Source organism: Pedobacter sp. BMA, from assembly GCF_001027745.1.
Classification (GTDB): Bacteria; Bacteroidota; Bacteroidia; order Sphingobacteriales; family Sphingobacteriaceae; genus Pedobacter.
The window spans coordinates 461,374-576,716 of sequence record NZ_LECU01000006.1 but is presented as its reverse complement, the minus strand read 5'-3'; the positions used below and the strand labels follow the sequence as shown (position 1 = coordinate 576,716).

Sequence of the window (115,343 nt, the reverse complement as noted above, 5' to 3'; positions counted from 1 at the left end):
TGGTAATCAATTTATAAAAGCTTTTGAGAGTACACAAGATAGCCTGGCACAACCTGCATTATTGCAAAAAGCCAATACATCTTATAAAAATGCTTTAGAGAAGGATGCTACAAACATTGAAGCAAAAACAGGATTAGGAGTTACTATCGTAAATGGCTTAGGCGCACCAATGCAAGGTATTGCAATGCTGCTTGAGGTTGTTGCGAAAGAACCTAAAAATGTTAAAGCCAATATGAACCTGGGCTTATTCTCTATCAAATCAGGCCAATTTGACAAAGCAATTCCGCGTTTCAAAACGGTTATCGCTGAGTCTCCAACTCCTGAAGCTTACTTTTACCTGGGAACAGCCCTTGAAAATTTAGGCAAAAACAAAGAAGCAGTTGAAGCTTATTTAAACAGCAAAAAATTAGCAGCTAACCCAACCTTATCATCATTTATCGATAAGAAAGTGGCTGAACTAAAGAATAAAATTTAATTAACAGATTAATAAAAAACATTAAAACTTAAAACTATGCCAAGCGGTAAAAAAAGAAAAAGACATAAAATGGCTACTCACAAACGTAAAAAACGCCTAAGAAAAAACAGACATAAGAAAAAATAATTTCTTATTTTGATAAAACCCTTCTAAACCTCATAGTAAATACTATGAGGTTTAAAGTATTTATACGAATTTCCATTCGTGCTTATACTTGGGAACTATCAGATTTTTCAAGTTTACGATCCATTTGTTAACAGGCGGAAGCCTTAAATCTGTAGCTGTTGGTAAAAGAATTAATTATCAATTCGACTCCTGCCGGAGTTACCATAGCTTTAGTTGAAGACAAGCAACTTGTTGAGCTTCATAAAGAACAAATCAATAACAATTATGCCGTAGGCGACATCTATTTAGGCCGCATAAAGAAAATTATGCCTGGTTTGAATGCTGCGTTTGTGGATGTTGGTTATGAAAAAGATGCATTCCTGCATTATTTCGATTTGGGCCCTCAGGTGCAATCTTTAATTAAGCTGACGAAGATTAAGCGTAATGGTTCGGTAACTGGTACACTATTAGACAATTTAAAGCTGGAAGCCGATATTAACAAGGCTGGCAAAATTTCTGAAGTGCTTGCCAAAAACATGCTCATTCCTGTACAAATTGCTAAAGAGCCAATTTCTACAAAGGGGCCTCGTTTAAGTTCCGACCTATCAATCGCCGGCAGGTATGTGGTATTGGTGCCATTCTCCAATACCATATCCATATCAAAAAAAATAAAAAGCAATACTGAACGTAATCGTTTAAAAAAGATTATTGAAAGTATTAAGCCTCAAAATTTTGGGGTAATTATCAGAACGGTTTCTGAAGGCAGAGGAGTTGCCGAGATGCAAAAAGATCTGCTTGATCTGATTGCGAAATGGGAAAGCTTCATCAAGAAGCTGCCTACTGCCGAACCCTCAAAGCGAGTTTGGGGCGAAATGGACAGATCATCAACGTTAATTCGTGATATTCTGAATCCTGATTTCACAAACGTTTACGTAAGTACACCAGAATTGTACGACGATATACGTTCTTATGTACACGATATTTCTCCGGAAATGGAAAAAATCGTTAAGCTTTATAAGCAGAAAGAACCAATCTTCGATCATTTTGGTATAGAAAAGCAGATTAAAAATGCTTTCGGAAAAACAGTAAACCTCCCCGGAGGAGCCTACCTGGTTGTAGAGCACACCGAAGCACTACACGTAATAGATGTGAACAGTGGTAACCGTACTGCCAGTAAAGAGAATCAGGAAGAGAATGCTTTACAGGTAAACAAAGAGGCGGCTAAAGAAATTGCCCGACAATTACGCCTGCGTGATATGGGCGGTATTGTGGTAATCGATTTCATCGATATGCACAAACCAACAAACCGTAAAATGCTATTCGATCATTTGCGTGAGCTGATGCTGTTGGATAGAGCAAAACATACCATTTTACCGCCGAGTAAATTTGGTTTAGTGCAAATCACCAGGCAACGTGTTCGTCCGGAGATGAATATTGTTACGGTAGAAAAATGTCCGGCCTGCGATGGGACTGGAGAAATTAAAGCGAGTATCGTTTTAATGGATGATATTGAGAATAACCTGAATTATATTTTACGTGAGCAAAATGAAAAAGGAATAACACTTTGTGTTCACCCTTATATTGAAGCTTACATTACTAAAGGTATTTTTAACTTACAGCGCCGTTGGTTCTTTAAATATGGCCAATGGATTAAAGTTAAACCACAATCATCGTATTATTTAAATGAGTTTCATTTCATCTCATCAAAAGACGAAGAGATTAAATTATAATTCAAATTACATTATCAAAAAGCCTGGATCTTCCGATTCGGGCTTTTTTGTTAATATCTGATCCGGCATGCTTAAAGAAATACAAACGATATATCGAAGAATAGCCTGATTGTTCAAAAAAATAAAAGCAGTTTCAACCCTGAAAGGTTAAATTCGTAATCTAAATCAATAATCAGTTGGCAAAATCAAAAACAGCATATTTCTGCCAGAGTTGTGGCTATGAGTCGGCAAAGTGGCTTGGAAAGTGCCCATCATGCGGGCAGTGGAATACCTTTGTAGAAGAGATTGTAGAAAAGAATTCAGCTGCCGTTCCGGAATGGAAAACAGAATCAACTACCAGAAAGGTAAGTAAACCCAGTAAAGTAGATGAGATAAAGTCATCCGTTGAACGCAGGATATTGACGGGAGATAAAGAGTTAGACCGCGTACTCGGGGGTGGATTAGTGGAAGGTTCACTGGTTTTGATCGGGGGTGAACCAGGGATTGGTAAATCAACACTCATGCTTCAGCTGGCACTAAATCTGAAAGGTAAAAAATTACTTTACATCTCAGGTGAAGAAAGTGAGCAACAGATAAAAATGAGAGCAGAGCGAATTAAAGAAAGTCCCTCTTCAGATTGCTATATATTAACCGAAACCTCTACGCAAAATATCTTCAAACAAATCGAAATACTGGAGCCGGAAATATTGGTTGTCGACTCTATTCAAACCTTACATTCCTCACATATCGATTCCACGCCCGGCAGTGTATCGCAGGTAAGAGAATGTACTGCAGAATTATTGAGATTTGCTAAAGAAACAGGTGTCCCCGTTTTTTTAATTGGTCATATCACGAAAGATGGAGCCATAGCAGGTCCAAAAATCCTTGAGCATATGGTAGACACCGTATTGCAATTTGAAGGCGACAGGCATCATGTTTACCGCATTTTACGCTCAGTGAAAAACAGATTTGGAGCAGCTGCCGAACTGGGCATTTATGAAATGCAGGGAAGTGGACTGCGGGAAGTATCAAATCCGTCGGAAATCTTACTTTCACAAAGGGATGAGGAGCTAAGTGGAATTGCTGTTTCAGCAATGCTGGAAGGTGCCCGGCCCATGTTAATCGAGACACAGGCACTGGTAAGTGCAGCAGCATATGGCACACCACAACGATCAGCAACAGGGTTCGATACCAAACGAATGAATATGCTTCTCGCCGTGCTGGAAAAGCGCTGTGGTTTTAGATTAAGTACTCAAGATGTTTTTCTGAATATAGCGGGTGGTCTAAGAGTGGAGGACCCGGCAATCGACATGGCGGTACTGATAGCCATTATCTCATCACATCAGGACATACCGATATCTTCGAAAAACTGCTTTGCAGCGGAGGTTGGATTATCTGGTGAGATAAGAGCAGTGAACAGAATAGAACAGCGCATTGCTGAGGCAGATAAACTGGGTTTTGAAACCATATACATTTCCAAGTATAATTTAAAAGGAATAGAAATATCTAAATACAACCTGGAAATTAAGGCAGTGAGCAAAATTGAAGAGGTATTCGAGATGATTTTTGGTTAGTATAAATGGGGAATATGGGGAAATTTTTCACCAGTTTTTTGAAGAAATAACTAAGATTCCCCAATAAAAAGTAATAATCCTTTTGGCATTCGAACGTAAAAAAATCGTAAAACACTACATATCAACAATTTAATATATTGCTTGGGAATTTGTTAATTTTTGGATTGTCATTTGCCTAATGTATTATGTTCGTACATCATGGGATGTGATGACAACAATAGGGATGATTTTCCTCGTTAGCGATCGCTAGCGAGGATTTTTTGTTTTTACTATTCAAATAAATTTTAAATAACTTTGAATAAGATAAATAACCGGAAACAAATTCTAAAATATCAGACCATGAAAAAAATTATTCTAAGCCTGGGCATTTGCTTTTTTACAGCACTTAGCTTTGCACAAACTGCTTACACCGGCCAAAAGTTTGGCGAAGAGGTAAAACCTGGAGCGGTAAAGCCTGCAGCTAAAATGGAAGCTGCTATGGGTGACAAGAATGCAGTTGACATGAAAATTGAAGGAAAGGTTGTTGATGTTTGCAAAAAGAAAGGATGCTGGATGACATTGGAGATGCCAAATGGCGACCCAATGCGGGTGACCTTTAAAGATTATGCATTCTTTATGCCTATGGATATTGTAGGTAAGAAAGTAATACTTGATGGAATTGCGAAGAAACAAACCATATCTGTAGAAACTTTACGCCATTATGCTGAAGATGCAAAAAAAACTCCGGAAGAGGTAGCGAAAATAACCGATCCAAAAAAAGAGTTAGCGTTTGAAGCTAAAGGAGTAGTGATACTCGATAAATAAGCAAAATAAAAATACATATGCAAAAAAATTCCCCGGACTTTTACGAACGGGGATTTTTTTTTTGACCTAATACTGGTTTACAAAATCCAGTTCCATCCAAATTCATCTGGAACTAGTCCGTAACGGATGTCATTAAGTTTTTTAGCAATGCCATTTGATATGTACCTTGTCGAAGGATCTGTTAGTTGATAAACTTCACCTTTATAACCGATTTGGCCCACGTGGGTTACTGTAGCTGCAGTACCTGCTGCAAAAGCCTCAGTTAAAGTGCCGTTTTCGATTCCTTCGATGATTTCTTTAACAGAAACCCTGCGTTCCTCAACCTCAATACCATCTTGTTTAGCCAATTGAATAATCGTATCGCGGGTTACACCGTCTAAAACCGTACTCCGAACGGATGGCGTTACCAACTTTCCATTGATCACAAAAATTAAATTTGCAGTTCCAGCTTCCTCAATATATTCATGCGTTACTGAATCGGTCCAAATCAACTGATCGAAGCCTTCTTTTTTGGCCTGCTCGAAGGGATACAATGAACGTGCATAATTGCCCGCGGTTTTTGCGAAGCCAACTCCACCATCATCTGCACGTGTGAATTCTGTTTCAATTTTAACTTTCAACGCAGAACTGTAATAAGGACCGGTAGGTGTAGTCAATAAAGCAAACTTATAGGTGTCTGAAGCTTTCACGCCCAAATAGGGATCGGTAGCAAACATTACCGGACGGATATATAAAGCATAGTCATCCTGATTTGGCACCCACTTTTCATCTACATTGATTAGGGCAGCTAAACCTTGCATAAAGATTTCTTCTGGCACGGTTGCCATCGACATTCTTTCTGCAGACTTATTGAATCTTTCGAAGTTCTTATTTGCACGGAATACGCTGATTTTGCCATCAGGCTGACGGTAGGCTTTTAATCCTTCGAAAATTGCCTGACCGTAGTGCAATGCAGAAATCGCAGGGCTCATCGGGATGGGGCCATAAGGAAGAATTTGTAGGTTTTTCCACTCGCCATCCTCAAAATCGGCGGTAAACATGTGATCGGTAAAAACTTTACCAAAGGGTAATTGAGAAAAATCAGTAACAGTCAATCGGGTTTGATCGGCTTTTGTGATTTTTATATCTAGTGTCTCGGTCATGATATAGAAATTTTGAATGAGTGAATAATAGGATGATTGAGTGTAAACGATCACACTCAGCAGCTCAATACCTCACTAATGCTGTCAATAATTATTTTGCGCAAATTAATAAAAATGAAGCGCTTTTAATAGCTTTATTTGATTATTAGTCTTTGTTTTTGAGTGTTTTGAGTACACTAAGCACCCAACCTTTTCCCCATTCTTCCATCTGCTCGTTTGTCCATAAAAACGGATAAAAAATTCTCTTTTGAAAACGCGGAGGCAAATATTTTTGCCAGTTTGTCCCACCCGTTGCAGCTACATCTACCGGATCTTTTTCTAAGTAACGAACAGCTGATTTATAATGTGATAAAGGCCATTCAACATTTACATACAAATCAAGTTTGCGGAGTTCTTCCGCTAATACTGAAACATCAGCCCCGCTCAACTGGAGCTGATGATAGAGCGCCGAAAGATTAGTATCTGATCGTTCCTTCGCAAGCTGCAAAAATTGATTAGCATATTTTTTAATAAACTGCTTCAATGTTAATGTCTGTTTACCTGATGCCAGCTCGGTAGCGCCAAATTTCCAGTAAATATGTTCAAATTGCTCCTCAATGGTTGCATTCGTTAAATCCTCACGCTTGCTTTTATCTACCAGGCGAGTAAAATCCGTAGCACAAATTTCAATCATTCTATACTGCCCCGATTGAAAACCACTTGCAGGTAAAAGAGACATTCGGAATTTTAAAAACTGTTCTTTCTCCATCCCGTCCACCATCACTTCAAAAGAAGTCGTCAAGGCATTGAAATAGGCGTTGATCCGTTTCACCCTCGCCGTGAAAAATTCTGCCGTTAGATTTTCATGTTCTGAGATCTGCCTGAATTCATGTAAAGAGAGCTTGAAATAAAGTTCCGTAATCTGATGATACATGATAAAAATCTCTTCATCAGGAATAGGGGTTTTAGGACTCTGTAAGCTTAATAAAGTATCAAGGTGAATATAATCCCAATAAGTAAGAAAATCCGCATAAAGCAATCCGTCAAGGTATGAAGCCATATCCTGCCCCATAGCTGTGTACTTTTCCTGCAGCTGGTTTAGTTTGTTTAAAATTTCTGGTGTAAAATCCATTTAAATTATTAAGTATTTAGTATTGGTCACTTGCTTTTAATACAGGACCCTGAACTTTATGGTATGTTCAATTTTTTTAAGCGACTTAAATAACTGCTTATCATATTCCGTGTTAATGTCTGTAATGGCATATCCGATTTCCGGATTCGTCATCAAAAACTGGCTAACGATGTTGATATCATGTTTTGCAAAAACCGTATTGATATTAGCCATAATGCCCGGCACATTTTTATGTATATGGATTAAACGATGAGACTTGTCGATTTTAGGAAGTTGGAGATTTGGAAAATTTGTACTCAAATAAGTAGCACCCGTATTCATAAAATCAGCCACACGCTTGGGAATAAAATCGAAATTACGGGGATTATGTTTAGCATCATCGAAAACAACAATACCCTGTTTCGTGCAAAGATCAAGGTCAATTTTATTTTTAGAGTTACCTAAATAACCGATCGTTTTAAGTTTTGCGGCGTCCTTAAGTTTTTCTCTATCCATGTTTTCTCCATCTGCATAAAGAATCATACCAACATCTTTAATGTATTTGTCTTCAAATGAAGATTTATGCCTGATAGAAAAGCCATCATTTTTAAGAATCGCCAGGCTTCTGGGATCAACATCTCCGATTACCAGACACAAAATTCTGTTCTTTGGATATGATATAGCCCTGGGTAGATCATTCACATAAAGAAATTCATCAAAACTCGGTGTAACGTGATCTGCTTTGGCAACAATACTTTCCCTCGAGATATTTTCAGTAAATGCAAAAAACTTGTTAATCAACCCACTTTCTCTCAACTGGAAATCTGAGTATCCGTCGCCAATACCAAAAAGTTCTCCCTCCAGCTTAAGATGCTGAAGCAATTTAACTTTGCCGCCCTCCTCACTCAAAGGGTTGGCATGGTCATAGTCGATAATCTTACCATCACCAGTAGTAACAAAGGTATTGGCATAAATATTTTCCTTTTTAATGTGGTATTGACTAACAACCGGAGTAATAAATTCTTTAAAACCACCGGAAACAATTAGTACATCATCGCTGTGCTTTTTAAAAAAATCTGCATTACGCGAAAATGAAGTAGAAACTTTTTTCTTCAGGTGCTTAATCAGCTGCTTCAGATGCTCTTCATTTGCCTCCAGAAGTTTAACACGCTGGGCTAAGCTTTCTGAAAAAGATAGTTTACCTTCCATAGCAAGGTTGGTATAATCTTCAATTTTCTGATAAATGGCTTCTCTTTCAGGGTGGTTCTTCAAAGAGATTCTGGCGAGTTCGTCAAGCGCTTCTACCTGTGTAAAAGTGCTATCGAAATCGATGATGTAATAGGATTTTTGTTTGGGCATTATTTTAAATATTGGGTAATTTCCTTAATGCTTTGCAAAACTGGTTTAAATACAATTCCAGTTTGCTCAATCACTTTATTATTATTGTAATAACTAAAAGTTACACTGCTTTTTGCGGTATCTTTAGTTATTGATGGGTCACTTCCTGTAAATACAGATACTAATTTCAATGCACGCCAGGCAATTCCAAGCATCCAGCCCTTTGCTTCTTTTTTAGGCGGCTCAACATTAAAGCCATTGGCTATTGCCGCAAATAACTCTTTATAATGGATATCTCCCGCAGATATGATATAACGTTCACCTCGTATCTTTGAATCCATTAATAATATCATTGCACGTACCACATCTTCCACATCCACAAATCCCGATGCCCCATTGGTATAAAAAGGAAAACCACCTTTAACAAGTTTAAATATTGCACCACTCCCTTCAAAACCCGCATTTTTCCCGATGATTACCGAAGGGTTGACAATAATGGCATTAAGCCCCTCATTAATTCCTCGCCATACTTCCATTTCGCCCTCGTATTTTGACAAGCCATAGGCATGGGCTTTGGAATCATACTCCCAGAAATCTTTTTCGGTGATTTTACTGCCTTTCTTTGCCAGCCCCAGCGCGGCAACCGAACTTACATGAAGCAGACGGCAATTGTTCTCAACACAAAGGTTAACAACGTTAGAGGTCCCTTCTATGTTGACATGAAAAAGTTGCTTTTTATATTTTGGACTCAATGAAACAAAGGCCGCACAGTGGTAAACCTGGGTTATCCCTTCGAATGCTGTTTGCAGATCTGCAGGCTCATTAATATCCGAGATAACCCATTCTACCAATGGATTTTCGGCTATTAAAGCAGGAACTTTAGAATTCTTCCTTTTCAGCGCCCGTACAGCAGAACCATGATCAGTTAACTGCTTTATCAATTCAGACCCTAAAAATCCAGTTCCTCCGGTTACCAGTATCATTTTATTTTTTTCAAGCTATATGTGGAAATACGCATTCAAAAATAGATATTTGAGGCGAGAGTTTTAAATATATGTCGCTAACGGATTTCTTTTCACCAGTAAACCCTGATAGTTTTACACCCAAACAAGGTTTTTTCACCAGTCAGCTTGGTTTAAAAGCACACATCCACTCTGAATCATTTCCCGATTTTGACGAAAACACCTACGATTTAGCTATTATCGGTGTATTAGACGGAAGGGGCGCTGTTAATAACGAAGGCTGCGCTTTAGGCCCTGATTATTTCAGAGAAAAGTTTTACCGCCTTAACGAAGGTGCCTTTAATTGCCGGATTGCTGATTTGGGAAACATCAAACACGGGGCTACTATTGCCGACACTTACATAGCGATGAAAATGGTCGTTTCCGAGTTGATTAAAAAAGATATTATACCCATTATTATCGGAGGTGGACAAGATCTCACCTATGGACAATACCTGGGGTATGAAGACCTGGAACAAAAGGTAGACCTGGTGGTAATCGATAATCAGTTTGATATTGGAGATGATGAACGTGATGGGATTGAAACCCGGTCGGATTGTTATCTGAACAAAATTTTCCTTCACCAGCCAAATTATCTTTTTAATTATAGCAATGTGGGCTATCAGACTTATTTTGTGAACCAGGAAAGCCTGAGTGTAATGGATAAACTGTATTTCGATGTTCACCGCCTTGGTGAATTTGCACAGGATATTACTTTAACAGAGCCCATTATCCGCAATGCCAACATGATTAGCTTTGATATCGGCGCAATCCGTTCGGCAGATGCAGCTGCAAACTCCAACACCACACCCAATGGTTTCGATGGAGAAGAAGCCTGCAGAATATCAAGATATGCAGGGATGAACGATAAATTAACGTCTATCGGGTTTTACGAATTCAATCCCGCCTATGATAATAACGGCCAGACTGCTTTTTTACTGGCACAAATGGTTTGGTATTTTGTAGATGGATTTTATGCCCGTAAGAAAGATTTTCCATTGACGCCAAAATCACAGTTTATGATTTATCGAACCAGCCTAAAAGATGGCTCTGGTGAGATGGTATTTGTTAAAAGTAAAAAGTCAGATCGGTGGTGGATGCAGGTACCTTATCCTTCAGGACAATCGCAAAATGAACGTTATCATTTGGTACCCTGCCGGTACGATGATTACCAGACTGCTGTAAATGGTGAGATGCCTGATCTGTGGTGGAGAACCTATCAAAAGCTATCATAATTTTACACATCAATTTACGTTTTAGGCATACAATATATCTATCTTTGAACTGATTAAACTAACCCCCACATGAAAAAAATATTATTTTCTGCGATAGCACTTTTGCCACTCGCAGCAATTGCTCAAAAACCATTTACCCTTAGCGGAGATGTAAAAGGTCTTAAAACCGGTGATAAAGTTTACCTTATTTATCAGGGTGACGGTAAGAATGTAACCGATTCAGCAACCGTAGCCAATGGCGCCTTTGCGTTCAAAGGATCTTTAGCTACTCCGGCACAGGGAAGTTTATATTTAAATAAAAACCCTTATGTTAACCGCCCGGCACAGGGAGAGAAATTGGATGGATTATCACTTTACGTTGAACCTGGAAACCTTAAATTAGCCGCAGCCGATTCTTTAAAAAATGCGGTGATTACCGGTTCACTGATAAACGACGATGCCAAAAAATTAAAAGCCCTAACAAAGCCTGTAAACGATCAGCTTGCCGCAATCAATACAGAATATGCCGGGTATACTCCAGAGCAGAAACAAAATAAAGACACCATGGATGGCTTAAGAGCCCGTTATGAAAAAGCGGCTGAAGGTATGCCACCATTATTATTGCAATATGCAAATGCCAATCCAAAATCTTTTATTAGCCTCTCGGCAATTGGTCAGTTAGCAAGCGATCCCGACCAGGCCGTTGCTGCAGAAAAAGCATTTACCGCATTATCTCCTGAATTGAAAGCATCTACAATAGGAAAGCAACTCACCCAGATGTTCGATGCAGGCAGAAAAACAGCTGTAGGCGTAATGGCCATGGACTTTACACAGGCAGATACCGCTGGAAAACCGGTGAAGTTATCCGACTTCAAGGGTAAATACGTGCTGGTTGACTTCTGGGCATCATGGTGTGGACCATGTCGCCAGGAAAATCCGAATGTAGTTGTGGCCTATAACAAATTTAAGGACAAAGGCTTTACAGTTCTTGGCGTATCTCTTGATCGTCCAGGGAAAAAAGATGCGTGGTTAAAAGCAATCGCAGATGATAAACTAGCCTGGACACATGTTTCAGACTTAAAATTCTGGGATAATGAAGTAGCTAAAATGTATGGGATCCGTTCAATTCCGGCCAACTTTTTAATTGATCCGACCGGAAAAATCATTGCGAAAGGGTTAAGAGAGCAAGCTTTACAAGATAAACTTCAGGAATTACTGGGAAGTAAATCGAAATAAGAATATAACAAAAAATTAAAGCCGCAGGCTGACAGATTTATTTGAATATCTGTTAACCTGCGGCTTTCTGCATATATATATTAAACCAGATCGAATCCGATATCTTCCCTGAAATATTTCCCATCAAAGTAGATTCTTCCTGCATCAGCAGTGGCAGATTGAAGGGCAGTAAACAAATCTTTCTGGAGGCTGGTAATTGCAATCACACGGCCGCCATTGGTTTTAACTACATCGTTATCTAAAATAGTTCCTGCATGAAAAGCATTGGAGTGACGAAGGTTTTCAATCCCTGCAATTGCTTTCCCTTTCAGGTATTCGCCCGGATAGCCACCCGCAACTATCATCACCGTAGCCGCCGTTTGTTCAGAAATAACCAGATTTACCTGATTAAGTTGCTTATTAGCTGTAGCTAAAAACAATTCCACCAGGTCGTTTTCAATTCTTGGAATCACGCTTTCAGTTTCAGGATCACCCATACGGGCATTGTACTCGATAACATAAGGATCATCACCCACCTTAATCAATCCAAAGAAAATAAAACCTGTATAGTCAATATTATCTTTCTTTAAACCATCTACCGTAGGCCTGATAATCCTTTCTTCTACTTTTTCAAGAAACTCAGGGCTAGCAAAGGGCACTGGTGAAACAGAACCCATACCGCCGGTATTTAAACCAGTATCGCCCTGACCAATCCGCTTATAATCTTTTGCAGATGGTAGAGTTATGTAGTTTTCACCATCGGTTAAAATGAAAACAGAAAGCTCAATTCCACTTAAAAATTCTTCTATTACAACTGTTGCACCTGCTGCACCGAATTTACCACCAAGCATTAATTTCAGTTCTTCCTGCGCTTCAACAGTTTCGGTGCAAATCAAAACACCTTTCCCGGCTGCCAATCCATCGGCTTTTAAAACCACAGGCAGGGCATGCGTTTCCAGGTAAGCTAATCCGTCTTCGAGTGTCTCAGGCGTAAAAGATTTCGATGCCGCAGTCGGAATACCATGACGCTCCATAAACTGCTTCGAAAAATCTTTACTTCCCTCTAAAATTGCGCCTTCTTTTTTAGGGCCAATTACAGGGATATGTGACAGAGATTGGTCGGCCAGAAAAAAATCATGAATCCCGTTTACTAAAGGCTCTTCCGGCCCAACAACAACTAACTCAATGTTTTCGGCTAATACTACCTTTTTGATGGAATCAAAATCGTTTACATTGATATTAATGTTTGTTCCGTAAACACCTGTGCCACCGTTACCTGGTGCAATAATCAACTTATCGCAGTGCGAAGACTGGCTCATTTTCCAGGCGAATGCACTTTCTCTGCCGCCTGAACCTAATAGTAAGATATTCATGCCGGCAAAGATAGCAAATGAGGGATGTAAAAGGTAAGCTGAGCCAGGGAAAATGAAAAAGTTATCTGATGAAAGATGCTGACCACATCATACACCCAATATTTCACATTACTTCGCGTTTCGTGTCATCTGCTCTAACATATCCCACATCTCTGATGGAATGGCTTCCAGACCATTCATTTGACCGGCTCCCTGCAGCCATTCTCCTCCATCTATGGTAATCACTTCTCCGTTAATATATCCAGAAAAATCACTCACTAAAAATGCAGCAAGATTCGCCAGTTCCTGATGATCGCCCACTCTTTTAAGCGGAACACGATTCTTGAAATCAAATTTCTTAGCTAAATCGCCAGGCAATAAACGTTCCCAGGCACCTTTGGTTGGAAATGGCCCAGGCGCAATGGCATTGGTTCTGATCCCATATTTACCCCATTCAACCGCCAATGAACGTGTAAGTGCCAAAACCCCACCTTTTGCACAGGCAGATGGGACAACATAGGCCGAGCCTGTAAAAGCGTAAGTGGTAATAATATTCAATACCGTTGCTGCTTGCTTTTCCTTAATCCAGTGCTTTCCAAATGTTAGGGTACAATTAACCGTTCCTTTTAAAACAATGTCAATAATAGACGAAAAAGCGTTCGCTGATAAGCGTTCGGTAGGTGATATAAAATTACCCGCAGCATTGTTTAGCAAAATATCAACTGAGCCAAATCTTTCTAATGCTTTAGCCAAAACGTTTTCTACCTGTTCCACTTCACGTACATCACAGGCTACGGCTAAAACTTTACCGCCCGTTTTTTCCTCCATCTCATCAGCAGTTTTTTGCAATACTTCCTGTTTACGACTGGTAATTACCAAATTAGCCCCTAGCTTCAAAAAGTATACACCCATTGCTTTGCCCAAGCCTGTACCACCACCTGTTATCACAATGGTTTTTCCTTTTAAAGTGTCTTCTCTAAGCATGGGCTGATTAAATGCGAACATAATATTTGGTTGTTATAGGTGAAAAATAGTAGATAGATGGTAGAAAACCCTAAAGTGATTATTTTCGCTGAAGACTCTCCAGAATAGTTTTCAGGATATGGCGTGTAGCTGGCGACCACCATTGCTTCAACATTTTTTCAAGCGTTTCAGTTTGATCTGCATTCATGGCCGCGATGAGTTCGGCTCTGATGTTTAATTTACTTTCCGACCACGTATTACGTTCCAGCTCCATAAACTTTTTGATTTTCCTTTCAGCAGCAGTAAGTAAACTTTCATTTTTCACCAGCTCATCGACCAGGCCAACTGAAAGTGCTTCTTCAGGCTGGTATAATTTACCGGTTAATAAACTTCTTGAGGCTTCAGCTTTCCCTAACCAAAATGAATAAAGCTGAAAAATACTATTGGGAACAATAATACCTACAGGAACTTCATTCAAACCAATAATAAATTGTCCCTCTGCCATAATCCGTGCATCGCAAGCCAGAGCAATTACGCATCCACCAGCCGGGCTGTGCCCGCTTATAGCAGCAATTAAAGGCTTCTTGAAAGAAACGATGTTGGCTGTAAATCCAAAAAATAACTGGAAAAAAGATTTTGCTTCTTCTTCGTTATAACTGTACAGCTCTACCAAATCCAATCCTGCTGAGAAAAAAGGTGCTGTGCCTGTTAAAATTACGCCGCCAATATTATCGTCTGCAGAAATGTTTTTGAGCATGTCGTCAAGTTCAGTAATCAGCTCCCGGTTTAAGGCATTAGACTTACCACGACTTAAAGTAATGGTGGCTAAACGATCTTTTACACTTACCTTAATTGTATTCATGTTTCGGATTTAAAATTTGAACACTACACAAACAGCTATGCTTGCATAATATTCAAATTTATTTATTTTTAGCTATTTTACATCATAAGTGTAAACTTTTCTTCCTAAATGCCCAACAGCATCTATACCTTCAATTACTACCCGGTAAGTACCGGGCTCATCGGCATTATAGAATTCAAATTTGGCCTTGCCATCTTTATCAGCCACTACCTGTGGATTCCAGTAAATGGTAGTTCTATAGTCGGCTTTATTGCTATTATTAGCAGAATCATATTTAGGGGCATAAAACTCCCTCGAAACCGAAAAACCTTTTGGATTGAAAGTTACAATACCCGGAGCGTAGCGATCGTAGGTTCTCCCGCCGTCGCCACGTTTGGTTGTAATAATGATTACACCACCACCACCTTGCGAACCATAAATAGCTGTATTGCCGATACTTTTCAATAATTCAATTGACTCTACATCCATAGGTGAAACGTTATCCAGGAAATCAGCCTCCATTTGCATTCCATCCACAATCAACTGAATTGGGGTATTCTGGCTGCGCATAAGATAAGGGATATTCCCACGGAAAATGACCCCAGGCAAGCGTCCCTGAAGACATTGCGATAATGTAACACAGGTCGACAGATCAGCCGCTGTCATCACATAATCAGCACGGCCCGCCCCATTCAAATTTGATGAGTTCTTCGCCGGATTTTTCTTTTCGGTAATGGTCACCTCATCCAGTTTGATTGTTTTTTCGAGCAGGCCTAACCTCGTCATCTCGTTAAAATAGTTGTCGCTCTCCTTAATGTACTTCATCAGCGTATTATTGACATTAACATCCACTTCAGCACCATTTCTATTCTTGGTTACAATTTGCCCGGGGATAACATCCAGATTAATTTCGACAAATTTCCGATCGGTTTTTGTTCTGGCCTGCACCACAAACTTAGTGCTATCGCTAAAACTCAGGTTATCGAAAACAAACTTTCCTTCAGCATTGGTCACGGTATCCAGAATATACATCGTACCTTTTGTGGCCATCAGCATTACCTTACCATTCGGCACCGGTTTATTCCCTTTCATTACAGTTCCGCTAACTGTAATGGATTGCTCTGGCTTGTAGGTAATATTCGGACCAACATTGCTAATGACGTTTTTCCATAAAAACCTTCTCCATCCCTGCGTAAGCATCAGGTTGTCCAGTTCTTTCTGTGTTTGAACATCCTCCTTTAAAAAGTAATGATTAGGTTTTTCTACATAACCGGTCAAATCTGAGGTGAGTAACAGCGAAGTGTAGATATTGCTTTCATTATCCTCATCGGGCGAAACTTTACTGGCATTGGTAACCGCCACAGAGAAACTACCCAACACCGGGCTGGAACCATTACTGGCATCAAAAGCAAAACTGGCCTTGCCTTTTCTTTGTGCAGATACGCCTGAAGTGCCCAGATTAAGATCTATGAAATCAGCCTTATTATGGTTAAATATCAATCTTTCAGCAACCGGCTGATTATTTGCCGAAAACAGGGTAAATTGAACAATCCCTTCCGGTAGGTTCTTTTTAGGAATATTTGCTAACAATACTTGTTTGTCCATCTTCGCTTTGGAAACATAATATACATTACCTCCGCTTTGTGCCACTACTTTCAACTCTGCGCTATTTACCAGATCGGCACTCGCCATTATCCTGAGTACAACCTTACTGGTGTCAGTATTATTCAGCGCAATTGCATAGCCGCTTTTGGCCGCCACCGGAAGCTTGAATGTTTTCTCTGAACCGTCTTTAAATTTGACTTTGGCAGTGTAGGTTTTTCCGCTTTGAGAATTAAATACAAGATTACCCATACCCAGATAAGCAGTCGAAAAAGTAGTAACCGTATTGCCTTCGTTATCTACAATTGCGCCTTCAACGTTCTCTCCACGTCCATTGGCTGAAATGGCCTTTATCCCCACTTTCTGCGGCAGTTCCTCAACCAGCGTTCCTCCTTCAGGAAAAAACTGAACGTCCACATCATTTGAGGTCGATGTGATCGGAATGGATTTAACGATCTTCTCCTTATTTGCAAGGGTAAGTGTAGCCAAAATTTTGCCCGATTTATTCTGGAAAGACTGATTATTTGTGAAGTTGATGGTCACATTACCCTGTAAATCAGTCTTTGCCCTCCCCTTTGCAACAGAACGATAATCCAGCTGCACATCATAGCTTACATCATTTTCACTATACGCAATACCATTTTTATCTTCAAAATGAATGGTTGCAGCAACTTTATCGGTGGTGTTTTCCTTACTGTAGCTATAGGTTGTTTTCGTAAAAACTTTATTGGCCCAGCTATTCCCTATTTTGATGGTTTTGTCAAAAAAGAAATCAGTGCCAAAGTTACGCATGTAGTTTGTGTAGGCGCGGATTCTATAATTACCCTCCCCAAGCGAATCCGTAAGTTTGAAGTCACCCCAGGTGATTCCTCCCATCACAGGAAGTTTGATCATTTTTTTAACGGAATCTTTTTCATTAATCAGCTCTACATATAAAATCCTGCTGATATTTGACGGTGCCGCCGTTTTGGTATTCAAAACGTAAGCTTTAAACCAGATATCATCACCAATCGCGTAATAAGGTTTATCTAAATGTAAATGGACTTTTTCCTGTGGATAGTTATTGGTATAGGCTTCAAACTTTTTGAGTAATTCTGCAAAGGGATCATCATCTGATACAAATGCCGTAAAACCAAATAATCCAATAAAAAAGCAGAGCGTTAATGTAATTTTGAGTTTCATGTGTCGAGGTAAAATAAATATGCCTCAAGGTACAAAACCTGAGGCATATTTCGATGAAGTTCTAATGAATTTCGACTTTAACCGAAATGTTACAATCGACTGCAAAATAGGACTTTAATAACTGAAAATCCCCCTACAATTTTTGAGCTTATGCTGCTGTAAACGCTATATAAATGGGTATTATGAAAATTAAAACTTATTCTTCCACATCATGCTTTCAACAGGTCGGGTGGTTTTATTGTTATACTTTGCATTGCCCTTGGTATTGTACATGGTATCGATCTTCCCTTCAACTACGAAGTAAATCAGCTGACCTATGGGCATTCCTGCATATATTTTTACTGGTTGTGCCACAGAGATTTCTAAAGTCCATGTATTGCAAAAACCGACATCTCCTTTTCCGGCTGTAGCATGAATATCAATTCCCAGGCGACCTGTACTGCTTTTACCTTCCAGAAATGGAACATGCGCATGTGTTTCCGTATATTCCAACGTTACACCCAGGTATAATGTTCCCGGCTGAAGAACGAAGCCATCTTTAGGAATTTCGAAATGTTCAATTTCGTTATGGGCTTTCGCATCCAGAACACGGTTTTTGTAAGTAGCTAAATATTTACCCAAATGAACATCGTATGAATTGGTGCCTAAACACTCGCGTTTAAATGGCTCAATAATGATTGTTCCCTTATCTATCTCCTCTAATATTCTGCTATCAGATAATATCATTTTTATGCGTATTTTTGGACTAAATTATCATTTATTTAAGATAATTTTGCATGTAATCTCCAATTAAATAAATGCCAATAGTTTACAACAAAGATATTGATCAGCATTCGGTTTTGGCAATCTGGAAAATTGAGGAAACCGAAGAAGAACTGTTGGCTGGCTTACAGCTGAAACAACACGAACTGGATATTATTTCATCATTAAACAGTGGCAAAAGATTGCTGCACTGGCTAAGTACTCGCCTACTGCTCAGAAAAATGTTGAATACTGATGAATATATTGATTGCCAGTTCGATAGAGATGGAAAACCTTACCTGGTTAATTTCGACTACCACATCTCTTTAAGTCACTCTTATGATTATGCCGCTGTGATGATCAGCAAAGAGCATGCAGTGGGGGTTGATATAGAGTTAATCAAACATAAAATAAAAACAATAAAACACAAGTTTTTAAGCGACGTTGAACTTGCTCAAAAGCAACTTGGCGACAACATAGAAGGTTTATATGTAGCCTGGTGTGCCAAAGAGGCCATTTACAAATGGCATGGCAAAAAAGGACTAGAGTTTAAAGCGCATATTCATATTAAGCCATTTAAACTTAAAAATGAAGGCAGTTTAAGTGCGATTGTTGAATTGCCAGCAGGCACCAGAGAATTGGATGTAAATTATTTTAAAACGAAAGACGGATATATGTTGGGCTACGTAGCTAATCCTTCTTAAACATATTTGTGATGAAAGAAACAGCGGGAAAGGATTTGATTTTGATACCCACTCAATTTATAGACTGGGGCTTAACAGATTATCAGGAAGCCTGGGACAAACAGGAGGATTTGCTGAATAAAACGGTAGCGATTAAAACTGAAAACCGGCTAAATAACACACATACGCCCACGTCGAATTACCTGATCTTCTGTGAGCACCCTCATGTTTATACGCTTGGTAAAAGTGGCCATCCTGAAAATCTGTTGTTAGATGAGCAGGGGCTTAAAGATAAGCAGGCAACCTACTATAAGATTAACAGGGGAGGCGACATTACCTATCACGGACCAGGACAAATTGTAGGTTATCCGATTTTAGACCTCGACAACTTCTTCACAGATATACATCTTTACCTTCGCACCCTGGAAGAAGCCGTTATTCTGACTTTAAAAGACTACGGCATTGAAGCGGGAAGATACCCGGGATATACTGGTGTATGGCTTGATCCGGATAATGACAAAGCCCGTAAAATCTGTGCGATGGGTGTTCGCTGCAGCCGTTGGGTAACCATGCATGGTTTCGCCTTCAACGTAAACGTAGATCTCAATTATTTTAAAAATATTGTTCCCTGTGGTATTGATGATAAAGCCGTAACGTCACTTAAAGCCGAACTGGGATATGAGCTAAATCTGGAGGAGGTAGAAGAAAAACTCAAAAATCATATTGCAGATTTGTTTAAGATGGCACTGATTTAACCGGCAAATCTTTTTTCCCATACTTTGCGTAAGTTCTTTTATGAAACTTGCCACCTGCATTTTATTTTCTTTATTATCTTCGGCCTGTACTAAAAAAGCAGAAATGTCGGACACGAAGCAACCAGTTCAAATCATCACACAGGATACATCAGCACAAAAAGCGAAATTCACTTACCTGGCGTTAGGTGATTCCTATACAATAGGCGAATCTGTCACCCAGTCTGAGTCCTTTCCTTATCAACTTCAGCAGCTATTGAAAAATAATAACTTTCAGGTTGCTGATCCAAAAATCATTGCAAAAACCGGGTGGACTACAAATGAGCTTCAAACTGCAATCGCGACCGAAAACATCACTACTACATTCAGTTTCGTCACCCTTCTGATAGGAGTCAATAACCAATACCGGGAATATCCTTTAAATACCTATAAAAAAGAGTTTTCAGAGTTGCTCCAAAAGGCCATCGCATTTGCAGGTGGAAATAAGACCAGAGTTTTTGTTGTTTCCATTCCGGATTGGGGAGTTACACCATTCGCAAAAAGTTCCGGAAAAAATCCAGAGACTATTGCGAAGGAAATTGATGAATTCAATAAAGCTAACGAAGAAATTACACTTGCAGCTGGGGCAAATTACACGACTATAACCACGGCATCCCGAAGAGCAAAAACCGATCCTTCGCTTATTGCATCAGATGGTTTGCACCCGAGTGCAAAGATGTATGGCGAATGGGCACAAAGTTTATTTTCAAGGGTTAGCAGCATTCTAAAGTGAAATTGTAAGCTCATTTATTTAGATTGTAAATTAAATATTTTACTTTAGTTTAACTATTTAAATTAATTACTTAAATCCTATCTTATGAATGACTATGAAGCAAGCGGTGTAGCCGCAGGAATTGGCGCTGGTGCTGTTATCTTTTATCTGGCCATTTTGGTCGTAATGATTGTCGGAATGTGGAAGGTCTTTGAAAAGGCCGGTAAACCAGGATGGGCTGCCATCATTCCTATTTATAACCTGATTATCTTACTTGAAATTGTTGGCAAACCAATGATTTGGATTCTTTGGTTAATTATTCCTTGCGTAAACATTGTATTCGCAATCTGGCTTTACAATCTTGTAAGCAAGAGCTTTGGTAAATCAGAAGGATTTACGGTAGGACTGGTTATTTTCCCTTACATTTTCTGGCCAATATTAGGTTTTGGAAATGCGACGTATTTAGGCCCTTCTGCTGCGGAAGCTCAGAATGGTGGTTTTGGCAATCCACAAAATAATCCTTTCAACAACCCGAACAATCCATTTAATAAACCCAATAACCCATTTAATAACGGGAATGATAAACCTGAGCCACCAGTGGTATAATTCGTTTATTTCATGATCACCTTACAAGTATTTTGCAGCTTAGTTTCATTTGTAAACTGGCTGCAAAATCATTTACTACCCTGTCCTTTTAAAACTATTACAGGACTTGACTGTCCCGGATGTGGCTTCCAGAGATCTTTGGTAGCATTAATCACGGGAGACTTTGTTAAAAGCTTTCTTCTATACCCCCCAAGCATCTCTATTATCATTTCATTCCTGTCTGGACTGTTCTTCTACAATTTCCCAAAGAACCGGAAATATTTCCTGTTTAAACCTTTAGTGATCATCACAGGGAACATAATCATGTTCTCTTACATATACAAAATGCTTTTTGCTTAGTGATCGATTGAAGTTAGGTGTTTATAATCCTTCAATACTGCTTCGAGAAACTGTAGTTCATTCATCCCGGCAGGTACCTGCACTGCGATATGAGATTTGATTTTTGCCGCCAGAGCATAAATCAGTTCAGTATTGTTGGTTTGATAGTAACCAATCAAAACCTCATGAATCAGTTCTGCATCACGATCAGAAAGGTGTAATACTTCTTTAAATTGCGCTTCATATGTCTCCGGTAACACAAAGCTAAATGCAACATTTTGGTACTGCGTACGGGGTGTTGTTTTAATCAAAGTAGTTTTGGCCAGCATATCTCCCAAACGCTGATGGTTTTTACTTACTGCTACTGCCACAAGCGCTACCACTCCCCAACCGAAGGGAAAACCAAAATCTATTGCCCGAAATAACCACCGCATTAAATACTGACTGAAGGTTGGCTGGGTACCATCAATACTAATTACCTTTACTTTCATTACCCGTTTACCAACAGTTTGCCCGTTCATCACCATCTCGCAAACCAGGTCATAAAAAACAAAAATAGCCATGTACACAAAAAACAGAGTCATGGCAGCATATCCCGACATGCCCATCTGCGCGATCAGCATTAAAACTACAAAAATCACGGCCAGTGCTAAAAATATCCCGATATCTATACACCTGGCGGCAATCCGCTCTCCTAAACCTGCAATTTCATAATCGATATCTATATTTTGAGAAGTGTTAATTCTGATGCTATCCATATATCAAACATAATTTTTTTTAAGGAGATCTCCATAGCTCCTGCAAAAATTATAAACCGACTTTTCGCCCAGCATTTTTTTTATCCCTGAAAATTTAACTATTTTAACCCAAGATTTGGTAACGCCTTTACATGAGAGAAGCATTATTTGTTAAACAAAATTCAGACAAATGGCAGCGATATGAAAATATGCGCCAGGCTAATCCCGATGAAATTGCGACACAATTCATAGAAATCACTAACGACCTGGCTTATGCCAGAACTTTTTATCCCGATTCAAAAACAACAGCTTATCTAAATGGACTGGCTTCAAAACTCCATCAATCGGTTTATAAAAATAAAAAAGAAAAAACCAGCCGCTTTATCACTTTCTGGAAAACAGAACTACCGCTACTTTTTTTTGTTCACCGAAAGCAAATCTTTTATGCCCTGGCCTTTTTTCTGGTGGCCTGCGCAATTGGTGTGCTCTCTGCAAAATACGACGACACCTTCGTGCGCCTCATTATGGGAGATGAATACGTAAACATGACTAATGAGAACATTGCAAAAGGCGATCCGTTCGGCGTGTATAAACATCAGAATGAACTTGTTATGTTCGTTCAAATTGGCTCCAACAATATTTTCGTAGCCCTTTATACTTTCGTTCTCGGTATTATTTTTTCTATTGGCACCATTGTTTCCTTGTTTAGAAATGGCATTATGCTGGGATCTTTCCAATACTTTTTTTTCAGTAAAGGTCTGGGTATCCAATCTGTTCTTGTCATCTGGATCCACGGAACACTGGAAATTTCAGCAATTGTATTGGCCGGCGCCGCTGGCCTGGTTTTAGGTAATAGCTTTTTGTTTCCTAAAACTTATACAAGGAAAGCATCCGTTTTACAAGGGGCAAAAGACGGACTTAAAATGGTCATCGGCCTGGTACCCATCTTTATCGTCGCCGCAATTTTCGAAAGCTTTGTTACCCGACACACCGAAATGCCATGGATCTTAAGTTCGCTGATACTCTTAATATCCGCAGCATTTATGGTTTGGTATGTGATTATCTATCCCCTCAAATTATCTAAAAAAACGACTGTTAATTAATATGCTAACACCACTTGAATTTAAAAAAAGAAGAGATTTCGGGCAGGTCATTAATGATACATTTACTTTCATGCGCCAAAACTTCAAGCCGCTTATCAAAATTTATTTTATGTTTTGCGGACTTTTTGTACTGGCTAGTATGGCAACAATGCTATTGCAACAATACAAAATGGTTAATGTGATAAACAATGTCAGTGTAGATAATACCCGTGCTTTCGCTTTCGGGTCGATGTATGGAATCGAATATTTTTTGTCCATCTTCTTCACTATCATCTCATACACCAGCATGACCGTGGCAGTACATTCATATATCGCCATCTACGTGCAAAAAGGAAATGCGATACCTACAACAGATGAAGTCTGGGGATACTTTAAATATTACTTTTTCAGGGTTTTCTGGAGTTCGATTGTACTGTCACTATTATTGGGAGTAGGGATGTTATTTTGTCTCGTTCCGTTTTTCTGGCTCTTCCCTTACGTGTGCATGGTTTATCCCATTATGATTATTGAAAACAGCAGACTAGGCTATGCTTTTAACCGAAGCTTTGCACTGGTGAAGGATAACTTCTGGGTAACATTTGGCACAATTGTAATCGTTTGGATCATTGTGTATGCCTGCATGAGTATGGTTGTACTACCTACAAGTTTATTCAACATGGTAGGGATGTTCTCACACAAGTCTCCACAAATGTCATTAACACTCACCATGATCACCACAGTACTTCAATCGTTATGCCAGGTATTTTTCATTGTCCCTATCATTACCATAACCTTATCCTATTTCAGTTTGGTGGAACAAAAGGAGAGCCTCGGATTAATGGAACGTATTACGCAATTCGGAAATACTGAACAACCAACAGATCACCGACCAGAAGAATATTAATATGCTGCGATTTCTTGCCGGGTTTCTTTTTTTACTTGTGCTCTATCTCCATCCTGCCCAGGTTCATGCACAGGCTTTAAAACCCGTAAAAGCCGATACAGCTTTACGGAAAGACAGCAGTGATATTGCACCAGCAAAGTTTAACAGAGAGGCGATAAGAGACTATCAGGATCAAAAAGAATTTCAATACGACGATAATCAGGCACAACAACTATCATGGTGGGACAAATTCTGGATGATGGTATGGGCTATAATAGGCAGACTGTTTGTTGGTGCCGCATCTAATTATGTTTTAAAGTATTTCTTTATCGGTGCCGGAGTAGCCATTATCATTTACATTGTCATTAAGATGGTGGGTGCAGAAAATATTTTTAGCAAGAGATCGCAGGAAACAATATTACCATATGATGTAATTACTGAAAATATCCACGACATAGATTATGATCAGGAGCTTAATCGCCTGATCAGTGAAGGCAAGTATCGCCTTGCAGTAAGGATGCTCTATCTTCAGTCGTTAAAAAAACTGAGCGATGCACAGATCATTCAATGGCAACCTGATAAAACCAATTACAACTACCTGATGGAAATCAGTAAACCTGAATTGCGAAACAACTTTAGCCGTTTAACCATTCAGTTCGACTACATCTGGTATGGCGATTTCCCTATAGACAGTCATAATTTTCAACCAATCAACCAATTGTTTAATGAGTTTAAAACACAGATTAAATGAAAGGTTATAAAATCATTTTTGCTATTGGAGTGCTGCTCATCCTGGCTTATCTGGTTGCGCTCTACAACAAGCCTACACCCACCAACTGGGCGCCTACCTACCTCGGTAATGATAAAATTCCCTATGGTACCTATATCTTGCACAACAGGATTAGGGACATTGCACCAAAGGTGATTGTGGAACAATCGAAATTAGCTGTTTACAATACCCTTAAAAATACAAAAGTTACAGGCTCTACCTATCTTATAGTTGCCCAGAAAGCAGAAATCAGTACAACTGACTTTGGAGAGATGAAGAAATTTATGAACGCTGGTAATTCAATCTTCATTGCCAGCTATTCTTTTGGTAAAATGGCCAGTGAACTCAAACTGAAAACAAATGTAGGTTTGGCACAGGAGGGGAGGATACTCAACTTCACCAATCGAAATCTCAAAACCGAATCGAGTTACGGATTTAAACGGGGAATAGGTAGCCAGTATTTCAGTGCAATAGATAAATATAAGGCAATCGTACTGGGGGTAAATGGTTTGCAACAGCCCAACTTTGTGAAATATCAATTTGGGAAAGGGGCGCTGTACCTGGTAGCAGAGCCGGGCTTTTATACCAATTTTACCTTACTTGATAAATATGGTGCCGAATATGCTGCAAAAACACTTAGTTATATCCAAACAAGCAACCGGATTATTTTTGACGAGTACTTTGCAGAAAAAAAGAATGAAACTACCGATATACTCAGGGTTTTCTTTGAACATCCTGAATTAAGCTGGGCTTATTACCTCGCCATTTTCAGCTTAATTCTGTTTGTTTTGTATGACATGAAACGCAGGCAAAGAATAATTCCTGTAGCAGACCCCTACAAAAATTCATCCGTTGAATTTGTCAATGTAGTGGGAAGTGTTTATTATCATGAAAGAAATAACCTGGATATCGCCTTAAAAAAAATTAATTATTTTCTTGAATACCTACGCAGCAGATACCACCTTAAAACCAATGATATGGAGAGTGGCTTTGCAGAAATTTTAAAAGAAAAAACCGGAATAAATGAAATATCAGCAAAAACCTTGACCAGGTATTTTATTCAAATTCCAAAAATGAGCAATTTGAGCGATTATGAGCTGATTGCTTTAAATGACAGTATTGAACAATTTTATAAAAATACAACTAGAAATGGAGCAGGAACAATTTAACCAGCGTACAGATCTGACCACTTTAAACGAGGCAGTTAATCAGATCAGAAATGTACTTGGCGATATTATTATTGGACAGAAACAGGTTATAGACTTTTTAATTGTTGGCATGCTCGCTGATGGACACCTGCTCATTGAAGGTGTTCCCGGTGTTGCAAAAACGCTAAGTGCCAAGTTACTGGCCAAATCAATTGATGCACAATTTTCAAGGGTACAGTTTACGCCGGATTTAATGCCTTCAGACGTACTTGGAACACCGATCTTCAACACCAAAACCGGAGATTTCGAGTTTAGAAAAGGTCCGATATTTGGTAATATTATTCTCGTGGATGAGATCAACCGTGCCCCTGCAAAAACACAGTCTGCTTTGTTTGAGGTAATGGAAGAACGCCAGGTGACCATTGATGGCATTACCTATTTAATGGATGAGCCTTTTATGGTACTGGCCACCCAAAACCCGATTGAGCAGGAAGGTACCTATCGCCTCCCCGAAGCCCAGCTGGATCGTTTCTTATTGAAAATTGAGATCAAATACCCATCCCTGGAGGAAGAAACTGCAATACTGACAGCGCAGCACCACCTGGTGAACAAAACTTTATCGAGCGAAGTAAAAGCGGTATTGTCTGTCGATCAGATCCTGGCTGCAAGAGCTATTGTACGGAACTTATTTGTAGAGCCTAAATTGTTAGAATTTATCGCGAAAATAGTGAATGAAACACGCCATAATCCTGCGCTGTACCTCGGCGCATCTCCCCGGGCTTCACTGGCAATTGTACACAGTGCAAAGGCCCTTGCAGCGATTCAAGGACGTGATTTCGTAACACCCGATGATATAATCGCGGTAGTAACTCCGGTTCTAACCCACCGTATACTGCTCTCACCTGAAAAAGAAATGGAAGGCCTGACGACAAATGATATTATTAACCAGATCATCAGGCAAATCGAAGTTCCAAGATAAGCATTCACATATTACATAACAGCTGACTTTGAAAAAGATCATCGAACAATATTATACCAATCTGTTTCTTAACGACCGTTTATTTATGGTATTAGGAGCCTGCGTGGTCCTCTTTTTGTTAAAGTTCTTTTTCCATTGGCTGGGTTACATTCCGCAGGTTGCCATTGGCGCGGTGTGTATGCTTTTCTTTACCGATGTATTTATTTTATACCGCCAAAATGGGATTGAAGCTAAACGCATTACCCCGAAGCGTTTAAGTAATGGGGATGAAAATCCAATTCAAATCGAAATAAAGAACCGTTATGGATTCGAAGTCCGGGCACGTGTAATTGATGAAATTCCCTTTCAGTTTCAGGTTAGGGATAAAGACTTTAAATTTGGTTTAAAATCTGCTGAGGTTAAATCCATTCATTACAACCTGCGGCCTACAAAGCGTGGAGCATACGATTTTGGTTTTATCCGCACTTACATCAGTTCGCCATTAGGTTTAGTTAGCAGGAGATTTAATTTCGATGGTGCAGTTGTGCTTCCTGTTTATCCTTCCTTTATACATCTGGGGCAATATGAACTAATGGCGGTTTCCAATCAGCTTACCGATCTTGGAATAAAAAAAATCAGAAAAATCGGCCAGAGCCGTGAGTTTGACCAGATAAAAAATTATGTGGGAGGAGATGATATCAGGACCCTGAATTGGAAAGCCACAGCACGTAAGGGAAGCTTAATGGTAAACACCTATACAGATGAGCGGTCGCAGAATATTTATTGCCTGATTGATAAATCCAGAGTAATGCGGATGCCTTTTGAAGGGTTAAGCTTACTTGATTATGCGATCAATGCCAGCGTTGCGCTTGCAAAAGTTGCCATGCTTAAAGAAGATAAAGCAGGCTTGATCACTGTTTCTGAACGTATTGGCTCTATTTTGCCTGCCGACAGAAAAGCTGCTCAGCTCGGCAGCATCATGAATGTTTTATATCAGGAAAAAACAAGGTACCTGGAAAGCAATCTTGAAGCCCTTTACAGTTGCGTCCGCGCTGTGGTTAAGCAGCGTGGGCTATTGATCTTTTTCACCAACTTCGAAAGCTTATCGGCACTTCAAAGGCAAATGCCTTATCTGAGACGGCTGGCTAAATACCATCTTCTGCTCGTGGTCTTCTTCGAAAACACCGAATTAAAAGCGCTAAGCACCGAACCAGCCAAAAATATCGAGGGCATTTACCACAAAACAATCGCTGAAAAGTTCATCTATGAAAAGAAACTGATGGTTAAAGAGTTAAATAAAAACGGAATATTAACGGTTTTAACTGCTCCACAAAACTTAACCATCAATGTAGTAAACCAGTATCTGGCCATTAAGGCACAGAACAGAATTTAGCGATACCAGCGTACATCCCGGTCTTATTCCTCTTCCCGAAAGTACACCTTGTAAAAATTCATCGACTTGTCGTCATCGTAACCTTTCTCAATCATATCCTTATTACCATGGATATAAATGTGAAAGTTTTTATCAAGTTTCAGCACACTCTTGTAAGCACGTGCCTGTTTCTTCACTGCCGATTCGGCAATTTCGAAATGATCGGCAATCGGGCTCTCGTATTCCTCTTCGTAGTTTTTCTTATAATTTTTGAAAGACTCGATGCCTTCTGCATTACCGATTACCTCATTACCAAACTCCTCAATATCAAAGGCTTCCTTTTCTTTAAAATATTTCATAGAGCGGTTCAGCAGATCAATCTTATCTGCCTTACTAATCTCGTAATCGTCATCTAACTTCTGCGTAACAAAATTCTTATAAACCCCCAGGACGTTATTAGTCTGGTTGTAACTGTCATTTCTGATTTTTAACTTCAAAAATTCATCCTTCCAGTAAACAGCCGATTCGTTGTTACTTTTCGACTGATCCAGCACGACAACCTTATATCCCTCCCCCTGATCTACATTAAATATTAAACAACCCTTATCTAATTTATTAATACTGATTGCATCCTGTTCATAACTCATATTAAAGCCATCCAGTTCAGGGTAAACCTTTAAGTAAGTATCTTTAGTTTCTGATTTAAATATTCCCACCACATCCAGCTGCTCACCTTCAATCTGTACCTTTTCGAAATAGGTAACATATAGTTCGCCTGATTTGATTTTTGGATGGTTGGCTACATCATACAGGTACTTGGCCAATTGCTGTGAATTTTCATGAAAAAGCGTATTATTTTCAAAAATTTCGTGAGCAAAATGATAAACCTCGTTTAAATTTAAATTATCATTCGGATGATAAAAGCGGTAAACCTCGTTTACTTTTTCAAATGGTTTTAAGAAATACTGCATCAGCAGGTTACCCAATACCTCATCATCAATCTTCAAAGGTGCATCAGATAGTTTGTAATATTCTTCTACCAGTTTATTCCCTGTATGATGGATGGATAGTTGCTTTAATGAAGCTTCGAAAAATGAAATCATGCCGCAAAAGTAATCAAATATTGAAATAAGCGGGCTGAGAAAAGTTGTTCAGTAATAGCATATGAAAAAATAACTGTGTAATTTTTTTGATTGTACTTGCAACTAAATACATGGCAAACTATCTTTACCTAAAGATTTAGTTAGTTAATAAGATGCAACATTTCTTCAAATGATGTGTCTGTAAAACAGAGGGTAATTATCCGTCACATATTTTATAACGTTCATCACATTTTTAACCAAAAAAGCCTGGACACATCTATTTTAGATTCCTTATCACTACAATACATGAAGAAACATTTACTTTTAATTGCATTTTGCCTTGCGTCATTACATCTTTTCGGACAAAAAAATGGTAGTATAACAGGTATTTTGGCTGATAGTGCCAATCATAAAAATACCCTGAACTATGCAACCATCTCGGTTTACAAAACTGGTGATAGTGTTTTAACGACTTACAAACTTTCTGATGAAAAGGGGCTTTTCAGAATCAATAACCTGCAAACCGGGATCAAATACAGGTTAGTGGTGAATGCATGGCAGTTTGGAATTTACAGGAAAGAAGTAGAACTTACTGCGCAAAACCCCACATTAAATCTTGGAACATTGTACCTTTCCAGCAGAGCAAATGACCTGAATGAGGTGACTGTAACAGCTGAGCGGCCTCCAGTAATTGTACGTAAGGATACCATTGAATTTAATGCCGAATCATTCAAAACCCTGCCTTCTGCGGTAGTGGAAGACTTGTTAAAAAAGCTTCCGGGAGTAAAAATTGCAGAAGACGGTTCGATAACCGTAAATGGTAAAACGGTAAGTAAAATTCTGGTTGATGGTAAAGAGTTTTTTGGAGGTGATCAGCAGATTGCAACCAAAAACCTTCCGGCAAATATCATCGATAAAGTTCAGGTAGTAGATGACAAGCAGGCGAAAAGAAGAAATCCTGACCTTGTTGCTGCAGAAATTCCGCAGGTAATTAATTTAAAACTAAAAAGAGCCATCAAACAAGGTGCATTTGGTAAATTGTACGCAGGAGGCGGTTTAAGGCAACTCTATCAGGCAGGTGGCTTAATGAACTTTTTCAGGGATACCACACAGGTAAGCATCCTGGGATATGGGAACAACATCAACCAACCTGGCTTCAACCCTAATGACGTTCAGCGCCTTGGCGGTTTTAACCGAAGTGGGGTTAATTCGATGATGATGAATTCCGGAGGTTATTTCGAATTTAATGGTATAGGTTTTGGAGGTGCCACTAGTGGCGTCCAAACCTCGTCTGGTGCTGGTTTTAATCTGAATACCCTCACAAAAAAAGGGATTAAATTAAATACTCAATATTTTTTCGGTAAATCTGATAATGTACTGGAACGCTTATCAAACACCAATCAAACATTGGGTACCGACAGGCTCATCACCAACACCAATGAAAACACCAGCTCCATTACTTTGAAGCATAATATTGCCGGAAAATTAGACTGGCAGATCGATTCACTTACACAAATTACCATTGAGCCTTTTGTGGTTTTGAATTCAAATAATTCAGTAAGCAGAACGCTTTCCAGAAATACAAATGCTTCTGGTACCCTCATCAATTCACTCAGCAATTTAAACGACCGCAATAATGCCACCAATAAATATCAACTTGTTGGTGATCTTAGCAAGGACTTTAAAAAGGCCGGACGTTCATTTAGTGTGGGTTTTGACGTGTCTTCAACCCCTAATCCCAACATAAATTTTAACCGGAGCACCCGCATTACCTATCTAACCCCCTCTACTACAGAAACAGATCAATTGAGGAATAACCAAATTGATAACTTCAGGTCATATCTCTATGCCAACTATTCAGAACCCATTAGTAAGAAGTTAAGTCTTAAAGTTGATGTGAACGGAAATGTAATCAATAATGAAAATGCACTAAACACATTTTACCGTAATCCTGCAAATCAGTTATATGATGTGGTTATTCCAAGTTTAACTCAAACTGTTAAACAATTCGGCGTCAAAACTAATGCAAACCTGAGTTTAAACTATAAAATTACAAAGGATTTGAATATCCAACCCGGGTTGATCTACAACTATATTGGCTTAAACAACCGTTTTACTAATAGGGAGGATATTGACCAGCGGTACAATTTTATGTGGCCAACCTTTCAATTACGCTATAAAATATTCAGGCTAAGTTATTCCGCACGTTTCGCAGAGCCAGATGTAAATTACCTTCAGCCCGTGGCAGATAATACCAATGCGCTCTATATCCGGAATGGAAATCCTAATTTGTTACCTGCCCGTACGCAGACCTTCAATCTAAACATGTATAAGTACGATCCTAAAAGCCAGATCAATTACAATTTATACGGATATGGAAACTTTACTAAAAACGGTATCATTAATACCGTAAATATCAGTAATGGTATACAAACGGTCAACCCTATAAATTCAGGCGGAATTTATAGTTTCAGTGGAGGTGGTAATATCTCTAAAGACTTTAAGAAGGATAAAACAAGCCTTAAGGTAGGCGCAGGTTTATGGGTGAACTTCAACCATTCGCCCGTGATCATTAATGATATCCGCAGCGATGCCGACGTGTTTAATATCGGCCCTAACGCCAGTGCACGTTTGAATTTAAATGATGTTATAGAAATCAACCAGTCTTACTCCATAAACCTGAACCGCAGTAAGTATCAGGATGCCTATTACACCAATTTAAGCAACAATACCCAGCAAAGTACATCTGAACTTATTGTCCGCTATCCGAAAAAACTCGTTTTTGAAACCAGTTATGGGATGACCATCAATAGCCAAAGCATTAATGGTTATAACAATAACATTAAATTATGGAATGCAGCACTTACTTATTTATTGATGAAAAACGACCGTTTACAACTTAAACTTTCAGTTAATGACATTATGCAAAGCAATGTGCGAAGAAACATTCAAATTACTGGTAACAGTATAGTGGATAGTCAAAGTAATAATCTTGGAAGATATGGAATGCTTACTGTGACCTACAACATCCAAAACTTCGGACAGAAAGTGGGTGGTAGATCGACGTTTTTCAGTTTTTAATTTTATATAGCTATGCTTAAATCAATTCAAAAATAAATCAGCCAGCAATTCATACGATTTAATCCTGTCTTCAAAGTGTTCAGTGATCGTCACTGCCATGAGTTCATCGACAGCATAGTCGTTTGCAAGTTTGGTCAGTTTTTCCTGAATAACATCTGGTGTACCGAATATCATTCGGGGTTTGTTCGCGTCTATCCGGGCCTGTTCAGCACTATTATAAGTTAAGTGTTTAATATCTTCATAACCCGTTGATGTTAATCCAGCCCCTTTTTCTAGTTGTAAAAAACGATAGCTCATCAGCGCTGCCTGCTGTTCTACTTTTTCTTCACTCTCAGAACAGAAAACGAACAGTGCAACGTTGTCTGCAGGCGCTATTAAATCTAAGGATGGCTTAAAATTTTTCCGATAATACTGAACCGCTGCCGGCCCGCCAACAGGATTTATAAAATGAGCAAACGAAAGCCCCATGCCAAAATGTGATGCAAATAATGCACTTTGTCCACTGCTACTCAACAGCCACTGATGCGGTACTGTTTCCGCAATTGGAATAGCTTTGATTTTCGCCTGAATTCCTCCGTCAGAAGTATCATGAAGATAATGTTGAAGTTCATTTAGCTGCTCCATGAAGTCCTGTTCACTCCAGTTGTTAGATGGATTAAGCATTGATGCCGTAATTCTGTCGGTTCCCGGAGCACGCCCCATCCCCAGATCAATTCGGTTAGGATGCATCACCTCCAGCAGCCTGAAACTTTCAGCAACCTTTAATGCACTGTGGTTAGGCAACATGATGCCCCCTGATCCAATGCGCATGGTTTTTGTGTGATTAGCGAGATGTGCAATCAAGATTTCAGGAGTCGAACCAGCCAGGCTGCTGGTATTATGGTGTTCGGAAACCCAAAAACGGTGGTAGCCTAACCTTTCTGCTTCCTGTGCCAGTAATGTGGTTTCTTCTATTGCCCTCGCGGCATTAACACCTTTTCTTACAGGTGACTGATCTAAAACGCTGAGTTTAATTTTTATGCTAGCCATTGTACCTGCAAATGTATACGAGGCCAGATTGAAATTAAAAGTTCAAAAGCCTTTATGACTTTTAGATTATTACGCCTGTGTCAATTTGACTAAATACTGATCTTCCCCGTCATCGAAAATCATTTCGCAATTCCAACCAGTTTCGTTCGCAACGTTTTTAATGGTGTTTTCATCCACGTATATCCAGTTAAACCAGTGTCCTTTTTCACCTTTATACTCATATTGATAAGAAACCTCGCCATAATATTGATTTTGGGGCTTAGGTAACTCTTCATATAAGTAGGAAATATCCGATGAATCAAATAACACCTGGCCTCCGGGGTTTATCAGGTCTTTTAGTCTGATTAAGAAATTTTTAAACCCAGCTAAAGTTCCTGTTAATCCAATCCCGTTCATTAACATCAAAATGGTGTCGAACTTTTCATTGTAGCTATACACATCCTGGAGCAAAGCATTTTTCACTCCGCGGTCTTTCATGATGCTCACCGCGGCTTCAGATACGTCAATCGCGGTAACATCAATATTAAAGGCTTGTAACAGCAACGCATGACTACCAACACCAGCCCCAATGTCTAATACTTTCCCGCTACACATTTGTAATGCCTGAAGTTCTAAAACCGGCATGTCTTCGTCGTCCCGAAAAAAGAATTCCAAAGGCATTTCTTCAGGTTCACCGTAAGAATTGTGCAACCACAGTACATCAGCTTCGCCGGTTTTGTAAATATCATTCAGTGCTTTACCAAAAACATCCATAGCGCAAAGATAGAAAACAGGCTTGTAAGACGAAATGCTAAGTTTTTAATCCAACTCAAACTCCTGGTGATATTCAGGAATTGCAATATGTTTAAAGCCGGCGTCTTTTAATCGTGTGGCAAAATTCTGTTGTATATCATACTCCCCATGAACCAAAAATACCTGTTTCACCTTCTCCGGATTCTGGCAGGATAAAAAATGTAATAAGTCTTCATAATCGCCATGAGCACTCATGGATTTAATCGATTGTACTTCTGCCTTTACATCGTATTCATCCCTGAAAATCTCCACAACTTTTTTCCCGGCGATCAGTTGCCCACCAAGGGAGTTAGGCTCACAATATCCCACCATTAAAATCGTATTCTTATGATTACTGATATTATTTCTGATGTGATGTCTTACCCGGCCAGCCTCTGCCATTCCAGATGCGGAAATAATTACACACGGGCGCGGGTCCTGATTCAGAGCCTTTGATTCCTCTACACTTTCAATAAAACGAAGTCCTTTAAAAGCTAAAATATCATGATCTACTTTTAAAACTTCCTTTACCCCGTTGTTATAAACTTCAGGATGGTTCTTTAAAATTTCCGTGGCTTTTGATGACAAAGGACTATCGACGTAATAGGAAACATCCGGCAATTTGCCTTTTAGTTCGAGCCCATTTAATGCATAAAGTAACTCCTGAGTACGTCCAACCGCAAATGCAGGTATAATCACTTTACCTTTCTTAACCTTACAAGTTTGATTAATGACATCCAAAAGCAGCTCCTCTATCGGATCCAGATCCTTATGCAACGAATCTCCATATGTAGATTCCATTAAAATATAATCTGCCTGATCAAACTGTTGCGGACTTTTTAAAAGTAAATCTCCATAGCGGCCAACATCTCCTGAAAATGTGATGCGTGTCGATCGATTATCTTCACGGATGGTTAAATGAACTGCTGCACTGCCTAAAATGTGTCCGGCATCAGTAAAGCGTAAGGTGATGTATTGGTCGATTTCGAATTCTTCTTCATACTCCACAATTTTCATCTGACTGAGGGTTTTATTTACGTCCTGATCGGTGTAAAGCGCCTCTTCCATTTCTTCGCCTTCACGTAAATGCCTGTTCGAAAATTCTGCATCCTGCATTTGAATCTTGGCTGAATCCATCATTAATATTCTCGCCAGGTCCATTGTAGCAGAGGTACAGAAGATGGTTCCTGAAAATCCATCAGCAACCAGCTTTGGCAACAAGCCACAATGATCGATGTGGGCATGAGAAAGAACTAAATAGGTGACTTTAGTGGCATCGAACCCGAAATAGTCGTTAAGTTTATCAGTAACTCTACCCATCCCTTGAAACAGGCCGCAGTCTAATAATATTTGAGTATTGTTGTTTAAAGTGATGAGGTGTTTACTGCCGGTAACCGTACGGGCCGCACCGTGGAAAGCAATTTTCATTTAAATGTGGTTAGAAATATTAGCATAAAAATGCCGGAATTATCCGGCATTTACAATTTTTATGCATGTACATCCGCTATTTTATCTTTAACCTTATCAGCAACGTCCGAAGCTTTGCTGGCCAAACCTGCTAATTTATCTTTTGATGAATCCAATAGGTCTGCAAAGAAATCAGAAACCTTTTCTTTTAGGTCGCTACTGGAATCTGAAGATAATGCTAACGCAATGGTTGCTCCTAGTGCTGCTCCGGCTAAAACGCCAACGATAATTTTTGTTTCTTTTTTCATGGTCTTAGTTATTTAGTATGTAAACATATTTAAGATGCTCGTGTTTTAAATTTTATAACAAAAAACAATCCACTGTAAAAAAAATGTCCCGATTTGCATCGGGACATTTAAGTTTATTCTATCCTCTTCCGCCTCTCGAAGGCCTGCCTCCTTCTGAACTGCGGCTTTCATTACTTCTTTGTTGCTGTTGTTGAGCTCTTTGCTGCTCGACCTGCTGCGAACGTTGCTGTTGCTGCTGAGCCCTTTGCTGCTCGGCTTGCTGCGAACGTTGCTGCTGCTGCTGAGCCCTTTGCTGCTCGGCTTGTTGCGAACGTTGCTGTTGCATCTGTTCATTGCGTTGTGCTCTCTGCTGATCCATTTGCTGCGAACGTTGCTGTTGCATCTGTTCATTGCGTTGTGCCCTCTGCTGATCCATTTGCTGCGAACGTTGCTGCTGCATTTGCTCATTACGTTGTGCCCTTTGCTGATCCATTTGCTGCGAACGTTGCTGCTGCATTTGCTCATTACGTTGTGCCCTTTGCTGATCCATTTGCTGCGCGCGCTGCTCATTTGGTCTTCTGTCAAAACCCGACTGAGCATCCCTTGGATTTACACCATTCGGATTACCACGATCTGCTCTGCCATTAGAATTCCTGTCATACACATTACCTCTGTTTCCATTAGCCTGGTTTTCTCTTCCCGGATTCACATCATTGCCACGATTAGGTTGAGCTGGTCTGTTATCATTTCGCGATCCAAAGCGGTTATCATTACCATTTACACCACGATCGTTGTTATTTCCATTTCGGGGATCGCGGTTAGCATAGCCTTCATTTCTTCCACCTCTGCTAAAGCCTGCGTTACCTTGTTCAAATTTTCGTGGAGCTGCTTTTCTATTATCAACCTGATTGCGCTCTGGTCTTGGTCTGTATATCGAAACTTCTCTTCCACCAATCCTGCTTGCACCCGGACGGTTACTTTGAGCATATCTGTAAACAGTTACATCGCGGTTGGTTGCACGTCTGATATCTTCAATCCTTGGTCCGCCGTAATAAGATCTTCTATTATATACATAAGTATTATTAATGATCGTTGTATTCCGGATATACACATTATTCCGTCCATAATCATATCTCGGGAATGTATTAATGTAAATGCTGGCTTGCGGTATAAAATTCCAACAAAACTCAGGTACTGAATAACGGCGGCCGAAGCTTAAATTAATGCTGATAGCAGGAGCCATCGGAGCCCATCCATAATACCCATCGCCACTTCTCCAGTCAACCCATGCTGGTCCCCATGTAGTATCTGGTAACCAGATCCATTGACGATAGCCGTTAATTACCCAGCGGCCGTAGTGAAATGGAGCCCAACCCCAGTCATAACTGGAAACCCAGGTATTTCCATATTCAGTCATCGCCCATCGACCATTGGTATAGTATGGTCTGAACTCGCTTTGGTCTACATCCGGACGCCATACATAACCATATTGCGGATCCTGAATCCAGGTTCCATATGGAGATAGCTCATCATAGAAAGTTTGCATAGAAACGTTGCCAGTGCTATAGCCGTCATCCTGGTAATCGTCCTGATAGTCTTGTGCCCTGACTAAAGTAGTGGTTCCGGCAAGGAGCGCAAAAAGCCCCAGCACAATTGCCTTTAATTTCAGTGTTTTCATTTGTGTGTTTATTTAATAACCTATGTTGTGTGTATCAATTAGAGCACCAAAAAAATACAAAGTTTAATATGCTTGCATAGTTTTTTGCTTTTGTGCCAAATATTGCCATCCAGGGCACATTTAACTCTTATTTAACGTTTTAAGCCTGGCTTAATTGTGCAAAAAAAGAGTCATTCAGAAATAAAATTTGCTACACCACTGTTTAGAAAAGAGATTATACTGCCACTGAAGAAAACTTTAAAACATTAATTCTATTTATTGTGAGTATTTTTGCAGTATGCAAAATGGCACCTTATACCTTATACCTGTACCACTCGCCGAAGAAGTGGCTCACAAAACATTTACCCCTTATTTGGTTGACACCATAAACCAGATCGACACGTATATCGTGGAAAACAGTAAAACTGCCCGCCGGTTTTTGAAGGAGGCTGGCTTAACTACGCCTCAAAAAGACCTGATTGTGCACGACTATGGAAAACATAACCGTAGCGATTTGGGCCAGTTTTTTAATGAATTGGCTGCAGGGAAGGATGTGGGATTAATGAGTGAGGCCGGATGTCCGGGTATTGCAGATCCAGGTGCAGACATTGTTGCTGAAGCACATAAACGAGGTATTAAAGTAGTACCACTTGTTGGCCCGAGCTCAATCCTGCTTGCATTAATGGCATCTGGTTTCAATGGTCAGAGTTTTGCGTTCTGGGGATATCTGCCAATCGATAAGGAGCAACGTACTAAACGTATTAAAGATCTTGATCTTTCAGCAAGCCGTTATAAGCAGACGCAAATCTTCATTGAAACTCCGTTTCGTAATAACCAGTTGTTTGAAGAGATCTTGAAAAGCTGCAAACCCAACACCCAGATTTGTGTGGCTAGCAACTTAACAGCTGAAGATGAGTACATTAAAACACAGAGTGTTTATAACTGGCGTAAGGAAGAAATTGATCTTCACAAAAAACCCACAATATTTTTGATGTATTAAGATATCAATTGGTTAACTGTATTAATTAACAGTTAACCAATTGAGTATTTACCGGTACATCCCTTTGCGCTCAATAAAGTTGATCACTTCATCAGGTAGAAAGAACTGCACGTTTTTTTTATTCCTGATTGAAGAGCGGATAAAAGTTGATGATATTTCCATTTGTGGCGTTGCTGTGAATGTAATGGAAGGATGATTTTCCCATTCTGAAACATCGGCTCCCGGACGCGGATAAACGTAAATCTGGTAATTTTTCAACAGGGCCTCGTAATTTTTCCATTTCTTTAAAGAAACAAGATTATCGGCCCCCATGATCAATACAAACTCTTTGCCTGGGTATTTCTCATTCAAATAGATAAGCGTATCGACAGTGTAGGAGGGTTGAGGTAATCCAAATTCAATATCTGAAACCTTTATGTTCTCTGTATTTGTAGTCGCCAGTCGGGCCATTTCCAAACGATCGTACATATTACTTAATCCCTTTTTATCTTTTAAAGGGTTATGAGGTGAAACCACGAGCCACACTTCGTCCAGCCCGGTGTAATTAGCCATGTAATTGGCTATGATCAGATGGCCTGTATGAACAGGGTTAAAAGAGCCAAAGAAAAGACCAGTCTTCATTCTCGGATTTCATTTTTTAAGATCACTCCGTCAGCAACAGAAACTAACTATTTAAAAAATCACCAACAAGCTTTTCGGCTTCCGCACAGGCGGTGGTTAAATCAAAATTCTTTAAAATCACATCAAATTTATCAGCATAGGTTAACTCCTTTTCAGCTTTGATGAATCGTTCTTGTAATTTCTCTGCACTATCTGTACCCCTTCCGCTTAAGCGCTCTTTCAAAACTTCCAGCGAAGGCGGTTGAACGAAAATGGCTAATGCATCATCTTCATACTTTCGTTTTAAACGCAGACCTCCTTCTACATCGATATCAAAAATAACATGCTGTCCGTTATCCCATATCCTATCTATTTCAGAGCGCAATGTTCCGTAAAACGTACCATTATATACCTCCTCAAATTCTACAAATTCCTGGTGGGCAACTTTATGTAAAAATTCTTCTTTGCTGATAAAATAATAATCGTTTTCATGTGTCTCGTCTCCCCTCAGCTGACGGGTTGTAGCTGATATGGAGAAGCTTAACTCAGGGAACTTCTTTAACAGATGATGTACTATGGTTGTTTTACCTGCTCCGGATGGCGCAGAAAATATGATTAATTTACCGTGTTTCATTTTTTAAGCTGAACGCTAATAGATAAAGACCAGGAAGCGCTCGCTTTAGCCCTTAGTCTTTTTGCTATAATACATTAAGTAATTGTTCCTTGATTTTTTCTAACTCTTCTTTCATTCCAACAACAAACTGCTGCATCTGAGCATCGTTTGCTTTTGCGCCCATGGTGTTAATTTCACGACCAATTTCCTGAGAAATAAAGCCCATTTTCTTACCATTTGCTTCCTTACTTGCAAGTGTTTGCAAAAAATAATCGCAATGGCTTTTTAGGCGGGTTTTCTCTTCAGTGATGTCAATTTTATCTATGTAATAAATCAGCTCCTGTTCAAAACGATTCTGATCAATATTAACTTTACCAACCGCGTCTTCCAGAAACTGAGAAAACTTCTCACGGATGTGGGCAATACGTTTCGGTTCAAGTTCCTCAACAAATTTAAAGTAAGAAAGAATATTCTTAATCCTCAGCTCCAGATCTGCCTTTAAAACTGCCCCTTCATCCTCTCTGAACTTATTGAAATTAGATAATGCATCAAGGAAAATCTGATAAAGGTGATTCCATTCATCTTCACTTACACTTTCTTCTTTGTAACTGATTACTTCAGGAAAGGTCAAAGCCGTTTGCAATAAATTGCTGCTTTCTGCCCCGAGTTGCGAATTTACTTCAACCAGTTGTTTGTAGTAATGGCTCAGTAACGCCGTATTTATAGTTGCGCCGGTAAGTTCACCACTTGCTTTTTCTACATTAATGCTCAAACTTACCTTACCACGCTCGATATCTTTGCTGCAGATATTACGCAATGTTAATTCTTTATCAGAAAAGGCTTTGGGATATTTTAAATTAAGCTCGAGAAATTTGCTGTTCAGCGACTTAATTTCGACACTATACTTTGCGTTTGCATAATCGGCTGTTGCTAAGCCATATCCTGTCATGGATTTTATCATGCGCAAAGATAGAAAAATAACTTTAGAGTTTTTTAATACACCTTCGCTTTACGTTTCCAGGTAGCGATGAATACCGCCATATTAACCATAAATAAACATTAAAGCATTAACGTTATTTAACAAAACGAAAGGTTAACAAGTGTTAATTTTACTAAAAATAACCCGATGGATACAAAAGCATATTTGACGGCAATTATCCTGTTATCACTTTTGCTCCCGTTAACAAATACACACGCGCAACAAATTGTAGCGAAAGGGGTTATTTCAGAAAAGGGAACCACCATTCGTATTGCATTAGCCCTGGTAATTGATACAGATACTCACATTAGCGTGGGCAGCAATGATATGGGTTTATTTCAAATCAAGGCTAGAGTTGGTGATACATTATGGTTTTACAAGCGAAACTTTGAAGCTCAGTTTGCCGTTGTCAAAAATGATCAGGATATGATGATAAATCTCATTCGGGCAGATAAAATCCTGGAAGATGTAACAATCAGACCTGAAAACAAACAAGAAAACTTATCAGCTGTTAGACTAGAACACCGTAAGAAAACTTACTTTTATGGACATAAGCGAAATCCGTTATATTATTTACGTTCGCCAATTGCTGCAATATTGGAATTGATGGGTACTGAAAGAAAAAATGCAAAACGCTTTGACCGATACCTTGACAAAGAAGAACAGGAACTTGAGGTAGATAAGTACTTCAATTTGAGCATGGTTAGACGCAATACAAACTTGACTGGAAAAGCGCTGGAAAAGTTTATGCTTGATTATCGCCCAAAACATGAACAGATAAAAGAATGGAATACATACGACGCTGCAACTTATATTAAAAAATCTGCTGCTTTTTACTTAGATACTTTGACTACTGACAAATGATAAAAATTTTGAAATACACTTTTCTCCTGCAAATACTATGTTTGTATTGTACTTTAACAAAAGCGCAGGACTTTATTGTAAAGGGGGTAGTAATTGAAAAGGGTTCGAACATTCGCATAGCGCTCGCCGAAATTACCAACCAGCGTACCGGATTAGGGGTAGGCAGTAACGACATTGGTATGTTCCAGCTGAAAGCAAAAATTGGCGATACCTTGTATGTAAGCAAGAGAAATTTAATAGATCAGCAGATTGTAGTAAGGGGCGACCAGGATCTTCTGATCTATCTGGTAAGGGGAAGCACTACACTTGATGAAGTGACCATTGTCGGCAATAACAAAAAGCAGGACCTGGCAGATTTAAAACGAGATTTTAAAAATAAAGGTGTATATAATGGCGGAAAGACCACGTTTCTCTCAGCTGTGTTTAGTCCCTTAAATGCGCTTTATAATCTAGTCGGAAAAGATCCTAAAAATGCACGCAGGTTTAGCAGATATGCAGACAATGAGCTAAAACAGACACAGATTGATCAATACTTTAATGGTACGATCATTCAGAACAATACTAATCTGAGGGGTAAGGAACTGGAAACCTATATGCTAAACTACAGACCTGAATACGATAAAGCGCAGTACTGGAACAGCTATGACTATATAAAATATATCAAGGAATCTTCTAAGAAGTTTACTGACACGCTTGGTAAAGGAAAATAAGATGATTCGATAAATTTGAGGTAATAATCTGATTGGTAATAATTGGTAGCTAAAGCAGCAAACTAAATGCTTAATGCCTCGCAGGCTTTCTCGGCAGCAAGCTTTTCAGCATTTTTCTTATTATAGTCTCTGCCGGTTCCTTGTTTTTCACCGTCCACAATAGCGCTAATAGTGAACAGCTTTGCGCTCTCTCCTTCACCATTTTGCACAAGTTCAAACATCACATCTTTTCCATGGCGCTGGCACCATTCAATCAGTTTACTTTTGAAATTCGTTTCAGTAAGCTCAAGGGTATGAATATCGATGTGAGGCTTAACTATTCTTCTGAGCAGAAAATCTTTGGTAAAGTTGTAGCCTTTATCCATATAAATTGCACCTACGATTGCTTCAAAGGCATCACCTAGCATAGAATTATGCTTGGTTTGCACACTCACCGAGCGTTGATCGAACTGAATTAATTTGTCAAAGCCAATCTTTTTCGCAAGCTGATTCAAATTTGCACGATTAACGATTTTGGATCGCATCTCTGTTAAAAAACCCTCTTCCTTGTAAGGATAGTGCTTAAAAAGCAGTTCTGCGATAACCGAACCTAATACAGCATCTCCAAGAAATTCTAAACGCTCATTGCTGCTTCTGCTGCCATTTTTAAGAACTTTGGCAACAGAACGATGTCTGAAGGCCATCTTATAAAGCGTAACATTTCCTGGTATAAAGCCTAAAATGTTTCTCAGCTTTTTTACAAATTCTTTCTCTGGAGAAAGATACAGTTTATATAATTTAAATATCGGCATTAAATAAATAACACAATTAACGGCTAATCAGCATATTTAACTAAGTTATCCATTTTTAATTAGCATACAAAATTATATAGCAAAGCAGTAAAATTAATCTTCGTATTTCTTGAAAATCACTGAGGCATTATGACCACCGAAACCAAATGTATTGCTTAATGCAGCCTTTACTTCTCGTTTTTGAGCTTTATTAAAAGTAAAATTCAGCTTTGGATCAAAGGCAGGATCATCCGTAAAATGATTAATTGTTGGAGGAACAATATCATTTTGAACAGAAAGAATCGCCGCAATCGCTTCAATTGCACCAGCAGCACCTAATAAGTGCCCTGTCATTGATTTTGTAGAACTGATGTTTAAACGATAGGCGTCTTCTCCGAAAAGATCAGCAATGGCTTTGGTTTCACTGATATCGCCAAGCGGCGTAGATGTACCATGAACATTGATGTAGTCAATATCGGCAGTAGTCAATCCTGCGTCTTTTAAGGCATTCGTCATTACCATCCTTGCACCTAAACCTTCAGGATGGGGAGCAGTGATGTGATTAGCATCCGCACTCATACCACCTCCAACAAGCTCTGCATAAATTTTTGCACCCCTTGCTTTTGCATGTTCAAGTTCTTCCAGGATAATGGTTCCGGCACCTTCACCAGCCACAAAGCCGTCGCGGTCTTTATCAAAAGGTCGTGATGCGGTTTGAGGATCGTCGTTGCGTGTAGATAAGGCATGCATGGCATTGAAACCACCCATCCCTGCTTCGTTAATGATGGCTTCAGATCCACCGCTGATGATCACATCGGCCATACCCAGTCGGATATAGTTGAACGCATCGATCATGGCATTGGTTGATGAAGCACAAGCAGAAACAGTGGCAAAATTTGGCCCGCGAAGGCCATATTTGATAGAGATATGCCCTGGAGCGATATCTACGATCATTTTCGGAATAAAAAATGGATTGTATCTTGGCGTACCATCTCCTTTAGCAAAATTCGAAATCTCGTCTAAAAAAGTTTTCAATCCACCTATACCTGCACCCCAGATAACACCGATTCTGTTGGTATCCAGTTTCTCAAAATCGAAACCACCATCTTTCACAGCTTCATCTGTAGCAACTAAGGCATACTGTACAAACGGATCTAACTTGCGGGCTTCTTTTTTCTCCAGAAATTCTTCCGGATTGAAATTTTTAACCTCACATGCGAATTTTGTTTTGAACTTTTCAGTATCAAAACCTTTAATAGGAGCAGCGCCACTCACCCCGTTAGTCAATCCTTCCCAAAAATCAGGGACATTATTGCCTATAGGAGTGAGCGCACCCAACCCTGTTACTACTACTCTTTTTAATTCCATTTATACTGAAAAAGCGTAATTCTATTTAACGTTTTTTTCCAAATAAGCGATTGCCTGACCAACTGTACCGATGGTTTCAGCCTGATCATCAGGAATAGCTACATTGAATTCTTTTTCAAATTCCATGATCAACTCTACAGTATCCAAAGAATCTGCACCTAAATCGTTGGTGAATGAAGCCTCTGGTGTAACTTCACTTTCGTCAACACCTAGTTTCTCTACGATAATAGCCTTAACTCTTGAAGCAATATCAGACATAATTTTATAATTTAATGGTTAAATAATTCTGTGCAAAGAAAAATAAATTCTTACAATTTTCAAATGTTTTTATTTCGACACCATAATTTGGCTCTCAAATAACAAGCGAATATAGAATTAGTTTTTTAATTTCGTTCTGTAAATAATTTATTTCGCCTTGAATAGAACATACTTAAAGCTTACTTTAGATCTTGATTTTATATTAATTGCAATCACCGCCCCCCTGAAAGATTATGTTCTATGCCACAAAATTAATACGCGGCTAAACACACAATTCGAAAAAATCGATGATCATGAGATCTTTTACAATATAGACGAACCTGCCTGGTCTTTCTCAAAATATTATTTTTTTGTGGAGCAGGGTGAGGTAGAATATTATCTGATCAGCAACAGAAGTAGCGACGGTTTACTCGTTCCGGAGATGGCCAATGTGGATTTCTTTATCATAATTAAAGAATTTATCGACAAAGAAGATTTGAGTTATTTACTAAACGGACTAAACAAACTGCCTGATATTCAGGTAGCTGCAAAAATAGACCCAACCAAGTTAAGAAGCAAGGAGAATTTGGTAATATAAAAATTATATACTTCGTGTAGTAAATACACTATATTTGAGGGTTATAATCAACGAACAAAAAAACAAAATATATAAATTTTAATGCAGTTTAATTATTTTAGAGAATAATTAGCGACTCAAACTGCATTGCTAAAAATCGATTAATTAAATGAAACCTTTTCATTCCAGAACCAAAATTGTAGCCACCCTTGGGCCTGCATCCGCAAAACCTGATGTTTTATATAGCATGTTTAATGCGGGCTTAGATGTTTGCCGTCTAAATTTCTCACACGGATCACAGGCAGATCACCAGGCAGTTTTAGATACAATCAAAGATCTAAACCAGAAATATGATTATAATGTAGGTATTCTTGCCGATTTACAGGGACCGAAAATTCGCATTGGCTTAGTAAAAGAAGGTGGCATCAACCTGATCAACGGTAAAACAACCATCATCACCACCAACGAATGTATTGGTAATGAAGAGCGCATTTACATTACCTACCAGAACTTTCCTCAGGATGTACAGGCAGGAGAAATCATCTTATTGGATGATGGAAAACTTCAAATGAAAGTTTTATCAACAAACTTAAAAGATGAAGTAGTTTGTGAAATTGTTCACGGTGGTATATTAACTTCAAGAAAAGGTGTAAACCTTCCTAATACTAAAGTTTCTATTCCATCGCTAACGCCAGAGGATAGAGAGAACCTGGAATTTGTACTTCAGAATGATGTAGAGTGGATCGGTTTATCTTTCGTCCGTAAGGCAGAAGATATCATCGAACTTAAAAAAATCATTGCAGAACGTGGTAAAACTGCACGTGTAATTGCAAAAATTGAAAAACCTGAAGCCATTGCTAACATCGATGAAATTATCGCTGTAACAGACGGGATCATGGTTGCACGTGGAGATCTGGGTGTTGAATGTCCGATGGAGGAAGTTCCATTGTTACAAAAAATGATCGTTGCTAAATGTAGAGCGGCTTCTAAACCGGTAATCGTGGCTACACAAATGCTGGAAAGCATGATCACTACACCTCGCCCCACACGTGCAGAGGTTAATGATGTGGCTAACTCAGTATTGGATGGTGCAGATGCAGTGATGTTGAGTGGTGAAACTTCGGTAGGGGAATTTCCATTGATCGTGATCGAAACCATGCAGAAAATTATCCAGAACATTGAAGATAACAATTATCCTTTCAATCCTGATAAATTCTTAAAACCAAAATCTCCTTCATTTTTAAGTGATGCCATTTGCGATTCAGCTTGTTTCCTGGCTAAACAAACCAATGCAGTGGGTATTGTATCGATGACCTTAAGTGGTTATACCGCTTTCGAAATTTCAAGCCACAGACCAGAGGCTTTAACTTTCATATTTACAAGTAACAGGGCGTTATTAAATGCAGTGAGTTTACTTTGGGGTGTTAGGGGTTTCTATTATGATAAATGGGAGAGTACCGACAATACCATCATTGAGGTTAACGAGTTCTTAAAAAGCAAAAAACTGGTTAAGCAGGGCGATATTGTAATTAATACCGCTGCAATTCCAATGGAAGCTAAAGGAAAAACCAACATGCTAAAAATTACGGTTATCGATTAATTCGCAGCCAGATTCAAATACCAGTAAAAGGTGCTCATAGTTATGGGCACCTTTTCTTTTTCATCGACAGTACAACTAAAATTGTACCGGGTTAAAATGGAATTTCATCGCGATGTTTCCGTAAAAGTCCGAACAAACTCCGTACAATCTCCGTTGAAGCTCCGTTTTAAGAGAGAACAGATCCAGATCACTTTACACAGATTTTCGGTACTTTTCCCACAGAAATCCTGATGTTGGATCAGCCGGATTAAAAAAACCCGTAGAGAATTTCATGATCTATGATGTAGATATGAACAAAAAATATATTTTTGCAAACCCAAACTCTGGAGAGGTGTCAGAGTGGTCGATCGAGCACGCTTGGAAAGCGTGTGTACTGCAAGGTACCGCGGGTTCGAATCCCGCCCTCTCCGCTTAAAAGCGGGCCGGTAATTTTATATTATCGGCCCGCTTTTTTTTGTGACATCATTTCGTTAAGATAGCAATTGTTCCTGTTTTTAACCCTTTGCCTGATACCTGAAGATTTAAGCTTCCAGCTTTGTTAGTAGATTGAACAGTTACCACAAGTTTACCATTGAATGCTTTCATGTGCGGAAGGTGAAACAGTTCAAGGTTTGTCGCATCGCCATTGGCCACTACTTTATAACTTCCATTACCAGTAACCTGAAAAGACAAACTGTCATTCGCATCAGGACATACATTGCCATTGACATCAACAATGCTGGCCGTAACATAGGCGAGGTCCTGTCCATCCGCAATTAATGTTTTACGGTCAGTTTCCAGTTTAACGTGATGAGGTTTGCCTGCGGTTTTTACCGTTTCTTCAGCAGCGACCTTCCCATTTTCATCATAGGCAATAACCTTAATCGTTCCTGGATCATATTTAACATCTTTCCACATCAGGCGGTATCGGTTTGTATTGGAAGCATGACTTTTAAATTGTTTACCCTGGCTTTTTCCGTTAACAAATAGTTCTGCCGATGCATAGCTGGTGTAGGCAAATATAGGAGTAACCTGCCCTTCCCTTCCCGGAAAGGTCCAGTGAGGAACAGTGTGAAGCGTAGATTGTGCAGTATTCCATTTGCTGCGATATAAGTAATAACGGTCTTTAGGAATCCCGGCCAGATCGATGATACCGAAATAAGAGCTATGAGAAGGCCATTTTTCATCATATGGTGTTGGTTCACCCAGATAATCAAAACCTGTCCATACAAATTCTCCAATAACGTATTGTAAGTCGTCCTGCTTCACAAATTCATCGTCAGGAATTTGCGACCAGTTACAATATTCCAGATCGTAAGACGAACTCTGATTATCGTCATACATTTTTTGTTTTTGAGGAACTACCGGAAATTTATACACACCTCTTGAGCTTACTGTAGAGGCTGTTTCTGTACCCAGGATGAAACCCTGCGGCAACCGGGTGTAAGCCATTTCATATTGGTTAGGTTTATAGTTAAAGCCGGGAACATCAAGTACAGCAGCGAAATTATTATCGAGTGCATTTTGAATCCGGTCCATCCCGACAGTCACCGGCCGTGTAGGATCCTCCCTGTGGCAGATATCCTGTAAAAATTCTAAAATTTTGCCGCCATTTTTGGTTCCCTGGTCTGGCACTTCGTTCCCGATACTCCACATCACTACACAGGGGTGATTTCTATTGGCATGCACCATATTGACCACATCCTTTTCTGCCCATTCATCAAACAAATGGCTGTAACCATTTCTAACCTTCGGCGCCTTCCATTCATCAAAAGATTCCACCATCATCATAAATCCCATCTCATCACACAATTTTACCAACTCTGGGGCAGGCATATTATGCGAGGTTCTGATCGCGTCGCAACCCATATCTTTTAACAAAACAAGCTGACGGCGTAATGCAGCAACATTTATGGCCGTACCTAAGGGGCCTAAATCGTGGTGGTTGCAAACGCCCTTAAACTTGCGGTAAACTCCATTCAATGAAAAGCCTTTCTGCGCCTCATACTTAATCGTTCTGATTCCAAAGGTGGTCGTGTACTCATCTTTCAATGTTTTACCGGCATACAATTTCGTAATAGCCTGATAAAGGTTGGGCATTTCAGGCGACCACAATTCCGGGGATTTAACAATAATATCCTGTTCAAACTCATTCAAGTCGGTAGCGAGTAACACTTTTGTCGCCGTAGCAACCGTTTCTCCCTTTGCATTTTTAATCGACGTTTGAAGACTTAAAGTCTCATCATTTTCATTAACGCCGCTGATCTGGGTTTTGATCTTGACTTTTGCAAAGTCTTTATTGATTAAAGGAGTTGTAATATAAGTTCCCCAAACCGGAATACTAATATCTTCAGTGATGATTACATGGACATTTCTGTACAACCCTGCACCCGGATACCACCTTGAAGCTTCAGGCTTATTTTCAAGCCCAACCGCAATGGTATTCTGGCCTTCTCTCATCTGCCGGGTCACATCAATGAAAAAAGAATTATAACCATAAGCCCAATGGCCAACTTTTTCACCATTGAAATAAACTAATGGATTGCTCATGGCCCCATCAATTAATATCACAACTTTTTTACCTTTTTTAAATGCAGGCGCAACAAATGTATTTCTATACCAGGCTTTACCGATAAATGGTAAACCGCCCGTTCTACCTGTTTTTCTGGTCGCTTTATTTTCTCCGTTCTGCACAATAGCCACATCCTGACTATCGTTACCGCCATCAAACGGACCTTTAATGGCCCAGTCGTGAGGCACAGTGACAGTTTCCCAACCGGAATCGTTGAAATCGCTTGCTACAGATTCAGGGTGATCACCCTTACTGAATTTCCAGTTTTTGGTCAATAAGAACTCGCTACGGGTTTGCGCTTGTCCGTTGGAAAACGAGCAGATGATCACTACCATCAGAAGGTGTAAACTCCGCATTTGGGTTGAAAAGAAATTCATTGTTATATTATCTGATGCTTGTTAAACCATTTCTTTGCCTGCAAAAACCCTGAAACGACATCAGGAACGCAAGTTATAAAAAACGATAAATGTCCAAATAACATTTATTAGCCTTTAATGATTATTTCTTATCATTTTAATCTCTGTGTGAATAGGCTTCATCTGATTTTGTATCATGATTAATACTCTTCTATTTGTAAAACAGTGTTATTTTTACCTTTAAGATTAACTAACGAATGATGAACAAATATTGGCTCAGCGCAATAGCTTGTACTTTAGCTATTGGCGTAAATGCCCAGCAAAAAACCTTAACGGCAAAAGACTATGAATATGCAGAAGGTTTTATGGGTTATAACACTTCAAAGTACATAGATAACCCCGGCGTATCGCCGAACTGGCTTGAAAATGACAAGTTTTGGTATGTAACCAGAAACCAAACTGGTACTCAAACCTTTTTGGTTGATCCTGCAGCAAAAACCAAGGTATTAACCACAGAATATAAAAGTGTTTCTGCACCACCACGCCGCAGGAACCGCAATGAAGAGTTATCTCCTGACGGAAAGAAAGCCGTTTTTATTAAAGATTACAACTTATTTTTGAAAGACGTAGCCACTGGAAAAATAACACAGTTAACAACAGATGGTGTAAAGGATTACGGCTATGCAACGGATAATGCCGGATGGAAACATAGCGACGCGCCAATTGTACGCTGGTCTCCCGACTCGAAAAAGATTACCACCTTTCAGCAAGACCAACGCAACTCGAAAGATATGTACCTGGTTACCACAAATGTGGGTGCACCAAAGTTGGAAGCCTGGAAATACCCCTTACCAGGTGATAAAGAAATTGCAACGATTAGAAGGGTAATCATTGAGGTAGATCAGCCAAAGGTGATCTCACTTAATATCCCTCCTGATCAGCATCGTGCAACTTTAAGTGATGACATTTCCAGCAGTGGCACTTTTGACGATATCGACTGGAAGGCAGACGGATCGGAGGTGGCATTTGTTTCTACCTCACGCGATCATAAAAACGAAAAGTTCCGCATTGCAAACGCTACAACCGGAGCTGTACGCGAAGTTTTTGAGGAAACTGTAAAGACTCAGTATGAATCAGGACAAGGAGCAATCAACTGGCGATACCTTCCTTCTTCAAAAGAAATCATCTGGTATTCAGAACGGGATAACTGGGGACACCTTTATCTGTACGATGCCACAACAGGCAAAGTTAAAAATCAAATTACCAAGGGCGATTGGGTTGTAAGTCAGCTAATTAAGGTAGATGAAAAGACACGGACGATCTACTTTATTGCAAATGGCAGGGAAAAAGGCAATCCATATTTCAGCCATTTTTATAAAGCAGGATTCGATGGCAAAAACCTTACACTTTTAAACCCCGAAGAAGGAAACCATAGCATTACCCTTTCACCTTCAGAAAAATATTTTCTCGACACTTATTCACAGCCCAATATCCCTCAGGTAACTGTATTACGAAGCCTCGATGGAAAACTTGTTTCTACCCTTGAAAAGACAGACATATCCCGGCTAACTGCAACAGGCTGGAAAGCCCCGGCACCGGTATCGGTAAAAGCTGGCGACGGGAAGACAGACATATATGGATTAATATTTACGCCGACCAAAATCGAAGCAGGTAAAAAATATCCGGTTATCGACTACATTTATCCGGGCCCACAAGGTGGAAGTGTTGGCAGCTGGTCGTTTTCTGCTGTAAGGGGAGATCATCAGGCTTTAGCTGAATTAGGATTTATTGTAGTGATAATTGAAGGTACAAGTAACCCTGACCGTTCGAAAAGCTTTCATGATATGAGTTATGGCAACATGGCTGTTAACACACTACCCGACCAGATTGCGGCAATTAAAGAGCTCTCTGCAAAGTACCCGATAGATACAACCAAAGTTGGTATCTGGGGTCACTCGGGCGGGGGATTTGCCACAGCAACGGCTATGTTCCGTTACCCTGATTTCTTCAAGGTTGGAATTTCTGAATCTGGAAACCACGACAACAGAAACTATGAGGACGATTGGGGCGAACGCTACAATGGCCTGTTAGAAAATGCTGACTACGAGGCTCAGGCCAATCAGAATTATGCAAAAAATTTGAAAGGAAAACTAATGCTGGTCCATGGTTTGATGGATGACAATGTTCCTCCGTACAATACGCTATTGGTGGTTGAAGCCCTCGAAAAAGCAAATAAATCTTTCGACCTGGTTATTTTCCCTAACAGTGCACATGGCTATGGCACCTATTCTCCATATATGATGCGCAGAAGATGGGATTATTTTGTTCAGCATTTGCTAGGTGCCGAACCACCAAAGGATTATCAGATGAAAGGCTCAAGATAAATTTGAAGGATAGCTCGAAAGGCTATCCTTTTTTTTTGCATCATCTATTTTAGTGAGATTGAAACAAAGCTTGACTTTAAGAGTTAATGTTTAAAACTTATTTCATGGGAAAAACAAGAAAGCCGAATCACGTCATCATCACCGGAACTACAGGAATGGTTGGAGAAGGGGTTTTAATCGAGTGCCTGAAAAGTTCTGAGGTAGATTCAATACTGGTAATCAACCGCAAACCCTGCGGTTACGCAGATCCTAAACTTAGAGAAATTATACATACTGATTTCTTCGACTTTTCATCTATTGAAAGCCAGCTAAGCGGTTACAATGCATGCTTTTTTTGCCTCGGAATTACCTCGGTAGGTGCTGCTGACGATGTTTATTATAAAATGACTTATACACTTACCTTACATGTTGCAGAAACATTGAGCAGGTTAAATCCGGATATGACGTTCTGTTATGTTTCGGGAAGCGGCACTAATGCAAATGGCCGCTTAAACTGGCAGAAAGTAAAAGGGAAAACTGAAAATGATTTGTTGAAACTCCCATTTGAGCAGGTTTATAATTTCAGGCCCGGTTTTATTAAACCCATTAAGGAACAGAAATACGCACACAAATTTTATAAATATATCAACTGGATATTTCCAATTGGTAGGGCAATTTCGGCAAACGGATTTTGTACGATGCAGGAACTGGGCAACGCCATGATCAATGTGTTAAGCCACAACAACGAAAGAAAAGTTGTTGAAGGTAAGGAGATTATCCAATTGGCAGGAGAGTAGGAAAAAAAGAGGTAAGATGGATGGTTTTAAATCATCCATCCTACATCGTCTATTACTTTTTGTTATCGTATTTACGTTGGTTGTCTTTATTCGAAGTCTGATCTGACCGCTGACCGCCGCCGTTGGTTATCCCTTGAACTTTTTTATCAACCTTAACATCGTGATTGGCTCTGTCTGCAATTGAACTTCCCTGAACCGTAGGGTTGTTTTTTGGTGTGCTTACGTTTTTCATAACATGATCGTTTTAAGTTTTCAATAACGAGCGCTATTATAGTAACCAATCATTTGAAAATATGTTTGAATTATTTCTTTAACTAAAAATTCAGACCACTTAACTTTTCAGCCAATACTTCAGAAATTTTACGGTAAGAATCGAAGGTCCAGCCTCCCACATGTGGCGTTAAAATGACTTTCTCATTCATTCTGAGTTCATCATACCAGTCGGCTTCTTGCAGTGCAGGAAATTTCTCAGTTTGTAAAACATCCAAACCTGCACCTAAAATTTTACCAGAGGCCAAAGCACCGAGTACCGCCTTTGTGTTTACAATTTCTCCTCGTGCAGTGTTGATAAAGAAAATTGGCTTTTTAAAGTGGAAGAAGTATTCCTCATCTACCATTTGCCTGGTTTCAGTAGTCAAAGGAATATGCAAACTGAGCACGTCGCAATGTTTTACAATTTCCTCCATACTCACTTCGCGCGCAAAGGCATCAGAAAAGCCTGTTTTATATTTATCGTAAGTCATCACGTCGACTTCAAAGCCGGCAAGTTTTTTGGCGAAACTTTGGCCCATGAAGCCATAACCAATAATACCAACCCTTTTTCCCTTCAGCTCATATCCACGGTTTCCCTCTCGATCCCATATTCCATTTCGAATTTCAATATCCGCCTTGCGGAAGTTATTCATCAGCGATAGAAGTAAGCCAGTTGCATGCTCTCCAACCGCATCGCAATTACCTTCAGGTGCATTAATGAGTTCAATATTTCTTTCGAAAGCAATCTGATCGTCAATATTATCCAGTCCTGCTCCGGCACGGGCAACAAATTTAAGCTGCGTAGCAGCAGCAAAAACTTCTGCATCGATTCTGAACTTTGTTCTTACAGCAATGCCAGTATAATCTTTTATTTTAGCCAAGGTTTGCTGACGGGTAATCTGAGGTTCATCATCAACATGGTATCCCATAGCAATAGCCTGCTCCTTAAAAGAAGGGTGTAAGTCATCAACAATTAATATTTTTTTCATGCTAAAGCAAAAGTAACATTATAGCTGTTTTTAATCTCTTCAATACTAAAAATGTTTTTTTGCTGATATCATTCCTTTGACGTGAAATGTTGCTTCATTGAACATGACAGAACATTTTCAAATATGAAAACCATATTTAAACTCACGAAAATATTACCATAAAATAGCTGTAATAAAATAGTTACGGGCATTTATTTAAACTAACTCTCCGTTACTTTGTCTCCCTTTATAACAAAACACACATATATAATTATTTAATGAGACTTTTACAATCGCGTACGATACCTTTTATTCTTCTTTTTATAAGTTTATCGCTAAGTCTTTTCGCCCAAAATGGTGGGAAAGCAAAAATTACCGGTGTACTAAAAGACGCCAAAACACAAGAAACTATTCCATTTGCTACAGCAGTTTTAATCAATAAGTCTACCGGTAAAAATGCCAAAGTTGCTCAAACAGATGTAAACGGAGCATTTACCATGGCCGATCTGCCTGCCGGTACGTTTACCTTCAAAATTAGTTACGTAGGTTACCAAACCATGGTTAGGGATAACGTAAGTATTACGGCATCAACGGGTACATTAAATTTTGGCGACATTAAGATGAACTCAGCAAAGGGCAATATCCTGAGTGAAGTTACCGTAACCGGCCAAAAGTCGGGTATGCAAATGGGAATTGATAAAAAAATATTCTCTGTAGATCAGAGTGTAATCAGCGAAGGTGGATCGGCGGGGGATCTACTTCAGAACGTTCCTTCAGTTTCAACTGATATGGACGGTAATGTGAGTTTACGTGGCTCTACAGGTGTGAAAGTATTAATAGATGGAAAACCTTCTTTGATTGCCGGCGGAAACGTTGCGCAAATCCTGCAGTCAATCCCGGCAAGCTCGATCGAAAGCGTAGAGGTAATCACCAATCCATCGGCAAAATATGATGCAGAAGGACAATCGGGTATCATTAATATCGTTCTGAAAAAGAATACTAAGCTGGGTCTTAACGGTTCAGTTGCATTAACGGCTGGTAACCGCGATAACTATAACGCCAATACCAATCTAAGCTTTCAGAACAGCAAAATCAATTTGTATGGAAACTATGGCTACCGTTATGGAAACCGCGTAGGTGGTGGATATCAGGATATTTTCTATAAAAGTGATAGTCTTCCTGCAAAATATTTATATCAAAATACAGTTTCCAATTCCATGGACAAAGGACATAATGCCAAAGCTGGTATTGACTATTACCTGACGCCAAAGAGTGTATTAAGTTTTTCCGGTGGTTTTAATTCAAGAGAAAATGAAAGAAATGACCAGCTCGACATCAGACAACTAGGTAAAACAAGCGCACCTGTTGAATTAAGTAACCGCACAAATACTACCGAAGGGTATGGTAGTAGTTACGACCTTAACTTGGATTATGTGCAAAAGTTCAGCAAACCAAAAGAGGAACTAACTTTTAATTTCGGCTATTCGCATGGGACAAATAACAGCGATCAGTTCTATAGCACCACCACGACAAACAGGAATGGCGTAGAAATGAACGAAAATTTATCTTTGCAACGGGTGTATAACACGGGCGACAATACCAACTATAACATTCAAACAGATTATAGTCTGCCTGTTGGTAAGGCCGGAAAAGTGGAGGCCGGATACAGAAGCCAGATTCGCCTGGGTAACAATAATCAGTTTGCTGATGCCCTGTTAACCAATACTGGTGTGGTAGTAAGAAACAATTCCCTGATCAATGATTTTGACAGTAAAGATCAGGTGCATGCCCTTTATTTAAACTACCAGAATCAGATTAAAGATTTTGGTTATCAATTGGGCTTACGTGCTGAAGATGCGAGGCTGGATACCCACCTGGAAGGTTACACCAATAATGTGTTAACGGGAAGTGATGGAAATATCCATTACAAAAGACTTTATCCCAGCGTATTCTTAACCCAAAAATTAAAGGGAGATAATCAGCTGCAATTGAGTTATACAAGACGCGTTAACCGTCCGCGTCCATGGGATACAAATCCGTTCCTGGACGTTTCTGAACCCTATAACTACCGGGGTGGTAATCCCAACTTATTACCTGAGGATGTGCACTCTTTTGAGTTAGGCTACAGCAAGTACTGGAAGAAAGTAACGCTGACTTCAAGTTTATACTATCGCCGGACTAACGATGTGATCCAAAGGGTGAGAACTACAGCGATTAGTGGAATCACTACTTCGACTCCTCAAAACTTATCAAACCAGATTAATTCAGGTCTAGAGTTAATTGGGCGTTTCGATCTGATTAAAGCATTAAATTTCACTACGAATGTGAATCTTTACCAGGCTAAATTTGCAGGAGACAGCAGATTTAACATTGCTTCAAGTAGTGGATTTAGCTGGAACGCCAACTTAACCGGTAATCTGACCGTAGTAAAAAATGTTTCATTACAGGTAAGAGGCGACTACCGTGCGCCTGAAGTGATGGCTCAAGGAAAACGTAATGCCATGTATGGGATAGATGGTGGAGCTAAATACGACTTCCCAAACAAAAAGGCTTCCCTGAGTTTCAATGTGAGAGACGTATTCAATACCCGCAGGTGGAGTATGACCACTGAAGACAATTCTACCATTGTGGATTTCCAACGCCAGATGCAGGGAACAATGGGTAGCCTAACGTTTTCATATCGCTTCGGAAAAACAACCTTCACCGCTGCCAAGAAGAAAAAAGACGATCAGCAGGACAACAGGCCTGATGAAGGTTCATTCTAAATAAAATGAAAGGCGTTTAAATTTATTTTAAACGCCTTTTTCAATTCATTACCTTGCAGCATGGAAGACAGCAATCCCTGGAAAACTTTAGCAAGTGAAGTTAAATATGATAACAACTGGATTCGGCTAACCGAACACCAGGTACTCAACCCTTCGGGTGGAAAGGGAATCTATGGTGAGGTACATTTTAAAAACCTTGCGATAGGTATACTGCCTTTGGACGAGAATTATAATACCTGGCTGGTAGGTCAATACCGTTACCCTTTAAAAGGTTATAGCTGGGAGATTCCGGAAGGAGGAGGGCCGTTTCATGAAGAGCCACTGGAAAGTGCAAAACGCGAGCTTCTCGAAGAAACAGGGATGAGTGCAAAAAACTGGAGAGAGATTCAGCGCATGCATTTATCCAATTCAGTGAGCGACGAATTGTCAATCATCTATGTGGCCACCGGACTAATTCAGGGAATACCCATGCCTGAAGAAACTGAACAGCTAACCATAAAAAAGATTAGTTTTGACGAGGCTTATCAAATGGTATTGAGCGGAGCAATTACCGATTCCATGAGCGTTGCCGCAATTTTAAAAGTCAAAATCATGATCTTAAATGGCGAGATATGATATTTGCAAAAAAGAATAGTTGCTATCTTTGTGATTAAGTTAATTTTTATGAGCAAAATTTTCGGCTATATTCTAAGCCCCATATTCTATTTTTTCTTCGGATTAAGCTTATGTATCTTTCATCCTATTCAATGGATTTGCCATAAAGCTTTCGGCTATAAAGCACATAAAGTATCGGTAGACTTTTTAAATTTCTTCCTTACCTATTGTCAGTTTTTTCTTTTTAACTCGATCAGTTTTAAAAACGAATATCAGCTTCCAACAGACAGGCCAATTATATTTGCGGCTAACCACCAGAGCATGTACGATATCCCGTCTTTGATCTGGTTTTTAAGAAGGTACAGCGCGAAGTTTATTTCTAAGATTGAACTGACCAAAGGAATTCCATCTATTTCAATAAATCTGCGTTTGGGTGGCGGTGCTAATATTAACAGGAAAGACAATAAACAAGCGATTTCGGAAATCATAAAACTGGGCCGTAGGATGAAAGAAAATAACTGGAGTACAGTTATCTTCCCTGAAGGTACACGTGCAAAAGACGGCCAGGTAAAAACCTTTCAGTTCGGTGGAGTGGCAACCATATTAAAGGTAGTTCCAAATGCATTGGTGGTACCCATTGCCATTGAAAATTCGTGGAAAATAGTCCGGTTCGGAATGTTTCCGCTAACCACTGGAAATGCCTTGAGATGGACCGTTTTAAAACCCATTGAACCTGAAGGAAAAACAGCTAATGAGATTACACTTGAGGCAGAGTCAGCAATCAAAGAAGTGCTGGGGCAGGCTTAATAAGCTTTTGGATAGCCCCTGGCGGGGTAAAAACCCTAAATGTTCTTATTGCCTATTACCCTGAAAAATTCATCACGGTAGGTATCGCCAACCGGGATGATTTTATCACAAATGGTAATACGGCTACGCTCAATACTTTCTATTTTATCTACAGCTACAATATAAGATTTATGCACCCGGATAAACTGGCTGCTGGGCAGGGCCTCCTCCATTTTCTTCATACTCTGAAGGGTAATTACCCGTTCTTCTTTGGTAAAAATAGAAATGTAATCTTTTAACCCTTCTATATACAGAATATCGTGTAGGTAGATTTTTTGAATTTTGTGCTCCGTTTTAACAAAAATATAATCCTGAACTGGATTTGGTGAACCTGAAAAAGGGGCTGGCGTTACTATTGGCTGTGCTATGCTCGCCGGGGCATCAGCAGGTTTTGCCTGCTTATGTACTTTTTCTACCGCCTTGTAAAATCGGTCGAAAGCGATGGGTTTTAATAAATAATCGGAAACATTAAGATCGTAACTTTCCAATGCATATTGGGGGTAGGCTGTTGTTAAGATATAATGTGTTTTATTTCCGGCAATTTTAAGAAACTGAATTCCAGTTAACTCTGGCATCTGTATATCCAGAAACACCAGGTCAATTCCACCTGCCTGCACAATCTGGAGTGCCTCAATGGGGTTCTCACATCTTTTCACTAAAGTAAGAAAAGGAACTTTTGATATATAGTCTTCCAGAATGTCGAGCGCCAACGGCTCATCGTCAACAACAATGCAGTTTAGGTTCATTTCAGGTTAATATTAATATTGATTGGTTTTAAATCTGTCACGTATCAACAGATTATATATCAATCATCAGTTCACAGGTATAATGGGTAGCCGAATTTACAACATTTAATTTATATCTGTCAGGATAAATCAATTGAAGTCTGCGTTCAACATTGGTTAAGCCAACACCGCCTTGTGCATCCTTATTCTGCTGATTCTTTTTATTGATGACACTGAAATGCAGAATTTTCTGATTGGCAATAATATTGATCTTCACGGGATTTTCAGGATCGGTTACTACACCATGCTTAAAAGCATTTTCTACAAAAGAAATAAGCATCAGAGGAACAATCTTCTGATCATCTATCTCTCCATTTAATGTTAACTCAACGAATGCTCCATCTTTAAAGCGGATTTTTTGAAGTTCAATATAGTTGGTTAGATAATCTACTTCTTTACTCAGTGATACGGTAGGCGTATTGCTCTCATAAATCATGTAACGCATAATCTCAGAGAGTTTCATGATCGCATCAGCTGTTTTATCCGATTTTTGATAGGCCAACGAATAAATGTTATTCAGCGAATTGAATAAAAAATGTGGGTTAAGCTGTGATTTTAGAAACTGCAGCTCCATTTCGCGGCGTTCACTTTCGAGGTTGCGTTGAATACGTTCGCGGGAGAACCAATCGACAGTGAACTTGATAATACAACTGCTGACCATAAAAAATCCAGCCAAAAATGCTTTCCCAAAGAAATACTGATTCACTGTATAGGCAACTTTTTCATCCCTAATGATCATCATATCTTTCGGATTCAGGACAGCGATTACAGTTTTAAGAAACGCAACAATTATGATAGCAAAGAAAAATGCAACAAGATATAACCAATACTTTTTCCTTTTCTTGATCAGTAGTGGTATGAGAAAAATGTAGTTAATATAAAAAATAGAAACATTTAGAATTCCGAAAAGGCCAAATGAAATCAACTCTCTTTTAAGGGTAATTTCAGAACCAGTGGTAAGGACAATTGTAATAGCAGCTGCGACTACAACACTCCAAAAAATACTATGTAAAATTAATGCTCCTTTTTCTTCTTTCATTTTAATATACAACTTCAGCTTAGCTTCCTTGCCTCCAAAGTAAATAAACTTTCCATTTTTGAAAGCAAACAATCTACCAACGGGCGTTTTTTTTCTACCAACCGTCCAAATGGCAAATTTTATCGACCAACGCCAAAAAAGTCTGTTGATCTAGAATCTTGAACACTTGGTATAATACATTTTAGCAGGTAGTTTTCATTCTGTTCCTTTGAATCATCAAAACGATAACAACCATGAAAACAGCAATAGTAAACAATACATTAAGTACAGTGATGATTGCTGAAGACCGTTTAACCGCCTCAACAATAGATAAACAGATTATGAAAAAGTTAGCAAACACTTCGCCATTTTTACTTTTATTAGTACCTGTATTTATGATGATTATATTAACGCTTACGGTTAATACCAATCAAAACGATGAAATCGTAGTAAAGCCAGCGAAAACTTCTACCGCGATCGTAAAACAGGCCACGGCAATTTTCCAATAAGCAATGAGCGATTACGCGATCGAAACAGTAGGCTTGAATTTCAACTTTGGCAACCAAACCATCGTTAGAGATCTATCCCTACAAGTTCCAAAGGGAAGTATCTATGGCTTCCTCGGACCAAATGGTGCTGGTAAAACCACAACGATAAAATTATTATTAAACCTGCTCCGGTCGCCGGCCGATCAGGTTTTTATTTTTGGCAAAGAAATTAATCTGAACCGGATCGCCTGCTTAAAGAAAATGGGCGCGCTTGTTGAGCAGCCGGCAATATACGGACACTTAACAGGCAAGGAAAATCTGATTAACCGTTGTATGTTACTGGGTATCCCAAGAATAAAGGCAAATGAAATGCTCGAACTTGTAGGACTAACAGAAGCAGCAAATAAAAAATCTGCAAAGTATTCGCTTGGAATGAAACAACGCCTTGGCATTGCACTTGCCCTGGTATCGGATCCGGAATTACTCCTCCTGGATGAACCAACGAACGGACTGGATCCCAATGGAATCATTGAGATCAGAAACCTGATGATTGAACTTTCTACCAAACACCATAAAACAATTCTCGTTTCAAGCCACCTGCTTGCTGAAATTGAACGCACTGCCACACATGTGGGAATCATTAATAAAGGCCGCCTATTGTTTCAAGGTACAATCAGTGAACTGCACTTATTGAGTAAACCCATGCTCGAAATAGAAGTTAATCAAAGTAATCAAGCCGCTGAATTTTTAAGTAAAGCGGGTTTTGAAAACGTTTCTCATACGGATAAAACGATCACTTTACCGTTTATCTCATCGAAACATAGCGGAGAAATAAATACGCTTTTGATTGAAAACGGATTCACTGTGAGCAGCCTTTATCAGCAACGCAAAGACCTCGAAAACCTTTTTCTAGATATTACTCAACAAAACTAAGATGCGCTCACTATTCATATCACTGGTATCAGAATTTTATAAATCAAAAAAAACACTGGCATTCTGGGCAGCCATCCTTTTACCAGTGATTATTTGCGGACTCATTTCATTTGGGTTTTACTCAGGCTCAGAGAAGGTTTTGGCGCTACATTACCCTCCTTTACTGCTCTGGCTTCGGTATATTGGTGCCGCACTGGGTGTAATGGGCGTATTGATTTTGCCCTTCTATGTTATCTTTATGGCCTTCTCTGTCAATAACATTGAACATAAAAACGATACCTGGAAAACACTTTTTGCACAACCACTAAATAAGTTTTCGATTTATACGGCCAAATATCTATATGCAGTAGTACTGATATTCATCTGCCTGCTGCTCTTTGGCGGCCTTACACTAGCCTTTGGACACTTGCTACAAATACTGATACCTAAATACAGCTTCAACCAGTATGATCCATCCTTCCTGCTATCGAAATTCTATTTTAAACTATTCTTATCCTCGCTGGGTATTCTATCCATCCAGTTTACTCTAAGTTTGGTTTGGGGCGATTTCCTGAAGCCAATGGGTGTCGGTTTCATTGGCACAATCATGGGCATAATCACCGGCAATGTAGGTTGGAAATATGCTTACTTAATTCCCTACAGCCATCCCTCATTGGTACTAAACAGCAGCACGGCAGCCAAAAAACTTTCAAACCCGGCCGACTTCGAAATCTTTACACAAGAAATCTACACCAGTTTAATCTATGCCGGGGTATTATTTGTGCTCGGATACTTTATTGTAACCAGAAAAAGCATTAAATAGCCTCATCAATTCATCTCTTACAGAGAAAAACAGCCGGAAATTTGTAAAAATATCATGGTAAATCATGTAACGCCTGGTTTAACCGTATTTTAGAGTAATCAAACAACCAACAATTCTAAAATATGATTAAAAAATTTACAATGCCGGCACTGGCCATGAGCCTTTGTCTCTCTGCTTTTGCACAAGATGTTCCGGACGCAGCAATAGTAAAGAAAATACGGACTACGGGGTTAGAAAATTCAAAAGTGATGGATATTGCTTTTAATTTAACCGATGTTGCTGGGCCGCGTTTATCTAATTCTCCGGGACTAAAACGGGCACAGGACTGGGCTGTAAAACAATTAACTGACTGGGGACTAAAAAATGCTCATTTAGAAAGCTGGGGAACCTTTGGAAAAGGGTGGCAGGTTGATAAGTATTATGCTGCTACAACAGCTCCGTTTTACCACCCGATTATTGCTTCGCCTAAAGCATGGACACCAGGCACCAACGGCCCGATTAAATCTGAGGTGGTACTAATCAAGGCAGATAGTGTTGCTGACCTCTCAAAATATAAAGGAAAGTTAGCGGGAAAAATTGTGATGATGGATCAGGGTGCGGCCTTGACAAGCGGGGTTAAAGCCGATTTTTCACGTTATGCTGATTCTACATTAGCACAGATGGCAGCCGCAAAGCCGGCGGCCGCAGGGGCAGGCAGGCAACGGCCAGCAGGTGGACCAATGGCCGACCGGATGGCACAAATGATGAAGATGAGAGAAGTAAGGGCAGCCATGAGTGCCATGTTATTAGAAGAAAAAGTAGCACTGATCCTTACCTATGCCAGAGGTGGACAGGGAACGTTTTTTACCAGTAACGGTGCTTCTTATGCTTTAGACGCTAAACCGGTTTCACCGGAACTTGAAGTAGCTGCTGAAGATTTCCTGCACATTTTACGTTTGTTACGCGCAGGTAAACCGGTAGAGCTGGAAGCAGAAATTAAAACATCGTTTTATGATCGGGATCCGAAGGGCTACAATGTAATTGCAGAAATCCCGGGAACAGATAAAAAGCTTAAGGACGAAGTGGTTATGATTGGTGGACACTTTGATTCGTGGCATGCTGCTACAGGTGCTACCGATAATGCGGCAGGTTCGGCTGTGATGATGGAAGCCATGCGAATTTTAAAAGCGATTGATTTTAAACCGAAACGTACAATCCGGATTGCATTGTGGAGCTCAGAAGAGCAGGGCTTGTATGGATCAAGAGGTTATGTCAACACCCATTTTGGTGATCCAAAAACAATGGAACTTAAGCCAGAGCAAAAAAAGATATCCGCTTATTATAACCTGGATAATGGAACTGGAAAAATACGGGGAATTTATTTACAAGGCAATGTGGCAGCCGGGCCCATCTTTCAAAGCTGGTTAAGTCCTTTTAACGATCTTGGTGCAGGAACAGTTACCGTGAACAATACAGGTGGTACAGATCATCAGGCATTTGATGCAGTAGGTATTCCAGGATTCCAGTTCATTCAGGATCCGGCAGATTATAATACGCGTACCCATCATAGCAATATGGATACCTACGATAGATTGGTTGAAGATGACTTAAAACAATCGGCCACGATTATTGCCTCATTTGTTTATAACACCGCTCAGCGTGAGGCACAGATTCCGAGAAAGGAATTACCTGCCCCGCAACCAGCGAGGCCATAATACACAGAAGCCTGCTTTTTGATAAATCAAAAGCAGGCTTCATGATTTGAGAGGCTTTGCGTTAATGTGTTAATTTTTATTTAGAAAGAAAGAATCCGCTCTTTAAAAGCCCATACAATAAGCTGATAGGAGTTTTTTAAATCAAGCTTTCTAACCATATTTCGTCTGTGCGTGTTTACAGTATGTTCACTGATGTATAACATTTCGCCAATTTCTTTACTATTGTATCCCATCGAAAGCAGGTGTACTATTTCAACTTCTCTCTCGCTAATGTTACTGTGGTTCTCCCTGAGCAGAATACTATTAATCATCGTTTGGTTGTTTGAGATAGGCAACTTATTAATTCGGCAGAAATCGCGGTTATTCCGGCATTGATGGATATCCATTAACAGGGAGATAGACTTGATTTCTGATCAGGAACAGTTTTTAGCCGTAATTGATATACCAAAATTAAGTATTGGCATTTTACGTTATCAGGCAGAAAGCACCCTTTGTATGAGGGTATTTTTACGGTATTACAATTTCCTAAAAATACTTGCTTAAGCATTTTAAATTATCGATTTTTAACCCAAACAAACTATCCCAATTTTATGAATGAGGAAAAAACGCTCACAAATGTACCTGCAGAAATTGCAAAAGAAATGGTAGCCGCATACACTGAAGAAGCAGCAGGTTTAGCCAGCTACACTAAAGCAGTATGGTTCCCTGCCGACCAGATCTTAAGGATTGCCAAAAGCATTGAAAATGGAAAACATGATGGTCTCCGTATTTATTTTGGACAATATACTGCCAATTCTTTAGATGGAGTTCCTAAAGAATATCTCGGAAGAAATACCGTATTGTTGGTGCCGACGCTTTCTGGTATTACCGGTGGCTACGGAGATGAGGAAGAACATCAGGATGACCTCGGAGATATTGAAAACAAGGGAGAGTCATGTCCTCCAGTTTGCGAAGGAACTAATTTATAGTAATATGTTCGGTCTGAGGGTTACTACTTTCTTAGAGTTATTGTGCTTTTTGACTGCTTTGGCAACCGTTAGGACGGATAAAAAACCGCTATGGAGAATTTCATTAACTTATATGTTTCTGGTATGCCTCACCGAGTTGGTTGTAGCGCGCTGGGCCGCAAAAACATTTCACAACAATCTCTTTGTCTATAATATTTATACCCTGTTTGAGGGTGCGCTGATCAGTGCAGGCATATATCATTGTTTGAAAGCATATACCAATCCAAAGAAAATAATCATCATTGGATTGGTTATATTTTATTCGCTCTGGATAGTCTTTTTCCTTATGCATGGCATTATGACCTATAATTCATGGGCAGGCGGGGTATTATCTGCTTTAATTATGCTTTATTGCTGTTATTATTATTATTTCGTACTGACAGATAACGCGATTATGGACATCAATACAAACCCGGAGTTTTGGTGGGTTACTGGTGTACTGTTTTTTTACTTTGGCACAACTACCGCTAATTTATTCCATGAGCTTTTTACATCTATCATGGTCAAAGGAAATTCCCTGAGAAACTGGATTTTCACTGTTCTTAATATTATATTTTACAGCATTTTAGCTTATTCATTTATATGCAGGAGCAAACAACGCAAATTACAATCCTAGTCGTCATATCTTCTTTAATCTTCTTACTAATGCCTTTAATTTTGGTATTTTATGTCAAAATTAGCATTAAGTACCGAAAAAATCACGCGCTGGAGAAAACGGCTATGAAGCAGAATTTTGATTCAGAAATTCTTCAAACCCGTATTGAGGTACAGGATCAAACCATGCAAAGCATTGCCACAGAATTACATGATAACGTAGGCCAATTATTAAGTTTAACCACTCTTACGCTTAATTCTGTTGATCTCTCCAATTTGGAAAAGGCGAAAAAAAAAATCGAAAATTCATTGGGTTTCGTGAACAACTCCATTAAAGAATTACGCGAACTTGCTAAATTGCTTCATGGCGAGCAAATTGTTGCCAACGGTATAGGTCATGCCATTGAGCAGGAAATTAACTGGCTGAGTAAATCCGGCGTTTATGAACTAAAGGTAAATAATCAGCTTCTCGGCTTTTCCGGAACTTCACCTGATAAAGACCTTATTATCCTACGTTTACTCCAGGAAGTAATCAATAACATTATTAAACATGCTCAGGCCACAGTAATTGATATTGAAAGCCATTTTAAAGACGGTGTCTTGTTTTTAAACGTTAAAGAAAACGGAATAGGTTTCGAGGTAGAGGAAAGTAAAAACAGGTCTGGAATGGGATTAAATTCTATTTATAAAAGAATTGAGATGATTAATGGTCAATTAAATTTAACTTCGTCTCCCAACCAAGGCACGTCCATATTGATCGAAATCCCTTATCCATAGTTTTATGCAGCCCACTATTTCTATTGCCATTGTTGATGACCACACCCTTTTCCGGTCAGGTTTAGCCAGTTTAATGGAAGAATTTGATGAAATTGACATCAGGTTTCAGGCAGTCAATGGAGTAGATTTACAAAAGAAGATCGTCGTTCAACCCGATATCGATATCGTATTGATGGACATTAATATGCCGGTGATGGATGGTTACGCGGCAACTAAATGGGTGAAGACAAATTATCCTAAAGTCCACGTGCTTGCTTTAAGCATGCTTGAAGAAGAAAAAGCCATCATCGCAATGCTTAAAGCGGGAGCAGGTGGCTATATGCTTAAAGAATCTACACCGTCTGAATTACTAACCGCTATTAAGGTGATTGTAGAAAAAGGCTTTTTTGTGAATGAGGTTGTTTCTGGGAGGTTACTGGTAGCGCTAAAGGAAGGAGACAAGCCGGCTTTTACGGCCAGGGAACTTACCTTTTTTCAGTATTGCAGTACAGAGCTCACTTACAAAGAAATTGCAGATTTAATGAACGTGAGTCCCCGGACAGTTGATAACTACCGGGAATCATTATTTGCAAAATTGAATATCAAATCGCGCACGGGCCTGGTGGTGTACGGCATTAAGCACCAGATTATCTCTATTTAGCAAGCAACTCCCGCTTTCATTTTCCAAGTACCCAGATATTGCATAACCTGTACACCCTACTATGTCTGTATTTTTTATCTACAGCCTGTAATTCAATACCTTCAAAAGAAAAAAGTGTTAAAATATTTGCTTAACTAAATAATTAGTTTTAATTTTAGTTAGGCAATATATTTTGCTATATCCTTATTACAATATTATTATGGAAATTAAAGATTTAACCAAGGCCGAAGAGCAGATTATGCAGGTTATGTGGCAATTGGAAAAAGCGTTTGTTAAAGAAGTTATAGACGAACTTCCTTTACCAAAACCGGCTTACAATACGGTATCGACAATTATACGGATACTGGAAACAAAGGGTTTCATTGGTCATGAGGCATTTGGAAAAGCACACCAATATCATCCCCTGATCAGTAAAGAGGAATATAAACGACATGCAACAGAAAAACTTTTAGGAAACTATTTCGAGAATTCTGTAGAGAGTATGTTTTCATTCTTTGTTAAAGAAGAAAAGTTGGATTTAGGTGATGTCGATGAGATTTTAAAAATGATTAATAAAATTAAAAACAGTCCAAAATGAGTTTTGCCCACTACCTATTGCAAGTAAACTTATATCTAATTGTTTTTTACGGCTTTTATAAGTTGTTACTGGACCGTGAAACCTATTTTACGCTAAACCGCTTCTTTCTGGTTGGCGCAGGTATCTTGTCAATCTGTATTCCATTTATTCGTTTAGAATGGCTAACAGAAGAAAAAATTGCACAGCAGGTATATACTTCGGTAAACTGGCAAGCCGTACTTCAGCAAACCACTATAATAAATGATAACAATTCCGGATTAAACTGGGGAAATGTTTTCGTCTATTTATACTGTGCAGGTATTGTGTTTTTCTTATGTAGGTTAGTGTTTAATCTGGTTCTTGTAAAAAAATCTATCCGGGCAGCCAAAACAGGGTCGGCTTTTTCTTTTTTAACAAGGAAGGTGGTAGATGTAAACCTACCGCAAAAAAATGTAATCGATATTCATGAAGAAGCCCATGTAAAACAACTGCACACGCTGGATATCCTTTTTTTTGAACTCCTGGGTGTGTTTACCTGGCTGAATCCCATTATTTATCTCTATAAGAAATCGATTAAAAATATACATGAATTTCTAGCGGATGAATTGGCAGCAGATTATCAGGGCGACAAAGCAGCATATGCGATGCTGATTTTAAGCCAGTCTTTCGGCATTTCACCTAACGCGCTAACAAATGGCTTCTTTAACAAGTCATTGATTAAAAAGCGTATTTATATGCTTCAGAAAGAAAGGTCAAAAAAAATAGCCATTATCAAATACGGTGTTTCAATACCACTCTTTGCAATCCTGATTGTTTTCTCATCGGCCACTGTAAGGAAAAACGAAAAACTAATCTTATTCACTGATCAGATTCCAATGGACAAACCAATGGAACTTGTTCAGGAAATGGTGTCACGTCCGGCGAAAGAAATTAGCCAGGAGGTATCTAAAACGCTACCCACTAATGCCGGCAAAGATACCGGAGTGGAACAGAAAGCAATTTCGAAAACCTCAAACGTTTCGAACTTACCAGGCATCAATACAACTGAAGACAGTCCGGTTATAGAAGGCGAACCATTTAATGAAACAGATAAAAAGGTCTACGACTTTGTATCAATTACCAGCCAGCCGGAATATCCCGGAGGGATTAGAAAATTTTATGAATACCTGAGCAAAACAATCCGGTATCCGGAACTGGCACAGGAAAAAAATGTGCAGGGAAAAGTGTTCCTTTCATTTATTGTAGAAAAAGATGGTTCCATAAGCGATGTTATGGTTACCCGTGGCCTGGGGAGTGGTTTAGATGAGGAAGCGGTAAGGGTATTAAACGAGTCCCCTCGTTGGAACCCTGGTGTAAAAGATGGCATGGCGGTAAGGGTAAAGTATAACATTAACGTGAATTTCACCTTAACGGATAGTGAAACTCCAAAAGCTCCGGTAAAAGAAGTTAAAAATTTAACTTTAAAAGGCGGAAAGGATTTCCCGGGAATCATTGTAGTTGATGGTGTGAAACTTCAGGACAATTCAACATTATCCAGTATCAATCCAAATAATGTCGAATCTGTATCGGTACTTAAAGATCAGAGTGCAATAAACCTTTATGGTTTGAAGGCAAAAGCAGGTGCAATTATCATTACAACTAAATCAACCACTAATAACCTATTCAGAAAACCTAATACGCAAGAGCTTACCATAGACAAGCCATCAACCATACTAAATATTCAGAGAAAGTTCTAAAAACTGAAAACATGAAAAAGATCATCACCCTTAGTTTAATGCTTGGAACTGCCATATATGGCTTTGCGCAGAAAGCGGATAGCACCTCAAATACAACGATTAGATTGCGGGGCACAGCAGTGGGCGTAGAACCACAACCGCTGATTGTAATTGATGGGAATAAGCAATATTTCAGGGGAACGGGATCGCTTTCGGAAATGGACCCAAATGCGATTGAATCCATCAACATATTAAAAGACAGCACTGCAATGATGAAATATGGGAGTGAAGGTTTTGGTGGCGTTATTGAAATTAAAACAAAGGGCACATATATTATCCCAAAAGGCAAAGGAAACCTGAAGGCCGACTCCAGCTTAATGTTAAAGGGGAAAGCAAGCAGAATCTTTATTAAGCCAAATGGAAGTGCTAACAGAAGTACCCCCTTAAACGTTGATGCGGCAGCTAAACGATTCCTTCTTCTTAAGGATAACGATAAAAAGGCACAGCCACTTTATGTTGTCGACGGAAAAGAAGTTTCGGGCATTGAAAAACTAGATCAGAACACCATTGAATCTGTAACGGTGATTAAAGATGCAAATACATCAAAGCAGTATTCCGGAAGTACTAAAAACGGCGTTGTAATTATTACCACGAAAAAAAGCGCTACGAAACAGAAGTAATAAACAATTTAAATTTTAAATGATGAGAAAGCTAATGATTTTAGCCCTAACGGGCATCGCTATGCAATTAAATTTCGCCAGGGCACAAGACAAACCTGTTGACTTCACCTCAGTAGAAAAGATCCCGGAGTATCCCGGGGGGATCGCAAAATTTTACGACTATTTAGGTAAAGAAATCAGGTATCCGGAGGCGGCACAAAAAAGCAAAACACAAGGGAAGGTTTTTGTATCGTTTATTATCGAGAAAAACGGCGCATTAAACGATGTTATAGTGACCAGAAGCCTGAGCAAGGAAACAGATGCTGAGGCCATCAGGGTAATCCGTAAATCACCAAACTGGAACCCGGGTTTAATCAAGGGTAAACCAGTTAGGGTAAAATACAATATCAATGTAAATTTCAATTTGAATGATAATGGTCAGCAGAAAAAAGCGCTGAACAGCTCTCCTGATAAACCGACCGAATTTCCAGGCGGACCACAGAAGCTGTATTCATACCTGGCTAAAAATATTAAATACCCTGCTATCGCAGTTAAAAATAAAATGCAGGGAAAAGTATTTGTAGCCTTTTTTGTAGAGAAGGATGGCACCATAACCAATGCAAAAGTTACCAGGGGAATCACTAAAGAACTGGATGCAGAGGCACTGAGGGTAATTAAAAATTCACCGAGATGGAACCCTGCCGTACAGAATGGAAAAGTAGTGAAAGTGCAATACACGCTTCCGATCAATTTCACTTTGAGTTAGATATTTTAACTAAACCATACGCTCGTTATCTCAACTGCTGTTCATGCAAATCAGGATCAGTTGTCGGGACTTATATTAGTCGTGAAGCTAGGATTCGCGAACAGCACCAAGCACAAAACCCCAGCAAAAATTGCCGGGGTTTTATGCTTTCTCTCCTGTCTCGGAAGACTAAAAATATAAATTTTTTAACGTATATACAAATGTTACGAAATAAAATTTCAATAACTGAAATTTTATAATATGCTAACATAAGAAAATTATGAGTTTCGCAAACTTTTATTTTGGCACCTGCACTTATAAAATCTTTCGCCTGGAAATAATAAATGTTTCGAATCTTTTCAATTGCAGGAATATTACAGGAACGATCTTTAAACAACAAGGTTAACGAAGTTTAAAAACACCGGCATAAAAAAGCCCCAAACAAAGTTTGAGGCCTAAGAATTCCGGTTTCCCGGAATGCACAGTATATCTTTTAAACCGTCTCTTCAGAGATGAATTTAGCCGTAGCGAAATCGCGGTTCATACGGGCAATGTTTTCAAGTGAAATGCCTTTCGGACATTCTGCTTCACAAGCACCTGTATTTGTACAGTTACCAAATCCTTCAGCATCCATTTGTGCAACCATACTCTGCACACGGCGGTAACGCTCTGGCTGGCCCTGAGGTAATAATGCCAGCTGGGAAATTTTTGCAGATACAAATAACATTGCCGAGGCATTTTTACAGGTAGCCACACAAGCACCACAACCAATACACGCGGCAGCTTCAAAAGCAGCATCAGCCTGCATTTTAGGGATGGGCAGGTTATTCGCGTCCTGGGCATTACCAGTGTTTACCGAAATAAAACCACCGGCAGAAATTACCCTATCGAAAGCAGACCGGTCTACGGTTAAATCTTTAACTACCGGAAATGCAGCTGCTCTCCATGGTTCAACAACGATGGTATCACCATCTTTGAAAGAACGCATGTGTAACTGGCAGGTAGTAACCAGATCTTTAGGCCCATGCGGACGGCCGTTGATGAACATTGAGCACATCCCACAGATTCCCTCACGGCAATCGTGATCAAATACTACTGGTTCTTCGCCTGTATTGATTAATTGTTCGTTTAACACATCGAACATTTCCAAGAAAGACATATCAGGTGAAATACCAGATAATTTATAATCAACCAAAGCACCTTTGGTATTGTTATTTTTTTGACGCCATACTTTCAGCGTTAAGTTCATATTTCCTGTACTCATGATATTGAGATTTAAGTATCAAGTATTCAGTATCAGGTGTCAAGTTTGGATTTAGACCTTGATACCTGATCCTGTTAACTTGCTACTATTTATAACTTCTTTGTGCTACTTTAATATTTTCAAACTTCAACTCTTCTTTATGAAGATCGAAGTTTACCCCTTCCTTGAATTCCCATGCTGCAACGTATGCATAGTTCTCGTCATCACGTAATGCCTCACCCTCCTCGGTCTGGTATTCTTCACGGAAGTGTCCGCCACAACTTTCATTGCGGTTCAATGCATCAATACACATCAACTCGCCCAGCTCAATAAAGTCGGCCACGCGGCCTGCTTTTTCAAGCTCTGTATTCAATTCATTTGCTACTCCCGGAACACGAACGTTACTCCAGAATTCAGCACGTAGCGCCCTGATTTCTTCGATTGCTTCTTTTAAGCCTTGTTCATTACGAGCCATACCGCATTTCTCCCACATGATGTGACCTAAACGCTTATGGAAATGATCTACAGACTTCGTTCCTTTTATATTGATCAAAGTATTTAAAATGCCTACAGCTCTTTCTTCAGCTTCAACGAATGCAGGGTGATCTGTTGAAATTGCCTTTACAGAAATTTCTTTCGATAAATATGATCCGATAGTATAAGGCAATACGAAATAACCATCAGCCAGGCCTTGCATTAAAGCAGATGCACCTAAACGGTTAGCACCATGATCAGAGAAGTTAGCCTCACCTGTGCAGTATAAACCAGGTACCGAAGTCATTAAGTTATAGTCTACCCAAAGCCCACCCATCGTATAGTGCACCGCAGGATAAATACGCATTGGCGTTTCATAAGGGTTTTCACCTGTAATCTGCGCATACATATCAAATAGGTTACCATATTTTTCCTTGATAACAGCAGTACCTAAACGCATGCAGGTTTCTTTATCAGGATTGTGGTTACCCGCTTTTGATGCTTCTATACGGCCATAACGTTCTGTATTGGCTTTAAAATCAAGGTAAACAGCAAGCTTTGAAGTACCTACACCATAACCTGCATCACAACGTTCTTTAGCAGCACGCGAAGCAACATCACGGGGAACAAGGTTACCAAAAGCAGGGTAACGGCGTTCCAGATAGTAATCTCTTTCATCCTCAGGTATCTCTGAAGCCTTACGGTTATCATCTTTTTTCTTCGGAACCCAGATCCGCCCGTCGTTACGTAACGATTCAGACATCAGGGTTAATTTCGACTGGTGATCGCCGGATACCGGAATACAAGTCGGGTGAATCTGTGTGTAACAAGGGTTGGCAAAATAAGCACCTTGTTTATGTGCCTTCCATGCTGCTGTAACGTTACTGCCCATTGCATTGGTAGAAAGATAGAATACGTTTCCATAACCACCTGTTCCTAAAACTACAGCATGACCGAAATGGCGCTCAATTTCGCCGGTAATTAAGTTACGGGCAATGATACCACGCGCTTTGCCATCGATTTTAACAACTTCAAGCATTTCGTGACGGGTATACATTTCAACTTTACCCATACCAATCTGGCGCTCTAATGCAGAATATGCACCTAATAATAACTGCTGACCGGTTTGGCCCGCAGCATAAAACGTACGTTGAACCTGAGTACCCCCGAAAGAACGGTTATCTAATAAACCACCATATTCGCGTGCCAGAGGAACACCCTGTGCCACACATTGATCAATAATGTTAGCACTTACTTCTGCCAAACGGTGTACATTGGCTTCACGGGCGCGGTAATCGCCCCCTTTTATCGTATCGTAGAAAAGACGGTAAACACTATCACCATCATTCTGATAATTTTTTGCTGCATTGATACCACCCTGAGCGGCAATCGAGTGCGCACGTCGGGGAGAATCCTGAAAACAAAAACATTTTACTTTGTAACCCATTTCGGCCAAAGTAGCAGCTGCTGAAGCCCCTGCTAAACCTGAACCTACAATAATAACCTCAATAGTTCTTTTGTTCGATGGATTAACCAAAGGCACAGAAGACTTATATTTAGTCCATTTGCTTGTTAACTCGCCTTCTGGAATATTTGAATTAATATCTGACATATCTCTTTTGTGCTAAAACTTAATCAATTAAATGGGTATAAACTGCAATTGGCATTAAAGCGAAAACGATTGATATAATGATCGCATACCAAACACCAACACTCTTGATAATCCCATTGTATTTTGAGTGATTCCATCCCATGGTCTGAAATGCAGATGCAAAACCATGTAGTAAATGGTAACACAATGAAATCATTAACAATACGTAAGCAGCAACCCTAACAGGGTCCTGAAATTTCTCTCTCATTACTGCATAAAGGTCTTCATGACCGTTAGCGTCAACCGTTGGGATGCCTGTAAAACGGGATACTACCCAGAAATCTTTCAAGTGAATAACCAGGAAGATCAACAATAATGTGCCTAGCAAGCCCATTGAGCGGCTATACCATTTGCTGTTGGCATTTCCATCGTTCACAGCATATCTTTCTGGTCTGGCTTTTCTGTTTTGAATAGTTAACCTCAACGCCTGAAAGATGTGTACCAACAATCCAACAAACAAAATATACTCACCAGCCCTGATGATCCAGTTGGTCGCCATAAAGTGAGCGCCAATGTTGAACTTAAGACCATTATCGTCAAGAAATATTAACGAATTGATACCAGCGTGTACAACTAAAAAAAGTATCAGGAACAAACCTGTAATACCCATAATGAATTTCTTTCCTATTGATGAAGAAAGTGCATTTCCGAAACCACTCATTTGATTAGGATTTATATCTAAATTTCTTGCAAAAGTATCTAATTATGCAATGAATTTATAAACGATTATGACAAAACAACGATAAAACATTTATTTAGAAACATTCTAAAGCTTAAGTGAAAGAATTTGAAAGATTTCGACAGAATGTTAGCGCTTTAGCGCTTACAGGCGGTGATTGTTGAAGGAGGCGATCACACAGCAGCCGGGATCCGAAAACATAAAAAGTCCGTAAAACAAGAAAGTCCCGATTTGCATCGGGACTCTTTACGATTTATGTGACTGAGTTTTCTTAAGCTACTTTTACATTTACCGCGTTTAGGCCTTTTCTACCTTCTTCTACTTCGTAGTTTACGGTATCATTCTCACGAATGTTATCGATTAGACCTGAAACATGAACAAAAATTTCGGCATCGCCATTTGATGGTACGATAAATCCAAAACCTTTAGTTTCATTAAAAAATTTTACTGTTCCTTGTTGCATTATATTGTATTTTAATTTGTACCAAAGGTATGGTTAAATAGTTATAATCAATTTTTTATTTTCACAATTCATAAAAAAGCATATAATATGCCTTTAAGCTTATTTGGCAGCCCTATTTAATCCATCTGTGCTCGAAGAATCGCCAGGTTTGATGAGCAAAGCACGTTCAAAACAGCCCTTTGCCTCCGCTTTTCTTCCTGAAAACAAGAGTGCCCAGCCTAACATATGGTTTCCATCATAGTCAAAAGGATAAGCCCCAACAACCTTTGCAAAATATTTTGCTGCTGAAGCATATTGCTTTCGGTTATAAATAATTACACCCAGCCAATAATTTGCCTGAGTATTCTGCGGGTCTGTTTTAAGAATGTTATTGTATTGCTCTACAACTTTATCCCAACTGCTTAACAAAGAAAGCGGTTTAATCAAACCAAACCTGGCCTCAATAGAATTGGGCCTGATATTAACCGCACGGGTATAATAGTTTTGAGAAGCACTATAGTTTTTGGCCAGATAATACAACCAGCCTATCCTTAAATTCGTTTCATAATTTCCTTCCGAATAGAACGGCATCACATCACTTATGGCTTCTGCATAGTTCTTCTTGCTCTCCTCATTGTAGCTACTCTGGAAAGCCCTTTGCATATTCGCGTTGCCCTGGGCATGTATCTTAAAAACAGAGAGGCCAAGAACAGCAAATAATGTAAATCGTGTCAAAAATTCCATGTAATGCCTGCGTTTATTGAGTGTTGTAAATAACCAAATCTAAAAATATTATCTGATTTACGTTCAAATGTATAATTCATACCCAATAGAACGTGTTGTTTTAACATAAAATAACAATTTCCCCCTGCCTTGAATTTAGTTTTATCAAACCCATTGTAAATATAAAGTGCGTCGGCCTCAGCATAATTGTATTGATTGCCAAAAGTCACCATGGCCTCAAACCATAAGTTCCTCACGGGCTTAATTCCAAAAGTCTGTTGAAAAACCGGGTTGATGTTATTCAAAACATCTACTATTGAAATTCTGCTGATGTTATAAAAATTTAAATTTCCGGTAATATATCTGGTAAATTTTAAATCATATTGCCTGGTATTCTCATCTCCTATCTGAGACAATATAAAATTTGCCTGTAAATCATTTCCACTGTCAGAATAACGGATGCCAATTAAACCAGCATGATTTTGATAAACCAGCTGCCTTAAATTCGAGCGCATGTAATGATAGGCCCCAATGAAATTAATTTTTCTGAAGGGTGTATAGGTTAGCTTAGTATAATATCCAGGTTGCTCAATGTTATCATTAAATACCGGCTGATTAAAATAAGTGAAAGAAGTGGAGAGATCCAACTTGTACCCTAGCCTCATATCAAAAAAAGTTCTGGAGAAAAATGAATTTCCCCGTTCATAGATATTGGTAAACTTTATTCCACCTTCTGTACCTGCCAGTAATACTTTAAATGGCTTTACAGCAACCCCTTCAATAACATTTGTATCCAGAAGAGATACCAGGTATGCAGCATCAGTTCGCCTGTTTAGATAAACATGGCTTAAATATGAATAGTATAACGCAGTCTGGTTTGTTTTATCATCAAGCAAAACCTTATCATAATGCTTTAGGGCATCACTGTAATTTTGCCTCACAAATGATGCATAGCCCAATCTCAAACGCAATAGAGGAAAGTCTTCACCGTTGTTTAAAGCCTCGGCTCCAAATGCGATAAGCCTCTGCCACTCCCCTCCATTAAACAGGCTAAAGGAAATACTATCTACGCTTTGATAGCGGGTTTGCGCCTTAATTGTTGTTACAGTCAACAACAATAGCAACATCAATAGCCTTAATCTCTGTGCCATGTTATTTTCAACAGTTTGTTTTTTCGCTGTACATCGAGTTGCGTTATTCCTTCATATGCTATTGTGAAATTCGCGTGCATTAAGTTTTGGCGTTTATTAAAAACCCGTGTGAATGCTTCTGCATAGATATCAATTCCGTCTGCCCTGTATGTTATAGAATTTCTGTAGGTATTTTTAGTAAAAATATAGAATGGTGCAAGTAAATCCTGTAGCCACAATGCAGGCTTGAACTGGCCGGTATCCATTGCATATGAATCCTCTAAAGGATGTGCCGAGTAACTTACCCTATATGCAGCTTGGTAGAAACTGTATAAAGCCGAGTTTTTTGATCCATAAAACCTGGTGAAATAAAATAAATATTGGTTGCTTACAAAGTAAGCTATCGATCCGGTTTCGTGACAGAAAAGATAGGTATAGCTGTAATCATCAGAAAATACTTCCCAGGTTTCCTTGTGCCCCAGGTTGGTTGAGATATTTACGACATAACCGGGCTGAAAGTTAAAAACGTTTTTAAGATAGGGGTTGATTTCAGGCGACTTAATCACATCATTTTCTGAAGGAATTTCAAAAGATGCTAAAGCATCACTTTTTTCATCTACATAACACACAAAAGGATAGGCAATGGTTTTCGAACCAATGAATGGTGTAGCCTGAACCTGAAAATGCAGATGAGGCTCCGGTGATCTTCCTGAATTTCCGCATAGCGCGATAATCTCCCCATGCTTTACATAATCCCCTGCTTTAACCTTTACCGAATTCTTCTTCAAATGTGAAACTTTGGTATATAAATTATCGTTGTGCTTAATTACGACGGTATTACCCCAATTCTGAGTAAGGTTGGCATGCCCGATAGCATTATCCTCAATGTGATTAACTACTTCCTGCACAATACCATCAGCAGAAGCTAAAACAGGCTTATTGTAACAGTAATAATCCTCGGGCTTTGTTCCCGGAAGTGAATAGGTTTTCTGGTCGGTATCGGTCAATACAAAATCCAAAGCTTCGCTCCATTCTCCTTTGTGGGTAATAGCTCCGTTATAAGCTTGCGAGATTGTCCATGAGCCCATAAACGGAAGATTCAAAGGCAGATACTTCAGGTCTTTCAGCCGCTCTTCAGCATTTAAAAACTGGTATAAATTTGTTTCCGGAGAATAGTTCTGGAGTGCAGTAAGCTTTAATTTACCCGGTTGTTTTCGCAACAGGAAAAAGTGAAGCAAACCCAATGTAACTAAACAGAATGGCATTGAAAATACAGGAAGATCGTAAAACCCGAGAATTCTGGAAATTCCGTTCAACATTAAAAATATAAAAGGAATGCTTACTACGGCCCATAAATAAGATCGCCAGGAGGGGATAAGAAAAAATCCTCCTATGGCACAACTCACCATCATAAAATTAGCGCCAAGATGATAGTTGCTGATTCCATCAGGATAAGTGCCGGTAAAATGATTGATTAAACAAGCGATAACAAAGCCAATAACCAGCAAACTAAACCCGATACGTGAATGAATAAAAAAACCAATGCTGATCAATATTCCGGCAAGAATGCTGTTCTGAAATAAGAGCGCACTTACAGACCGGAAAAACAGATCCATATAAGCCGGCATGTGCAGGCGATCAAAGAAATTACAAATTCTGGTAAAATGCGAAGGCACTACGGTAGTCAGCTCGAAAACCAGCGAGCTGCTTTTTTGGATCAAACCCATGCCTGTGTATCCGTTAGCAGCAATCAATACGAGCCAGAAACTGATAACAAAAGGAATGGATAGTGTTGGCAAAGCATATTTGCCCAATAAAGCCGTGAGATTAACACTTAACACCACGCATAACAAACATGCAGCAGATAACCAAAGCCAGAAGGTATAATTGAAATTATAGAAAGTGCCGAATCCAATTCCTAATAGAAGCGAGTTGAAGCTATACAACCCTGACTTAATATCCTCTTTATTAAAACCCAGACTACTCACCAGAGCCAGCGAAACAATTAAAGCAATCAGACCAGAAATACCCGCATTCGGGTTAAACATCGAAACTAAAAACAATAAAGCTCCAAGGATTTTGTTTTGTGAGAAAAACAAAATCGCATAGCTGTTTAAAGCCGCTTGAAGATAATATTGCACTTTTCTTTTCAATCCTATTTTAAATAATCAGGTAATTGTTCCATCATTTCGAGATATTCAAGCGTTTCCTGCTTTCTGATCAAATGGCTTTTCCCATGCTGATCAATTAAAACTACCGCAGGCCGCATATTGATAAACTGCATCCATTGAGTCATATTATAAGCACCCACTTTATGTACAATTACATGATCGCCTGTTTCTAAAAGGGGAAGGTTTATACTCTCACGAATCACATCGATGTTCATACACAAGGGCCCAAACAACACCGTCTCTTCGGTATACTGACCCGCATCCTGCGCAACAGTAACTTTATGATTGTACCAGTTTGATGTAAATAGTACATTCATTCCAAAATCCATGATGGTAGCCCTGCGACCGTCGCTCAGGCGTTTATTCGCAATCACGCTACCAATTAAATAGCCGGCATCATCAATCAGCACACGGCCACTTTCTAAAATGAGCAAAGGAAGCTCATCAGATGAGAAACCGGATTCCAGAATAGTAGTGGTAATGGCCTCGGCAAACTCTTCAATACCGGGAACTGTATCTACACCTGGTAAGTAAGCCCCCTTTAATGTATTGGTTGACGGAAAGCCGCCTCCCAGATCTAAATACTGAATGGAGTTCTGATGTTCATTTTTACAGCGCAATGCTAAATCGCAAAGTTTTTTTGCCGCAACCGCGTAGGCCGAAGTCGACAACATAAATGTTCCGATATGACAATGTAAACCAACTAAATCTATTTTTTCTGCAGCTATAATTTTGGATATAGCCGTCCAGGCCTGGCCATTTTCATAGTTAAATCCAAACCTATCCCAGGCAGGATAAACCCCCGTATCGAAATTTACACGAATGGCAACTTTTGCTTTCTTGTTGATTCGTTCACTGATGCGAATAAGCTGATACAGTTCATCGAAATGATCGATATGAATCAGGGAATGTTTCTCAATCGCTAAAATTAAATCAGCTTCCTTTTTATCAGGCCCGTTAAAAATGATCTGATTTCCCAAAACCCCGTTGTTCAGCGCCTTATGGTATTCAAAACCTGAAACTACTTCAGCCCAACTCCCTTCCTGATGAAAAATTTTACATACCGCATTCAGATAGTTGGTTTTATAACTCCATGCAAATTGTACCTTTGGATAGCGGGTTTTAAATGAACGTACCGCCGACTGGTAGTTTCTTCTGATCTGCTTTTCAGACAATACAAACACAGGGGAACCATAATCTGAAACCAGGTTTTTGACAGAAATGCCATCAATCTCCTTAACAGGATCAAGATCAGTTCTGCTCCCAAACTTGTTCATCAGGCCGGAGTTCATTTTTCTGATGGTTGGTCGTTCGTATTTTTGCTTCATTTATTTTACAAATATCATTGTGTATCACGATTGAAATGCCTTTATAGCTCTCCGAACGCTGATAGTTTTTGAAAATCTCCTACATCGACAATGTTATCCATAGCGTAGCGGACAAACATCTTACCCGTTTGATAGCTTTTGAACTCTTCAACAGTATTTCCGAGGGCAAGATCAACCAAAGCCTTCGGTTGATTCTGACCTGCAGCGGCAGTTAGATAAACCCATGCCGGAAAACGCGGGTTAACCTCTATGATAAAAAATTTGCCGCCATCCATAATCACCTCGAGCTCAAAACCTCCCTTCCAATGGGTAGCCTTCGCAAAACTTCGGGCTAAATCTATTAGCTTATCGTTTTCAATGGTTATCCCTGCCCAGGCTTTTCCCTTGTCTGTAATGTACAATTTACGCATCGGAATGACACTCAGGGTATTTCCTTTTCCATCGCCCAATGCCGCTATATTTATTTCCGTACCTTTTATAAATTTTTGCACAATCACTGGTAAGCCCCATTTAGCATGTAACTTATGGAAAGCTTTATGTGCATCCGATAGATTCTGAACAGTATAAGCTTCATAAAACTTACCTTTAATCATAAGCGGATATCCAAAACGATCTCCGAGATCATGAATATCAGTTTCACTAAAAATCGCTTCATCTTCAGGAACATCAAAGTTAAAGGCATCGCAAAATGCTTTTAAGCTCACCTTGTCTCGTTGAGCCAACTGTTTGTGGGAGGGCAAAAAGGTATGAATGCCCTGCTTAAGCAAATCCTGCTCCAGCTTAATGAAATTATATAGTTCCGCATCGAAGTTCGGTATTAAAACATCAATATGTTCTTCTACCTGTATCTGCCTTATACGCTCACTCAACGCTTCAATTCCTGCAGTGGGATAGGGAATCCGATACGTCTTGTTCACCATGTCTTTTAGATAAATCGCAGGTTCCAGGGTTTCGTAAGCCAGGCCGATTATCCGTAAATTCTCCCCAAAACCTTCTCTTAGCGCCCTGATTACCGCCAAACCCGGGCCCGGATTATCATTGGCATTTAAACCGGTAACTGCTACCGTTAAGGTTTTGGCTTGAGGGTGATGAAGAGAAACGTTCATGATTAGCGGAATTGACAATTTGCTACAAATCTAACAAATTCGCCTCTTTCAGCTGAAACATATAATCATCCCAGTCCCGATCCAGCTGGTGGCCTTCCACCTCATACTGATCTAAAATTTTGCGTTTAATACCCTGCTCATCTTCTCCCGTTTTCATCAACGCCAAAATCTCGGCGGCGATAGGATTACTGATAAACGAATCGCCTGTTGCCGGATTAAATATAAATCCGTTTTCACTGGTCGCAATGTTTGCCTTTAACTTCATATCCCTTTCTGCTGATTAATGAAACCACTGTACGCATCGCCAATTGGCAACTCGGCACTGCTTAGGTTTACCTTTCTGTTGTGAATAGACTTAATTTTAGCCAGGGCGACAATAAAACTCCGGTGAACACGCGCAAAACTATCTTCTGGCAATTTTTCCAGAATCTTCTTCATCGTCATCAGCGTTAAAATGGGCTTTTCGTTACCGCTAAGATATATTTTCAGATAATCACCCATACTTTCAATGTATTCGATATCACGCAACAAAATCTTAATCATCTTATACTCTGAGTAAACATAAATGCTTTCATCACTTATGCTTTCCTGAGTGGCACTTTTGTATTTATAGAAATCAATTGCTTTCTCTACCGCAGCGGTAAATCTCGAGAAGTCAATTGGCTTTAAAAGATAGTCTATAGCCTGCAATTCATAGCTTTCGAAAGCATAGTTGCGATATGCTGTGGTGAAAATAATCATCGGACTGGCAACCAGGCTGCGTACCAGTTCTACTCCGGTGATATCAGGCATATTCACATCAACAAAAAGCAAATCTACAGGGTTTTGTTTCAGGTATTCTGCGCCTGATAAAGCATCTTCAAAAACCTGTATCAACTGCAATCCCGGAAACCTCGCAACGTAGGTTTTTATTAACTCCAGCGCTAATGGTTCGTCATCAATAGCTACACATCTTAAAGCCATAAATTATTCTTTGATTAGCAATTTACACAAAGGTTAACTGAAAACATTTCATTACCATTATTAATATTCAATTTAAAACGCTCCGGATACAAATGCTCCAACCTTTTGCGGGTATTTGCAATTCCGATTCCGGTACGCTCCAGATTAAATTTATGGTTGTATATTTTATTTTCGCAGGTAAAATCTATTTTATTCGCCTCAATACTTAAGTTGATATTGATTACCGTTCTCTCCTTTTTAGTAACCCCATATTTGAATGCATTTTCAATAAAAGTCATGAAGATGAGTGGTGCAATCCTTTTGCCTTCGGGATTCCCCTGAACATTAAAGTTGATCTGGGCATCAGCCCCCAGTCGTAGCTGCTGTAATTCGATATAATCCCGTACGCAATCAATTTCATCCTTCATATTCACAAAGTCCTGTGTTACATCGTCAGTAACATAGCGCATAATATTAGAAAGCTTCATGATACTTTCAGAAGTATGCTGACTGTTGATGACCGATTGTGTATAGATATTGTTCAGGGTGTTAAATAAAAAATGGGGGTTAATCTGCGCTTTTAAAAAAGAAAGCTCGGCAGTGGCTTTTTCAGCTTCAGCCTTCACCACCTTCGATTCGGCATTTTGCCAGCGCTGGACGGTGCTCGTGGCAATACTCAGCCCCATAATCATCATAAAAATAAACAGACTGATCACATCAATATTTTCTGATTGATGAAGATCCAGAATACCGCCCGGCCTTTTAAGGTTAGGGTCCTGCATCCGTAAATCCTCATTCGGAAGCGGCCCGAATGGCATACCAACATCAGGGCCAACATCAGGGGTTTTATCTGGCTGTAATGACTGATTAAGGCCTTTGGGCTGAGCGTCCTGAAATGCGCCCAAAGCTGTCATAACGCTTTTGTTATGTCCCAGCAGATTATCGTACGGCTGTGAATAATAAACAAAACTAAATAATCCCAATACTACCGCACTATAAAATACATATCGCTTTTTAAACATTAAACGCGGTACCAAAAGCAAAGCGTTAACATAAAACATCGATATGTAGGTTAAGCAAAACAACCAGTAATAGGGTGATGCCAACAGCAACAGGCTGCTTTGCCCGGATTGCTCATTATTAATAAACAGGAGCGGAAAAGTTAAGAACAAAAGCCAACCTGCCACATGAATGATAAAAGTTGGTGTTTTAAAGCGCTGCATGTTTGCAAATTAATAATAAATACTTCGTATAGGGAGAAGAAAATCTGTTTTAACTATACACCAGTTCCTGATTTTTCTCGTAATTAATAACAATATCATCGGTCATCTTCACCATAAATGTTTTGTTAAACTTACCTTTCTCATCATAGCTTAAGATCAGTAGATCACCTACGATCTCATGCAAAACAAGTTTCGGACTAGTATAAGTAATGGATACAACATGTGCCGCCTTGTTCAATAAATCAGACGAACAGATCCTAAGGTTGGCCAGATCAAATAGAATGCAATTTCCATCCACATCACTCAAAACCGGAATTTTGTTCTCTAAGGATACAATAGTATTCATTACGGCATAATGTAATTTCTGATGCAAGGTATTTGCTTTCCCGTTTGCTTCGCACATTTGGCCAAACGTATGGAAAGTTTGATTCAGGCTGTAAGGTTTGGATTTTTTCTGAAATTCCTTGTAGGTATCGTGAAAAACCCTGCGCTCGTATTCAGTTCTGCACATGAAATTAAAATACTGTTTCGCACTAAGGTTGATGTAAGCTAAAGCCATAATATTCGGTTTTAATTGCTGGTTCAAATATGATGTATTAATAATTTTAATTTAATGATGTGTCGGTAAACACTGATTTTCAATCGGTAAATGCAAACCTAAAACCCAATTATGAAAAACGAATGAATATTGGTTTGAGTACATTAAATGATCAGGCACTACATAATATTAAATGTCCTTTTACCATATACGGTAGAAACAGTGAGAATGTTACAGGAAGAGTATTTAATACATTCTTTGAAGTGTATTAACATGCAAACAATTCAATACTAATGCAAAAAGGCGCTCAATGCTAAATTGAACGCCTTCTTTCTATCCTTTAATACCTACTACCAATAAACACTATACAATGCAACAAGTAATCCCACAATAATCAAGGTACCTATCGCAAAACCGGTTGTGGTTTTAAACATCTTCGCATCAATCTCAAGTCCTTTTGGATTATCTCCTTTTCTGTTTTCAAGGAAGCTGATCACTACCATCCCTAGTATACAGAATACAAACACAATGCCCATCCGGTCGAGGAAAGGAATCTCATATAAACCTGATGCGGCCTTTACAGAGAAACCAACTCCGGAAAGGAAAGATAAGTCTGTATAACCTGGTAATACCTTTAGTAAAATAGACATCAGGAAACCACCGATGGTAGCAAACAGTGCTGCATTCGAAGTGGTCCTTTTCCAGAAAAAACCTAAAATAAACATGGCAAAAATACCCGGAGATACAAAACCGGTATATTCCTGAATGTACTGGAAACCACCTTTTTTGTCGATTCCCAAATGCGGGGCAATAATTACCCCTAATATCATCGCCACAACAATAGCAATCTTTCCGGTAGCAACCAGGTTCTTTTCTGATGCATCTGGTTTCAATACTTTTTTATAGATATCCAGAGTAAAGATAGTCGCAATACTATTGGCTTTTCCAGCTAATGAGGCTACCACTGCAGCAGTCAGGGCTGCGAATGACAAGCCTTTTAAGCCGGCAGGCAATAGGTTCAGCAATACCGGGTAAGCACGATCCGGATTTACCGAACCATCCTGAAGCATTTCAGCCTGAAAAGCACCATCTTTATACAACACATAAGCCGCAATACCTGGTAATACCACAATAATCGGCATTAATAACTTTAAGAAGGCTGCAAATAAAAGACCACCACGAGCGGTTTTTAAATCCGCACCCAATGCCCTTTGAGTGATGTATTGGTTACAACCCCAGTAATTTAAATTCACTATCCACATACCACCAATCAGTACACTTAAACCAGGTAAGTCGATATAATTCTCATTATCCGGCTTAAAAATCATATGGAAATGCTCTGAAGCTTTGCTGGTCATTAAACTATAACCTTCAAATATACCTGTGGTGCCGTAATGTGTAGAAACGAGGTTCAGGGCCAGATAAGTTGTTGCCAAACCCCCTAAAATTAAAAAGAAAACCTGAATAACATCGGTATAACCAATTACCTTCATTCCACCCAGGGTGATGATGATGGCAAAGGCAGCAATAGCATACATACACAAGTCAAGGCTGAAACCAGAAATACTGCTTACTGCCAAAGCCCCTAGATACAGGATTGAAGTTAAGTTTACCACAACATATAATAACAACCAGAAAACAGCCATAATCATGGCTACGGTACCATTATACCGCTGATGTAAAAACTGCGGCATGGTTGCGATCTTATTCTTCAGGTAAACCGGTATAAAGAAAATGGCAACGATAACCAGTGTTAAGCCACCCATCCATTCGTATGTTGCAATGGCCAGGCCCATTTTAAAACCAGATCCGCTCATCCCGATGAATTGCTCTGCTGAAATATTAGAGGCGATTAACGATGCGCCGATTGCCCACCAGGTGAGTGAACCTTCAGCCAGAAAGTAGTCTTTTGAACCTGTTGAAGTGGATTTTTTCTTGTTGTAGATGTACAAGCCGTAAGCAGCTACAATAACGAAGTATACTGCGAATACAATGTAATCCTTCGTGTCCAGTAAATTTTGTTTCATTAAAATTTTGTGTTATTTGGTTTAGAAACCTAAATGTAGTAAAATCATAAAAGATTCTTCACATTTTTTTGAATTAAAAAGTGTTAAATCGACGTTTATTATTTTTCACACACTAATTAACTGAAAACTAAAACATTCAAACCAATAAGAAGAATTTAAAAAATAAACCCCGGACATAAAAAAACCTGATGCGATGTGCACCAGGTCCTTTCTGTAAAATATGTGTTTTATTTATTTTGCGATTGTAAACGGGATATACAAACCGAAGGTGATATTTCTACCCGTATTGTATACACCCAGGTTTGGGTCTTCAGAGCTGAAACGACCCGGTTTATAACGGCTCAATGCATCATAATATTTCTGATCTAACAGATTATTAGCCGCTACAGAAAGTTTTATTGGCTGCTTCCCTAAATTAAATGTAGCGCCGATACCTGCATTCAACAGCGTATAGCCACTGGTTGGCGTTTCGAAAACTTCGTCAACCCGGGTCTGTTTGAATGCCGAATTGATTCCCACAAAAACATAGGTATCATTTGTTCCTTTTAACTTTGGTTCAAAACGTAGTTCATTTCGCATTGTACCGGCAGGAATAAAAGCTAAAGGCTTGTTTAGACTCGTATTTTCTGCATGCACGTAGCCAAATGTATTTTCAAAATGGATAAACGGAACCGGATGTATGGTCAAAGTTGCTTCTGCACCATACAGGTTTGCATTCACCTGTCCGTAGCGGTAAACCGGATATTCATCACCTTCTGCCATGATGGTTTCACCATTGTTTGAAGCATAAATAAAGTTGTGAACATAATTATTGTAAATACTGGCACTCGCACTCACAATTTTACCTTCATATTCCAACGCTGCATCTACCTGGTAACTGCGCTCTGGATTTAAGCTGGAATTTCCGATTTCATAGCGGTAAGTACCTTCATGAACACCATTCGATGCCAACTCTGCAGGATTTGGTGCACGGAACGCTGAACCGGCATTGGCTTTGAAATTCCATTCCTCATTAAACTGATGTGTAAATCCGAGGGCACCGCTTACATTCGAGAACTTATTCTGAAATGCTGCAAATTGCTGCTCCCCATCTACAAAAAGTTCTTTGCCATTGTTTTTTCGGTAGTCGTAGCGGGCACCGATACTAAACGTATTATTTTCCCAGTTCTTCTTTGCAAAAGCAAAAACACCTATACCATAAGTGGTATAATCCGGAATCAAAAATTCATCGTCCGCTTTGTTCTCACTGCGGCCGGCATCGGCACTTAACCCAAAAACAGGCTGCCATCCGTCGGTTTCGTGGATATAATATTTCAAATCACCGGTATAGGTTTTAAGATCGAAAAATAATGCCGGACTAGGACCATCCTCAAGCTCGCGGCGCTGGTTCTGCTGGTATCCAAAGTCTGCTTTTAAATTACCATTACCTAAAATAAAATTGTTGTTTAACGCAATTTTAAAATGTCGGATATCCTGACGAGGGTAATCAAGGTCACGGTTTTTGTAATCAGATGTCATAAAAGCTTCGCCGTCTTCTTTAACGAAATTGCCATTGGCATCTAACGATGGATCGTAAAAGCCAATGTTATTTCGGAAACTAGAGACATTTAAATGGGTATATCCCCAGCTTTTATTTAATCCTACCATACCACTTAAGTCGGTTTCATTAAAACCTGAATTTGGAAAGTATCCGGTAGGGGTTTTAAAAGAATAAGCATTTTTATACGTTCCACGTGCCCTCCACACAAAACCATTCTGATTACCAGTTAGCATAAGTGAATTGGCTGTAAGGCCGTTATTGGTCGAATAATTAGAAATGAACTCGCCCTTTACCTGCCCTTCGGGTGCTGCACTTGGCTCTAAAATATTAATTACGCCACCAAGCGCATCCGAACCATACATTAATGAAGCGGCCCCACGTAAAACTTCAATGCGGTCTGACTTAAACTGGTCAATTTCAATACCGTGCTCATCACCCCATTGTTGTCCCTGCTGTTTAATTCCATCATCCAAAGTGACAATGCGGTTGTAACCTAAACCCCTGATTACGGGCTTAGAAATTGAAGGTCCCGTTGTAATCTGGGAAACGCCGGGAATCTTCGTCAGGGCATCTATTAAATTGGTAGATGGAGCCAACAAGGCATCTTTACCCAAAACTGCCGAAGAGGCACTGTTTCGTTTACTGGTACTGCTAATCAAACTACCGGTAATGACGATTTCTTTAGTCTCAATAGCTGTGGGCTGAAGCGAAAATTCCAATCCGGCTGCATTGGCAAAATTTACAATTTGTGTTGCCGTTTTATAGCCAACGTAATGTACTTCCACTAAATAACTTCCCTTTGATGGAAGGTTATTCAATGTAAATTCTCCCCCGTTATTGGTAACAGCCGTAACTTTTAAATCAGGAATAAAAATAGTTGCGCCAGGTAGCGTTTGCTTACTGCTGCCATCAATAACTTTTCCTTTAATGTCTTTCAGAACAGATGCAAAGGCCGTGCAACTCAATAGTGTATATATAATTACAAAGCCAATAAGCTGTAATTTTTTCATAATGTGTGATCAATTAAAATTCGAGAAAAAACGGAAACAAACATCTTTATTCTGTCCATCGATTCTCATGAAATGAATATTTGGATAATGAGGTTAAAACAGAATCGATAACCTTAAAAAACGAAGCTTAATATCAATCAACACAGGATTGAAAGGACTTCATGAATTCTGAAACTGTATAACCTTAGAAATTGCTTAAGAAATTAAGCTATTTGGGGGACCGCGCAAACTGGTTCGTAAAAGCTCGGTATAGTTGCTTTTAAGTACAATTTCTTTTTTGCTCAAAATTTTTGCTGAAAGAAATACACGATAAATGTGATGTGTTTGAATATAGTTTTTTTCAAAACTGGCACTACAAACTAAACAGGTATCGCCGTGCGCCTGAACATGGCTAACATGCTTACAGTTTTTTTCTATTGAAACAACAGGAACATTATCGTGATGATGCAAAACGCTCCAGGGCGTTAATGCAATAGCAAAAACAACCAGCATAAATGCTGAGAGATATTTACCAATGTTTTGCCTGTGCTGTTTCAAGACACCAAAAGTAATTATTCCTAACCAATAATACACTGTTGAAAAGTAACATTGCTTTTATAGTGTAATACAGCTGATTAAATCATGGTTTAAAATCACAAATTAATTTGCCATGAGATTCTTATTAAACTCAACGATCAGCTTGAAAAGATCGTTGTATTCAGTTAATGGCAAGCCATCTGCTGTATCGAACACATCATGATAGGCTGGCGGTCCGCCTTGTGTGTAAATAAAAAATGCCGGAACCCCTTTTTCTGTAAAAAAATAGTGATCGCTGTTTGCAGCCTTTCCGCGCTTAGTGATTTTTGAAATGAGTTGTTGCTGATCATTCAGGGCATTTAATATGGAAAAGGCTTTAGGGTAAACGGTAGCATTAACCACGGCCATACCTGCATCTCCTGTACCCACCAAATCCAGATTCAGTAAAAATTTTATACTTGCTAATGGAAAAAGGGGATTCTCAACATAATACCTCGACCCCAGTAAGCCAGCTTCTTCGGCGGCAAAACATATAAAAGCGATGGAATAGGCTTGCGGGTGACTGGCATAGTACTTGGCCAGGCTTAATAAAGTTGCCACGCCCGCAGCATTGTCGTTCGCTCCGGGGAAATAAGTGTCGCTACCCATCCCACCCAAGTGGTCATAATGAGCGGTTATCACCATAACGGAGTCCGGAAATTCTGTACCCTTTACCAAACCACAAACATTCGACGCCTTAAAATTATCTATAAGGTGGTTTTCGATATCGACGTTAATCTGCTTTGGAATATCATTAAATTTATTCCTGTCTATTTGAATCTCCGTAAAACCGGCAACCTCACTGGCGACCGACCAGGTTAATTTGTTTTTCAATATTACCCTGATGTTTGGTTGACCAGCAAACCTGGCGCTATCCAGCTGATCAAGATTGGCTTTAGCGCGAATGCCCTGGCTCTCATTGCTCACGATAAAGTCCTTGCCTGGTTCAAGCTTTTTTCCATTTACCGATACCTGCATTTTTCCAGGAAATGTATTCACTGCAAAAGCAAAGTCCTGCTGGTAATCTGGTGAAAGCGGAAGCAGGCCTATGGATTTATATTCACCCGATATAAAATCGGCTGCCTTTTTCATTCCATCTTTGGTATAGCCCCGGCCCCAGAAACGGGGAGAAGTTAAATGATTTATCGTTTTGCGTACATAAGCCGAGTCCTGAGCTGAGCAAATGTTAACAGCCAGGCACAATAAATATAAAATACTTCTTCTCATTCCAGACGCAATAAATTTAAAGATATGATTTATCCGCTAATGAACCATTATCCAGTCGAAAACTATTACACCATGAAGCTTTCAGCTAATCGGTTTAATAGATAGGTAAAAAAAATGGTCGGCTCAAGTAGCCGACCATCTTCATCAATATTAAGATTTTATTTCACCAGATAAGGCAGTAAAGCCGCTTTGATTTTTTCCTTGTTCTGAGTGGCAGACCAATGTTCTTTAATCGATTCATCACCCAGTGTAAATAAGGTTTCATAAAGCAATTTGCCGTTGGCCTTAGTCTGCACCTTGAAATCGCTGCGGGTAGTTTGGGCTAAGTCAGCCCAAACTTCGCGAACATCAGCCCAATAAGTTTTCTGGCTATCCCACCATTTCCGGGCATAGTCAAATTTCTTAGGGTCGACCTTGGTAAACTCTTCATATCCTTTTTCAACAGCCAGTACCTTATCGCCTTTCGCCGTACGCAAAACTTTTTTATTGTCCTGTTCAAACATCCAACCCTCTTTAGTGATGGTGATTCTAGTGCCACGGTTCAATACGTTGTAATCGTTACGGGTAGTCGATTCCCTTCTTGGTAGGGGAGAATCTGTTTCACTCTGCCACGCGTCGTGACCACCAACATGGCTCCATGTGCCATATCCCTGATAACGCGGACTGTCATCTACCTGATATACCTTCTGTGTCCATTTCCCTTTAACATCTGCAGGGGTCAGTGTAATTTTCTTCCAGGCATTATCCTGCGTGTAAAGCATAATCTCCGGATCTTCATAAGTCCAGTCCTGGCGCCAGTGTTTAATCACCGTCGAATCATTTATAGCCAGCATGTGCTGAATAACTATTCTTTTCGGCTCGTCGACAATAATTTCTGCCCATTCATTACCATGGCTCTTGTATGGCTTACTGAACTGATAGTCTGGATTTGGTGAAGTAACTTCTGCATAGTTGAAATTTACTTTATAAAATCCGGCAAGCGACTTGATGGCTTGTCTGTCTTGCTCCAGCTTGTCTTGTGCCTGTGCACCCGCCACAACGGAAATAGCAAGTACCAATACTAATTTTAAAACTCTCATTTTATAGTTTAGTTATTTTTAAACAGTATGCATTTTAATTAACCTGCGTGGTGTAAGTCACTAAATGCCAAACTTTTTCATAGTCTTTACCATTTAATTTGCCGGGAGTTTTATCCTCTGCAAAAACTTCAAAAAAGTAGTTTCCTTTTGTCTCTGGTTTAAAAACAAATTTACCATCCGCATCAGTTTCTGCAGGCTGTGCCTTTTTCAGGGCATCAACAATGGTTAATTTCTGTTTAGCTAATGGTGCTTTGTTATACACTACCTGACTTACAACTGCTTCCCCTGCTTTAGCGAACGGCTTTTCAGGTCTTATCGTTAAAGCGGCATCAGCAGGGAAGGTGGTATTTACTTTTCCACCGCCTACTGCAACATCAGCAAAAGCATAATATTCAATTTTTGCTTTCTCAAAAACGGAAGCTACCTCGTGTACAATTGATAATTTATAAGTCCCATTTTGATCAGGAGTAAAACTTGCTTTAAAAAACAATACGTCAGGAGCAGCAGTTAAAACTTTTGTTGATCCGTTTGGTGCTGTTAAAATCAGTTTAAATTCCTTTAAATTGCTGAACCATTTCTTTGCTGAATCGGGTTCGTTCTGCTCATATTCTCCAAAGAAAATTTTAACTTCCTGTGCCTGCCCTTCTTTTCCTGTAGCAGAAGTTTCAATCCACAAAGCGTGAGAGAAAACATTTGAAATGCCAAAGGCGACGAATAATAGAATTAATGCGATTTTTGTTTTCATAATTTTTCGGGTTAAGTGTAAAAGCCTGCACCGTCTGATCTGACACAGCCGGTACAGGTATGTTGTTTTTTAGAATTTGTAAGCAATGCTCACGCGGTAATTGCGTGGTGCTTCTGCCTGCCATGAATACACTCCAAGATCGTAGGTTGGCGCATTAAAATAACCGGTGTAATAGGCTCCGCTATACAGGTATTTATCCAGCACGTTGAATACGTTCGCAGTGATTTTTATTTTTTTGGTGCCCCAGAATACACCACCATCTAATTTGAAATAATTTGGAAGGTTTTCATTTGTATTTGTTCCGCTAAAAGTTTGTGTAGCGCGTCCGGCGAGGTAAGTAAAGCCTCCTGAAATTCCGGCTCCTTTAAGCGCACCATTCTGAATAGCATAAGTAAGCCACGCATTACTGGTATGTTTTGCAAATCCAGGCACTACCTGTCCAACGAAAATTGAAGTTACACCCTGAGCCACCGCTGTTACTTTACCATCTGTGTAGGCATAGTTCGCAATTAGGTTCAAACCTTTGGCCAGTTCTCCTCTTAAATCAAACTCAACACCTTGTGCTCTTTTCTCACCTATAACAATGCTATACGTTTCTCCCGCCTTATTAGATGGATCTGAGGTCAGTTCGTTTTGTTTCATTATTCTGTAAACAGATAAGGTAGTATTCCAACGCCCATCGAACCAGTCTTTTTTAATACCAATTTCTTTGTTATTTCCGGTAATTGGCTTTGGATTACTACCATCACGCATTAAACCAGACTGTGGTGTAAAGGCCTCATCGTAAACGGCATAAATGGATGTACTTCTATCAACGGATACGCTTAAGCCAACGCGAGGTGTAAAGTGTTTGGCTTTATCCGGAGCATTTCCCCAGGCCGACTGACTCACATACGTATAACGTCCTGCTAATGTTAAACGCACCACGTTGTTGAAAAAGCCCAGTTCATCCTGCGCATAGGCACTTAGGTATTTCTGATCCATCAAACCTCCCGCAGTAGCAGCCCTTTGCTCCAAAGAAGTGGTGCGATCAAATTGAGGATAGCCATTTGAAGGAAAACCGTAGTTTGGATTATTCACATTAAACGGTGAAGAGGCCAGATCCAGGTCGTGCGATTGTCCCCAATCTGCAAAATAATTTTTCTTTCCTCCGTCAAATCCGGCCAGAATCCTGTGAACAATACCACCTGTTTTTGCTGTACCGTTAACAAATAACTGAGCCAGTTTCATGGCACTTTTTGCGTCCCAAATGGCAATATTGCGGATAATGGTTCCGTCTGTATTTACCGCTGATGGCCACGAGCTTGATCCAACCTGCATATATTTATAATATGCAGCCTGAGCGGTTAATTTCCAGTCCTGCCCAAGTTGTTGTGTTAAGTTTAAAGTTAAACTGTTATCATTGATCCTGGTTGGGGCAGCACCAGGCTGCGTCAGGGTGAACTCCTGTGGCTTAGTCGCATAGCCATCTGTACTGAAAATATAATAAGAGCCCACTTCAGTCATTTTCGCATTCTGCAAAACATACTCAGCTGTTAATTTAGTACCTGGCGTGATCTGATAGCTTAATACCGGAGCAAAGCTATAACGGTCATTTTGTTCGAACTGTCTGAATGAGCCTTTGTTCTGCGCCGCTGCATTTAAACGGAACAGAAACTTTCCATCAGCAGTAAGCTTATGGTCGAAATCAATAGCGGTACGGAACAGGTCGTAACTACCTGCCGTAAACGAAACCTCACCCTGGTTCAGGCCGGTAGGCTTCTTTGTAACCACATTGTACATACCGCTCGGATCACCGTTACCCAACATGAAACCGGCAGGTCCTTTCACAAACTCAACATGGTCAACAAAACTCATATCTTCTGTTAACGGCCCCCAGTATGATGAAACCACATTAAAGCCATTACGCATAGCCTGAATCTGGGATCCCCTCATCTGGATGTTTGTATACAAATCACCCCAGTGTTCTAAACGTACAGCACCACTCACATTTCTAATCAACCCATCGCTCATGCTGATGATCTGCTGATCCTTTAAAATCTGATTACTTACGATCTGAATATTCTGTGGTGCTTCTAACAAAGGTTCATTTAAGCGTAGTGTTGCCGAAGGTAAACTCACCTTATATTTTTCATTTATTCCTGCTACGGTAACTTCTTCTAAAGCCTGGTCCGTTTCCGATAAAGTAAAGTTGACAACTTTAGTCTCACCCGCTGTAACTGTTACTAACTGCGATGATGGCTTGATGCCTACCGCTGAAGCAACAATGGTATATTCTCCAGGTTTAACCCGGTGAATGGTATAATTACCAGACTCATCTGAAGTGGTTCCCTGACCCTTACCCTTTAAGCCAATAGTGATAAATGATGCGGGATTTCCATTTGCAGTAGTTACTTTTCCTTTGATAGTTGCATTCTGTGCAAATGCAATCAGGTTGATCAGCAGCATCGCTGCTGTTAGTGTAAATAGTTTTAATTTGCTCATTTTATATTGATTCGAAAAAGGGGGTATCAACCCCCTTAATAATTAAAATTTATAACTGATATTTGCAACAAGATTTCTTGGCATTTGTGCCTCAACTGTTGTCCAGCCTTTATAGTAAAGTTTATCAGTAATGTTGTCTATTTTCACACCAATTCTATATCTGTTTTTATTATAGAATGCAGTTGCGTTGAGTACCGTGAAAGCCGGCAAAGTAAATTCCCCTGTAGCCAAACTATTGGTAATGCGGTTTTCACTGTTATAGTTTCCTCCAAACCCGAGTCCTAAACCATTTAAATTGCCTTTTGAAATGGTATAGCTGATCCATCCGTTTATTGTTGTTTCCGGACCTGCATCTACCGGTCTTCTTCCTTCAACACTTGCCGTTGCCTTAATCATCCTGCTATCTACATAGCTATATCCAGCAACAAGATTTAAGCCTTCTATCGGATTTGCATTCAAACTGAAATCTACTCCTTTATTTCTTTGAGTACCATCCTGAACGGTGATATTATAAGCGATGCCATTTCTGGTAATTGATTCGGGACGTGTAACGTTATCAACCTTGATATCATAATAGCTGGCGGTTAAATTCACCTTATTATTGAAAACATCCAGTTTTACACCACCCTCAATCTGATTTGCCTGTTTCGGTTTGAAAACGCCATTAATATCAGCCAACGGCTGGATAACAGGTGAAATATTCTGAAATCCGTTTTGGTAGTTGGCAAATAATGCCACCTGATCTTTTATGATATTATAAGTTAAGCCGAATTTAGGAGAAACTGCAGTTTGCAAAAACTTACCGGTTGTTAATCCAGTGGCAATATTGTAAGATCCTTTATTGTCGAAGCGATCAACTCTTAAAGCGAGAACAGCAGCCAAAGCTTCTGTAATGTTGACTACATCTGAAGCGTAAGCACTATATATTTTAGTTTGAGTGTACGTTTTCGCCGGACCCGCTGTAGCACCAATTCTTGCATCTACTGCGCTACGGGTGATGCTTGCATAATTTGAGGGCGTTCCAATAGTACTTACCTGGTCGAACAAGATGTATGGGGAATTGCTGTTATTTGTTTCGGCATTTAAATAATCAAGGCCAATCAATACCCTGTTTCTTACACTACCTACTTTAAAGTCTCCGATAAAGTTCTGTTGAACATTTCCGGTATTGGTATCCGAATTTTGTATATTAACGTACCTGTTCAACAAATTATCTGTTGCACCAATAAACATCACATATTGATAATAACCGTCCGATTTGCGGTTACTTTGAGAAAAGTTCGTTTGCGATGTCCAGGTATCCGAAAGTTTATAAGTTGCCTGACCACGAACATTAAATGTTGGTGTCTTAATTGTCAGGTCATTACTGGTGTAGGATTTACTCCAATCCATGTTTAATTCGGCAGGAGTACGTGCAATTAATGCCCGGCTTCTGTTTAAGAAAATCATCGTAGGGTTAGTTCCCTCGTAGTTATAAATATCAGCAGATAAATTGAACGTTAAGCGGTCATTTACCCTGTATTCTAAAGTAGGTGCCAGAAAAGTCGATTTGTTAAAACCGGCATCCTGCCAGCTGTTTTGCTTGTTATATGCGGCATTAATTCTGAAAAGTAAATTTTTCTCTTTATTAATTGGCCCATTCACATCAGCCGTTAAACGGTTCAATCCAAAACTTCCGGTATAATAACTGAAGTTTCCACCCAATGTATCATAAGGCTTTTTAGTAACGATATTGATAAAACCACCAAAACTGGTTAGTGCACCACCGTACAAAGCACCGGACGGACCTTTTATTACTTCAACAGTTTCAATATTTGCAGGATCAACGTCACCATTTGTTTGTCCGCCTATACCATCAATCATGGAAACCTGAGTAGGGAAACCTCGAAGGCTATAATAAGCGGCGCCATCACCACCTCTGCCTGTAGAAGTCCAAAGCTTATCAATGCCTGGTACATTCTTTAATACAGCGTTAAAGCCTGTAGTGATTTGCTCTAACATTAATTCTTTAGATACAGTATTATATACCTGAGGATTTTCAAGATTCTTCAGTGGAATCTTCGCAACATAACTGCTTTTCTTAGTCGCAAATTTATTGCGCCTTTCGCTATTGATGTTAACCTCTTTTAACTGATCGGAATTTTCAACCAAAGAAAAATTGATAGTAAGCGTTTCTCCCGCACTAACCGTCACATTTTTTTCATCAGATTTTAAGCCTACAGCAGAAACCTTTAATATATAAGTTCCAGGCTTTACACGGGTAATAGTGAAGTTCCCGTTTTCATCTGAAGTATTACCAATGCCCTTACCTTTTAATCCTACCGATATAAAAGGAGCGGGAGCACCGTCTGATGTGGTTACTTTTCCTTTGATTGTTGCCAGTTGCTGAGCAAAGGAAGTCAAAGCGATAATTGAGAGAAAAAACGTTAAACTGAATAGTTTGGATTTAAGCATTTTAAATTTATTTGGATTTATTCTAAACAGCCGCAAAATAACGGCAGAATTTTATATAATCCAAATAATTTGTAACAATTCTAAATAAGAAAAGTGTTAAAACAATATTTTACACGTTTTAACACCTCTTAAGAAATTTTATCCTGCCAAGGATGGCAGTAATCAAATAAAATACGGAAATTTCGTTAATGAAAGCTACTTGATCAGGATTGCCTGAATATTCAGTGATCTTTCAGAATCGTTCGCCGGAGTAACCACACCACCGCAGATAATATCGTAATGATAACCTGCTGTAAAAGTGATACTGGCCGAGGTGGCTTTGATTGTTCCTGTTGAAGTTTCTTTTGCATTCAACGTATAGCTTCCACCATCAACGGCCATAAAGCCTGTTGCCGATTTGTATGTTTTATTGGTAAACCAGGAGGTGGTAGTACTGGCTTTTGCTAAATCCAAAGCCGGGGCATCAGGAGATAAGTTGATAAAACGTACATAAGCTTTGTCCGTTGAAGCAACAGACAAATCGTCTCCCGTAGAATAAGTATCAAGTGCACCAGCTCTGTTCACCAAATAGTACGAATTATAAGTAGATGGGTTTAAGGCTAAAGATTTTGTTAATAAACTCACAGCCGAACTTGCTGAAGTAAATTTAACACTATAAGTGGCCGCACTATAAGACGCATAAGATGTACTGCCGATATAAGGTAAAGCTGCCGAGTTTATTTTTGAATCGTTAACGTACACATTGTATGTTGGAGACGAGGGCGAAGCATTCACTACACGTAAGTATGCAATTGTCGTATCGGTTTCTTCTTTTTTACAAGCACTCATAAGCGCGAATAAACAAATACCGATGGTGAAGATACTCAAATTTTTCAGCGTAAAATTTTTCATGTTTTTTATATTATTGTTAGGCTAATGTTCATCTGCAGCGCTCCTGCAAGGTAAATTTATACAGGCTACAAATATTGCTTTTAAAGCGTATTGAATTTGTTAAATGTTGTTAAAGTAATGTTAAAATTTATCAAACTCCCAACGGCAAAGTTAATACTTTTTGTTCCGCATGAAAATGTGTTGATTTACGGGAACTATAATAAATGACACAGTGACACAAACAGGCGGTGTTCGGAGGCATTTCCGCGTCAGCCTGGTTTAATAAATTGTAATCAAAACATAAAAAAATCAGTTTATTATTGCGTAACTCAATTATTATTTAAACCTTTGCACCTCAATAGAGTTAAAGCCGTTTTAATACGCAAGAAATGATTAAACAACTTTTACATAAACTTTCTACTTTCACAGCGCAACTGGCGTTTGGGAAGCGTTTGTTTATGAATCCTTTCATGCCTGTATTTAATTACCCCACAAGCCGGCAAAATTTTACTCCACGTATTTAGTACCCTATACTAAACGTTACGAGGAATTGATCCTCTCTAAAAACCCAATTAACAAGAATACTTTTATTTTTTCGTTAGAAAATTAATGGATATTAACGAATTTATTGTACAGGTCGCACTTCCTGAACATCGTGTATTTGCAGAAGAAATCGTAACCGAGATGGCCGAGTCTGCAAAAGCACGCGGCACCGGCATTGCCAAGCGTTCACCAGACTATGTTGCCAATAAAATGATTGAAGGAAAAGCGGTTATCGCTTTCCACAAGGACGGCACATGGGCAGGCTTCTGCTATATCGAAACCTGGAGCCACGGACAGTTTGTAGCCAACTCAGGTTTGATCGTTTCCCCGAAATTCAGGAAAGCAGGTTTAGCACATGCCATCAAGGAAAAAGTTTTCGAACTTTCCCGGGCATTATATCCTAAAGCTAAAATATTTGGTTTAACCACCGGCCTTGCCGTAATGAAAATCAATTCTGATTTGGGTTACGAGCCTGTTACCTATTCCGAGCTTACCCAGGATGAGGAATTCTGGAAAGGCTGCCAGAGCTGTGTTAACTTCGAAATTCTGAAAATGAAGGAACGTAAGAACTGCATGTGTACCGCCATGCTTTACGACCCGGCCACACAGAAGCACGACGCAGCAAAACGTTTTGCCGAAGAACTACAAAAGAAACCCAAGTTATACGAGCGCTTTATGCGCATCAAACAGCGTTTGGTTGTTAAACCTAAGCCAAAATCGGGCTTAAAGGTATTGATGTTTTTATTTACCCTGTTATTTAATAAATAAAGAATTGCCTGTGGATCAATCGAAACAACAAATCCACAAGGTAGTTAAAATATAATTATACCCATATGAACAAAGTAGTTTTAGCTTTTAGCGGAGGTTTAGATACCTCATTTTGTTGTATTTATCTTGCTCAAGACCGAGGCCTTGAAGTTCACTCGGTAATTGTAAATACAGGTGGTTTTTCTGATGAGGAATTACAGGAAATTGAAAAAAGAGCTTACGCTTTAGGGGTAAAATCTCATGCTGTAGTAGATGAAACTGAAAGTTATTATGACGAATGCATTAAATACTTAATCTTCGGAAATGTATTGAAAAATGCAACCTATCCGCTTTCTGTTAGTGCAGAACGTGTTAGTCAGGCTACCGCTATCGCCAACTACGTTAAAAAAATTGGCGCTGATTATGTTGCCCACGGCAGTACGGGTGCTGGAAACGATCAGGTGCGTTTCGATATGATCTTCAACATCCTGATTCCAAATGTTGAAATCATCACACCAATCAGAGATTTAAAATTATCCCGCGAAGCGGAAATAGAATACTTAGCCGAGCATGGTATTGAATATAGCGCTGCAAAAGCAACGTACTCTATCAACAAAGGCTTATGGGGAACTTCAGTTGGGGGTAAAGAAACGTTAACCTCTAACGAAACCCTTCCTGAAAGCGCATGGCCTACTCAGGTTACCGAAACGGAATCCCGTAAATTGGAATTAACTTTCGAAAAAGGTGAATTGGTTGCCATTGATGGTGAAACTTTGGAGCCAGTAAGGGCCATTCAAAAACTGCAAGCCATCGCTCAACCATTTGGCATCGGCCGGGATATACATGTTGGCGATACCATTATCGGTATTAAAGGCCGTGTTGGTTTTGAGGCAGCAGCTCCCGTTTTAATTATTAAAGCACACCATACTTTAGAGAAACATACATTAACAAAATGGCAGTTGAGCTGGAAAGAGCAGTTATCTTCTTTTTACGGCAACTGGTTGCACGAAGGTCAGTTCCACGACCCTATTATGCGGAATATTGAAGCTTTCCTAGCCGATACCCAAAAGGTTGTAAGCGGTAAAGTATTTGTTGAGTTGTTGCCGTACCGTTTTCAGATTATCGGGATCGAATCAAACCACGATTTAATGAGCAACAAGTTTGGCAGCTACGGCGAAATGAATAATGCCTGGAGTGGTGAAGATGTAAAAGGTTTCTCAAAAATCTTCGGCAACCAGGTAATGATCTGGCATAAAGTTAACGGCGAAGAAGCCTAAACTGAAATACTACACTTTTATATCCATCTATAATCTTTAGAACGATGAGTAATAAAATAAAGGCAGGAATAATTGGTGGAGCAGGATATACAGGCGGCGAAATGCTCCGTATTCTGATCAACCATCCAAATGTTGAAATTGCTTTTGTAAACAGTACCAGTAACGCAGGAAATTTAATCTCTGATGTACATACCGATCTAATCGGCGATACAGATCTGAAGTTTGTAAGCGACATTCCTCAGGATATCGATGTACTTTTTCTTTGCGTTGGACATGGTGATGCAAAGAAATTTTTAGCTGCTAATCCAATTAACGACAATATTAAAATCATCGATTTATCTCAGGATTTCAGATTAAACATCAACGCAGAATTTGAAAATCGTGAGTTCGTATACGGCTTGCCAGAATTAAACCGCGATAAAATCAAGGTTGCAAACAACATTGCAAACCCCGGCTGTTTTGCCACTTGTATACAATTGGGTTTACTGCCACTTGCTGCAAACGGCTTAATTAATGCTGAAGTTCACATCAATGCAACTACCGGGTCAACAGGTGCAGGACAGAGTTTGGCAACAACTTCTCACTTCAGCTGGAGAAACAATAACCTTTCCATTTATAAAGCTTTCGAACATCAGCACCTTAATGAAATTGGCGAGAGTTTATTGCAGTTGCAGCCTTCACTATCTGAAGCTTTAAGTTTTATCCCACAACGCGGTGCTTTTACCCGTGGTATTTTGGCTGCAATATATCTGGAAAGTGATTTAACATTGGAGGAAGCTCAAGGCATTTATGAAGAATACTATAATGCACACCCTTTTACCCATGTAAGTCGGAAAAACATCGATTTGAAGCAAGTTGTGAATACCAATAAGGCATTGGTTCACATTGAAAAACATGGCGGTAAGCTATTTATCATCAGCATTATCGATAACCTGTTAAAAGGAGCCAGCGGCCAGGCAGTTCAGAATATGAACTTAATGTTTGGCTTGGAAGAGACAGCAGGCCTGCGTTTAAAGGCCGCGAATTTTTAATAACTCTTTCATGCTGAGGAACGGATCAGCGGCGCAACCAGTGAACCAAACACCTCGTTCCTCAGTATGATAAAACCCTCAAAAAATGAACTTATTCGACGTTTATCCCCTTAACGATATAGAAATCACAAAAGCATCGGGCAGCAATGTATGGGACGCTAACGAGCAGAAATATTTAGACCTCTATGGCGGTCATGCCGTTATTTCTATCGGCCACACCAATCCACATTACGTTACCCGTTTAACCGACCAGCTAAACAAAGTTGGATTTTACTCCAACTCAGTTAAGATTCCTCTGCAAACTCAACTGGCAGAAAAATTAGGTCAGGTTTCAGGGAAAAAAGATTACCAGTTGTTTTTGGTAAACTCTGGAGCTGAAGCAAATGAAAATGCGCTAAAACTGGCTTCATTCTATAACGGAAGAAAAAAAGTTATCGCCTTCACAGGTGCTTTTCATGGCCGTACCTCTCTGGCAGTTGCAGTAACTGATAACCCTAAGATTGTAGCGCCGGTTAACCAGACCGAAAATGTAATCTTCCTGCCCTTTAATAATGAGGTGGCTTTAGAAGAAACTTTCAAATCGCAGGGGAACGAAATCTCGGCCGTAATTATAGAAGGTATTCAAGGGGTTGGCGGTATTAAAGAAGCCTCGAAAAGCTTCCTTCAAAAAATCCGCTCACTTTGCGATGAATACAACGCCGTTTACATTGCCGACTCTGTTCAGTGTGGTTATGGCAGAACGGGCTTGTTCTACTCGCACGACTATTCGGGCGTTGAGGCAGATGTTTATACCATGGCAAAAGGTATGGGCAACGGATTTCCGATTGCGGGGATTTCAATTGCACCTAAATTTAAACCATGGCATGGCGAATTGGGTACTACTTTCGGTGGTAACCACCTGGCTTGCGCGGCAGCTTTAGCAGTTTTAGAAGTGATTGAAAAAGATAACTTAATGAAAAATGCTGAAGAGACCGGCAATTACCTGATCAGCGAATTGAAGAAATTCGAACAGGTAAAAGAAGTTCGTGGCCGTGGACTAATGATCGGTATTGAACTACCTGAAGAACTGGCACACGTAAAAAAAGAACTGTTATTTAAGCATTTCATTTTTACAGGCGAGGCAAAACCAAATGTAATCCGTTTACTGCCAGCCTTGAATTTAACTAAAGCACATGCCGATGAATTTCTGGCAGCATTTGGGAAGCTGGTGAAATAATTACAACAGTCGTAAATACGAAGTTAGTGCATGCTAGCTTCTTTTTTGAAACTTTTAAGAGGTGGTGCAGGAAACCTTAAACCCTATACCTCAAACCTTAAACCTTAAAACTATGAAGTTATTCACTTCCGTACACGATGTTCCAAGCATCAAACAATTTGTAAAAGATGCGCTTGAATTAAAGGCAAATCCTTACGCGCACCAAAGTTTGGGTAAAAATAAAACCTTAGGCCTGGTTTTTATGAACCCAAGTTTGCGTACCCGTTTAAGTACACAGAAAGCCGCTCTAAACCTGGGTATGAACGTTATGGTGATGAATCTTGATAAAGAAGGCTGGGCATTGGAAACGCAGGACGGCGTAGTGATGAATGGCTCTACTGTAGAGCATATTCGTGAAGCTGCAGCAGTTATGGGCCAGTATTGCGACATCCTGGGCTTGCGCTCCTTTCCGAAACTGACCAATCGGGAAGAGGACTACAGTGAAGATTTCTTCAACAAATTTGTAAAATACTGTGCCGTTCCCGTTGTAAGTTTAGAAAGCGCAACACGACACCCCTTACAAAGTTTTGCAGATATTATCACCATTCACGAAACATGGACTAAACAACCCGACGGTCGTAAACCAAAGGTAGTTTTGGCATGGGCACCTCATGTAAAAGCTTTACCACAGGCCGTTCCCAATTCATTCGCAGAATGGATGTGCAAAGCACAGGAAGAAGGAATGATCGATTTTACCATTGCGCAACCTGAAGGTTACGAACTGGCTGAAGAATTTACCCCTGGCGCCGATATTCAATATAATATAGAAGAAGCTTTAGCTGGGGCAGATTATGTGTATGTAAAAAACTGGAGCAGTTACAAAGAATACGGCAAGGTTTTAACCTATCCTGATGGCTGGATGATGAACAACGAAAAACTAAAATTTACCAACGATGCCAAAGTAATGCATTGCTTACCTGTTCGTCGTGATCTGGAATTATCTTCTGAAATTCTGGACGGCCCGAATTCACTGGTAATTCATGAGGCTGGAAACAGACTTTGGGCTGCACAAGCAGTAATTAAAGCAATGCTGGAAGAATTGTAATAAGTAGACCGTCATTGCGAAGCACGAAGCAATCTTTCTGATTAGATTGCTTCGTGCCCTGCAATGACGAAAATCCAAAAATTATGGAACAACTCACCATCATAAAAATCGGCGGAAATGTAATTGACAATTCCGAAAACCTGCATCAGTTTTTACTGGATTTCACGGCTTTGCCAGGAGATAAAATTCTGGTTCACGGAGGTGGCAAGATCGCTACCGAACTGGGAAATAGTTTAGGTGTTGAAGCCAAAATGGTGGATGGCCGCCGCATTACCGATATTGAAACCTTAAGGATCGTTACCATGGTTTATGCCGGTCTGATTAACAAAAACATTGTCGCACAGTTACAAGCCAAAGGCAGCAATGCCATAGGTTTAACCGGTGCCGATGGCAATGTGATAAAAGCAAAAAAACGTCCGGTTAAAGATATTGATTATGGTTATGTGGGCGATCTGGATGAACATTCAGTTGCTACATCAACGTTAGACAGCCTGTTAAAGGCTGGTTTGGTTCCTGTTTTATGCGCCATTACACACGACGGGGAAACGCAGCTGCTCAATACCAATGCCGATACCATTGCTTCTTCTATAGCCGTAGCAATGTCAGGTTTATACGAAACACGCCTGGTGTATTGTTTCGAAAAAAAGGGAGTATTAAAGGACGTAAATGACGATACTACGGTGGTTACGGAAATTAAGGCTGAAGAGTTTGAAGGGCTAAAAGCGGATGGAACGGTACAGGGCGGCATGATTCCTAAATTACATAATGCTTTCGAAGCGATAAAAAAGGGTGTTTCCGCAGTTTACATTGGTAAAGCAGATGAATTAGCCGAACTTGCTGAAGGTACATTCGGAACGAAGATGTTGAAATAGAAAAGAAATAACACTTAAATACAGATGAAAAAAATAGCCATCATAGGGAGCGGAAATATTGGTTTGTCCTTAGCTAAAGGTCTTGTAAAAGCAGATTTTGCCAACGCTAAAGACATTGTGCTTACCCGTAGAAACATTGACCATCTGAAACCTTTCGCTGAGGCAGGATACCTGGTGAGTAACAACAATAAACAGGCAGTTGCCAATGTAGATATTATTATCCTTGCCGTTTTACCGCAGCAGTTGAATACAGTTTTAGATGAAATCAATGATTCTGTAGATCCGGCTAAACATTTGGTTATTTCAGTAATCTCTGGCGTAAGCTGCGCGGCCGTACGCGAAAAACTCGGTGATGATGTGGAAGTGATCCGGGTAATGCCGAATACGGCAATCGCTATCGGACAATCGATGACGTGCATGGCCAGTGATAATGCTTCGGCTGAAAACATAGCTGATGTAACCAGGATGTTCGAAACTGTTGGTTCTGTGGTTAAAATAAATGAAGATCTTATGACCTCTGCAACAGCGCTTTGCGCATGTGGTATTGCATTCTTTTTAAGGGCAATCAGAGCAGCATCGCAAGGTGGCGTTGAAATTGGCTTTCATGCAGACGAAGCCCTCAAAATGGCTGTTCAAACGGCAAAGGGAGCCGCCGATTTACTTTTATTACATGGCACACACCCGGAATCAGAAATAGATAAAGTAACTTCGCCGAAAGGTTGTACCATTGCGGGCTTAAACGAAATGGAACACAATGGTTTTAGTTCATCATTAATTAAAGGCATTAAGTTATCCGCTTTAAAAGCAGGGAATTTGTATACTAAGGAGGGCTAAAAGCAGGAGGCTAACGCTTAAGAAAACATAAATGTGGCAAGTTTAAGATGGATCTGTCTTGATACTTGATACTAACTACTCAATACTATGTTGTTAGAAAATATAAAAAAGGAAAGCCTGGATTTATTGCGGCAGTTAATCCGCATCCAGTCTTTTAGTAAGGAAGAAGATAGAACGGCGTATTTGATTGCACAGTTTCTTGAAGAGCGGGGAATTAAAACTCAACGTAAAATGAACAATGTTTGGGCTTACAATAAGCACTTCGATGCCAGTAAACCAACAGTTTTATTAAACTCACACCACGATACCGTTAAGCCAAACTCCGGCTATACCCGCGACCCTTATGATGCAGCAATTGAAGGCGATAAGCTATTCGGATTGGGCAGTAACGATGCAGGAGGCTGTCTGGTTTCCCTAATTGGTACATTTCTATATTATTACGAACAGGAAGATTTAAAATATAACATCTGTCTGGCTGCCACTGCTGAAGAGGAAATCTCCGGAAACAATGGTTTAGAACTGGTACTGCCGGATTTGGGAGCGCTTGAATTCGGAATTGTAGGTGAGCCAACAGAAATGAATCTGGCAATTGCTGAACGTGGCTTGCTGGTTTTAGATTGTGTATCTCATGGAAAAGCAGGTCATGCCGCAAGAGAAGAAGGCGAAAATGCCATTTACAAAGCTTTGAAAGACATTGAGTGGTTTAGAAACTATCAATTCCCAAAAGTATCCGAGGTTTTCGGTCCGCTAAAAATGACTGTAACGATCATCAACGCCGGCTCGCAGCATAATGTTGTACCGGCAAACTGTACTTTTACGGTTGATGTGCGGGTTACCGATGCTTATACGAACGAAGAGGTTTTGGAAATCATCCGTGCAAACGTAGATTGTGATGTTACGCCACGTTCCATTCGCCTGAAACCTTCTTCTATTGATAAAAACCACCCTGTGGTACAAGCGGGTGTGGCATTAGGTAAAACCACTTATGGATCGCCAACTACATCAGATCAGGCTTTACTGGATATCCCCTCGGTAAAATGCGGCCCCGGCTTCTCCGGCCGTTCGCATATGGCCGATGAGTTTTTATATGTTAGGGAAGTAGCTGAAGGAGTAGAAGGATATGTAAATATGTTGAGACCAGTTATCCAGAGCTAAATCTTAAGATTAAAGCGTTAAATTAAAATTCAAAATGAAAATTTGGCAAAAAAATATTGATGTAAATAAGTTCGTGGAAAGCTTTACTGTTGGAAAAGACCGCGAACTGGACTTGCAAATGGCAAAATTTGATGTACTGGGATCGCTGGCGCATACACAAATGTTAGAGACAATCAATTTACTCACCGCCGATGAATTAAAAACAGTTCGACAGGAGCTCAAGAATATTTATGCAGAAATTGAAGCCGGGAACTTCACTATTGAAGATAGTGTTGAAGATGTCCACTCTCAGGTAGAATGGCTGCTTACGCAACGAATTGGCGAAGCTGGTAAAAAGATCCACAGTGGCCGTTCTCGAAACGACCAGGTGCTCGTTGATTTAAAGCTATTTTTCCGTGCATGCATTGAGGACATCGTTAACCAGACATCTACTTTGTTTAACCTCCTGATCGAACTAAGCGATACACACAAAGATAAACTGATGCCAGGTTATACGCATTTACAAATTGCTATGCCTTCCTCTTTTGGTTTATGGTTTGGCGCATATGCAGAAAGCCTGGCCGATGATCTTGAACTCATGCTCGCGGCATGGAAAATTACCAATAAAAATCCGCTGGGTTCCGCAGCCGGTTACGGTTCATCTTTTCCTTTAAACCGAACCTTAACCACTCAGCTATTGGGTTTCGAAAGCTTAAACTATAACGTGGTTTATGCACAGATGGGTCGTGGAAAAACAGAAAGAATATTAGCACAGGCCATGAGTGCAGTTGCAGCAACCTTAGCTAAAATGGCGATGGATGTTTGCCTGTTCATCAATCAAAATTTCGGTTTTATCAGCTTTCCACCCGAACTAACTACTGGTTCGAGTATTATGCCGCATAAAAAGAACCCCGATGTTTTTGAATTAATCCGGTCACGTTGTAATAAAATTCAGGCCCTGCCAAATGAAATTGCAATGATGATTACCAACCTGCCATCCGGTTACCACCGTGATTTGCAGTTGTTAAAAGAAAATCTCTTTCCGGCAATCACCTCATTAAACGAGTGCCTGGAAATCGCAACTTTCATGTTCCAGAATATTACCATTAAAGATGATATCCTGAAGGACAAAAAATACGATTACCTGTTTAGCGTAGAAGTGGTAAATGATTTAGCTTTGCAGGGCGTTCCTTTCAGAGAAGCTTATAAAATCGTAGGCGAGCAGATAGAAAGTGGTACTTTTGCACCATCAGGCCAAATACACCACACACACGAAGGCAGCATTGGCAACCTTTGCAACGAACAGATTTATGCAGGAATGAAAGAAGTACTCTCTCAGTTTGGTTTCGAAAAAGTGAATAAAGCAATAGAAGACTTGGTTAAATAAATTTTGCTAATTTTGTAATTATGACAACTTTAACAATTGAAATTAAAGACAAAGATGCTGGATTCGTTAAAGAATTTCTTAGCAAGATTGGGGCTAAAGTTAAAGTAGAACCGACAAGTCAAATTACTTCAGAAATTGCACAAGCTTTAAAGGAAATTAAAGAAATGCAGCAAGGTGAGCGTAAGCCTTTGAGCTTAAAAGATATCTAATGGAGAACAAAATTGTTTATTCTGCCATTTTCATCAAAAAAGCAAAAATCTACAAAAAAAAGTACCACTCTTTAGTGGAAGAGCTTTACGAGCTTGAATCGAAACTCTTGGAAAATCCTGCACAAGGAAATGATTTAGGTAGCGGACTTTTTAAAATCAGACTAGCCATAAAAAGTAAAGGAAAGGGTAAAAGTGGTGGTTTTAGAATCATAACCTACTTGGTTTCTACTTCCATTGATGGAATTGTGATTAATATGTTAACGCTCTATGATAAATCAGAAGAAAGTAGCATTGATAAAAAAGAGCTTCAAAAGATAATAAATGCATTATAAATTTGCTGGAAGCAGCAATCAATAACTATATATGAAAGTTTCAGTATTGGCCAGTTCATTAATTGGCTCAGAAATTATAAAAATCGGTAACGAAGTTAACGAGATGAAACGCAAAGGTGCATCAATCGCTAACTTAACTATCGGCGATTTCGATGCAAATATCTATCCGATTCCCACGGAACTAAAAGCCGGAATTGTAGATGCGTATAACGCCAATCAAACAAATTATCCTCCTGCAGATGGGGTTTTAACTTTAAGAGAAACTGTTTCTGAATTGCTGAACGATAGATTTGGGCTGGAATATAACACCAATAGCATTTTGATTTCCGGCGGTTCCCGTCCGTTAATTTATGCTACTTACTTAGCTTTAATTGATCCGGGAGACACAGTTGTTTTCCCTGCACCATCCTGGAACAATAACCACTATTGCCATTTAACTTCTGCAAAAGCAATCGCTGTAGAAACCGATGCGGCGCATCACTTCATGCCAACTGCAACGCAGTTAAGGCCTCATTTGAAAGGCGCAACGTTATTGGCCTTATGCTCTCCGTTAAATCCAACAGGAACCATGTTCGATGCAGATTCATTAGCAGAAATCTGTGATGCTGTTTTGGAAGAAAATGCGTCACGCGGAGCAGATGAAAAACCTTTATACCTCATGTACGATCAGATTTACTCGCTTTTAACTTTCGGCAAAGCGCATGTAAATCCCGTATCATTGCGTCCGGCAATGCGCGAGTTTACCGTTTTTGTAGATGGTAGTTCGAAATGTTTAGCCGCAACAGGTGTACGCGTAGGCTGGGGTTTTGGTCCTGAAGACATCATCAACAGAATGAAAGCACTGGTTGGCCACATGGGCGCATGGGCTCCAAAGGCTGAACAAGTTGCAATGTCGCATTATTTTAATGACAAAACACAGGTTGATACTTTCCTGACCAGTTTTAAAGCTCAGATTCAGGATAGCTTAAATGCCCTTTACGATGGCTTCAATGAATTGAAGAGTGAAGGTTTCCATGTGGAGGCCGTTGAACCGATGGGTGCAATTTACCTGACGATTAAAATAGATTACATCGGAAAAACGACAGAAGATGGCCAGCTATTGAAAGACAGTGCTGATGTCAATTTCTATTTAATTAAGGAAGCAGGAGCAGCCCTGGTGCCGTTCTCAGCATTCGGAAATGAAGATAGCATGCCATGGTTTCGCGCGTCGGTAGGTGCCTGCACTTTACAGGATATTAAAGACATGCTACCCAGGATTAAAATTGCGCTTAGCAAGTTAAAATAGCTAAATAAAATATTGCTGCCGTTGAAAACACCTATTGACAATGGCGCTAATAATGAAACCCTAATTTCACATCCATGTTGCTGTGTAACAACATCAACTCAGAAGCATCCCTACCGAAAGAAAAGGATGCTTTGTTTTTTTAACCGGGTTATGCCGTTAATGTTATTGAAGCCATCTGAATAAAACAGGACTGCATTGGCTTTACCTTGTTTTGCAAACAACATTCGGGGATTAGCATACAAGAACCGCCCTCACGTTGACGAATTTTGTAGAAGAAGAAAACACTACATCATGGAAATAAAAAAAGTCAAATTAGGAAGCGATGGACTGGAAGTAGCTCAAATCGGACTAGGCTGCATGGGGATGACCGGATTTCAGGACGGACACATGTATGGCCCTGCAGATGAGCAGGAAGCCATTGCGACCATTCACAGATCGCTAGAACTCGGAGGAAATTTTCTGGATACAGCCGACCTGTATGGTCCTTTCAAAAATGAGCAGCTCATAGCAAAAGCAATTGCCGGAAACCGAAACCAATATACCATAGCCAGTAAATTTGGTTGGGAAATAGATGCACAGAATCAGGTAACCTGGGCCATTAATGGCAAAAAGGATTACGTAAAAAAAGCAGTTGAACGTTCCCTAAAAAATTTAGATACCGATTATATTGATCTGTACTACATGCATAGATTGGATAAAAGTACACCTATCGAAGAAACGGTTGGCGCCATGAGCGAGCTGATTAAAGAAGGAAAGATTGGTTATATTGGTTTATCAGAGGTTTCATCAGAAACAATAAGAAGAGCACATGCCATACATCCGGTTACCGCTGTTCAGAGTGAATACTCGCTTTTCGAACGTACAGTAGAAGAGCGCGGCGTTCTAAAAACCTTGAATGAACTGGGAATCGGCTTTGTGGCTTACTCTCCACTCGGAAGAGGCTTTTTAACCGGACAAATCCGCAGCATTGACGATCTGCCCGAGAACGATTTCCGCAGGGCCATTCCAAGATTTCAGGAAGCGCATTTCCATAAGAATATCGAACTGGTCAAAGCCATTGAAACAATGGCTGCCGAAAAAGGTGTTACGCCTTCGCAACTGGCCCTGGCATGGATCATTAATCAGGGTATCCTGCCTATTCCAGGTACCAAAAGACGAAAATATGTGGAACAAAACCTGGCTGCTGCCGCTATAACCTTAAGTAAAGCAGAAATGAACAGCCTCGAAAACATTATCCCATTGGGAACCGATACAGGACTACCTTACGATGAGTTCAGCATGGGACTAATCGATTAAACCACTTTCCATCTGCAGATAATTGTTTGCAGATGGAATACTTCTTTTAGAATTTTTAAATTAGCAACTATGAATGCCATTAAATCAATTTCACAATTCCATAGGTTATTGTCGTTGCCCGAACCCTTACATCCTTTGGTGAGCGTGATCAACCTTGATCAATGTACATTTCTGGAAGATGAAATCTGGGAAGGCTTTGTTAATCACTTTTACTGCGTGGCATTGAAAAGAGAGGCAACAGGAAAAATCAGATATGGGCAGCAGCATTACGATTACGATAAGGGTGTGCTGAGTTTTACTGCACCAAATCAGGTTCAGCAGCTGGATTTACGCAATACCGAATGCGGATCGGGTTATTTACTGATTTTTCATCCCGATTTCCTGCTTAAACATCCGCTGGCGGCCAATATTGGGAGCTATGGCTTTTTTTCGTATGCGGTGAATGAAGCCTTGCACCTTTCAGAAGATGAAGAGCATAATCTCATTGCCATTCTGGATAAAATAAACGTTGAATGTGGACATATCGACAGGCATACACAGGAAATCATCCTCTCGCAAATTGAGCTCCTGCTAAATTACTCCAGGCGCTTTTACGAAAGGCAGTTCATCACGAGAAAAAACAATAATCACCAGTTGTTAATCAGATTTGAACAAATTATGGAGGCTTATTTTTCTGAGCAGACTACCGCAGCAAACGGGCTGTTGACGGTCAATTATGTGGCCGGACAGATGAACCTTACACCAAATTACCTGAGCGACTTGTTAAGGATACATACGGGCCAAAATACACAACAGCATATCCATATAAGAGTAATAGAGAAAGCTAAAGAACAGCTTTCTACCACCAATCTTTCTGTCAGTGAAATTGCCTACAAACTCGGTTTCGAACACGCTCAGTCTTTCAGTACCTTATTCAAAAAGAAAACCAATATGTCGCCGTTGGAGTTCAGGCAAACTTTTAACTAAAAGGCGTATCAGATTTCCTTTTTCAAGGCATTGATGGTTTCCATCACGTATTTGATTACCGGATCGTTGAGATCGGGGTTCCGGAGCCGATCTCTAAGCTTGTCGTTCCAATCTACCAATGCATCTTCGGGGGTATCGCCCGAACCGCAAATCCCATTTTGCAAATCAGGACCTAAGACGGCATAATAACTTGCGCCATTTTTAAAGAGCAATGGCCTGAATTCATTTACATACTGCGGCAAACGAAACCGGCTAAACTCGAAGCTGATCTCCTGATCAGGGCGAACACTCATCTGTTCCATAATCATCATTTTGATGAATATACAGTATACATTAAAACTTGTTTTTCAGATAAGATTAAGTTATTATTAAATCTGCATTCAACAGTTTATCCGGCCAATACAGCTTTAACCATTTCCCTGTTGGGCTTAGACACAGGAATTTTTTCTCCGCTATTCATTAGCAGTACCCCGCCATCTTCCTTTAGCCAACTTTTTACAAATTTTGGATTAACCAAATGGCTTTGATGTGCGCGTAAAAAGCCTTGTGGTTTCAGCAAATCTGAATATTCTTTTAATGGCTTCGAAATCAGGATTTTTTCCCCACTCACTAAATAGAAAAAAGTGTAGGTATTATCTGCTTCACAACGCATAATATCATCAACCGAAACATACCTGATTTCTTGTTGCTGAGGCAATGCAATTTTTGGAACAGCTGGCTCAGTGCGCTTAATCTGACTAAGAAGAAAACTAAGCTGTTCACCGTTTATTTTACTTTTAATCCGCCTTTCAGCCTTAATTACTGCTTGCTGCAGTTCATCGGGATCAACAGGTTTCAAAAGATAATCAAGCGCAGCAAATTTAACTGCCTGAATTCCGTACTGGTCAAATGCGGTAACAAAAATCACTTCACATGTTTTTTCGGTTAAACGGCTTAACAAATCAAAACCGGTATTTTTCCCCATCTGTATATCAAGAAAAAGTAAATCGGGTTGGTGCAGATTAATCTGGATCAGCGCATCATCAATATTTGCAAGGGTAGAAATTACTCTGATATGTGGGCAATGCTTCGCCAGCAAAGTATTAAGGTTTTCCAGATTAGCTTGTTCATCATCTACTAATATTGCTCTCATTTTATAGCCATTGAGTTAAGGTAATGGATACTAAAGTACCATTTAAGCCTGATTGTATATCCAATACAAAAGGTGTTTCCTTGTGTAGGGTATTTAGTAAAGATATCCGGTTTTTGCTCAGCATCAAGCCTAAACCATTGTAAGTTTGCTCTGTCTCAAAACCTTCACCATTATCGGTTATTTTTAAAATCAAATCTGAATTACGTTTTTCAAATACCACTTCGACCCGACCTGTTTTACCTTTATCGGCAATCCCGTGTTTCACTGCATTTTCAACAAAAGGCTGCAATAACATAGCCGGTATTTCTACATTTTCAGTATCCAGTTCGGATGATGCCTGAATGGAATATTCAAAACCGAATCGCAATTGTTCCATTTGGAGATAATCATCGAGTAATGTTTTTTCTTCTGCCAGGCTGATCAGCTCTTTGCTATCCAGAACGTTCCTGGTCAATCTGGCAAATTTACTGAGGTAGCGGTTAGCATGATCAATCTCATTTTTATTCATCAGGTTTTGAATGCCGGCCAGTGCATTAAATAAAAAGTGGGGGTTAAGCTGTGAGCGCACAGAGTTTAATTGAAGCTGAGCAAGTTCTTTTTGTTTAGCCTGCTGTGCAAGTTTCTTAGCCTCTTTCTTTTTGACGTAGGTGAGGGTTGCCCCGAAAACAGCACCGCAAATGGCACATATTATTAAACCATAAATGATTAATTGTTTTTCGGAGAAAAGTCTTGTCTTATTTTTTAAAACATTGAACTTTATTTTTTGCGCCTGCTTATTGAGATCTGAAAAATGATCTGATTTGGTATAAACAGTTATCACATAATCTCCCGGGCTTTTGAAATACTTTGAATCTATCATCATTATCGAGTTTCCATCTTTATCAAAACCCGACCAATTTGGGGAAAGTAAATTCATGCCACGGCCATCGATATTTTGCAACGTAACACCGTAAATACTGTTTAAATCCGTATTTTTGATGGTTATTCCAATCGCTTTGGTATCATCATTATTCTTTATTTTATCGCCATCTTTGAATGGGTTCGGTTGCCACCCGTTAACTCCTTTTCTCGAAGTGTAAACAGATGTAAACAATATCTCGGCACCCTTTATAGGTTTGTTGTAAATAATGCCATAGCTAACCTTGGTTTTTTGAGGTAACTTATACATTCTTACCTCCAATTTTTTGTTTGCGATATTGTAAGTCCCCAAGTCCATGGTCAAATAACCTGGAAAATCGCTCGCACTATTCCACCTAAATTTTACCTTATCAGGAATCAATTGATCTTTCAAAAGCACTGTATCATTTTGTATTATAGAGTACCTGTAGAGTTGAATACTATCTTTGTGGATTCTTGTCTCAAGCTCAATCCTTTTTGCTCCCGTTAACAGCGATAGGTTTCCAAACGGAGCGT

Annotated in this window: 107 protein-coding genes and 1 tRNA gene (2 of these 108 only partly in view); 56 read left to right on the top strand and 52 right to left on the bottom strand. The window is 39.6% G+C overall.

Annotated elements, in window-relative coordinates; genetic code table 11:
- The 4 genes from AB669_RS14610 to AB669_RS14595 all read left to right on the top strand — a co-directional run.
- Positions 1–475, top strand: partial view of a M48 family metallopeptidase gene (locus AB669_RS14610; RefSeq protein WP_047800026.1) — the 3' portion only. Its footprint begins 401 nt before the window's first position; only the last 475 of its 876 coding nucleotides appear in the window; its start codon lies beyond the left edge, outside the window; it ends in the stop codon at positions 473–475.
- 284 nt (positions 476–759) lie between these two features.
- Complete coding sequence (locus AB669_RS14605; protein WP_047800025.1) at positions 760–2,310, top strand: Rne/Rng family ribonuclease; 1,551 nt, start codon at positions 760–762, stop codon at positions 2,308–2,310.
- Positions 2,311–2,486: 176 nt separating this feature from the next.
- Positions 2,487–3,863 carry a DNA repair protein RadA gene (gene radA / locus AB669_RS14600; RefSeq protein ID WP_047800024.1) on the top strand — a complete coding sequence of 459 codons (1,377 nt, stop codon included), beginning with the start codon at positions 2,487–2,489 and terminating at the stop codon, positions 3,861–3,863.
- 339 nt (positions 3,864–4,202) lie between these two features.
- Positions 4,203–4,667, top strand: coding sequence for a DUF4920 domain-containing protein (locus AB669_RS14595; protein WP_047800393.1), 465 nt, complete (start codon positions 4,203–4,205; stop codon positions 4,665–4,667).
- 77 nt (positions 4,668–4,744) lie between these two features.
- Here AB669_RS14595 and AB669_RS14590 read toward each other — a convergent pair whose 3' ends face one another.
- The 4 genes from AB669_RS14590 to AB669_RS14575 form a co-directional block, all read right to left on the bottom strand.
- Positions 4,745–5,809: a branched-chain amino acid aminotransferase gene (locus AB669_RS14590; RefSeq protein ID WP_047800023.1), complete on the bottom strand. Its 1,065-nt coding sequence runs from the start codon at positions 5,807–5,809 to the stop codon at positions 4,745–4,747.
- Between the two features lie 145 nt (positions 5,810–5,954).
- Positions 5,955–6,920, bottom strand: a complete 966-nt coding sequence (locus AB669_RS14585) for a tryptophan 2,3-dioxygenase family protein (RefSeq protein ID WP_047800022.1) — start codon at positions 6,918–6,920, stop codon at positions 5,955–5,957.
- A gap of 36 nt (positions 6,921–6,956) precedes the next feature.
- Complete coding sequence (locus tag AB669_RS14580) at positions 6,957–8,258, bottom strand: HAD-IB family phosphatase (protein WP_047800021.1); 1,302 nt, start codon at positions 8,256–8,258, stop codon at positions 6,957–6,959.
- Positions 8,258–9,220, bottom strand: coding sequence for an NAD-dependent epimerase/dehydratase family protein (locus AB669_RS14575; RefSeq protein ID WP_047800020.1), 963 nt, complete (start codon positions 9,218–9,220; stop codon positions 8,258–8,260). The genes AB669_RS14580 and AB669_RS14575 overlap by 1 nt, the downstream gene beginning before the upstream one ends.
- 71 nt (positions 9,221–9,291) lie before the next feature.
- Between AB669_RS14575 and AB669_RS14570 the strand changes: the two genes are divergently transcribed.
- Together AB669_RS14570 and AB669_RS14565 are read left to right on the top strand one after the other, a co-directional pair.
- Complete coding sequence (locus tag AB669_RS14570) at positions 9,292–10,473, top strand: formimidoylglutamase (RefSeq protein WP_047800019.1); 1,182 nt, start codon at positions 9,292–9,294, stop codon at positions 10,471–10,473.
- A gap of 69 nt (positions 10,474–10,542) precedes the next feature.
- Positions 10,543–11,688 carry a TlpA disulfide reductase family protein gene (locus AB669_RS14565; protein WP_047800018.1) on the top strand — a complete coding sequence of 382 codons (1,146 nt, stop codon included), beginning with the start codon at positions 10,543–10,545 and terminating at the stop codon, positions 11,686–11,688.
- A gap of 80 nt (positions 11,689–11,768) precedes the next feature.
- Here AB669_RS14565 and purD read toward each other — a convergent pair whose 3' ends face one another.
- The 5 genes from purD to dcd form a co-directional block, all read right to left on the bottom strand.
- Positions 11,769–13,040 (bottom strand): phosphoribosylamine--glycine ligase, encoded by a 1,272-nt coding sequence (purD, locus tag AB669_RS14560; protein ID WP_047800017.1) that lies wholly within the window; start codon positions 13,038–13,040, stop codon positions 11,769–11,771.
- Between the two features lie 108 nt (positions 13,041–13,148).
- Positions 13,149–14,024: an SDR family oxidoreductase gene (locus tag AB669_RS14555; protein WP_047800016.1), complete on the bottom strand. Its 876-nt coding sequence runs from the start codon at positions 14,022–14,024 to the stop codon at positions 13,149–13,151.
- 58 nt (positions 14,025–14,082) lie between these two features.
- Positions 14,083–14,844 (bottom strand): enoyl-CoA hydratase/isomerase family protein, encoded by a 762-nt coding sequence (locus AB669_RS14550; RefSeq protein WP_047800015.1) that lies wholly within the window; start codon positions 14,842–14,844, stop codon positions 14,083–14,085.
- Between the two features lie 72 nt (positions 14,845–14,916).
- A complete protein-coding gene (locus AB669_RS14545; RefSeq protein ID WP_047800014.1) occupies positions 14,917–17,607 on the bottom strand; it encodes a carboxypeptidase-like regulatory domain-containing protein in 2,691 nt (896 codons plus the stop codon).
- 189 nt (positions 17,608–17,796) lie between these two features.
- Positions 17,797–18,333, bottom strand: a complete 537-nt coding sequence (dcd, locus tag AB669_RS14540; RefSeq protein ID WP_047800013.1) for a dCTP deaminase — start codon at positions 18,331–18,333, stop codon at positions 17,797–17,799.
- 71 nt (positions 18,334–18,404) lie between these two features.
- Here dcd and AB669_RS14535 point away from each other — a divergent pair, with 71 nt between their 5' ends.
- The 5 genes from AB669_RS14535 (at position 18,405) to AB669_RS22585 (ending at position 21,479) form a co-directional block, all read left to right on the top strand.
- Positions 18,405–19,052 (top strand): 4'-phosphopantetheinyl transferase superfamily protein, encoded by a 648-nt coding sequence (locus AB669_RS14535; protein ID WP_047800012.1) that lies wholly within the window; start codon positions 18,405–18,407, stop codon positions 19,050–19,052.
- An 11-nt stretch (positions 19,053–19,063) separates the two neighbouring features.
- Positions 19,064–19,786: a lipoyl(octanoyl) transferase LipB gene (gene lipB / locus AB669_RS14530; RefSeq protein ID WP_047800011.1), complete on the top strand. Its 723-nt coding sequence runs from the start codon at positions 19,064–19,066 to the stop codon at positions 19,784–19,786.
- 103 nt (positions 19,787–19,889) lie between these two features.
- Complete coding sequence (locus AB669_RS14525) at positions 19,890–20,555, top strand: SGNH/GDSL hydrolase family protein (RefSeq protein ID WP_231582684.1); 666 nt, start codon at positions 19,890–19,892, stop codon at positions 20,553–20,555.
- 84 nt (positions 20,556–20,639) lie between these two features.
- Positions 20,640–21,140 carry a DUF5684 domain-containing protein gene (locus AB669_RS14520; RefSeq protein WP_047800009.1) on the top strand — a complete coding sequence of 167 codons (501 nt, stop codon included), beginning with the start codon at positions 20,640–20,642 and terminating at the stop codon, positions 21,138–21,140.
- Positions 21,141–21,152: 12 nt separating this feature from the next.
- Positions 21,153–21,479 carry a DUF2752 domain-containing protein gene (locus AB669_RS22585; RefSeq protein WP_082120686.1) on the top strand — a complete coding sequence of 109 codons (327 nt, stop codon included), beginning with the start codon at positions 21,153–21,155 and terminating at the stop codon, positions 21,477–21,479.
- Here the strand turns inward: AB669_RS22585 and AB669_RS14515 are convergent.
- A complete protein-coding gene (locus tag AB669_RS14515; RefSeq protein ID WP_047800008.1) occupies positions 21,476–22,216 on the bottom strand; it encodes an RDD family protein in 741 nt (246 codons plus the stop codon). The two genes, AB669_RS22585 and AB669_RS14515, sit on opposite strands and share 4 nt — an antisense overlap.
- Before the next feature lie 131 nt (positions 22,217–22,347).
- Here AB669_RS14515 and AB669_RS14510 point away from each other — a divergent pair, with 131 nt between their 5' ends.
- Genes AB669_RS14510 through AB669_RS14485 form a run of 6 tightly spaced genes read left to right on the top strand, consistent with a single transcriptional unit; the run spans position 22,348 to position 28,428 of the window.
- The gene (locus AB669_RS14510) at positions 22,348–23,298 is read left to right on the top strand and encodes a stage II sporulation protein M (protein ID WP_047800007.1); all 951 of its coding nucleotides are present in this window, start codon (positions 22,348–22,350) and stop codon (positions 23,296–23,298) included.
- Between the two features lies 1 nt (position 23,299).
- Complete coding sequence (locus AB669_RS14505) at positions 23,300–24,181, top strand: hypothetical protein (protein ID WP_047800006.1); 882 nt, start codon at positions 23,300–23,302, stop codon at positions 24,179–24,181.
- Position 24,182: 1 nt separating this feature from the next.
- Positions 24,183–24,911, top strand: a complete 729-nt coding sequence (locus AB669_RS21605) for a DUF4129 domain-containing protein (RefSeq protein ID WP_053058420.1) — start codon at positions 24,183–24,185, stop codon at positions 24,909–24,911.
- Complete coding sequence (locus tag AB669_RS14495; protein WP_047800005.1) at positions 24,908–26,098, top strand: DUF4350 domain-containing protein; 1,191 nt, start codon at positions 24,908–24,910, stop codon at positions 26,096–26,098. The genes AB669_RS21605 and AB669_RS14495 overlap by 4 nt, the downstream gene beginning before the upstream one ends.
- Positions 26,079–27,056, top strand: a complete 978-nt coding sequence (locus tag AB669_RS14490) for a MoxR family ATPase (RefSeq protein WP_047800004.1) — start codon at positions 26,079–26,081, stop codon at positions 27,054–27,056. Before AB669_RS14495 ends, AB669_RS14490 begins: the two co-directional genes overlap by 20 nt.
- A gap of 28 nt (positions 27,057–27,084) precedes the next feature.
- Positions 27,085–28,428, top strand: coding sequence for a DUF58 domain-containing protein (locus tag AB669_RS14485; protein WP_047800003.1), 1,344 nt, complete (start codon positions 27,085–27,087; stop codon positions 28,426–28,428).
- A gap of 23 nt (positions 28,429–28,451) precedes the next feature.
- On the opposite strand, the gene AB669_RS14480 is transcribed toward AB669_RS14485, so the two are convergent.
- Positions 28,452–29,510 (bottom strand): nucleoid-associated protein, encoded by a 1,059-nt coding sequence (locus tag AB669_RS14480; protein WP_047800002.1) that lies wholly within the window; start codon positions 29,508–29,510, stop codon positions 28,452–28,454.
- A 285-nt stretch (positions 29,511–29,795) separates the two neighbouring features.
- Between AB669_RS14480 and AB669_RS14475 the strand changes: the two genes are divergently transcribed.
- The gene (locus tag AB669_RS14475) at positions 29,796–32,570 is read left to right on the top strand and encodes an outer membrane beta-barrel protein (protein ID WP_047800001.1); all 2,775 of its coding nucleotides are present in this window, start codon (positions 29,796–29,798) and stop codon (positions 32,568–32,570) included.
- Between the two features lie 21 nt (positions 32,571–32,591).
- Here the strand turns inward: AB669_RS14475 and AB669_RS14470 are convergent, their stop codons facing one another.
- The 5 genes from AB669_RS14470 to AB669_RS14450 all read right to left on the bottom strand — a co-directional run bounded on the left by AB669_RS14470 (position 32,592) and on the right by AB669_RS14450 (position 37,742).
- Positions 32,592–33,599, bottom strand: a complete 1,008-nt coding sequence (locus AB669_RS14470; protein ID WP_047800000.1) for an LLM class flavin-dependent oxidoreductase — start codon at positions 33,597–33,599, stop codon at positions 32,592–32,594.
- A 69-nt stretch (positions 33,600–33,668) separates the two neighbouring features.
- On the bottom strand, positions 33,669–34,352 hold the full coding sequence (locus AB669_RS14465) for a bifunctional 2-polyprenyl-6-hydroxyphenol methylase/3-demethylubiquinol 3-O-methyltransferase UbiG (RefSeq protein WP_047799999.1): 684 nt from the start codon (positions 34,350–34,352) through the stop codon (positions 33,669–33,671).
- 45 nt (positions 34,353–34,397) lie between these two features.
- Complete coding sequence (locus AB669_RS14460; RefSeq protein ID WP_047799998.1) at positions 34,398–35,798, bottom strand: MBL fold metallo-hydrolase RNA specificity domain-containing protein; 1,401 nt, start codon at positions 35,796–35,798, stop codon at positions 34,398–34,400.
- A 59-nt stretch (positions 35,799–35,857) separates the two neighbouring features.
- Positions 35,858–36,085, bottom strand: a complete 228-nt coding sequence (locus tag AB669_RS14455; protein WP_047799997.1) for a YtxH domain-containing protein — start codon at positions 36,083–36,085, stop codon at positions 35,858–35,860.
- A 118-nt stretch (positions 36,086–36,203) separates the two neighbouring features.
- Positions 36,204–37,742: a DUF6600 domain-containing protein gene (locus AB669_RS14450; RefSeq protein ID WP_047799996.1), complete on the bottom strand. Its 1,539-nt coding sequence runs from the start codon at positions 37,740–37,742 to the stop codon at positions 36,204–36,206.
- 277 nt (positions 37,743–38,019) lie between these two features.
- Here AB669_RS14450 and AB669_RS14445 point away from each other — a divergent pair, with 277 nt between their 5' ends.
- Positions 38,020–38,721, top strand: coding sequence for an SAM-dependent methyltransferase (locus AB669_RS14445; protein ID WP_047799995.1), 702 nt, complete (start codon positions 38,020–38,022; stop codon positions 38,719–38,721).
- Positions 38,722–38,769: 48 nt separating this feature from the next.
- Here AB669_RS14445 and nadD read toward each other — a convergent pair whose 3' ends face one another.
- The 3 genes from nadD to AB669_RS14430 all read right to left on the bottom strand — a co-directional run bounded on the left by nadD (position 38,770) and on the right by AB669_RS14430 (position 40,883).
- Positions 38,770–39,342, bottom strand: a complete 573-nt coding sequence (nadD, locus tag AB669_RS14440; RefSeq protein WP_047799994.1) for a nicotinate (nicotinamide) nucleotide adenylyltransferase — start codon at positions 39,340–39,342, stop codon at positions 38,770–38,772.
- A gap of 43 nt (positions 39,343–39,385) precedes the next feature.
- Positions 39,386–39,955 carry a guanylate kinase gene (gene gmk / locus AB669_RS14435; protein WP_047799993.1) on the bottom strand — a complete coding sequence of 190 codons (570 nt, stop codon included), beginning with the start codon at positions 39,953–39,955 and terminating at the stop codon, positions 39,386–39,388.
- 64 nt (positions 39,956–40,019) lie between these two features.
- Positions 40,020–40,883: a YicC/YloC family endoribonuclease gene (locus AB669_RS14430; RefSeq protein ID WP_047799992.1), complete on the bottom strand. Its 864-nt coding sequence runs from the start codon at positions 40,881–40,883 to the stop codon at positions 40,020–40,022.
- A gap of 177 nt (positions 40,884–41,060) precedes the next feature.
- Here AB669_RS14430 and AB669_RS14425 point away from each other — a divergent pair, with 177 nt between their 5' ends.
- Positions 41,061–41,777 carry a hypothetical protein gene (locus AB669_RS14425; protein ID WP_053058419.1) on the top strand — a complete coding sequence of 239 codons (717 nt, stop codon included), beginning with the start codon at positions 41,061–41,063 and terminating at the stop codon, positions 41,775–41,777.
- On the top strand, positions 41,774–42,487 hold the full coding sequence (locus tag AB669_RS14420) for a hypothetical protein (RefSeq protein ID WP_053058418.1): 714 nt from the start codon (positions 41,774–41,776) through the stop codon (positions 42,485–42,487). The genes AB669_RS14425 and AB669_RS14420 overlap by 4 nt, the downstream gene beginning before the upstream one ends.
- 62 nt (positions 42,488–42,549) lie before the next feature.
- Here the strand turns inward: AB669_RS14420 and rnc are convergent, their stop codons facing one another.
- The 3 genes from rnc to AB669_RS14405 form a co-directional block, all read right to left on the bottom strand.
- A complete protein-coding gene (rnc, locus tag AB669_RS14415; RefSeq protein WP_047799991.1) occupies positions 42,550–43,278 on the bottom strand; it encodes a ribonuclease III in 729 nt (242 codons plus the stop codon).
- A 93-nt stretch (positions 43,279–43,371) separates the two neighbouring features.
- Positions 43,372–44,625, bottom strand: coding sequence for a beta-ketoacyl-ACP synthase II (fabF, locus tag AB669_RS14410; protein ID WP_047799990.1), 1,254 nt, complete (start codon positions 44,623–44,625; stop codon positions 43,372–43,374).
- Between the two features lie 21 nt (positions 44,626–44,646).
- Positions 44,647–44,883: an acyl carrier protein gene (locus AB669_RS14405; protein ID WP_008508386.1), complete on the bottom strand. Its 237-nt coding sequence runs from the start codon at positions 44,881–44,883 to the stop codon at positions 44,647–44,649.
- Between the two features lie 157 nt (positions 44,884–45,040).
- Between AB669_RS14405 and AB669_RS14400 the strand changes: the two genes are divergently transcribed.
- The 3 genes from AB669_RS14400 (at position 45,041) to AB669_RS14390 (ending at position 47,449) form a co-directional block, all read left to right on the top strand.
- Positions 45,041–45,460: an IPExxxVDY family protein gene (locus tag AB669_RS14400; protein WP_047799989.1), complete on the top strand. Its 420-nt coding sequence runs from the start codon at positions 45,041–45,043 to the stop codon at positions 45,458–45,460.
- A 148-nt stretch (positions 45,461–45,608) separates the two neighbouring features.
- Positions 45,609–47,039, top strand: coding sequence for a pyruvate kinase (pyk, locus tag AB669_RS14395; RefSeq protein ID WP_047799988.1), 1,431 nt, complete (start codon positions 45,609–45,611; stop codon positions 47,037–47,039).
- 325 nt (positions 47,040–47,364) lie between these two features.
- Positions 47,365–47,449: transfer RNA gene (locus AB669_RS14390), tRNA-Ser, on the top strand.
- Between the two features lie 52 nt (positions 47,450–47,501).
- On the opposite strand, the gene galB is transcribed toward AB669_RS14390, so the two are convergent.
- Positions 47,502–49,967: a beta-galactosidase GalB gene (gene galB, locus AB669_RS14385; protein WP_231582683.1), complete on the bottom strand. Its 2,466-nt coding sequence runs from the start codon at positions 49,965–49,967 to the stop codon at positions 47,502–47,504.
- Positions 49,968–50,203: 236 nt separating this feature from the next.
- On the opposite strand from galB, the gene AB669_RS14380 reads away from it, so the two are divergent.
- Positions 50,204–52,330, top strand: coding sequence for a S9 family peptidase (locus AB669_RS14380; RefSeq protein ID WP_231582682.1), 2,127 nt, complete (start codon positions 50,204–50,206; stop codon positions 52,328–52,330).
- A gap of 104 nt (positions 52,331–52,434) precedes the next feature.
- Positions 52,435–53,106, top strand: coding sequence for an NAD-dependent epimerase/dehydratase family protein (locus AB669_RS14375; RefSeq protein ID WP_047800387.1), 672 nt, complete (start codon positions 52,435–52,437; stop codon positions 53,104–53,106).
- A 52-nt stretch (positions 53,107–53,158) separates the two neighbouring features.
- Here the strand turns inward: AB669_RS14375 and AB669_RS14370 are convergent, their stop codons facing one another.
- On the bottom strand, positions 53,159–53,338 hold the full coding sequence (locus AB669_RS14370) for a hypothetical protein (protein WP_047799987.1): 180 nt from the start codon (positions 53,336–53,338) through the stop codon (positions 53,159–53,161).
- An 82-nt stretch (positions 53,339–53,420) separates the two neighbouring features.
- Positions 53,421–54,347, bottom strand: a complete 927-nt coding sequence (locus tag AB669_RS14365) for an NAD(P)-dependent oxidoreductase (protein ID WP_047799986.1) — start codon at positions 54,345–54,347, stop codon at positions 53,421–53,423.
- 257 nt (positions 54,348–54,604) lie between these two features.
- Here AB669_RS14365 and AB669_RS14360 point away from each other — a divergent pair, with 257 nt between their 5' ends.
- Genes AB669_RS14360 through AB669_RS14350 form a run of 3 tightly spaced genes read left to right on the top strand, consistent with a single transcriptional unit; the run spans position 54,605 to position 58,492 of the window.
- Entirely contained in the window at positions 54,605–57,091 is a 2,487-nt protein-coding gene (locus tag AB669_RS14360; RefSeq protein ID WP_053058417.1) for an outer membrane beta-barrel family protein, read from the top strand.
- A 60-nt stretch (positions 57,092–57,151) separates the two neighbouring features.
- Positions 57,152–57,706 carry an NUDIX hydrolase gene (locus AB669_RS14355; RefSeq protein ID WP_047799985.1) on the top strand — a complete coding sequence of 185 codons (555 nt, stop codon included), beginning with the start codon at positions 57,152–57,154 and terminating at the stop codon, positions 57,704–57,706.
- Between the two features lie 48 nt (positions 57,707–57,754).
- Complete coding sequence (locus tag AB669_RS14350) at positions 57,755–58,492, top strand: 1-acyl-sn-glycerol-3-phosphate acyltransferase (protein WP_047799984.1); 738 nt, start codon at positions 57,755–57,757, stop codon at positions 58,490–58,492.
- A 35-nt stretch (positions 58,493–58,527) separates the two neighbouring features.
- On the opposite strand, the gene AB669_RS14345 is transcribed toward AB669_RS14350, so the two are convergent.
- Positions 58,528–59,277, bottom strand: coding sequence for a LytTR family DNA-binding domain-containing protein (locus AB669_RS14345; RefSeq protein ID WP_047799983.1), 750 nt, complete (start codon positions 59,275–59,277; stop codon positions 58,528–58,530).
- A 52-nt stretch (positions 59,278–59,329) separates the two neighbouring features.
- A complete protein-coding gene (locus AB669_RS14340; RefSeq protein WP_047800385.1) occupies positions 59,330–60,355 on the bottom strand; it encodes a sensor histidine kinase in 1,026 nt (341 codons plus the stop codon).
- Positions 60,356–60,588: 233 nt separating this feature from the next.
- On the opposite strand from AB669_RS14340, the gene AB669_RS14335 reads away from it, so the two are divergent.
- From AB669_RS14335 to AB669_RS14320, 4 genes are all read left to right on the top strand, one after another.
- Positions 60,589–60,843, top strand: a complete 255-nt coding sequence (locus tag AB669_RS14335) for a hypothetical protein (protein WP_047799982.1) — start codon at positions 60,589–60,591, stop codon at positions 60,841–60,843.
- Between the two features lie 3 nt (positions 60,844–60,846).
- Entirely contained in the window at positions 60,847–61,755 is a 909-nt protein-coding gene (locus AB669_RS14330) for an ABC transporter ATP-binding protein (RefSeq protein ID WP_047799981.1), read from the top strand.
- A gap of 1 nt (position 61,756) precedes the next feature.
- Positions 61,757–62,557: an ABC transporter permease gene (locus AB669_RS14325; RefSeq protein WP_047799980.1), complete on the top strand. Its 801-nt coding sequence runs from the start codon at positions 61,757–61,759 to the stop codon at positions 62,555–62,557.
- 122 nt (positions 62,558–62,679) lie between these two features.
- Complete coding sequence (locus tag AB669_RS14320; protein ID WP_047799979.1) at positions 62,680–64,251, top strand: M20/M25/M40 family metallo-hydrolase; 1,572 nt, start codon at positions 62,680–62,682, stop codon at positions 64,249–64,251.
- Between the two features lie 80 nt (positions 64,252–64,331).
- Here the strand turns inward: AB669_RS14320 and AB669_RS14315 are convergent, their stop codons facing one another.
- A complete protein-coding gene (locus tag AB669_RS14315; RefSeq protein WP_053058416.1) occupies positions 64,332–64,562 on the bottom strand; it encodes a response regulator transcription factor in 231 nt (76 codons plus the stop codon).
- Between the two features lie 279 nt (positions 64,563–64,841).
- Between AB669_RS14315 and AB669_RS14310 the strand changes: the two genes are divergently transcribed.
- The 8 genes from AB669_RS14310 (at position 64,842) to AB669_RS14275 (ending at position 70,965) form a co-directional block, all read left to right on the top strand.
- The gene (locus AB669_RS14310; RefSeq protein ID WP_156166752.1) at positions 64,842–65,219 is read left to right on the top strand and encodes a hypothetical protein; all 378 of its coding nucleotides are present in this window, start codon (positions 64,842–64,844) and stop codon (positions 65,217–65,219) included.
- A gap of 4 nt (positions 65,220–65,223) precedes the next feature.
- Entirely contained in the window at positions 65,224–65,874 is a 651-nt protein-coding gene (locus AB669_RS14305) for a hypothetical protein (protein WP_047799977.1), read from the top strand.
- A 104-nt stretch (positions 65,875–65,978) separates the two neighbouring features.
- Positions 65,979–66,629, top strand: a complete 651-nt coding sequence (locus AB669_RS14300; RefSeq protein WP_197082410.1) for a sensor histidine kinase — start codon at positions 65,979–65,981, stop codon at positions 66,627–66,629.
- 4 nt (positions 66,630–66,633) lie between these two features.
- On the top strand, positions 66,634–67,269 hold the full coding sequence (locus tag AB669_RS14295; RefSeq protein ID WP_047799975.1) for a response regulator transcription factor: 636 nt from the start codon (positions 66,634–66,636) through the stop codon (positions 67,267–67,269).
- A gap of 199 nt (positions 67,270–67,468) precedes the next feature.
- Positions 67,469–67,846 carry a BlaI/MecI/CopY family transcriptional regulator gene (locus AB669_RS14290; RefSeq protein ID WP_047799974.1) on the top strand — a complete coding sequence of 126 codons (378 nt, stop codon included), beginning with the start codon at positions 67,469–67,471 and terminating at the stop codon, positions 67,844–67,846.
- On the top strand, positions 67,843–69,561 hold the full coding sequence (locus AB669_RS14285) for a M56 family metallopeptidase (protein WP_047799973.1): 1,719 nt from the start codon (positions 67,843–67,845) through the stop codon (positions 69,559–69,561). Before AB669_RS14290 ends, AB669_RS14285 begins: the two co-directional genes overlap by 4 nt.
- 11 nt (positions 69,562–69,572) lie before the next feature.
- The gene (locus tag AB669_RS14280) at positions 69,573–70,220 is read left to right on the top strand and encodes a TonB-dependent receptor plug domain-containing protein (protein WP_047799972.1); all 648 of its coding nucleotides are present in this window, start codon (positions 69,573–69,575) and stop codon (positions 70,218–70,220) included.
- 19 nt (positions 70,221–70,239) lie between these two features.
- Positions 70,240–70,965 carry an energy transducer TonB gene (locus AB669_RS14275; RefSeq protein ID WP_082120683.1) on the top strand — a complete coding sequence of 242 codons (726 nt, stop codon included), beginning with the start codon at positions 70,240–70,242 and terminating at the stop codon, positions 70,963–70,965.
- A gap of 472 nt (positions 70,966–71,437) precedes the next feature.
- Here AB669_RS14275 and AB669_RS14270 read toward each other — a convergent pair whose 3' ends face one another.
- The 13 genes from AB669_RS14270 to AB669_RS14210 all read right to left on the bottom strand — a co-directional run bounded on the left by AB669_RS14270 (position 71,438) and on the right by AB669_RS14210 (position 84,615).
- Positions 71,438–72,208, bottom strand: a complete 771-nt coding sequence (locus tag AB669_RS14270; protein ID WP_047799971.1) for a succinate dehydrogenase/fumarate reductase iron-sulfur subunit — start codon at positions 72,206–72,208, stop codon at positions 71,438–71,440.
- Between the two features lie 85 nt (positions 72,209–72,293).
- Positions 72,294–74,273 carry a fumarate reductase/succinate dehydrogenase flavoprotein subunit gene (locus AB669_RS14265; RefSeq protein ID WP_047799970.1) on the bottom strand — a complete coding sequence of 660 codons (1,980 nt, stop codon included), beginning with the start codon at positions 74,271–74,273 and terminating at the stop codon, positions 72,294–72,296.
- 19 nt (positions 74,274–74,292) lie between these two features.
- Entirely contained in the window at positions 74,293–74,973 is a 681-nt protein-coding gene (locus AB669_RS14260) for a succinate dehydrogenase cytochrome b subunit (RefSeq protein ID WP_047799969.1), read from the bottom strand.
- Between the two features lie 289 nt (positions 74,974–75,262).
- The gene (locus AB669_RS14255; protein WP_047799968.1) at positions 75,263–75,454 is read right to left on the bottom strand and encodes a cold-shock protein; all 192 of its coding nucleotides are present in this window, start codon (positions 75,452–75,454) and stop codon (positions 75,263–75,265) included.
- Positions 75,455–75,553: 99 nt separating this feature from the next.
- Complete coding sequence (locus AB669_RS14250; protein ID WP_053058414.1) at positions 75,554–76,177, bottom strand: tetratricopeptide repeat protein; 624 nt, start codon at positions 76,175–76,177, stop codon at positions 75,554–75,556.
- On the bottom strand, positions 76,165–77,307 hold the full coding sequence (locus AB669_RS14245; protein WP_156166751.1) for a tetratricopeptide repeat protein: 1,143 nt from the start codon (positions 77,305–77,307) through the stop codon (positions 76,165–76,167). Before AB669_RS14245 ends, AB669_RS14250 begins: the two co-directional genes overlap by 13 nt.
- Entirely contained in the window at positions 77,292–79,439 is a 2,148-nt protein-coding gene (locus AB669_RS14240; protein WP_047799966.1) for an urea transporter, read from the bottom strand. Before AB669_RS14240 ends, AB669_RS14245 begins: the two co-directional genes overlap by 16 nt.
- 2 nt (positions 79,440–79,441) lie before the next feature.
- Positions 79,442–80,785 (bottom strand): diaminopimelate decarboxylase, encoded by a 1,344-nt coding sequence (locus AB669_RS14235; RefSeq protein ID WP_047799965.1) that lies wholly within the window; start codon positions 80,783–80,785, stop codon positions 79,442–79,444.
- 41 nt (positions 80,786–80,826) lie between these two features.
- Entirely contained in the window at positions 80,827–81,891 is a 1,065-nt protein-coding gene (locus AB669_RS14230) for an ATP-grasp domain-containing protein (protein ID WP_047799964.1), read from the bottom strand.
- Positions 81,892–81,913: 22 nt separating this feature from the next.
- Positions 81,914–82,156: a PqqD family protein gene (locus tag AB669_RS14225; RefSeq protein WP_047799963.1), complete on the bottom strand. Its 243-nt coding sequence runs from the start codon at positions 82,154–82,156 to the stop codon at positions 81,914–81,916.
- Positions 82,153–82,854, bottom strand: coding sequence for a LytTR family DNA-binding domain-containing protein (locus tag AB669_RS14220; RefSeq protein WP_047799962.1), 702 nt, complete (start codon positions 82,852–82,854; stop codon positions 82,153–82,155). Before AB669_RS14220 ends, AB669_RS14225 begins: the two co-directional genes overlap by 4 nt.
- 14 nt (positions 82,855–82,868) lie before the next feature.
- Positions 82,869–84,056, bottom strand: coding sequence for a sensor histidine kinase (locus AB669_RS21600; RefSeq protein WP_053058413.1), 1,188 nt, complete (start codon positions 84,054–84,056; stop codon positions 82,869–82,871).
- A 49-nt stretch (positions 84,057–84,105) separates the two neighbouring features.
- Positions 84,106–84,615, bottom strand: a complete 510-nt coding sequence (locus AB669_RS14210) for a hypothetical protein (RefSeq protein ID WP_047799961.1) — start codon at positions 84,613–84,615, stop codon at positions 84,106–84,108.
- Positions 84,616–84,674: 59 nt separating this feature from the next.
- Between AB669_RS14210 and AB669_RS14205 the strand changes: the two genes are divergently transcribed.
- Positions 84,675–84,866: a hypothetical protein gene (locus tag AB669_RS14205; RefSeq protein ID WP_047799960.1), complete on the top strand. Its 192-nt coding sequence runs from the start codon at positions 84,675–84,677 to the stop codon at positions 84,864–84,866.
- 78 nt (positions 84,867–84,944) lie between these two features.
- Here the strand turns inward: AB669_RS14205 and AB669_RS14200 are convergent, their stop codons facing one another.
- The 8 genes from AB669_RS14200 to AB669_RS14160 form a co-directional block, all read right to left on the bottom strand.
- Entirely contained in the window at positions 84,945–86,621 is a 1,677-nt protein-coding gene (locus tag AB669_RS14200) for a sodium/sugar symporter (protein WP_047799959.1), read from the bottom strand.
- 231 nt (positions 86,622–86,852) lie between these two features.
- Positions 86,853–89,171 carry a TonB-dependent receptor gene (locus tag AB669_RS14195; RefSeq protein WP_047799958.1) on the bottom strand — a complete coding sequence of 773 codons (2,319 nt, stop codon included), beginning with the start codon at positions 89,169–89,171 and terminating at the stop codon, positions 86,853–86,855.
- A gap of 639 nt (positions 89,172–89,810) precedes the next feature.
- Positions 89,811–90,953, bottom strand: a complete 1,143-nt coding sequence (locus AB669_RS14185; protein WP_047799956.1) for a M28 family metallopeptidase — start codon at positions 90,951–90,953, stop codon at positions 89,811–89,813.
- 158 nt (positions 90,954–91,111) lie between these two features.
- Positions 91,112–92,032 carry a DUF6607 family protein gene (locus AB669_RS14180; RefSeq protein WP_047799955.1) on the bottom strand — a complete coding sequence of 307 codons (921 nt, stop codon included), beginning with the start codon at positions 92,030–92,032 and terminating at the stop codon, positions 91,112–91,114.
- A 34-nt stretch (positions 92,033–92,066) separates the two neighbouring features.
- Entirely contained in the window at positions 92,067–92,777 is a 711-nt protein-coding gene (locus AB669_RS14175) for a DUF4198 domain-containing protein (RefSeq protein WP_047799954.1), read from the bottom strand.
- A 69-nt stretch (positions 92,778–92,846) separates the two neighbouring features.
- On the bottom strand, positions 92,847–95,261 hold the full coding sequence (locus AB669_RS14170; protein WP_047799953.1) for a TonB-dependent receptor: 2,415 nt from the start codon (positions 95,259–95,261) through the stop codon (positions 92,847–92,849).
- A gap of 42 nt (positions 95,262–95,303) precedes the next feature.
- A complete protein-coding gene (locus tag AB669_RS14165) occupies positions 95,304–97,715 on the bottom strand; it encodes a TonB-dependent receptor (protein WP_047799952.1) in 2,412 nt (803 codons plus the stop codon).
- Positions 97,716–97,910: 195 nt separating this feature from the next.
- Complete coding sequence (locus tag AB669_RS14160) at positions 97,911–98,606, bottom strand: DUF4397 domain-containing protein (RefSeq protein WP_047799951.1); 696 nt, start codon at positions 98,604–98,606, stop codon at positions 97,911–97,913.
- 588 nt (positions 98,607–99,194) lie between these two features.
- Here AB669_RS14160 and AB669_RS14155 point away from each other — a divergent pair.
- From AB669_RS14155 to AB669_RS14090, 14 genes are all read left to right on the top strand, one after another.
- A complete protein-coding gene (locus AB669_RS14155) occupies positions 99,195–99,896 on the top strand; it encodes an N-acetyltransferase (RefSeq protein ID WP_047799950.1) in 702 nt (233 codons plus the stop codon).
- A gap of 65 nt (positions 99,897–99,961) precedes the next feature.
- Complete coding sequence (gene argG / locus AB669_RS14150) at positions 99,962–101,152, top strand: argininosuccinate synthase (RefSeq protein ID WP_047799949.1); 1,191 nt, start codon at positions 99,962–99,964, stop codon at positions 101,150–101,152.
- 44 nt (positions 101,153–101,196) lie between these two features.
- Positions 101,197–102,183 carry an N-acetyl-gamma-glutamyl-phosphate reductase gene (argC, locus tag AB669_RS14145; protein WP_047799948.1) on the top strand — a complete coding sequence of 329 codons (987 nt, stop codon included), beginning with the start codon at positions 101,197–101,199 and terminating at the stop codon, positions 102,181–102,183.
- An 85-nt stretch (positions 102,184–102,268) separates the two neighbouring features.
- The gene (locus AB669_RS14140) at positions 102,269–103,399 is read left to right on the top strand and encodes an aspartate aminotransferase family protein (protein WP_047799947.1); all 1,131 of its coding nucleotides are present in this window, start codon (positions 102,269–102,271) and stop codon (positions 103,397–103,399) included.
- Positions 103,400–103,511: 112 nt separating this feature from the next.
- On the top strand, positions 103,512–104,483 hold the full coding sequence (locus AB669_RS14135; RefSeq protein WP_047800380.1) for an acetylornithine carbamoyltransferase: 972 nt from the start codon (positions 103,512–103,514) through the stop codon (positions 104,481–104,483).
- 83 nt (positions 104,484–104,566) lie between these two features.
- Positions 104,567–105,355 carry an acetylglutamate kinase gene (argB, locus tag AB669_RS14130; protein WP_047799946.1) on the top strand — a complete coding sequence of 263 codons (789 nt, stop codon included), beginning with the start codon at positions 104,567–104,569 and terminating at the stop codon, positions 105,353–105,355.
- A 24-nt stretch (positions 105,356–105,379) separates the two neighbouring features.
- The gene (gene proC, locus AB669_RS14125) at positions 105,380–106,189 is read left to right on the top strand and encodes a pyrroline-5-carboxylate reductase (RefSeq protein WP_047799945.1); all 810 of its coding nucleotides are present in this window, start codon (positions 105,380–105,382) and stop codon (positions 106,187–106,189) included.
- An 87-nt stretch (positions 106,190–106,276) separates the two neighbouring features.
- Entirely contained in the window at positions 106,277–107,344 is a 1,068-nt protein-coding gene (locus AB669_RS14120; RefSeq protein ID WP_197082409.1) for a M20 family metallo-hydrolase, read from the top strand.
- A gap of 34 nt (positions 107,345–107,378) precedes the next feature.
- The gene (argH, locus tag AB669_RS14115; RefSeq protein ID WP_047799944.1) at positions 107,379–108,710 is read left to right on the top strand and encodes an argininosuccinate lyase; all 1,332 of its coding nucleotides are present in this window, start codon (positions 107,379–107,381) and stop codon (positions 108,708–108,710) included.
- Positions 108,711–108,730: 20 nt separating this feature from the next.
- Positions 108,731–108,919, top strand: coding sequence for a hypothetical protein (locus AB669_RS14110; RefSeq protein WP_047799943.1), 189 nt, complete (start codon positions 108,731–108,733; stop codon positions 108,917–108,919).
- Positions 108,919–109,251 (top strand): type II toxin-antitoxin system RelE/ParE family toxin, encoded by a 333-nt coding sequence (locus AB669_RS14105; protein WP_047799942.1) that lies wholly within the window; start codon positions 108,919–108,921, stop codon positions 109,249–109,251. Before AB669_RS14110 ends, AB669_RS14105 begins: the two co-directional genes overlap by 1 nt.
- 31 nt (positions 109,252–109,282) lie before the next feature.
- Entirely contained in the window at positions 109,283–110,536 is a 1,254-nt protein-coding gene (locus AB669_RS14100) for a pyridoxal phosphate-dependent aminotransferase (RefSeq protein WP_047799941.1), read from the top strand.
- Positions 110,537–110,827: 291 nt separating this feature from the next.
- Positions 110,828–111,832, top strand: a complete 1,005-nt coding sequence (locus AB669_RS14095) for an aldo/keto reductase (RefSeq protein ID WP_047799940.1) — start codon at positions 110,828–110,830, stop codon at positions 111,830–111,832.
- Between the two features lie 69 nt (positions 111,833–111,901).
- Complete coding sequence (locus tag AB669_RS14090; protein ID WP_047799939.1) at positions 111,902–112,798, top strand: AraC family transcriptional regulator; 897 nt, start codon at positions 111,902–111,904, stop codon at positions 112,796–112,798.
- A gap of 8 nt (positions 112,799–112,806) precedes the next feature.
- Here the strand turns inward: AB669_RS14090 and AB669_RS14085 are convergent, their stop codons facing one another.
- The 3 genes from AB669_RS14085 to AB669_RS14075 all read right to left on the bottom strand — a co-directional run.
- A complete protein-coding gene (locus tag AB669_RS14085; protein ID WP_047800378.1) occupies positions 112,807–113,100 on the bottom strand; it encodes a hypothetical protein in 294 nt (97 codons plus the stop codon).
- Between the two features lie 86 nt (positions 113,101–113,186).
- Complete coding sequence (locus AB669_RS14080; RefSeq protein ID WP_047799938.1) at positions 113,187–113,930, bottom strand: LytTR family DNA-binding domain-containing protein; 744 nt, start codon at positions 113,928–113,930, stop codon at positions 113,187–113,189.
- Position 113,931: 1 nt separating this feature from the next.
- On the bottom strand, positions 113,932–115,343 hold the 3' portion of the coding sequence (locus AB669_RS14075; protein WP_047799937.1) for a sensor histidine kinase. It continues 196 nt past the right edge of the window; the window shows 1,412 of its 1,608 coding nt (coding positions 197–1,608); its start codon lies beyond the right edge, outside the window; it ends in the stop codon at positions 113,932–113,934.

Coding starts and splice junctions, on each gene's coding strand:
- AB669_RS14520 (WP_047800009.1), top strand. CDS start 20,640: ATGAATGACTATGAAGCAAGCGGTGTAGCCGCAGGAATTGGCGCTGGT.
- AB669_RS14430 (WP_047799992.1), bottom strand. CDS start 40,883: ATGACAGGATATGGCTTAGCAACAGCCGATTATGCAAACGCAAAGTAT.
- AB669_RS14565 (WP_047800018.1), top strand. CDS start 10,543: ATGAAAAAAATATTATTTTCTGCGATAGCACTTTTGCCACTCGCAGCA.
- AB669_RS14450 (WP_047799996.1), bottom strand. CDS start 37,742: ATGAAAACACTGAAATTAAAGGCAATTGTGCTGGGGCTTTTTGCGCTC.
- AB669_RS14325 (WP_047799980.1), top strand. CDS start 61,757: ATGCGCTCACTATTCATATCACTGGTATCAGAATTTTATAAATCAAAA.
- argH (WP_047799944.1), top strand. CDS start 107,379: ATGAAAATTTGGCAAAAAAATATTGATGTAAATAAGTTCGTGGAAAGC.
- dcd (WP_047800013.1), bottom strand. CDS start 18,333: ATGATATTATCTGATAGCAGAATATTAGAGGAGATAGATAAGGGAACA.
- AB669_RS14310 (WP_156166752.1), top strand. CDS start 64,842: ATGAATGAGGAAAAAACGCTCACAAATGTACCTGCAGAAATTGCAAAA.
- AB669_RS14095 (WP_047799940.1), top strand. CDS start 110,828: ATGGAAATAAAAAAAGTCAAATTAGGAAGCGATGGACTGGAAGTAGCT.
- AB669_RS14245 (WP_156166751.1), bottom strand. CDS start 77,307: ATGGCACAGAGATTAAGGCTATTGATGTTGCTATTGTTGTTGACTGTA.
- pyk (WP_047799988.1), top strand. CDS start 45,609: ATGAAACCTTTTCATTCCAGAACCAAAATTGTAGCCACCCTTGGGCCT.
- AB669_RS14545 (WP_047800014.1), bottom strand. CDS start 17,607: ATGAAACTCAAAATTACATTAACGCTCTGCTTTTTTATTGGATTATTT.
- AB669_RS14445 (WP_047799995.1), top strand. CDS start 38,020: ATGCAAAATGGCACCTTATACCTTATACCTGTACCACTCGCCGAAGAA.
- AB669_RS14280 (WP_047799972.1), top strand. CDS start 69,573: ATGAAAAAGATCATCACCCTTAGTTTAATGCTTGGAACTGCCATATAT.
- AB669_RS14175 (WP_047799954.1), bottom strand. CDS start 92,777: ATGAAAACAAAAATCGCATTAATTCTATTATTCGTCGCCTTTGGCATT.
- AB669_RS14165 (WP_047799952.1), bottom strand. CDS start 97,715: ATGCTTAAATCCAAACTATTCAGTTTAACGTTTTTTCTCTCAATTATC.
- AB669_RS14330 (WP_047799981.1), top strand. CDS start 60,847: ATGAGCGATTACGCGATCGAAACAGTAGGCTTGAATTTCAACTTTGGC.
- AB669_RS14380 (WP_231582682.1), top strand. CDS start 50,204: ATGATGAACAAATATTGGCTCAGCGCAATAGCTTGTACTTTAGCTATT.
- AB669_RS14170 (WP_047799953.1), bottom strand. CDS start 95,261: ATGAGCAAATTAAAACTATTTACACTAACAGCAGCGATGCTGCTGATC.
- AB669_RS14250 (WP_053058414.1), bottom strand. CDS start 76,177: ATGGAATTTTTGACACGATTTACATTATTTGCTGTTCTTGGCCTCTCT.
- AB669_RS14210 (WP_047799961.1), bottom strand. CDS start 84,615: ATGGCTTTAGCTTACATCAACCTTAGTGCGAAACAGTATTTTAATTTC.
- AB669_RS14160 (WP_047799951.1), bottom strand. CDS start 98,606: ATGAAAAATTTTACGCTGAAAAATTTGAGTATCTTCACCATCGGTATT.
- gmk (WP_047799993.1), bottom strand. CDS start 39,955: ATGAAACACGGTAAATTAATCATATTTTCTGCGCCATCCGGAGCAGGT.
- AB669_RS14365 (WP_047799986.1), bottom strand. CDS start 54,347: ATGAAAAAAATATTAATTGTTGATGACTTACACCCTTCTTTTAAGGAG.
- AB669_RS14575 (WP_047800020.1), bottom strand. CDS start 9,220: ATGATACTGGTAACCGGAGGAACTGGATTTTTAGGGTCTGAATTGATA.
- AB669_RS14580 (WP_047800021.1), bottom strand. CDS start 8,258: ATGCCCAAACAAAAATCCTATTACATCATCGATTTCGATAGCACTTTT.
- AB669_RS14495 (WP_047800005.1), top strand. CDS start 24,908: ATGAAAGGTTATAAAATCATTTTTGCTATTGGAGTGCTGCTCATCCTG.
- AB669_RS14260 (WP_047799969.1), bottom strand. CDS start 74,973: ATGAGTGGTTTCGGAAATGCACTTTCTTCATCAATAGGAAAGAAATTC.
- argG (WP_047799949.1), top strand. CDS start 99,962: ATGAACAAAGTAGTTTTAGCTTTTAGCGGAGGTTTAGATACCTCATTT.
- AB669_RS14120 (WP_197082409.1), top strand. CDS start 106,277: ATGTTGTTAGAAAATATAAAAAAGGAAAGCCTGGATTTATTGCGGCAG.
- AB669_RS14340 (WP_047800385.1), bottom strand. CDS start 60,355: ATGAAAGAAGAAAAAGGAGCATTAATTTTACATAGTATTTTTTGGAGT.
- AB669_RS14220 (WP_047799962.1), bottom strand. CDS start 82,854: ATGGCTTTAAGATGTGTAGCTATTGATGACGAACCATTAGCGCTGGAG.
- AB669_RS21600 (WP_053058413.1), bottom strand. CDS start 84,056: ATGCAGCGCTTTAAAACACCAACTTTTATCATTCATGTGGCAGGTTGG.
- AB669_RS14555 (WP_047800016.1), bottom strand. CDS start 14,024: ATGTTCGCATTTAATCAGCCCATGCTTAGAGAAGACACTTTAAAAGGA.
- AB669_RS14455 (WP_047799997.1), bottom strand. CDS start 36,085: ATGAAAAAAGAAACAAAAATTATCGTTGGCGTTTTAGCCGGAGCAGCA.
- AB669_RS14335 (WP_047799982.1), top strand. CDS start 60,589: ATGAAAACAGCAATAGTAAACAATACATTAAGTACAGTGATGATTGCT.
- AB669_RS14195 (WP_047799958.1), bottom strand. CDS start 89,171: ATGAAAAAATTACAGCTTATTGGCTTTGTAATTATATATACACTATTG.
- argC (WP_047799948.1), top strand. CDS start 101,197: ATGAGTAATAAAATAAAGGCAGGAATAATTGGTGGAGCAGGATATACA.
- AB669_RS14320 (WP_047799979.1), top strand. CDS start 62,680: ATGATTAAAAAATTTACAATGCCGGCACTGGCCATGAGCCTTTGTCTC.
- AB669_RS14515 (WP_047800008.1), bottom strand. CDS start 22,216: ATGGATAGCATCAGAATTAACACTTCTCAAAATATAGATATCGATTAT.
- AB669_RS14135 (WP_047800380.1), top strand. CDS start 103,512: ATGAAGTTATTCACTTCCGTACACGATGTTCCAAGCATCAAACAATTT.
- AB669_RS22585 (WP_082120686.1), top strand. CDS start 21,153: ATGATCACCTTACAAGTATTTTGCAGCTTAGTTTCATTTGTAAACTGG.
- AB669_RS14360 (WP_053058417.1), top strand. CDS start 54,605: ATGAGACTTTTACAATCGCGTACGATACCTTTTATTCTTCTTTTTATA.
- AB669_RS14375 (WP_047800387.1), top strand. CDS start 52,435: ATGGGAAAAACAAGAAAGCCGAATCACGTCATCATCACCGGAACTACA.
- AB669_RS14525 (WP_231582684.1), top strand. CDS start 19,890: ATGTCGGACACGAAGCAACCAGTTCAAATCATCACACAGGATACATCA.
- AB669_RS14425 (WP_053058419.1), top strand. CDS start 41,061: ATGGATACAAAAGCATATTTGACGGCAATTATCCTGTTATCACTTTTG.
- AB669_RS14490 (WP_047800004.1), top strand. CDS start 26,079: ATGGAGCAGGAACAATTTAACCAGCGTACAGATCTGACCACTTTAAAC.
- AB669_RS14595 (WP_047800393.1), top strand. CDS start 4,203: ATGAAAAAAATTATTCTAAGCCTGGGCATTTGCTTTTTTACAGCACTT.
- AB669_RS14140 (WP_047799947.1), top strand. CDS start 102,269: ATGAACTTATTCGACGTTTATCCCCTTAACGATATAGAAATCACAAAA.
- AB669_RS14230 (WP_047799964.1), bottom strand. CDS start 81,891: ATGAACGTTTCTCTTCATCACCCTCAAGCCAAAACCTTAACGGTAGCA.
- AB669_RS14510 (WP_047800007.1), top strand. CDS start 22,348: ATGAGAGAAGCATTATTTGTTAAACAAAATTCAGACAAATGGCAGCGA.
- AB669_RS14085 (WP_047800378.1), bottom strand. CDS start 113,100: ATGGAACAGATGAGTGTTCGCCCTGATCAGGAGATCAGCTTCGAGTTT.
- AB669_RS14480 (WP_047800002.1), bottom strand. CDS start 29,510: ATGATTTCATTTTTCGAAGCTTCATTAAAGCAACTATCCATCCATCAT.
- galB (WP_231582683.1), bottom strand. CDS start 49,967: ATGAATTTCTTTTCAACCCAAATGCGGAGTTTACACCTTCTGATGGTA.
- AB669_RS14185 (WP_047799956.1), bottom strand. CDS start 90,953: ATGAGAAGAAGTATTTTATATTTATTGTGCCTGGCTGTTAACATTTGC.
- AB669_RS14345 (WP_047799983.1), bottom strand. CDS start 59,277: ATGAACCTAAACTGCATTGTTGTTGACGATGAGCCGTTGGCGCTCGAC.
- AB669_RS14300 (WP_197082410.1), top strand. CDS start 65,979: ATGAAGCAGAATTTTGATTCAGAAATTCTTCAAACCCGTATTGAGGTA.
- AB669_RS14570 (WP_047800019.1), top strand. CDS start 9,292: ATGTCGCTAACGGATTTCTTTTCACCAGTAAACCCTGATAGTTTTACA.
- AB669_RS14405 (WP_008508386.1), bottom strand. CDS start 44,883: ATGTCTGATATTGCTTCAAGAGTTAAGGCTATTATCGTAGAGAAACTA.
- AB669_RS14535 (WP_047800012.1), top strand. CDS start 18,405: ATGCCAATAGTTTACAACAAAGATATTGATCAGCATTCGGTTTTGGCA.
- AB669_RS14460 (WP_047799998.1), bottom strand. CDS start 35,798: ATGAAAATTGCTTTCCACGGTGCGGCCCGTACGGTTACCGGCAGTAAA.
- AB669_RS14200 (WP_047799959.1), bottom strand. CDS start 86,621: ATGAAACAAAATTTACTGGACACGAAGGATTACATTGTATTCGCAGTA.
- AB669_RS14585 (WP_047800022.1), bottom strand. CDS start 6,920: ATGGATTTTACACCAGAAATTTTAAACAAACTAAACCAGCTGCAGGAA.
- AB669_RS14110 (WP_047799943.1), top strand. CDS start 108,731: ATGACAACTTTAACAATTGAAATTAAAGACAAAGATGCTGGATTCGTT.
- AB669_RS14285 (WP_047799973.1), top strand. CDS start 67,843: ATGAGTTTTGCCCACTACCTATTGCAAGTAAACTTATATCTAATTGTT.
- AB669_RS14155 (WP_047799950.1), top strand. CDS start 99,195: ATGGATATTAACGAATTTATTGTACAGGTCGCACTTCCTGAACATCGT.
- AB669_RS14590 (WP_047800023.1), bottom strand. CDS start 5,809: ATGACCGAGACACTAGATATAAAAATCACAAAAGCCGATCAAACCCGA.
- AB669_RS14315 (WP_053058416.1), bottom strand. CDS start 64,562: ATGATTAATAGTATTCTGCTCAGGGAGAACCACAGTAACATTAGCGAG.
- AB669_RS14235 (WP_047799965.1), bottom strand. CDS start 80,785: ATGAAGCAAAAATACGAACGACCAACCATCAGAAAAATGAACTCCGGC.
- AB669_RS14100 (WP_047799941.1), top strand. CDS start 109,283: ATGAAAGTTTCAGTATTGGCCAGTTCATTAATTGGCTCAGAAATTATA.
- AB669_RS14465 (WP_047799999.1), bottom strand. CDS start 34,352: ATGGATGTTTTTGGTAAAGCACTGAATGATATTTACAAAACCGGCGAA.
- AB669_RS14505 (WP_047800006.1), top strand. CDS start 23,300: ATGCTAACACCACTTGAATTTAAAAAAAGAAGAGATTTCGGGCAGGTC.
- AB669_RS14295 (WP_047799975.1), top strand. CDS start 66,634: ATGCAGCCCACTATTTCTATTGCCATTGTTGATGACCACACCCTTTTC.
- AB669_RS14275 (WP_082120683.1), top strand. CDS start 70,240: ATGATGAGAAAGCTAATGATTTTAGCCCTAACGGGCATCGCTATGCAA.
- AB669_RS14475 (WP_047800001.1), top strand. CDS start 29,796: ATGAAGAAACATTTACTTTTAATTGCATTTTGCCTTGCGTCATTACAT.
- AB669_RS14080 (WP_047799938.1), bottom strand. CDS start 113,930: ATGAGAGCAATATTAGTAGATGATGAACAAGCTAATCTGGAAAACCTT.
- purD (WP_047800017.1), bottom strand. CDS start 13,040: ATGAATATCTTACTATTAGGTTCAGGCGGCAGAGAAAGTGCATTCGCC.
- AB669_RS14470 (WP_047800000.1), bottom strand. CDS start 33,599: ATGGCTAGCATAAAAATTAAACTCAGCGTTTTAGATCAGTCACCTGTA.
- lipB (WP_047800011.1), top strand. CDS start 19,064: ATGAAAGAAACAGCGGGAAAGGATTTGATTTTGATACCCACTCAATTT.
- proC (WP_047799945.1), top strand. CDS start 105,380: ATGAAAAAAATAGCCATCATAGGGAGCGGAAATATTGGTTTGTCCTTA.
- AB669_RS14350 (WP_047799984.1), top strand. CDS start 57,755: ATGAGCAAAATTTTCGGCTATATTCTAAGCCCCATATTCTATTTTTTC.
- AB669_RS14255 (WP_047799968.1), bottom strand. CDS start 75,454: ATGCAACAAGGAACAGTAAAATTTTTTAATGAAACTAAAGGTTTTGGA.
- AB669_RS14225 (WP_047799963.1), bottom strand. CDS start 82,156: ATGAAGTTAAAGGCAAACATTGCGACCAGTGAAAACGGATTTATATTT.
- AB669_RS14090 (WP_047799939.1), top strand. CDS start 111,902: ATGAATGCCATTAAATCAATTTCACAATTCCATAGGTTATTGTCGTTG.
- AB669_RS14355 (WP_047799985.1), top strand. CDS start 57,152: ATGGAAGACAGCAATCCCTGGAAAACTTTAGCAAGTGAAGTTAAATAT.
- AB669_RS21605 (WP_053058420.1), top strand. CDS start 24,183: ATGCTGCGATTTCTTGCCGGGTTTCTTTTTTTACTTGTGCTCTATCTC.
- AB669_RS14305 (WP_047799977.1), top strand. CDS start 65,224: ATGTTCGGTCTGAGGGTTACTACTTTCTTAGAGTTATTGTGCTTTTTG.
- AB669_RS14270 (WP_047799971.1), bottom strand. CDS start 72,208: ATGAGTACAGGAAATATGAACTTAACGCTGAAAGTATGGCGTCAAAAA.
- AB669_RS14370 (WP_047799987.1), bottom strand. CDS start 53,338: ATGAAAAACGTAAGCACACCAAAAAACAACCCTACGGTTCAGGGAAGT.
- AB669_RS14105 (WP_047799942.1), top strand. CDS start 108,919: ATGGAGAACAAAATTGTTTATTCTGCCATTTTCATCAAAAAAGCAAAA.
- nadD (WP_047799994.1), bottom strand. CDS start 39,342: ATGAAGACTGGTCTTTTCTTTGGCTCTTTTAACCCTGTTCATACAGGC.
- AB669_RS14550 (WP_047800015.1), bottom strand. CDS start 14,844: ATGAATACAATTAAGGTAAGTGTAAAAGATCGTTTAGCCACCATTACT.
- rnc (WP_047799991.1), bottom strand. CDS start 43,278: ATGCCGATATTTAAATTATATAAACTGTATCTTTCTCCAGAGAAAGAA.
- AB669_RS14180 (WP_047799955.1), bottom strand. CDS start 92,032: ATGAGAGTTTTAAAATTAGTATTGGTACTTGCTATTTCCGTTGTGGCG.
- argB (WP_047799946.1), top strand. CDS start 104,567: ATGGAACAACTCACCATCATAAAAATCGGCGGAAATGTAATTGACAAT.
- AB669_RS14420 (WP_053058418.1), top strand. CDS start 41,774: ATGATAAAAATTTTGAAATACACTTTTCTCCTGCAAATACTATGTTTG.
- AB669_RS14265 (WP_047799970.1), bottom strand. CDS start 74,273: ATGTCAGATATTAATTCAAATATTCCAGAAGGCGAGTTAACAAGCAAA.
- fabF (WP_047799990.1), bottom strand. CDS start 44,625: ATGGAATTAAAAAGAGTAGTAGTAACAGGGTTGGGTGCGCTCACTCCT.
- AB669_RS14290 (WP_047799974.1), top strand. CDS start 67,469: ATGGAAATTAAAGATTTAACCAAGGCCGAAGAGCAGATTATGCAGGTT.